This is a genomic window from Mycobacterium asiaticum (assembly GCF_001673315.1).
In the GTDB taxonomy this organism is placed as follows: domain Bacteria; phylum Actinomycetota; class Actinomycetes; order Mycobacteriales; family Mycobacteriaceae; genus Mycobacterium; species Mycobacterium asiaticum_B.
This window is the reverse complement of the sequence record NZ_LZLQ01000023.1, coordinates 1-93,223: the sequence shown is the minus strand read 5'-3', so window position 1 is coordinate 93,223 and position 93,223 is coordinate 1. Positions and strand designations below refer to the sequence as shown.

General features: G+C 65.1%; 78 protein-coding genes, 1 tRNA gene, 2 pseudogenes and 1 riboswitch. Of the genes and pseudogenes, 30 read left to right on the top strand and 51 right to left on the bottom strand.

Features of this window, described 5'->3' with window-relative positions:
• Positions 1-113 precede the first annotated feature (113 nt).
• Both A5636_RS03710 and A5636_RS03705 read left to right on the top strand, forming a co-directional pair.
• A complete protein-coding gene (locus A5636_RS03710; RefSeq protein WP_065157337.1) occupies positions 114-1,016 on the top strand; it encodes a DMT family transporter in 903 nt (300 codons plus the stop codon).
• Positions 1,003-1,692 carry a GAF and ANTAR domain-containing protein gene (locus tag A5636_RS03705; RefSeq protein ID WP_065157336.1) on the top strand — a complete coding sequence of 230 codons (690 nt, stop codon included), beginning with the start codon at positions 1,003-1,005 and terminating at the stop codon, positions 1,690-1,692. Before A5636_RS03710 ends, A5636_RS03705 begins: the two co-directional genes overlap by 14 nt.
• A 32-nt stretch (positions 1,693-1,724) precedes the next feature.
• On the opposite strand, the gene A5636_RS03700 is transcribed toward A5636_RS03705, so the two are convergent.
• Together A5636_RS03700 and A5636_RS03695 are read right to left on the bottom strand one after the other, a co-directional pair.
• The gene (locus tag A5636_RS03700; RefSeq protein ID WP_437339794.1) at positions 1,725-4,340 is read right to left on the bottom strand and encodes an FHA domain-containing protein; all 2,616 of its coding nucleotides are present in this window, start codon (positions 4,338-4,340) and stop codon (positions 1,725-1,727) included.
• 79 nt (positions 4,341-4,419) lie between these two features.
• Entirely contained in the window at positions 4,420-5,796 is a 1,377-nt protein-coding gene (locus tag A5636_RS03695) for a serine/threonine-protein kinase (RefSeq protein ID WP_065157354.1), read from the bottom strand.
• A gap of 98 nt (positions 5,797-5,894) precedes the next feature.
• Here A5636_RS03695 and A5636_RS03690 point away from each other — a divergent pair, with 98 nt between their 5' ends.
• Together A5636_RS03690 and A5636_RS26395 are read left to right on the top strand one after the other, a co-directional pair.
• Positions 5,895-6,110 carry a hypothetical protein gene (locus A5636_RS03690; RefSeq protein WP_065157335.1) on the top strand — a complete coding sequence of 72 codons (216 nt, stop codon included), beginning with the start codon at positions 5,895-5,897 and terminating at the stop codon, positions 6,108-6,110.
• A 154-nt stretch (positions 6,111-6,264) separates the two neighbouring features.
• Complete coding sequence (locus A5636_RS26395) at positions 6,265-6,432, top strand: hypothetical protein (protein WP_172827147.1); 168 nt, start codon at positions 6,265-6,267, stop codon at positions 6,430-6,432.
• 47 nt (positions 6,433-6,479) lie between these two features.
• On the opposite strand, the gene A5636_RS03685 is transcribed toward A5636_RS26395, so the two are convergent.
• Positions 6,480-7,505, bottom strand: coding sequence for a type III polyketide synthase (locus A5636_RS03685; RefSeq protein WP_253900481.1), 1,026 nt, complete (start codon positions 7,503-7,505; stop codon positions 6,480-6,482).
• 556 nt (positions 7,506-8,061) lie between these two features.
• Here A5636_RS03685 and A5636_RS03680 point away from each other — a divergent pair.
• Both A5636_RS03680 and A5636_RS03675 read left to right on the top strand, forming a co-directional pair.
• Complete coding sequence (locus A5636_RS03680) at positions 8,062-9,159, top strand: ferredoxin reductase (protein ID WP_065157334.1); 1,098 nt, start codon at positions 8,062-8,064, stop codon at positions 9,157-9,159.
• A 15-nt stretch (positions 9,160-9,174) separates the two neighbouring features.
• Positions 9,175-10,575 (top strand): fatty acid desaturase family protein, encoded by a 1,401-nt coding sequence (locus tag A5636_RS03675; RefSeq protein ID WP_065157333.1) that lies wholly within the window; start codon positions 9,175-9,177, stop codon positions 10,573-10,575.
• A gap of 21 nt (positions 10,576-10,596) precedes the next feature.
• Here the strand turns inward: A5636_RS03675 and A5636_RS03670 are convergent, their stop codons facing one another.
• On the bottom strand, positions 10,597-12,210 hold the full coding sequence (locus A5636_RS03670; RefSeq protein ID WP_065157352.1) for an arylsulfatase: 1,614 nt from the start codon (positions 12,208-12,210) through the stop codon (positions 10,597-10,599).
• Positions 12,211-12,255: 45 nt separating this feature from the next.
• Here A5636_RS03670 and A5636_RS03665 point away from each other — a divergent pair, with 45 nt between their 5' ends.
• Positions 12,256-13,083 carry an SDR family NAD(P)-dependent oxidoreductase gene (locus A5636_RS03665; protein ID WP_065157332.1) on the top strand — a complete coding sequence of 276 codons (828 nt, stop codon included), beginning with the start codon at positions 12,256-12,258 and terminating at the stop codon, positions 13,081-13,083.
• Between the two features lie 6 nt (positions 13,084-13,089).
• Here A5636_RS03665 and A5636_RS03660 read toward each other — a convergent pair whose 3' ends face one another.
• The gene (locus tag A5636_RS03660) at positions 13,090-14,601 is read right to left on the bottom strand and encodes a DUF4185 domain-containing protein (RefSeq protein ID WP_065157331.1); all 1,512 of its coding nucleotides are present in this window, start codon (positions 14,599-14,601) and stop codon (positions 13,090-13,092) included.
• Between the two features lie 384 nt (positions 14,602-14,985).
• Between A5636_RS03660 and glgX the strand changes: the two genes are divergently transcribed.
• The 5 genes from glgX (at position 14,986) to A5636_RS03635 (ending at position 20,158) form a co-directional block, all read left to right on the top strand.
• Positions 14,986-17,157: a glycogen debranching protein GlgX gene (glgX, locus tag A5636_RS03655; protein WP_065157351.1), complete on the top strand. Its 2,172-nt coding sequence runs from the start codon at positions 14,986-14,988 to the stop codon at positions 17,155-17,157.
• Between the two features lie 112 nt (positions 17,158-17,269).
• Positions 17,270-17,545 carry a DUF4235 domain-containing protein gene (locus A5636_RS03650; protein WP_065157330.1) on the top strand — a complete coding sequence of 92 codons (276 nt, stop codon included), beginning with the start codon at positions 17,270-17,272 and terminating at the stop codon, positions 17,543-17,545.
• 130 nt (positions 17,546-17,675) lie between these two features.
• Positions 17,676-18,569 carry a DUF1295 domain-containing protein gene (locus A5636_RS03645; RefSeq protein ID WP_172827146.1) on the top strand — a complete coding sequence of 298 codons (894 nt, stop codon included), beginning with the start codon at positions 17,676-17,678 and terminating at the stop codon, positions 18,567-18,569.
• Positions 18,566-19,690 (top strand): FAD-dependent oxidoreductase, encoded by a 1,125-nt coding sequence (locus A5636_RS03640; protein WP_065157329.1) that lies wholly within the window; start codon positions 18,566-18,568, stop codon positions 19,688-19,690. The genes A5636_RS03645 and A5636_RS03640 overlap by 4 nt, the downstream gene beginning before the upstream one ends.
• 12 nt (positions 19,691-19,702) lie before the next feature.
• A complete protein-coding gene (locus A5636_RS03635) occupies positions 19,703-20,158 on the top strand; it encodes a nuclear transport factor 2 family protein (RefSeq protein WP_065157328.1) in 456 nt (151 codons plus the stop codon).
• Here A5636_RS03635 and A5636_RS03630 read toward each other — a convergent pair.
• From A5636_RS03630 to A5636_RS03620, 3 genes are all read right to left on the bottom strand, one after another.
• Positions 20,079-21,431, bottom strand: coding sequence for an acyltransferase family protein (locus A5636_RS03630; protein ID WP_081287583.1), 1,353 nt, complete (start codon positions 21,429-21,431; stop codon positions 20,079-20,081). The two genes, A5636_RS03635 and A5636_RS03630, sit on opposite strands and share 80 nt — an antisense overlap.
• Positions 21,432-21,580: 149 nt before the next feature.
• Positions 21,581-22,075 (bottom strand): SRPBCC family protein, encoded by a 495-nt coding sequence (locus tag A5636_RS03625; protein WP_065157326.1) that lies wholly within the window; start codon positions 22,073-22,075, stop codon positions 21,581-21,583.
• Positions 22,076-22,088: 13 nt separating this feature from the next.
• A complete protein-coding gene (locus A5636_RS03620; RefSeq protein WP_065157325.1) occupies positions 22,089-23,915 on the bottom strand; it encodes a serine/threonine protein kinase PknE in 1,827 nt (608 codons plus the stop codon).
• Positions 23,916-24,542: 627 nt separating this feature from the next.
• Between A5636_RS03620 and A5636_RS03615 the strand changes: the two genes are divergently transcribed.
• From A5636_RS03615 to A5636_RS03605, 3 genes are read left to right on the top strand one after another with little or no spacing between them, the layout of a single operon-like run.
• Positions 24,543-25,979, top strand: a complete 1,437-nt coding sequence (locus A5636_RS03615; protein WP_065157324.1) for a WS/DGAT/MGAT family O-acyltransferase — start codon at positions 24,543-24,545, stop codon at positions 25,977-25,979.
• Between the two features lie 17 nt (positions 25,980-25,996).
• On the top strand, positions 25,997-27,265 hold the full coding sequence (locus A5636_RS03610) for an APC family permease (RefSeq protein WP_437339793.1): 1,269 nt from the start codon (positions 25,997-25,999) through the stop codon (positions 27,263-27,265).
• Between the two features lie 59 nt (positions 27,266-27,324).
• Entirely contained in the window at positions 27,325-28,059 is a 735-nt protein-coding gene (locus tag A5636_RS03605) for a VIT1/CCC1 transporter family protein (protein WP_065157323.1), read from the top strand.
• A 115-nt stretch (positions 28,060-28,174) separates the two neighbouring features.
• On the opposite strand, the gene A5636_RS03600 is transcribed toward A5636_RS03605, so the two are convergent.
• The 3 genes from A5636_RS03600 to A5636_RS03590 all read right to left on the bottom strand — a co-directional run bounded on the left by A5636_RS03600 (position 28,175) and on the right by A5636_RS03590 (position 32,109).
• Entirely contained in the window at positions 28,175-28,399 is a 225-nt protein-coding gene (locus A5636_RS03600; protein ID WP_065157322.1) for an MbtH family protein, read from the bottom strand.
• A gap of 108 nt (positions 28,400-28,507) precedes the next feature.
• Positions 28,508-30,307: an N-acetylglutaminylglutamine synthetase gene (ngg, locus tag A5636_RS03595; protein ID WP_065157321.1), complete on the bottom strand. Its 1,800-nt coding sequence runs from the start codon at positions 30,305-30,307 to the stop codon at positions 28,508-28,510.
• A complete protein-coding gene (locus tag A5636_RS03590; RefSeq protein WP_065157320.1) occupies positions 30,304-32,109 on the bottom strand; it encodes an N-acetylglutaminylglutamine amidotransferase in 1,806 nt (601 codons plus the stop codon). Before A5636_RS03590 ends, ngg begins: the two co-directional genes overlap by 4 nt.
• 107 nt (positions 32,110-32,216) lie before the next feature.
• On the opposite strand from A5636_RS03590, the gene A5636_RS03585 reads away from it, so the two are divergent.
• The 5 genes from A5636_RS03585 to A5636_RS03565 all read left to right on the top strand — a co-directional run bounded on the left by A5636_RS03585 (position 32,217) and on the right by A5636_RS03565 (position 36,893).
• Complete coding sequence (locus A5636_RS03585) at positions 32,217-33,233, top strand: TIGR03617 family F420-dependent LLM class oxidoreductase (RefSeq protein WP_065157319.1); 1,017 nt, start codon at positions 32,217-32,219, stop codon at positions 33,231-33,233.
• Between the two features lie 54 nt (positions 33,234-33,287).
• Positions 33,288-34,844 (top strand): succinic semialdehyde dehydrogenase, encoded by a 1,557-nt coding sequence (locus A5636_RS03580; RefSeq protein WP_065157318.1) that lies wholly within the window; start codon positions 33,288-33,290, stop codon positions 34,842-34,844.
• On the top strand, positions 34,841-35,644 hold the full coding sequence (locus A5636_RS03575) for a peptidoglycan recognition protein family protein (protein WP_253900480.1): 804 nt from the start codon (positions 34,841-34,843) through the stop codon (positions 35,642-35,644). Before A5636_RS03580 ends, A5636_RS03575 begins: the two co-directional genes overlap by 4 nt.
• Positions 35,645-35,730: 86 nt before the next feature.
• On the top strand, positions 35,731-36,414 hold the full coding sequence (locus A5636_RS03570; protein WP_065157317.1) for a glycoside hydrolase: 684 nt from the start codon (positions 35,731-35,733) through the stop codon (positions 36,412-36,414).
• 125 nt (positions 36,415-36,539) lie between these two features.
• Complete coding sequence (locus A5636_RS03565; protein WP_253900479.1) at positions 36,540-36,893, top strand: DUF3253 domain-containing protein; 354 nt, start codon at positions 36,540-36,542, stop codon at positions 36,891-36,893.
• Positions 36,894-36,974: 81 nt separating this feature from the next.
• On the opposite strand, the gene A5636_RS03560 is transcribed toward A5636_RS03565, so the two are convergent.
• The 6 genes from A5636_RS03560 to A5636_RS03535 all read right to left on the bottom strand — a co-directional run bounded on the left by A5636_RS03560 (position 36,975) and on the right by A5636_RS03535 (position 42,704).
• A complete protein-coding gene (locus A5636_RS03560; RefSeq protein WP_065157316.1) occupies positions 36,975-37,412 on the bottom strand; it encodes a response regulator in 438 nt (145 codons plus the stop codon).
• Positions 37,413-37,688: 276 nt separating this feature from the next.
• Positions 37,689-38,249, bottom strand: a complete 561-nt coding sequence (locus tag A5636_RS03555; protein ID WP_065157346.1) for a dihydrofolate reductase family protein — start codon at positions 38,247-38,249, stop codon at positions 37,689-37,691.
• Positions 38,250-38,296: 47 nt separating this feature from the next.
• Positions 38,297-38,632, bottom strand: coding sequence for an STAS domain-containing protein (locus A5636_RS03550; protein ID WP_065157315.1), 336 nt, complete (start codon positions 38,630-38,632; stop codon positions 38,297-38,299).
• Complete coding sequence (locus A5636_RS03545) at positions 38,632-41,202, bottom strand: SpoIIE family protein phosphatase (protein ID WP_065157314.1); 2,571 nt, start codon at positions 41,200-41,202, stop codon at positions 38,632-38,634. The genes A5636_RS03550 and A5636_RS03545 overlap by 1 nt, the downstream gene beginning before the upstream one ends.
• 223 nt (positions 41,203-41,425) lie before the next feature.
• Positions 41,426-42,178 carry an MBL fold metallo-hydrolase gene (locus A5636_RS03540; protein ID WP_065157313.1) on the bottom strand — a complete coding sequence of 251 codons (753 nt, stop codon included), beginning with the start codon at positions 42,176-42,178 and terminating at the stop codon, positions 41,426-41,428.
• Positions 42,179-42,317: 139 nt separating this feature from the next.
• Positions 42,318-42,704, bottom strand: a complete 387-nt coding sequence (locus A5636_RS03535) for a hypothetical protein (protein WP_065157312.1) — start codon at positions 42,702-42,704, stop codon at positions 42,318-42,320.
• A gap of 170 nt (positions 42,705-42,874) precedes the next feature.
• Between A5636_RS03535 and A5636_RS03530 the strand changes: the two genes are divergently transcribed.
• On the top strand, positions 42,875-46,108 hold the full coding sequence (locus tag A5636_RS03530) for an adenylate/guanylate cyclase domain-containing protein (RefSeq protein ID WP_065157311.1): 3,234 nt from the start codon (positions 42,875-42,877) through the stop codon (positions 46,106-46,108).
• 96 nt (positions 46,109-46,204) lie between these two features.
• Here the strand turns inward: A5636_RS03530 and A5636_RS03525 are convergent, their stop codons facing one another.
• Positions 46,205-46,510 carry a hypothetical protein gene (locus A5636_RS03525; protein WP_253900478.1) on the bottom strand — a complete coding sequence of 102 codons (306 nt, stop codon included), beginning with the start codon at positions 46,508-46,510 and terminating at the stop codon, positions 46,205-46,207.
• 319 nt (positions 46,511-46,829) lie between these two features.
• On the opposite strand from A5636_RS03525, the gene A5636_RS03520 reads away from it, so the two are divergent.
• Together A5636_RS03520 and A5636_RS26390 are read left to right on the top strand one after the other, a co-directional pair.
• A complete protein-coding gene (locus A5636_RS03520; RefSeq protein ID WP_065157310.1) occupies positions 46,830-48,092 on the top strand; it encodes an amidohydrolase family protein in 1,263 nt (420 codons plus the stop codon).
• Positions 48,093-48,116: 24 nt separating this feature from the next.
• Positions 48,117-48,269 (top strand): hypothetical protein, encoded by a 153-nt coding sequence (locus A5636_RS26390; protein WP_172827145.1) that lies wholly within the window; start codon positions 48,117-48,119, stop codon positions 48,267-48,269.
• A gap of 107 nt (positions 48,270-48,376) precedes the next feature.
• Here A5636_RS26390 and A5636_RS03515 read toward each other — a convergent pair whose 3' ends face one another.
• Positions 48,377-51,052 (bottom strand): ATP-binding protein, encoded by a 2,676-nt coding sequence (locus A5636_RS03515; protein ID WP_253900477.1) that lies wholly within the window; start codon positions 51,050-51,052, stop codon positions 48,377-48,379.
• A gap of 209 nt (positions 51,053-51,261) precedes the next feature.
• On the opposite strand from A5636_RS03515, the gene A5636_RS03510 reads away from it, so the two are divergent.
• Positions 51,262-51,408, top strand: coding sequence for an integrase (locus A5636_RS03510; RefSeq protein WP_065157344.1), 147 nt, complete (start codon positions 51,262-51,264; stop codon positions 51,406-51,408).
• Positions 51,409-51,617: 209 nt separating this feature from the next.
• Here the strand turns inward: A5636_RS03510 and A5636_RS27055 are convergent, their stop codons facing one another.
• The 12 genes and pseudogenes from A5636_RS27055 to A5636_RS03460 form a co-directional block, all read right to left on the bottom strand.
• Positions 51,618-51,836, bottom strand: a complete 219-nt coding sequence (locus tag A5636_RS27055) for a hypothetical protein (protein WP_253900476.1) — start codon at positions 51,834-51,836, stop codon at positions 51,618-51,620.
• Positions 51,837-51,986: 150 nt separating this feature from the next.
• Positions 51,987-52,640 (bottom strand): annotated as a pseudogene (locus A5636_RS27700) (NAD-dependent epimerase/dehydratase family protein); the annotation flags it as partial.
• Between the two features lie 106 nt (positions 52,641-52,746).
• A tRNA-Pro gene (locus A5636_RS03500) sits at positions 52,747-52,820 on the bottom strand.
• Positions 52,821-52,891: 71 nt separating this feature from the next.
• Positions 52,892-54,499: a PE family protein gene (locus A5636_RS03495; protein ID WP_065157308.1), complete on the bottom strand. Its 1,608-nt coding sequence runs from the start codon at positions 54,497-54,499 to the stop codon at positions 52,892-52,894.
• Between the two features lie 335 nt (positions 54,500-54,834).
• Positions 54,835-56,235, bottom strand: coding sequence for a ribosome biogenesis GTPase Der (der, locus tag A5636_RS03490; RefSeq protein ID WP_065157307.1), 1,401 nt, complete (start codon positions 56,233-56,235; stop codon positions 54,835-54,837).
• Positions 56,232-56,915: a (d)CMP kinase gene (gene cmk / locus A5636_RS03485; RefSeq protein ID WP_065157306.1), complete on the bottom strand. Its 684-nt coding sequence runs from the start codon at positions 56,913-56,915 to the stop codon at positions 56,232-56,234. Before cmk ends, der begins: the two co-directional genes overlap by 4 nt.
• Positions 56,912-57,664 (bottom strand): pseudouridine synthase, encoded by a 753-nt coding sequence (locus A5636_RS03480; protein ID WP_065157305.1) that lies wholly within the window; start codon positions 57,662-57,664, stop codon positions 56,912-56,914. The genes cmk and A5636_RS03480 overlap by 4 nt, the downstream gene beginning before the upstream one ends.
• Entirely contained in the window at positions 57,664-58,332 is a 669-nt protein-coding gene (gene scpB / locus A5636_RS03475; RefSeq protein ID WP_065157343.1) for an SMC-Scp complex subunit ScpB, read from the bottom strand. Before scpB ends, A5636_RS03480 begins: the two co-directional genes overlap by 1 nt.
• Positions 58,333-58,343: 11 nt before the next feature.
• Positions 58,344-58,461, bottom strand: a pseudogene (locus A5636_RS27795) (hypothetical protein); the annotation flags it as partial.
• Positions 58,462-58,598: 137 nt separating this feature from the next.
• Positions 58,599-59,426, bottom strand: coding sequence for a segregation/condensation protein A (locus A5636_RS03470; protein WP_065157304.1), 828 nt, complete (start codon positions 59,424-59,426; stop codon positions 58,599-58,601).
• The gene (locus tag A5636_RS03465) at positions 59,423-60,286 is read right to left on the bottom strand and encodes a ParA family protein (RefSeq protein ID WP_065157303.1); all 864 of its coding nucleotides are present in this window, start codon (positions 60,284-60,286) and stop codon (positions 59,423-59,425) included. The genes A5636_RS03470 and A5636_RS03465 overlap by 4 nt, the downstream gene beginning before the upstream one ends.
• A gap of 272 nt (positions 60,287-60,558) precedes the next feature.
• A complete protein-coding gene (locus A5636_RS03460; RefSeq protein WP_065157342.1) occupies positions 60,559-62,136 on the bottom strand; it encodes a sodium bicarbonate transporter family protein in 1,578 nt (525 codons plus the stop codon).
• Positions 62,137-62,338: 202 nt separating this feature from the next.
• Here A5636_RS03460 and A5636_RS03455 point away from each other — a divergent pair, with 202 nt between their 5' ends.
• Positions 62,339-63,091: an O-methyltransferase gene (locus A5636_RS03455; RefSeq protein WP_065157302.1), complete on the top strand. Its 753-nt coding sequence runs from the start codon at positions 62,339-62,341 to the stop codon at positions 63,089-63,091.
• Between the two features lie 14 nt (positions 63,092-63,105).
• On the opposite strand, the gene xerD is transcribed toward A5636_RS03455, so the two are convergent.
• From xerD to A5636_RS03390, 14 genes are all read right to left on the bottom strand, one after another.
• Positions 63,106-64,038 (bottom strand): site-specific tyrosine recombinase XerD, encoded by a 933-nt coding sequence (xerD, locus tag A5636_RS03450; protein ID WP_172827148.1) that lies wholly within the window; start codon positions 64,036-64,038, stop codon positions 63,106-63,108.
• 8 nt (positions 64,039-64,046) lie between these two features.
• Positions 64,047-64,670, bottom strand: coding sequence for an NUDIX domain-containing protein (locus tag A5636_RS03445; protein ID WP_065157300.1), 624 nt, complete (start codon positions 64,668-64,670; stop codon positions 64,047-64,049).
• Positions 64,663-66,426, bottom strand: coding sequence for a CTP synthase (locus A5636_RS03440; RefSeq protein WP_065157299.1), 1,764 nt, complete (start codon positions 66,424-66,426; stop codon positions 64,663-64,665). Before A5636_RS03440 ends, A5636_RS03445 begins: the two co-directional genes overlap by 8 nt.
• A gap of 119 nt (positions 66,427-66,545) precedes the next feature.
• The gene (locus tag A5636_RS03435) at positions 66,546-67,490 is read right to left on the bottom strand and encodes a copper transporter (protein WP_065157298.1); all 945 of its coding nucleotides are present in this window, start codon (positions 67,488-67,490) and stop codon (positions 66,546-66,548) included.
• Between the two features lie 16 nt (positions 67,491-67,506).
• On the bottom strand, positions 67,507-68,688 hold the full coding sequence (gene steA / locus A5636_RS03430) for a putative cytokinetic ring protein SteA (protein WP_065157297.1): 1,182 nt from the start codon (positions 68,686-68,688) through the stop codon (positions 67,507-67,509).
• Positions 68,689-69,094: 406 nt separating this feature from the next.
• A complete protein-coding gene (gene recN, locus A5636_RS03425; RefSeq protein ID WP_065157296.1) occupies positions 69,095-70,837 on the bottom strand; it encodes a DNA repair protein RecN in 1,743 nt (580 codons plus the stop codon).
• A 3-nt stretch (positions 70,838-70,840) separates the two neighbouring features.
• Positions 70,841-71,767 carry an NAD kinase gene (locus tag A5636_RS03420; RefSeq protein ID WP_065157295.1) on the bottom strand — a complete coding sequence of 309 codons (927 nt, stop codon included), beginning with the start codon at positions 71,765-71,767 and terminating at the stop codon, positions 70,841-70,843.
• On the bottom strand, positions 71,764-72,573 hold the full coding sequence (locus tag A5636_RS03415) for a TlyA family RNA methyltransferase (protein WP_065157294.1): 810 nt from the start codon (positions 72,571-72,573) through the stop codon (positions 71,764-71,766). Before A5636_RS03415 ends, A5636_RS03420 begins: the two co-directional genes overlap by 4 nt.
• Before the next feature lie 8 nt (positions 72,574-72,581).
• A complete protein-coding gene (locus A5636_RS25955) occupies positions 72,582-72,758 on the bottom strand; it encodes a hypothetical protein (protein ID WP_155763565.1) in 177 nt (58 codons plus the stop codon).
• Between the two features lie 7 nt (positions 72,759-72,765).
• On the bottom strand, positions 72,766-73,794 hold the full coding sequence (locus tag A5636_RS03410; RefSeq protein ID WP_065157293.1) for an HAD-IIA family hydrolase: 1,029 nt from the start codon (positions 73,792-73,794) through the stop codon (positions 72,766-72,768).
• The gene (locus A5636_RS03405) at positions 73,763-74,551 is read right to left on the bottom strand and encodes a tetratricopeptide repeat protein (protein WP_081287581.1); all 789 of its coding nucleotides are present in this window, start codon (positions 74,549-74,551) and stop codon (positions 73,763-73,765) included. The genes A5636_RS03410 and A5636_RS03405 overlap by 32 nt, the downstream gene beginning before the upstream one ends.
• A gap of 51 nt (positions 74,552-74,602) precedes the next feature.
• Positions 74,603-74,953 carry a DUF732 domain-containing protein gene (locus tag A5636_RS03400; RefSeq protein ID WP_065157292.1) on the bottom strand — a complete coding sequence of 117 codons (351 nt, stop codon included), beginning with the start codon at positions 74,951-74,953 and terminating at the stop codon, positions 74,603-74,605.
• A 261-nt stretch (positions 74,954-75,214) separates the two neighbouring features.
• Entirely contained in the window at positions 75,215-76,486 is a 1,272-nt protein-coding gene (tyrS, locus tag A5636_RS03395) for a tyrosine--tRNA ligase (RefSeq protein WP_065157291.1), read from the bottom strand.
• A 92-nt stretch (positions 76,487-76,578) separates the two neighbouring features.
• Positions 76,579-77,202, bottom strand: a complete 624-nt coding sequence (locus A5636_RS03390; RefSeq protein ID WP_065157290.1) for a DNA-3-methyladenine glycosylase — start codon at positions 77,200-77,202, stop codon at positions 76,579-76,581.
• A 58-nt stretch (positions 77,203-77,260) separates the two neighbouring features.
• Here A5636_RS03390 and A5636_RS03385 point away from each other — a divergent pair, with 58 nt between their 5' ends.
• Genes A5636_RS03385 through A5636_RS03375 form a run of 3 tightly spaced genes read left to right on the top strand, consistent with a single transcriptional unit; the run spans position 77,261 to position 79,424 of the window.
• Complete coding sequence (locus A5636_RS03385; RefSeq protein WP_065157289.1) at positions 77,261-78,037, top strand: ABC transporter ATP-binding protein; 777 nt, start codon at positions 77,261-77,263, stop codon at positions 78,035-78,037.
• Between the two features lie 14 nt (positions 78,038-78,051).
• Positions 78,052-78,801 (top strand): ABC transporter permease, encoded by a 750-nt coding sequence (locus A5636_RS03380; RefSeq protein ID WP_253900482.1) that lies wholly within the window; start codon positions 78,052-78,054, stop codon positions 78,799-78,801.
• Between the two features lie 2 nt (positions 78,802-78,803).
• Positions 78,804-79,424 (top strand): TetR family transcriptional regulator, encoded by a 621-nt coding sequence (locus tag A5636_RS03375; RefSeq protein ID WP_155763562.1) that lies wholly within the window; start codon positions 78,804-78,806, stop codon positions 79,422-79,424.
• Here the strand turns inward: A5636_RS03375 and A5636_RS03370 are convergent.
• The 3 genes from A5636_RS03370 to A5636_RS03360 form a co-directional block, all read right to left on the bottom strand.
• Entirely contained in the window at positions 79,390-79,608 is a 219-nt protein-coding gene (locus A5636_RS03370) for a Trm112 family protein (protein WP_065157287.1), read from the bottom strand. The two genes, A5636_RS03375 and A5636_RS03370, sit on opposite strands and share 35 nt — an antisense overlap.
• Before the next feature lie 3 nt (positions 79,609-79,611).
• A complete protein-coding gene (locus A5636_RS03365; protein ID WP_155763560.1) occupies positions 79,612-82,599 on the bottom strand; it encodes an acyl-CoA synthetase in 2,988 nt (995 codons plus the stop codon).
• A 225-nt stretch (positions 82,600-82,824) separates the two neighbouring features.
• On the bottom strand, positions 82,825-84,504 hold the full coding sequence (locus A5636_RS03360) for a PPE family protein (protein WP_065157286.1): 1,680 nt from the start codon (positions 84,502-84,504) through the stop codon (positions 82,825-82,827).
• A 139-nt stretch (positions 84,505-84,643) separates the two neighbouring features.
• A riboswitch (cobalamin riboswitch) is annotated at positions 84,644-84,822 on the bottom strand.
• Between the two features lie 46 nt (positions 84,823-84,868).
• On the opposite strand from A5636_RS03360, the gene A5636_RS03355 reads away from it, so the two are divergent.
• Together A5636_RS03355 and A5636_RS03350 are read left to right on the top strand one after the other, a co-directional pair.
• Entirely contained in the window at positions 84,869-86,638 is a 1,770-nt protein-coding gene (locus A5636_RS03355; RefSeq protein WP_065157338.1) for an ABC-F family ATP-binding cassette domain-containing protein, read from the top strand.
• Positions 86,635-87,939, top strand: a complete 1,305-nt coding sequence (locus A5636_RS03350; protein WP_065157285.1) for a cytochrome P450 — start codon at positions 86,635-86,637, stop codon at positions 87,937-87,939. Before A5636_RS03355 ends, A5636_RS03350 begins: the two co-directional genes overlap by 4 nt.
• A gap of 46 nt (positions 87,940-87,985) precedes the next feature.
• On the opposite strand, the gene A5636_RS03345 is transcribed toward A5636_RS03350, so the two are convergent.
• The 3 genes from A5636_RS03345 to A5636_RS03335 form a co-directional block, all read right to left on the bottom strand.
• Entirely contained in the window at positions 87,986-89,080 is a 1,095-nt protein-coding gene (locus tag A5636_RS03345; RefSeq protein WP_301336676.1) for a type III polyketide synthase, read from the bottom strand.
• Positions 89,081-89,206: 126 nt separating this feature from the next.
• Positions 89,207-92,272, bottom strand: coding sequence for a type I polyketide synthase (locus tag A5636_RS03340; RefSeq protein WP_065157283.1), 3,066 nt, complete (start codon positions 92,270-92,272; stop codon positions 89,207-89,209).
• A partial coding sequence (locus A5636_RS03335) for a beta-ketoacyl reductase (protein ID WP_155763558.1) occupies positions 92,269-93,223 on the bottom strand: 955 nt, incomplete at its 5' end. The genes A5636_RS03340 and A5636_RS03335, both read right to left, overlap by 4 nt.

The following is a 93,223-nucleotide window of genomic DNA, read 5'->3' as shown; positions in this document are numbered from 1 at the left end:
GGGCCGCGGCGACGACATAGATCGGGACCATCCGCAAAGCCGCCACCTGGAGCAGAATCCCGCCTGGCCCGGCTAGTGCCGCGCCCGCGCATGATCGCTCGTATCGTCGGTCTGTGCTGATCGGTTTTCTTCTCGCGCTGGGCTGTTCGGTGTGTTACGGCTCCGCGACGGTATTGCAGGCTGCCGGGACTCGCTCCGTGGACACCAGCAGCCGTTCCGGTGTCAACGCTGTCTTGCTGCTGCGCGCCGTCCGGCAATGGCGCTACCTCGTCGGCGTCGGCCTGGACGGCATCGGGTTTCTGCTCCAGGTGGCGGCTTTGCGGATGGTCCCGATCTATGTCGTCGCCGCGGCCCTTGCCGCGTCGATAGCAGTGACTGGAATCGTGTCTGCTTGGGTTTTGGCGGCGCGGCTCTCGGCAGTCGAATGGACCGCCGTGGCCGTGGTCTGCGCTAGCCTCGTCGTCCTTGCCCTCGCAGCCGGGCCCGGGCACTTCCGGCACGCGCCGCCCGCACTCGGCTGGGCCCTGTTGGGCGTGGTCGCCGTAGTCTTCGGCGCCGGCGCCGCCGCAGGCCGGTTGGGCGATCGTAAACGTGCACTCGCCCTGGGTCTGGGCGCCGGAAGCGGCTTCGGTGTCGTCGAAGTCGGCGTGCGCCTGATCGACGAATTGGATCCCACCAAGGCCGCCTTCTACACCAACCCGGCCCTCTACGCCGCGGCCGGCGGCGGAGCCGCAGGATTTCTGTTGCTCACCTCTGCATTGCAGCGAGGGTCCGTGACGACGACCGTGGCGGCGATGGTGGTGGGTGAAACGATCGCGCCCGCACTCGTCGGGGTGGTGTGGCTGGGGGACAGCGCCCGCCCGGGCCTTGGCTGGCTGGTCGTCGTGGGATTCGTCGTAGCGGTATCGGGAACGATCGTTCTGGCCCGGTTTGGCGAGGCGCCCGAGTCCGGCGAGACCCCCCAGATGTGGCCGACGCCGATTCAGGGTGAAGACTCTGGGCATGACGTCGGGTGAGCAAGAGCTAGCGATCCGCATGGCGAAGCTGGCGCAGAGCGTGGCACTGCCCAACAAGGTCGAAGACATCCTGGCCACGGTCACCGCGACCGCGGTCGAGTTGATACCGGGCGCCGACACCGCTGGTGTGCTGCTCGTACGGGCCAACGGCAAGTTCGAATCGGTCGGCGACGTCACCGAGCTTCCGGCAAAACTCGACGCCTTGCAGCACGACCTGCAAGAGGGTCCATGCGCGCAGGCCGCCTTGGCCGACACCGTGGTCCGCACCGATGACTTTCGGTCGGAAACGCGCTGGCCTCGTTATGCGCCCGCGGCGGTCGAACTCGGCGTGCTCAGCGGCTTGTCGTTCAAGTTGTTCACCGCGGAACGTACGGCGGGCGCGCTGAACCTGTTCGGGTTCCAACCCAACATTTGGGATGCCGAAGCGGAAACCATCGGAACCGTCCTCGCCGCACATGCGGCCGCCGCCATTCTGGCCGGCCGTCATGACGAACAGATGCAGGCGGCTCTGGCCAGCAGGGACCGTATCGGCCAGGCGAAGGGCGTCATCATGGAACGCTACGGAGTCGACGAAGTCCGCGCCTTCGAGATGTTGCGGCTGCTCTCGCAGGAAAGCAACGACAAGCTCGTCGACATCGCCGAACGCGTGATCGGTACCTGCGGGGGGAACGGCTAGTCGGTGCTGAGCCGCCGACGGCTACTCGGTACTCAGCCGCCGCCCTTGAGGCGAATCTTCCACCGGACAAAACCCAGGTAGAAGATGCTGAGCACGACCAGCATCGCCATGTCGAATGTCCACGCCCCGGCAGTGTGTTTCCAGTGCGCATCCTTGGGCACCTGCGGAACCGGACACAGTTTGGTGAGGTCGATCGTGGACGCCGATGTCGCGAATCCCCAGCGTGCCGGGGTGAGCCAGGACATCTGGTCGAGCCCCATGCGGTTGGTGACGGGAATCATGCCGCCCGAGAACACCAGCTGCGACATGACTGCCACCACCAGCAGGGGCATGATCTGTTCGTTGGACTTGGCTACCGACGACAACACCAATCCCAGCATCGCCGAGGCGACCGTGGTGGCCGCGATATCGACGTAGAGCTCCAGAGCGGGACTGCCCAGCAGCACAGCGCCCGTTTTCGGACCTGGCTTGCCGAGCAGCGCGATCACGGTGACGATCGCGGACTGGATGAGCGCGAGAACGGTGTAGACGCACACCTTGGCCAGCAGGTACGCAGTGGTGGACAAACCGACGGCCTGTTCGCGCAGGAAGATGGCCCGCTCGCCGATGAGGTCACGGATGGTCAGTGCGGTCCCCATGAAGACCGCGCCGACGTTGAGCAGCACCAGGATCTGGGCCGGCTCGGTGGGCGCATCACTGGTCAGCGGTGGGGCATTGAAGCCGACATCACCAGGCACCGACATGGACAGCGCACCCATGATGAACGGCAATATCGCCAGGAAGATGAAGTAGCCGCGGTCGGAAATGATCAACCGCATCTGCCGTCGGGCGATCGTGGAGAACTGCCGGACCAGACTGGTGTGCGCCGCCTCGCCGAGTTCGGCGGGCTGTTCGGTCGGCGGTACCGGCGGGGGCGGTCCGGTCTGCGCGAGATACCGGGCCTTCGCGCCGTCCGGGTCTTCTGCCACCGAGCTGAAGATGTCCGCCCAGTTGGTGGTGCCCATGGCTGCGCCGATCTGGCTGGGCGGTCCGCAGAATGCGGTCTTGCCGCCGGGGGCCAGCAGCAGCACCTGGTCACATACATCCAGGTAGGTCAGCGAGTGCGTGACCACCAGCACCACACGACCGGCGTCGGCCAGCTGCCGCAGCATGGTCATGACCTGTCGGTCCAGGGCAGGGTCCAGGCCGGACGTGGGCTCGTCGAGGATCAGCAGCGACGGCCCGGTCAACAGCTCCAGCGCGACCGACGCGCGCTTGCGCTGACCGCCGGACAACTTGTCCACCCTGGTCTCCAGGTGCTTGGTCATCTCGAGTTCCTCGAGGACCCGAGCGACAACCTGCTCACGGTCTTCTTTGGTGGTGTCTGGTGGCAGCCGCAGCTCGGCGGCGTACATCAGCGCCTGCTTGACGGTCAGCTGGCCGTGCACCACGTCGTCCTGCGGCACCATGCCGATCCTGCTTCGCAGCGAGGCGTATTCGGCGTGCACGTTGTGCCCCTCGAAAGCCACCGTGCCGCTGGTCGGGTGGGTGTATCCGGCCACCAGCTTGGCGAACGTCGACTTGCCGGCTCCCGATGGTCCGATGACGGCAGTGAGCATCCCGGGACGGGCGGTCAACGAGATGTTGTCCAGCAGCGTCTTATTGCCCTCGATCGTCCAAGTCACACCCCGCACGTCGAGGCCGCCGGTGCGGGTCTCGAGCAGGCTTTCCTCGCGGCGCGACAACGCGCCGTTGGCGAAGACGAGGTCGATGTTGCCGATCGTCACCACGTCGCCGTCGCGCAGCTGCGCGGAATCGACTCGAGTTCCATTGACGAACGTGCCGTTGATGCTGCGGTTGTCGCGGATCTCGGTGCCCTTGGGGCCCGGGATGAGGGTGGCGTGGTGACGGGATGCCAGCACCTCGGGAATGACGATGTCGTTGTCGTCGGCACGACCGATCTTGACGGCGCCGGGCGGCAAGTCCCCCGCGCCCCGGCCGGGCCGCAGGATCTTCATCATCGAAGTTCTGTTGCCTGCCTCGGCCGTACGACCGATTACCGGAGGCGGTTGTTGCTGTGCCGACGACCGGTAGATCTGCGGAGCCGGCTGCGGCCCACTGAAGTGCTGGCCACCCTGGGGCTGCATGGGTTGCGGCCCGGACGGGTACCGCGGCTGACCCGGAGGGACACCGCTCGGTCCAGGTGCCGGCATCCGCGTGGTCGACGGCTGCTGCGGCGGGCCGCCCCAATTCGGGCCGCTCGGTGGCTGACCACCGGGCGCCGGGGTCGGCCCGCTCGGCCGGGCCGGGATCGCCATCGCCGTCGTGGGCGGTGGCCGTCCAACCGAACCCTGCTCACGACGGCCGACCTCGAAATCAAGGGCCGGACCGTCCGGGTTGCCGATGTTGATCCGCTGACCGTCCTGAATGTCGACGGCCGAAACGCGCCTGCCGTTGACGTACAGGCCGTTGAGGCTGCCATTGTCGATGGCTACCCATCGGCCCTGGTCAAAGCGCAGTAGTAGGTGCACTCGAGAGATCAATGGGTGAGCGACGCGCACGTCCGCGCGCAGGTCACGTCCAATGACTACGTCGTTGCCTGCGGCGAAGGTGCGCTCAGCTCCGTCATACCGCACGGTCAGCACAGGCGGGGCGGCTGTTTGGGTCATCGCAGGCAACTCTATCGGCACCGATGCCAACTGCAGAAGCGGAACGTCAAATATGTGTCACGGGTACGACTTTGCACCCTCACGGCGTTCCGTTGCTGCGCAAGATCTCCTCCCGGCACTGTCGCCGCGTTTGGCCGGTCTGCTGCATGCAGATGCGGATGGGCCCCTCCTGCAACCCCGGCACCGGCGATTCGCTCGGCTCCGGGGCTGCGCTGAGCGTGGGACTTGCCACGGTCTCCTCCGTCAACGACCAGATCGTCGTGTCGGTGTCCTGCAATTTGGAGCAGTATGCGGTCGCCCCGGTTTTCGTCGTGCCGGTGCTGCCGAGCGGTGCACAGACCGCACCGATTGCGACGACCGGCAGCGGGACCACGGGCTCACCGGCACCAGCGCTCGTTTGCTGTCCTGGCGCCGGTGTCGCCGGCGAAGACGTGGTGGCCCCGGGCGGGGCGTGCTCCTCGTCGTCGGCCCGCACATACTCGCGCACCGCTATCGCGACGGCGATGACCAGCAGGATCGCCAACACCGCCGGGATCAGAACGCCCAGACGCGCCGAGCTCTTCGCCGGGGCCGCGGTAGCCGGCAAGGACGCACTGGTGGCTTCGGCGTCGCCCTCCCCGCCCAGGTGGTGCCGCAGGGCGCGCGCGAAATCGATACAGCGCAGGTATCGGTCCTTGGGATCCTTGGCCAGCGCCTTGGCGAATACCGGGTCCAGATTCGCCAAGGCAGGCCGCCGATCGCCGATGGCCGGGGGCGACGCGCTGAGGTGCTGACTGATCACCACCGCGGGGTTGGAATGCTGGAACGGCGGCGCCCCGGTGAGCAGCTGAAAGGCCGATGCGGCCAACGCGTACTGGTCCGCCCGGCCGTCGAGGTCGTTGCCCATGAGCTGTTCGGGGGCGGCGTACGCGACAGTACCCACGGTCATGTTGGTGGCCGTCAATCCGGTGGATTCACCCACCAGACCGGCAATTCCGAAGTCCGCCAACAGAATTCGGCGATCCTGAGAGTCAGGTCGCGCGATGAGGATGTTCGCGGGTTTGACGTCGCGGTGCAGCAGCTTGTGCTCGTGGGCGTAGTCCAACGCCTCAGCCACCGCGGTGATGATCTCGACGACTTCCGGCCCCGGCATCCCGGCGGTGTACCGCTCCTCCAGCAATTCCCCGGCGTCGGTGCCGTCGACGTAGTCCATGTCGATCCACAGCTGACCGTCGGCCTCACCCCGGTCATGTACCGCGACGATGTGCTGGTGCCACAGCGTCGCCGCGGTGTCGGCTTCCCGGTGAAACCGATCGCGGTATTCGTGGTCGGCTGACACGTCGGTCCGCAGTACCTTGAGCGCATCCTGACGCGGCAGGCGCGGGTGCTGGGCCAGGTATACCTCACCCATTCCGCCGGATCCCAGCCGCCGGATGATGGTGTATCCGGCAAACGTCGAACCTTCGTCGAGCGCCATGGCGGCATAGTAGCCCGCAGCGCCGGTCGGCAAACGGCGGATCAGCTCCGCCGGCGGGTGCCCGTTTTGTCGCCCAGGCACCGGGTAACCCGCCGTCCATGTACGACCGCAACGAATTCCCCGACGACGTCCCCGTGCCCGACGCCGCTGAGCAGCAGCGCCCCACAGCCGATTCACTGGCGGAGGAGGAGCTGGCGGCCGAGGAAGCGGGCGACGTGCCGTTGGAGGCCAACGCGTCGGACTGGCAGGAACAGCAGCAAACTGTGCTGATCGATCCCGAGATGGAAGAGCCCGATCCCCCTCCGGACAGCTAGTGCGGTGTCGGCTCCGCCGACCGGTGTTAATGGGCGGTCAATCTTCCGTAAACAGGATTGCGCGCGTATCGCGGCACAGGCCCGAACGGATTAGGTTTGAATCGGCCGTCGATCTCCGGGCCCGCTGTGGCCCGTTCCGTTCAAGGAGGACGTTATGCCCAAGGTTGAGGCGCGACTCCGCCAGCAATTGCGCGACTACGCCGTCGAGTTGCGCCAAGTGGCCTACACCCTGCCCAACGGGGTGGGCGAGCACGATCTGCTGCGGTTATCAGACCAGATGCGTGCCGCTGCGGAACAGGTGGTCACCAGCGGCGCACGGTAGCGCCCAACAGCCGCGCCGATCAGCAGACGGTGAACACCGTCGCTTCCCTACCAGCGCAGCAGCAGCAGTTCGAAGCTGAAGCCTGGGCCCATCGCCATCATGACGCCGAACGCGCCGTCCGGTGGCGACTCGCTCAACGTCCGTCGCAGCACATCCAGCACCGATGTGGACGATATATTTCCGTTCTCCCGCATCGACTTTCGGCTGTGTGACACCGCGTCCGATGGGAGGCCGAGTGCCTTCTCGATCGAGTCGAGCACCTTGGGACCACCGGGATGGCACACCCACGCTGCAATGTCGGCGATCGACAACCCGTGCTCCGCGAGGAAGTGGTCGACCTCGCCGCGCAGGTAGTCGTCGGCCATTTGCGGCACTTCCCGGCCCATCACCAGTCCAAAACCCTTGGAGCTGATGTCCCACCCCATTACGTTGATGGTGTCCGGGATCATCCGGCTGCGTGTCGCGACAATCTGAGGTCCCCGAAATCCGCTGCAGCCGTGGGAGATACGGTCCGCTCCGGTGGCGACTACCGCCGCGGCACCATCGCCGAACAGGCACACTCCGATAAGCGCCGGGATCGAGACGTCGTCACGCTGCAGCGTCAACGAGCACAGCTCCACCGACAGCAACACCACCACGTCGCTGGGGAAGCCACGCAGGTAGTCGTGCACACGAGCCATCCCCGCAGCGCCCGCCACACACCCCAGCCCGAAGAGGGGGATGCGCTTGACGTCGGGCCGCAGTCCCAGTCGCGAGACCAACCGCGCGTCGATAGTCGGAACCGCCATCCCGGTGCTGGAGACCACGACGATCGCGTCCACCTCGTGCGGTTCGATGTCTGCCGCGGCGAGTGCGGAAAGTATGGCTCGCTCGCCCAATTCGGTGGCCACCTCTATATAGGCGTTGTTGGCTTCGGTGAAGCCCGTCAATTCGGGGTAGCGCGCCAGCGGTAGCGCGAGATTACGCTCGTCGACCCCGGCAGTGCGGGCGAAGCGCATGAACTCCGGACCGGTGACCCGGGTGAGCACGCGCGCGACCTCGTCCTGATTGTGCCGGTGCGGCGGAAACGCCACAGCGGTACCGGCGATCCGGGGTGCGCCGTGGGCATGGCGGTCACTATGGTCAGCTGACCTCGAATACGTCGTAGCGGTCATAGCTACATCACGATTGCCAACAGTTCGCTGGTTCACCGAATTGTGGTTACCTAGAACACATTTCGAGTGTGCTGGTACACAACCGATTGGCAGACTTCTCCGAGCGCATGCACAGCCGTCCGGAGCGTACCCTGCGCGGGCCGAAAATCGGGTGGCGCTGGCCCATTGCTGGCCCATTGCTGGCCCATTGTTTGCCGCACCCCGGCAACCTCCGGCGGCGACCGATCCTCGGCCCCGGATCAGTCACGGCGCGCCGGGACGGCGCAAAAGTTTGGTCTTCGGGTGTGAACAGGGTCCAGGCGGGGCACTCAGTGAGCAGCCTCTCACCACGGCGTGGCAGTGCTGCATTCCGAAATCAGAACTCGGTGAACGAGTGTACTTTTCCTTGCGCAACATCTGATGCGTGATTACGCTGTTTAACAGCTCATTTACACTCAGGGCTGGATTCGAGTGAACGTCTGTGTACTATTAAGTCATGGCGGAACGCGGAGCTCAGCCCAAAGTACCTCGCGGTCGTAAGTGGTTTCTGAAAGCTGTCCGGAACTTGTTCAAGCCGCTGCAGCCCGACGATTACATCGAGATGATCAACCCGCTCTGGACGACCAAAGAACTGCGCGGGAAGGTCGAGCGGATCGAGCCACAAGGTTCGGAAGCGGCGAGCGTGCTCATTCGGCCCGGGTATGAATGGCCGGGCCACAAGCCGGGCCAGTACATCCGGCTCGGCCTGGTGATCGACGGTGTCTACCACTGGCGCGCGTATTCGCTGACCTCCGATCCAGAGCCGGCAGACGGTCTGATCAGCGTGACGCCGAAGAGAGTGGACAGCGGCGTGGTCTCTCCTTATCTGGTCGAAAAGATCAAGCCCGGCGAGTTGGTTCGGCTCGGTGAGATCGAGGGTGTATTCACCCTGCCCGAGCCGTTGCCGGACAAGATGTTGTTCATCAGTGCCGGCAGCGGCATCACGCCCATCATGAGCATGCTGCGCAGCCTGGACCGGCTTGAGGAAATGAACGATGTGCTGGTCATCCATTCCGCCCGCACCCGTGAGCAGATCATGTTCCTGTCCGAGCTGGAGGATCTGGCGAGCCGGCACGACGGGATGCGCCTGGACCTGCGCCTGACCTCAGACCGCGGTCGGCTCAAACCGGGTGACCTCGACGAGGTGTGTCCGGACTGGCGCGAGCGGGAGGCGTTCTGTTCGGGGCCGGAGGAAATGCTCGATGCTCTGATCGAGCACTGGGAGAACAACGGCGACAAAGACCGCCTGCACTACGAGCGGTTTCAACCGAAGATCGGTGGCGACGCAGGCGACGGCGAGGGCGGTGAAGTCAGCTTCCTCAAAAGCGACACGACTGCCGAATGCGACGGTGGCACATCGATTTTGGAAGCCGGCGAGAATGCCGGCCTGGAACTCAATTTCGGCTGCCGCATCGGGATCTGCCACACCTGCGTGGGGACGCTCAAATCCGGAAAAGTGCGCGACCTGCGTTCCGGGGACGTCAGCGAGCCCACCGGACAGGACATCAGAATCTGCATCAACAGCGCCGAAGGCGACGTCGAACTCGAACTCTGATCGAAAGGAACCGCAATGACTTCCACTCTGCAACGTACCGACCACCCGTTCGCCCACCTGGGAGAGCAAGAACGAGAAAAAATCGGAAAAGAATTCGACGCCATTCACGACGAGGTCTTCGCGGATCTCGGCGATCGAGACCGCCAATACATCAAGACGGTCATTTCGGTGCAGCGGCAGATCGTGGTGCTCGGCCGGGTGATCCTGCTGGGCTCGCGGTCGAAAACAGCGTGGGTGCTTGGGACGGCATGCCTAGGTATGGCCAAGATCCTGGAAAACATGGAGATCGGCCACAACGTCATGCATGGCCAATGGGATTGGATGAATGATCCCGATATCCACTCCTCGAAGTGGGACTGGGACACCGCCTCCACCGCCGAATCGTGGAAGCATTCGCACAACTACATCCATCACACCTACACCAACATCCTGGGCAAGGATAAGGATCTCGGTTACGAGATCATGCGTATCGATCCGCGGCAGAAGTGGCGTCCGTACTTTTTGGGCCAACCGCTCTACAACTTCCTGCTCACCATTCTGTTCGAGTGGGGCGTCGCGGTGCACGACATGGACATCGAAGCCATCCGGGCCCGCGAGAAGCCTTGGTCCGAGGTGCGCAAAGACCTGAAAGGCATTGGCGTCAAGGTGCGTTCGCAGGTCATCAAGGACTACATCGGCTGGCCGTTGATCAGTGCCGGGGCGTTCACACTGGTTCAATTGGCCCTGGGGGGTCGCATCGACCAGCCCACCGAATCCCGCCTCGGACGGCGGCTGCGCCGAATCTCGGGTCGGGGCCGCGTTGGCGCCACTGCATCGCTGTTCGACAAGATGTCTGGTGCGGAAAGCACCTACCTGCGCACGCTGGCCGCCGACGCCCTGGCCAATGTCATTCGTAACATCTGGGCGCACGCCATCATTTTCTGCGGCCACTTCCCCGACCAGACATACACCTTCACCGAGGAAGAAACCGAAGACGAGACCCGCGGCGAATGGTACCTACGTCAGTTGGTCGGCGCGGCCAACATCGACGGCAGCCCGTTGTTCCACGTCATCAGCGGCAACCTGGGGTATCAGGTGGAGCATCATCTTTATCCGGACATGCCGAGCAGCCGGTACTCGGAGATCGCTCCGAAGGTCAAGGAAATCTGCGAGCGTTATGAGCTGCCGTACAACTCCGGCCCCTTCGGGAAGCAGTGGTACACAGTGCACCGCACTATCTTTCGGTTGGCCTTCCCCGGCGGCAAGCCCCGCCCGAAGCCGGGACCGTACCGCGGCGCGGAGCGGTCCACGCCGGACCAGGAATCCAGCGAGGCGCGCAAGTACCGCGACCGGGTGCCCTCCGAACATCCCGACGCCGGCCCCGAGCACGAGTCGACCGGGGTGGAGGTGCAGCCGCCACCGCGTGGGAAGGACTGAGCCGAACGGTGGGGCGGTCGCTCAACCGAACAGCCGTGGATCGGCATCGAACACCGACACCGGCTCGAGGAGTACGCCGTTGTCCTCGACATAGCGGTCCCACAGCGCAAGCAACTCGGCCAGGATCTCCGGCCGCGCGGCGGACTGGTCGTGGATTTCGCCTGGGTCGCCGGACAGGTCGTAAAGCTGCCACTCCCCCGGTCCGTATGGAGGCGGAAGGTACAGTGCCTTCCAGTCACCCCGCCGAATAGCGCGGCGGCCGAACAACTCCCAGCCGGTGCCGGTATCGGAATCGTGAACATCGCCTGCAACGCTCGACAGGTAAGGCACTAGTGAGCGGCCCCGCATCGGTTCCACCTCGTGCCCGCCGTAGCTGGTGCCGGGATGCGCGACGCCGGCCAGTTCCAGCACGGTGGGTGCAATGTCCATGACAGTGGTGAACGCGGTCCCGATTTCACGCTGGCGCTCGAAATCGGGCCACCTGATGAAACCCACTACCCGGATGCCGCCTTCGGTGGTGAACGCCTTATGCAGGCGCGACGGTGCGGTTGCGGCCTGTGCCCAGCGCGGCCCGTACCAAATGTAGGAGCTGGGACGTCCCAGGTTGTCCAGGCTGTTGTCGCAATACTGTTCGATCTGGGCGGCGATCTGGGCGCCGCGCAACGGCATCGCCTCGACGATGGCACCTTCGGCGCCGTTGTCGGACAGGAAGATAACGACCGTGTTGTCGAGTTCGCCCGTTTCGGTCAAGTAGTCGACTACCCGACCGACGTTCCAGTCCATCCGGTCCACCATCCCGGCGTAGACCTCCATACTGCGGGCCGAGCGGGCACGCTCATCGTCGCTCATGTCGGTCCACTCCGGGGCACCGTCGGCCACCACCGGGTGCGCCTCGACGTCCGGCGGACACAAGCCCAGTCGCTGCAGCGCAGCCAGACGTTCCGCGCGCAACGCGTCCGGCCCGGCGTCATAGCGGCCCCGGTACTTGGCGACGGACTCGTCGGGTGCTTGCAGCGGCCAGTGCGGCGCTTGAAAGGGCAGGTAAGCGAAGAACGGCCGGTCGTCCTCGGTAGGCCGCTCGCGGAGGTACCGCAACAGGGTGTCTGTGTAGGAATCCGACGAGTAGAAGTCGTCACCGACCGTGACGAACCGGTCGTCTTCGGTGTACTGCGTTGGTACGGGCGAAAATCCGGCTCCGGCGGAGCCGCCATAGTGGCTGCCACCCGCGGGCAGCAGAGCGAACGACCGTTCGAACCCGCGTGCCCACGGCGAAGTCGCAATCGTTGCGCCCAGGTGCCATTTGCCGGACATGAGCGTCAGGTATCCGGCGTCACGCAACAACTCGGGCAAGGCAACGACGCGATCGTTCAAATAACCCTCGTAACCGGGAGCGCCCTGGAATCCGGGGATCGCGACCTCCAGCATGGTGCCGATGCCCGCGACGTGATGATCGGTTCCGGTAAGCAGCATCGCGCGGGTTGGCGAACACGCCGGCGCCGAATGGAAGTCGGTGAACCGGATGCCGTCGTATGCCAGTCGGTCCAGGTTCGGGGTCTCGATCTCGCCACCGAACGCACCGACATCGGAGAAACCGAGGTCGTCGGCCACTATCACCAGAAAGTTGGGTCGCTTCACCTGGAGCATCCTGTCAGGTTCGGTCGCGTGGCCGAAGATAGACGCGTGGTGAACTCAGCGAGGTTGTTGGCCGACCGTGTGGCGGTGGTGACGGGCGGTGGTGGTGGCATCGGGGCGGCGACGGCACGGTTGTTCGCCGAACACGGCGCTCGGGTGGTCATTGCCGACGTGAACACCAACCGAGCCGAACAGACCGCCGCCGAGATCGGGGAGTCCGCGCTCGCAGTCACTACCGACGTCCGGGACGCCGAGCAGGTAGGCCTACTGGCGCGCATCGTGCTGGACCGCTGGGGCAGGGTCGACGTACTGGTCAACAACGTCGGTGACTGGGTCCGGCACCCCGGGGCCTTCGCGGACACCGACCCGCAGTTGTGGGACGACCTGTACCGGGTGAACCTGCATCACGTCTTTCTCGTCACCCGCGCGTTCCTGCCCGCGATGATCGAACGGCACGCCGGGACGATCGTCAATGTGTCGTCCGTGGAGGCGTTACGTGGCTACCCCGAAGATCCGGTTTACGCGGCTTTCAAAGCAGCCGTCGTCCAGTTCACTCGCAGCCTGGCGGTGCAGGTCGGGCGCGACGGGGTGCGGGTGAACGCGATAGGTCCCGACGTCACCGAATCGCTGCAGGTGCCCTACTCGCAGTGGCTGTCCCCGGACGAGCAGGCACGTTGGCCCCAGTGGGTGCCGCTCGGGCGGATGGGCCGTCCGGAGGACCAGGCACGGGTGATCCTGTTCCTGGCCTCGGAGTTGTCGGCGTTCGTCACCGGCCACACGATCCCCACCGACGGAGGTACCGGCGCCGCCGGCGGGTGGTTCCGCTCGTCGCGACGCTCCGACCGGGAATGGACAAACCGGCCGTTCGATGCCTGACCCAGGTCAGCCGAGACTGGTGTGCATCAGCATCACGTCGTATGCGGACCACAGCGACAGGTTGAAGTACACGTCCTTGCCTGTCGTCCAGGGGTGCATCATCGGCGCGTAGACCCCGCCGGGCATCGAGAAGTTCGAGACCAGCAGATGCTCGGGGCTGTACGGACCCTGGGGCGTCGGCGCGGTCCTCGCCACCACATCGTTGGCGCCATTGGTGTACATCACCAGGTACTGCTTGAGATAAGTGTTGTACTGAGCCGACATCTCAGCCACCGGGCCCGGGATCACCGGTGTGGCCGCCGACGGTCTGCTCGGGACCCAGGAGTTCGAATCACCGTTCCAATACTCGTATTTGGTGAGGTCCGGGATGAACCGCGGCTGCACTCGGGAAAGGTGGGCCGCGCCGCCACGTCCATTCGGTGTGCCGAACGAGTACAGGTAGCCGTCACTGCCCTTGAGGTAGGCCCCCATCTGGAAGTTCTCGTTTCCCTCGACATACGGGACGCGGGCGGCGTCCGGGCCGTTCGCCCGGATGGTGCCCGGGTAGACCGACCAGGTCTGGCCATTGTCGGTGGACATCGCAACGCCGGAGTAGTTCGTCCACCACTCTCCATCGCGACCCCAGTCCTTGATGGACATGAAGTTGATGTATTGGGTTTTTCCGATGGCGATGGCCGCGGTCGGGATGATGCCGGTCTCTTCGTTGGCGTACTTGATGCTGTTGATCACCTGCCTGGAAAAGCCGGGTTGCTGGGTCGGGGAACCCGCGTACCTGTTCGACGGATCACCGTCGGCCACATGCAATCCGTGCGACAGATCATGGTCGTTACTGCGGAACAGGACGTTGTAGCGCCATTGGTCGCCATGCACGGCGCAGTATCCGAATGTGTCGCCGAAGGCCATGAGCACTTGATGGTTAGCGGGATCGCCGTTGTCCCAGAGGATTCCGAGGTCGGTTCCGGAGATGCCGAACCGTTCCAGGGTCCTGTTCGGACCTTCCGGTCCGGTTACCCACTCGACCAACGACGTATTGGAGCCGCCGAGTGCACCGCCCGTATCGGGCGCCCCCTCCGGCGGGGCCGCTTCCGGCGGCGGGGCACCTTCCGGCGGCGGCGCCGGGTTCGGCGGGGCGGCCGCCTCCGGAGCCAGTTGCCCCGCGGGGGGCTGCGCGGCCGCGGCCGGTGGATTGGGGACGGGCGGTACCGGGTTGGCGCCGGGAACAAGTGCCTGCTGCTGAAGTGGAGCGGAGTATCGCTGTCCCGGCTGAAGTGTCCGCTGCAGCGGACCCCGCCTGGGCAGCGGGGCGCGGTCATTTGCCCCACGGGGCCGTTTGTTCATGGGGCCGAGCACCTTGCCCCCCGGATTGGTCACCACGGCGTTTGCCGGCGGTGGCACATTGGCCGCTGGCGCGCTGCACGGCAAGGCGTGCGCCGACGGAGCGAGTCCGATCGGGAGGACGAGTCCAATAGCGGCCGCCGCTGCCAGCGATACCGAAACGAAGCGGGGAACCGCCGACATGTCACACCTCTCCGGGGGGTCGGACGCGAATTGACGTCCGCAGTGGTTGATGTGACGATAGTGAGCGGTGAGGCCGTTGTGACCGTTGACCAGTCAATAGGTATGGGTCCGTGACCGTGTCGCAATCTAACCTTCGCTCCCCGCGCGACGGGTTCTCGTCAAGCCGCCTTCGACGACCTGGTTTCTTGTTGAAAACCGCACTGACACAAGGTATTCGACCTGCCGCGGTCACGAGTCGCAGTAAGGACGTTCCGCGCGCGACCCACGTCGCAAGTCTGAGAGCAATCTCATGCTTAGGGCGGCACATCAGCGGATATACAGTCCCCCGACCGCCGATGCTCACAGCCCGGGGGGAATCAATCAGAAAGTGCAGGAGGCACGGTGGTGACTAACGGCGGTGCGCAGCAGACCGCGGTCTCCGGTGACCAGGAGCGAGTAGAGGTCTGGCCCGGCAAGGCCTACCCGCTCGGGGCAACCTATGACGGGTCGGGGACGAACTTCGCGGTCTTCAGTGAGGTGGCCGACCAGGTCGAACTGTGCCTGTTCGACGACGACGGCACTGAAACGAAGGTTGCCCTGCCCGAGATCGACGGGTTCGTGTGGCACGGCTTCCTGCCCAGTGTCGAACCGGGCCAGCGGTACGGGTTCCGGGTGCACGGCCCCTACGATCCCGGCAACGGCCAGCGTTGCAATCCCAACAAGTTGCTCGTCGACCCGTACTCGAAAGCGATCGACGGCAGCTTCCAATGGGACCAGTCGCTGTTCAGCTACAACTTCGGTGAACCAGACAGCCGTAACGACGAGGACTCTGCGGCGAACATGCCGAAATCCGTGGTGATCAACCCCTACTTCGACTGGGGGGTGGATCGTCCACCCGGCCACGAGTACGCCGACACCGTCATCTACGAGGCTCACGTCAAAGGGCTCACCCAGACTCACCCCGCCATCCCCGATCGCATGCGGGGCACCTATTCGGCCATCGCACACCCCGCGATCATCGAGCACCTGACCAGCCTCGGCGTCAATGCGATCGAACTGATGCCGGTGCACCACTTCGCCAACGACTCGACTCTCATCGAGAAGGGGCTTTCAAACTACTGGGGTTACAACACAATCGGGTTCTTCGCTCCCGACTTCAAGTACACCGCCAGCAGCAATCCCGGCGGCCAGGTGCAGGAATTCAAGGCCATGGTGCGCGCCCTGCACGAAGCCAACATCGAGGTGATCCTCGACGTCGTCTACAACCACACCGCTGAGGGCAACCACATGGGCCCCACCCTGTCCATGCGCGGCATCGACAACGCCGCCTACTACCGCCTGGTCGATGACGACAAGCAGTACTACATGGACTACACCGGTACCGGCAACAGCCTCAACGTCGGTCACCCGCACACCTTGCAGTTGATCATGGACTCACTGCGCTACTGGGTCACCGAGATGCATGTCGACGGATTCCGCTTCGACCTCGCGTCGACCCTGGCGCGCGAATTCTACGACGTCGACCGGTTGTCGGCGTTCTTCGAACTCGTGCAACAGGATCCGATCGTCAGCCAGGTCAAGCTGATAGCCGAACCGTGGGATGTGGGGCCGGGCGGATACCAGGTGGGCAACTTCCCACCGCAGTGGACCGAGTGGAACGGCAAGTTCCGCGACAGTATCCGCGACTTCTGGCGCGGGGAAGACGCCATTCTCAGCGAATTCGCCTCCCGGATCAGCGGCTCTGCCGACCTCTACGAGCACACCGCCCGCCGGCCCGTTGCGTCCATCAACTTCGTCACCGCACACGACGGTTTCACGTTACGAGACCTGGTCTCCTACAACGAGAAACACAACGAAGCCAATAGAGAAGACAACAACGACGGTGAGTCGCACAACCGGTCGTGGAACTGTGGCGTCGAGGGCCCGACGGACGATCCGGAGATCAACGCGCTGCGCGCCCGGCAGCAGCGCAACTTCCTGGCAACGACACTGCTGTCGCAAGGCGTGCCGATGATCTGCCATGGCGATGAACTCGGTCGCACCCAGAACGGCAACAACAACGGATTCTGTCAGGATTCCGAGCTGACCTGGATCGACTGGGACAACGCTGACACCGATCTCATCGAGTTCACCCGGTCGGTGACGGCGCTGCGGGCCGGCCACCCGGTCTTCCGGAGGCGTCGTTTCTTCACCGGAGCACCGGTACGACGGCGCGGTTCCGAAGGCATTCCTGACATTTCGTGGTTCCGGCCAGACGGATCGGAGATGAGCGACGACGATTGGGACTCCGGATTCGGTAAGTCGATCGCGGTCTACCTGAACGGTCTGGGCGTTCCTGGGACGGATTCACGCGGCCAGCGCATCACCGACGATTCCTTTGTGCTGTGCTTCAACGCCCACCACGAGCCCATCGAATTCTCCTTGCCTCCCGATGAATTCGGTTCCGGATGGCTCGCCGTGTTGGATACCTCGACTGCTACCGGACAGGTGGAGCAACAGGCCCCGATCCCGCCGAAAGGCAAAATCACGGTCGACGGACGGGCGATGATCCTGCTGCAGCAGGCCCACGAGGAGTAGGCGCCGGACAACGGACGCGCACCGAGCGCCCCGAAGGCCACTAGGTTCTGGTGGCCGGGCGCGGTTCTGATTCCCCGGATTTGGCGCCACCACGGTGGGGTATCAGGACGTCATGAGTGCAAAGTCCAAAGCCCTGTACATGCCGCTGTCGATCGCCACGAGTGTGTCGGGTGGTTTACTGGCCGGCGCCGTCTTCAGTCAAGTGTGGAAGCGCTTCAGCGATGACGACCAGGCTCCGCCGGATCCTAAAGACCTGAGCAACTCGACCCGGTCTGCGCTGATCGGTGCCGGACTCCAGGGGCTCATCTTCGGCGTGGTCAAGGCGGCAGTCGACCGGGCGGGTGCACGGGGTTACCAGGCCGTCACGCACGAGTCACCGGCACCCTAACCCTGGGCCGGTCGGCAAATAGAACGTGTTACAGTTTTGCCGACCGCGGCCGAGGCCCCGGGATGACCGGGCAGCGTGGCAAGGAGACCCGGATGGCCGAAAAGCACAGTCGGAGAAGTGAACCGGGCACATGACCACTACCACGAGCAGAGCCCGATCGCTGGCACTCGTCACCATCGCCTATGTGGTCGCGATTGGTGTGGCCGCCGCCTGGCTGATGTGGGGCCCCGACACGGGTCGGCTGTGGCTCGATACTTTCATCGCCGACGTGCTGGCCACCGTGGTGGTGTTCGCATTCAGCCGTGCCTATGGCAACTCGAGCTTCTACGATGCCTATTGGAGTGTCATCCCGCCGTTGCTCACGTTTTATTGGTGGAGTCAGGCCGGGCCCGAGGTTGACCAGTTGCGTTGTTGGCTGGTGGCGGTGCTGGTCCTGTTGTGGGCGGTGCGATTAACCGCCAACTGGGTCTACGGGTTTCCCGGCCTGCACCACGAAGATTGGCGCTACCCGATGTTCCGCGAGCGCGCGGGACGATGGGAGGCGGTTGTCGACCTGGTCGCAATCCATCTCATCCCGACGACGCAGGTCTTCGTCGGCATGGTGCCCGTGTACGTCTGTGTCACCTACGCCAGGGCCGACATCCGATGGTTGACGATCGTCGCGTTCGTGATCGGCCTGGCTGCGGTCACCCTGGAGCTTGTCGCCGATGTACAGATGCACCGATTCGTCCGCGATCGGCGCCCCGGCGAGGCGATGACACGCGGGATGTGGGGCTGGTCCAGGCATCCGAACTATTTCGGCGAGTTCAGTTTCTGGTTTGCTCTGGCGTTGTTCGGCGTGGCGACATCGCCCGGTGATGCGTGGTGGTTGTTTGTCGGGGCGCTGCTGATGCTGGCCATGTTCCTTGGCGCGAGCATTCCGATGATGGAGACGCGGAGCCTACAGCGCCGCCCTGACTATCAGGACGTCATCGATCGGGTGCCGCGCTTTGTACCGCGGCCGCCACGCAGAGCCGCTGCGTGAGCCGCAAACGCGTCGTCATCGCGGGACTCGGGGACGTCGGCCTGCTGGCCGCAATCCGGCTGGCCCCGCACGCCGACGTCGTCGGAATCTCCGTCAAGCCCGGACTGGTGAGCGGCCAGGAACTCGGCATCCGACTCTCCCGTCCCGACGATTGGGCGCGGGACTACTGGATTCCGTTCGACAGATTTCGCCGGCTCGACCCGGTACGGACGATCCAGGGCGAGCTGACGGGAGTGGACCTAGCGGCCCGCGAGGTCGTCTGCCGCGGTCAGGACGGCGCCACCTTCACCGAACGCTACGACGCGCTGGTGATCTCCACCGGGGTGAGCAATGGGTTCTGGCGCCAGCCGACGCTGCAGTCAGCCGCTGATGTCGGCGCGAATCTGTACGCCGCTCATGAGCAACTGGCGACCGCGAGATCGGTGATCGTGGTGGGCGGCGGAGCGGCCGCGGTCAGCGCCGCGGTCAACATGGCCAGCACCTGGCCGCACAAACAAGTCGACCTGTACTTTCCCGGTGAACGCCCACTGGGCGAATATCACCCGCGGATCTGGAACCGTATTCACCGTCGGTTGCAGCAGCTCGGGGTGGGGCTGCACGCCGGGCACCGGGCTGTGGTCACCGACCATTTCACCGGTGACGAGATCACCAATGAACCCGTCCGGTGGAGCTCCGGACAAACCCCTGCCGTCGCCGATGCCGTGCTGTGGGCTATCGGGCGCGTGCGACCCAATACCGCTTGGCTGCCAAAGGAATTGCTTGACGAGCGCGGGTTCGTTCAGGTGACACCGGAGCTGTGGGTGCCGAGTCACCCGGAGGTCTTCGCAGTCGGCGACGTGGCGGCGACCGACCCATTGCGCAGTTCCGCCCGGAACCGGGGAGATGCTCTGGTGGCCCGCAACATTCGCGCCAGGTTCGAAGGACGGCCGTTGCGCGCGTTTCGGGCACCTACCCGGCGGTGGGGTTCGCTGTTGGGAATTCAGCCCGATGGCCTGGAGGTGTTCTTTCCCACCGGTCATGCGTTCCGGTTCCCGTTGTGGTCGGTGGAGCACGTGGTCATGCCGTTAATCGTGCGCTGGGGCATGTACCGCGGAGTGCGCGAAAACCGTCCATTCGGCTGAGGAGGCACGGCGGTGGAGATCTGGGAACTCGTTGCGCGCGAGCAGATTCGGGATACTCTCGCAACCTACAACTGGTCGGGTGATGCCGGCCTGGCCGATGAGCTTGCTGCGACGTTCTGCGCGGACGGTGTCCTCGAGATCCGTGGCGGGCAAACGCTGCGCGGCCGATCCGAGATCGCGGGCTTCCTGCGCGGGCTGACCGGCAGCGTCGCAGCCGGCACCGATGTCAATCCCGTCGTCCGCCACAACGTGGCCAACGTGGTGTTCACCGGCGTGTCACCGGAGCGGGCCTCGGTCTCCTCGTACTTCACCGTGTTGACCCATATCGGACTGGATCATTTCGGTCGCTACCGCGACGTCCTGGTGCCCGACGCCGATACCTGGCGGATCAAGCACCGGAAGGTGTCGACCGACTGGGCTGCACCGGAGTCGCGGATGGCGCGCCGCTCACCGCCACCCGGGCACTGATCGCAGCCGCCAGGAAGCAACCCAACGCCGTCCACCCGCCGACACCGGTCATCCCGTTCTTGGCGAGCAATACCAGCGCGACGCCGGCAACACAGACCAGGACACCGGCGATCGTGGCTCTGGTGCGGCCAGACCGGATTGGCCCGTCCCACCAGGGCAGGCGTCGGTGCTCGAGCGGTGACAGCAACCTGAACATGCCCGCCATCACGACGGCGAACACCACCGCCCGTAGGCCCAGCAGCCCCCAGAATCCCGGCGCGTGCACGTCATAGGCGTCCAGACCGGCCGCGTGCAAGCCGACCGCGGCGAAGGCAATGGCGGGAATGTGCCACAGGTAGAGCGTCATGGCTCCCCCATTGCCCACCGCTACCGCCCGCCAGACACGCGGCCGCGCCGCCCAGCGCCGGATCGGGGCTGCGGCCACCACGAATGCGCACGACATCCAGGTGCAATGCAGCGCCAGCAGCAACGTCGGCGGCGACACGTTGGACATCCGCTCGACGCCGGTCACCACCAGCGAAACCTCGTATATTCCAGTCACAGCCAGCATCGTCTGCGCTGCGAATGCAGCGACCGCGGCCACGAGCGCGGCGCGAACACCGATCAGCTGCCGCGCGTAGGCGACGCCGATCACCATCGGAATCAGCCACACGATCAAGAAGTTGGCAACCCCGGACGCTGGTGTGCCGACGGCGAACCGGATGGCGTCAACGGCAGCGGCGGCGCTGAGCAGGCCGGTCACCGTCACGGCGACCATCCGATCCGTGCGCAATCTGGTCAGCAGCGGCACGAACGCAAGCACTACCAGGTAGACACCGAGAAACCACAGCAGTGCCACACTTTCCCGACCGAGGTCGGCCGCGGACTCTTCCCCGACCGTCACGCGCACCACCAGGAGGGCGGCTGTCCACGCCGCGAGGTACCAGAACACCGGCCGGCACAGCCGCTGCGTGCGGGCGAACAGCCACGAACCCCACGCGGTGCCCTGATGCCAGCCGTAGGCGCCGGCGGCGCCGCCGGCGAGAAAGAACAGCGGCATCACCTGGACAACCCACGTCACCGGGGCAATCGCCGGAATGGCGCCGAGCAGATTGCTGATCCGCACGCCGTCGGCATCAATGGTGCCGAGCAGCAGCGCACAGTGTCCGAACATCACGACGACCAGGGCGGTCAGTCGTGCGACGTCGACGGCACGGTCGCGCGTGCGTTCAGCAGCAGCGCCGGACCCAGGCGGACAGGACACACGAGTGGACTGGGAGGTAGCGGATGGCATTCCACCAGCATGCCTATGCATGCGCAGTGCTGGATGAGTAGTACTACCCGTCTCGGACCGTCTCGGACCGTCTCGCTTGGACCAACCCAGACGTCTCGGACCGTCTCGGACCAACTCGGCCATGCTCAGAACGCGAGATCGACTGCTTGCTATCCCCGTGGATAACCGCGGCGCACGGTCCGGTCCAGGACCCCGAGCGTAGCTCGCAACGCACCTTCGGAAATGACCGGAAAGATGCCTGCCTCGCGCCAGGTCGCGTCGATGTTCGACCAGTCATAGAACGACGTGACCACGGTGGCCGCCTCCGGCTGGTCGGGATCGGCCGGCTCGAGCCGGTAGCCATAGACATGACCGATCTGCGGCCGGATCTGGCCCAGGATCGTCCATGCGATCAACCGGTCGCGTTCGAACTCCGTGATCTCGACTGTGACGTCGTACTTGCCTAGTTGCGGAAAGTCGTTCAGCGCTTCGCGATCCATGTGGACCACAAAGGTATCGCCGACCGCCGTCACCGAATCGCCCTCGGCGGCTTGCAGCATCCCCGACGAATCGATTGCCACGTGGCCTTGCGGGTCGCAGAGAACCGCGAATACGTCAGCGGCCGGGGCGGCGATGGTGCGCTCAATCTCGATGCGTTCGGTCATCAGTCCTCGCCGTTCAGCCGATCAATTTCGTCAGCCAGTTCGGGTTTTGAAGATCCACCCCACCGGTGCCGTCCCACACGAAGGGTGTGCCGTTGGCATTGAACCCGGCCAACGTCGCGCTGGAATTGTTCGCCTTGATTTGCGCGGTGCCGAGGTCCATTCGCGACTTGATGCAGTTGGTCGCGTCGGTGTTCGCCCCGACGGATTGCGCTAAGCGAGCCAGTTCGGCGTCGGTGCGATCGGACGCCGCGCCTTCCTGCGGCTGAAAGTCGCTGCCGAACAGAGCGGAATAGAAATTGGTATAGATCTTCGAGTCGTTCTGTCCCGCAATACAATACGAAGCTGCTACGGCACGGGTCGAGTAATTCTGGGTGTGCGACCGCTCGTCGAGGAAGTTCAACAGGTGGTAGCGCACGCCGAGTTTCTTGTTGGCCACCGCGGCGTCGATATCACCGGCATAGGACCTGACGAAGGCACCGCACGGTGGGCAGATCGGTTCATTGAAGACATCGATTGTCGCGACCGCCGCCGAACTGCCGACGAACACACCGTCGTCGAGAACGTTGAGCGTGACCGCGTCCGCGGCGGGTGCGGGTGCGGAAGACTTGGATGGTTGCGCTGTCGGTGAACGGCGTGGCGAGAAGCCGATGATCACGCCGGCCACCACTGCGACGATGACTGCGATTGCCAGCCCCGCCCACAACCACGGTTTACGCAGCAACCCGGTGGGGCGGGCCGACTGCTGACCCCACTGCGGCGCGCCGGTGGCGCCCGCCGGGCCGCTGCCCCACCCGTGGGTACCAGCCCAGTGCGCCGGGGGTGGTCCGGTGGGTGCGGGATGGGGCCCGCCGGGCGGCGTGGCCGCGAACGAGGCCGGGGTGGACCACATCGAACCCTGCACACCCGGCCTCGGCGCGAATCCGTCAAACGACTGGTTGGGTAACGACGGCGGCAGTTGCCCAGCCTGGCTGCGCTCCAGTATGTCGCTGGCGCGGTCCTGGTCAGGCGTGGCCAGCGCGGCGTACGCCGCTGCCGACAGGTCGCTGCAGGTGGGATAGCGGTCGGCCGGATCCTTGGCCATCCCGCGTGCGATCACCTCATCGAAGGCGAGCGGAATGCCCGGCCGCGCGACGCTGGGCTGCGGGACTGGCTGGCTCAAGTGGGCGCCCATGACGGCAAGTTGGTCACCACGGTAAGGCGGGGTGCCGACCAGGCACTCGTACAAGACACAGGCCAAGGCATAGATGTCGGCGCGGTAGGTGACTTCGGACTTGCCGAAGCGCTCCGGGGCCATGTAGTAGAGCGTGCCGACTGTGCTGCCGAGTTGGGTGAGCTTCTCGTCGGTACCGGCACTGGCAATGCCGAAGTCGACGAGGTAGGCGAAGTCGTCCTTGCTGACCAGGATGTTCTCCGGTTTGACATCACGGTGGGTCACCCCGGCAGCGTGTGCTGCGTCGAGCGCAGAGCCGATCTGGCGCACCACCGCCACGGCACGCGGTGGGGTGAGCGGGCCATAACGCCGCAGCAGGGCGGCCAGGTCCTTGCCGTCGATGAGGCGCATGTCCACGTACAACTGGCCGTCGATCTCGCCGTAGTCGTGGATGGGTACGACGTGGGGTTCCTGCAGCCGTCCGGCGGTGCGGGCCTCGCGCTGCATTCTGGCGCGGAAGACAGGGTCCAGCGACAGAGTTTCGGACATCAGCTTCAGCGCGACGACCCGCTCACGCACGGTGTCTTCGGCCTCGTAGACGTCCCCCATGCCGCCGCGGCCGACCAGGCGACGCAACAGATAAGGGCCGAATTGCGTGCCTTCCCGCGAACCCTCGGTCGTGTCACCCATCGCCTACTCCTTCACCCGCCTTCCGCGGCTAACCGATCCGAAGCGTCTGCATCTCCGACTTACCATGTCGGACACGAGTGCGCGGTGGCGTGCCAGGCATAAGGCTAATGGTTGAGGTGAGAAATAGGCGCGCGCTTGTAGCCAGCGGCGGCGCGCGCTTCTCTGCGAAGATGAACGCGCCGCTTCTACCGAAGATGAATAGGTGGTGAACTCCCCCGATGACCTGCGCTGTGCAGGCGCATTCGCGGCTGCTCGCCATCCCGGCGCAGGGCGGTGAAGAGCGGTAACCTCAGCGGTAGGAATTCTACCGGTCGCGACGCCACCGGCCCCGCCTGCTTATCGGAGGACCGAACGGCAATAGCCGTTGCATCCCAACGCTATTCGTCTCGATGACCGGATCGGATCTGGCTCCTTTGTAGTTCGTCGTCGGCGCCGGTCCGGACACCGACGTCGTCAGCCGCGTCTGTATCTCGGCTCTGGTAACGCGTTGGAGGTGAAAATCTTTCGCGGCGTCGTCCGGCACGACGTTGACTGCTGGCCGACTGTTGCGCATCGGTGCCAACGATGCAGCAGTATTGGTTGCGAACGCGAGAATCGCCAACCAAAGTGTCTCGAAGGAGGCAGTCGGTGCAGCAGTTGAGTTGGAGCGACGACATGATGCTGCGTGCCGAGGGTCCGGCGACGCCGCTACAGATTCAGATGCTGTTGATTTATGACCCGTCGACCGCCCCGGGCGGCCGGGTGACCTTCAAAGGGATTCTCGAGGAACTCGACGCGCGGTTGCACCTCGCCGAGGTCTTCCGCCGGAGGCTGACGGAGTTGCCGGGTGGGCTGCACATGCCCTACTGGGTCGACGACCCGAATTTCGATCTCGAATATCACGTTCGCCATATCGGGTTACCCCAGCCTGGCGACTGGCGGCAGCTGTGCATTCAGGTGGCGCGACTGCACGCCCGGCAGATCGACCTGCGCCGCCCGCCGTGGGAGATCACCGTCATCGAGGGCCTCAACGCCGTCCCCGGCGTGCCGAAAGGCTCGTTCGCGATGGCGCTGAAGCTGCACCACTGCGCGGTCGACGGTATGGCCAGCGTGCAGATGATCGCGGCGCTGCACGACCTTGCCGCGGACAGTCCGCGGCCCACGGCACCGGACCTGCCGTGGCAGCCGGCAGCGCTCCCTTCGACCTCGGAACTGTTGTCCCGCACGGCCGTCAACGCCGCGCTTTATCCGCTGCGGGCCGGCCGAGTCGTGGTATCGAGTGCACCGAAGATCGTCCGCAGTCTGTGGGGCATGCCGGGCAAGGTGGTCGGCGGACTGGTGAGCAGCGTTGCCGACGGCAGCAGGCCGTCGTTTCCGCCGAAGACCCGCTTCAACCAGACGGTGTCGCCGCACCGGGTGTTCGAGGCCAGGTTCCACGATCTGGCGGACTTCAAGAAGATCAAGGCGTGTGTGCCCGGTTCGACCATCAACGATGTGGCGTTGGCATACGTCGGCGGTGCGCTCCGCGAGTATCTGGACGGGCACGGCGAGTTGCCCGACGAACCACTTGTTGCGGCGTGCCCGATATCGCTGCGCGACGCCGGTGACGAGAGCGGCAAAGGGAACATGTTGTTCGGCCGGCTGCAGGGACTCGGCACCGACGTCGCTGATCCGCTGGAAAGACTCGCCGCGATCGCCGCATCGACAGCTGAAAGCCGTTCGGAGACTGAGCATTCCAGCAGAACCCAGGTGCTGGAGCTGGTGGCGACGTTGCCGACGGCTCTGCTTGGGGTGACCGCCAAAGCCGCGAGCGTGCTTCCCTTCTCTGGTCCGACCGTCGCCAACACCACCGTCACCAATGTGCCGGGCCCCACCGTGCCGATCTTCTTTCACGGTGCCCGCCTGTTGCGTGCGGCCGGCCTCGGTCCGCTGATCGGCGGCTTGAACCTGTGCCACGTGGTCGCAAGCTATGACGGAACCTTGTCCATCAGCGCGACGGCCGACCGCGACGCCCTTCCCGATCCGGCCAGATACGCAGAGTGCATGGATCACGCCTTCGACGAGCTGATGGCCGCCGCCCGGTGAAACCGTAACGTGGTGTCGTGACGGCAGAGAATGCTCCAGGCTCTGGGGGCGGAACCGGGTTGCAGCGCAGGCTGGGTGTCGGCGACGCGGTGATCATCGGCCTGAGCTCGATGCTGGGTGCAGGTATTTTTGCGGCGCTGGCGCCTGCGGCGCGGGCTGGCGGTGCGGGATTATTGATCGGTTTGGCGGTAGCCGGGGTGGTCGCCTACTGCAACGCCACTTCGTCGGCACGGTTGGCGGCGCTGTATCCCGCTTCGGGTGGCACGTATGTTTACGGCCGGCAACGACTCGGTGAGTTTTGGGGATACCTGGCGGGGTGGGGGTTCGTCGTCGGCAAAACAGCGTCGTGCGCGGCGATGGCGCTGACGGTCGGTTGGTACGCCTGGCCCGCCCATGCGCACGTCGTGGCGGTGGCCGCCGTCGTGGTCCTGACGGTGGTGAACTACCTGGGTGTGCGTAAGTCGATGTGGTTGTCGCGGAGCATTGTGGTGGCGGTGCTGCTGGTATTGGCCGCAGTGGTGGCAGCCGTAATCGGTTCGCGCACTGGCGATCTGGCACACCTGTCTACCTTTCGTGGTGTGTCAGCGGGCGGAGTGTTGCAGTCGGCGGGGTTGTTGTTCTTCGCGTTCGCCGGTTACGCGCGTATCGCCACCCTGGGCGAGGAAGTTCGGAATCCGGCTCGTACCATCCCCCGAGCGATCGGGATCGCCTTGGCTATCACCTTGCTGGTTTACGCCGCGGTGGCGGTTGCCGTGCTTATTGCGTTGGGCCCGAACCGTCTTGCCGTGACAGCGCGACCGCTGGTGGAGGCTGCGCGCGCCACCGGATTCTTGTGGTTGCTGCCCTTTGTCGCCGGTGGGGCCGTGCTGGCCGCCCTGGGCTCGTTGTTGTCGCTGTTGTTAGGGGTGTCCCGGACCACTTTGGCGATGGCGCGCGACGGCAATCTGCCTCGTCGGCTTGACGCGATCCACCCACGGTTCGGGGTGCCACACCGTGCCGAGCTTGCGGTCGGAACGGTAGCCGCGGTGCTCGCGGTGACGGTTGACCTGCGCGGCGCGATCGGATTCTCTTCGTTCGCCGTACTGGTCTATTACGCAATCGCGAACGCTTCCGCGATGACGTTGCGGCCCGACGAAGGCCCGCCAGTCAAAGCCGTCCCGGTGTTGGGCCTATTGGGTTGCGTGGTAGTGGCTTTCGCGTTGCCATTGACATCGGTGATCGCGGGGGCAGGAGTCCTGGTGTTGGGCGCAACGCTGTTCTGGGTTCGCTCGCGGTGGCGAGCCTGATGTCATGGTGAGGCTGTGCTTGCTGGCGAAATCCCGGCCGGTGCGGTTGGCTCTACGTCGTGGTTGGTGACCAGCTCGACCCCGACAAGGCTGCGCATCCGGACGAGCCGCACTCTGAAGGCGCAAAGGGCCGGCTGAATTGGTTGCGGGCAGCGGTGCTCGGAGCAAACGACGGAATTGTGTCCGTTGCCGGCATCGTCGTCGGTGTTGCCGGGGCCACTGGCCAGCGGGGCCCGATCTTCACCGCCGGAATCGCAGGCCTGGTCGCCGGCGCGGTGTCGATGGCGCTGGGCGAATACGTTTCGGTGTCCAGCCAGCGCGACAGTGAGCAAGCTCTGCTCACCAAGGAGCGCTACGAACTTCGCCACACTCCCGACACCGAACTGACCGAGCTCACCAACATCCTTCGGGGCAAGGGCCTCTCGCCTGAGACCGCCGCTCAGGTGGCGACGGAGTTGACTGCTCATGACGCCTTCGCCGCACATGCCGAAGTCGAGTTGAAGCTCGATCCCGACGACCTGGCTAATCCGTGGCATGCCGCGGCCTCGTCAGCCATTTCTTTCATCGCCGGAGCACTGTTGCCACTGATGGCGATTCTGCTGCCAACTCCCACCTGGCGGGTGCCGGTGACGTTCGCCGCGGTGTTGCTTGCCCTGGGCGTAGCCGGGGCACTGAGCGCCCGCCTCGGCGGGAGCAGCGTGCGCCGCGCGGTGCTGCGGGTGGTTCTCGGTGGTGGCGCTGGTTTGGCGTTCACCTACGAAGTAGGCCACCTCTTCGGCACTGCGATCGGCTGAATGCCCATGCGACAGTTAGCCGCCGGCGTGCGTGGGTTGCATGTCGAGTTCGGTGCCAGGGCATCCTGTGCCGGTCCGCCGAACGGCTTACGGCCTACGGCCTACGGCTTACGGCTCAAGACCCCGTACCCTGCGCAAACCTGTCCCGCAGACTCTTGGGCCGAATGTCAGGCCAGTTCTGCTCGACGTAATCCACGCAAGCCGCCCGATCCGCCTCGCCGTAGACGATCCGCCATCCGGACGGAATATCGGCGAATACAGGCCAAAGGCTGTGTTGTTCCTCGTCATTGACCAATACGAAGAAGCGGCCGTTTTCGTCATCGAACGGATTGTTACTCACTCGTACTCCTAACCACCTGGTTTGGATTGGTCGACATATGCACCTGTGGGGTGACGTCGTGACGCTGCTGCTGGTGGCCGCCGTTGCGGCGGCACTGCCGCGGTCCGATCAGTGGTCGGAACTCACCGACTCCTCGGGAGTCCAGGCGGGCGGTTGGCCGGGACGGCCGGGGAACAGATAGTCGATGAAAGCCGCTGCCGTGGGCTGTGGTTCGTGATTGGCCAATCCCGGCCGCTCGTTGGCTTCGATGAACGTGTATTCGGTGCCGGTGACGTCCGGCACCAACAAGTCGATGCCGGTGACCGGTATTCCGATCGCTTCGGCGGCGGCCACGGCAACGCGACACAGCTCCGGGTTGACCTGAGCGGTCACGTCGTGGATCGTCCCGCCCTGATGCAGGTTGGCGGTATGGCGGACGCGCAGTCTGGTTCCTTGTGGCAGCACATCGTCAAGATGCCAGCCCGATTCGGCGACGGTGGCCTCGGTGATGTCGTCGATCGGTATCCGTGACTCACCACCGGTGGCCGCCGATCGGCGGCGGCTTTCCGATGCGATCAGGTCGCGGATGCTGTGCTCCCCCGTGCCGATGACCTCCGGCGGCATCCGCAACGCGGCGGCGACCACCCGGCCGTCGATGACCACCAAGCGCAGGTCGTCGCCCTTCATCCGCTGCTCGATCAGCACCTCGGGGTATTGCTCCCGCGCGCGCGCCAGCGCGGCGGCCAACTCGCCGGGTCCGTTTTCCGCGGCCACCCCGACGGTGATGCCCTTGCCCTGCTCGCCGCGGGTGGGTTTGACGACCACCTCGCCGACCTCGGTCAGGAACGCGAAGTCGGCATCGTCGAAGGTGGCCAGCCGGGCACGAGCCACATTGATGCCGACATCGGCGACCAGGCGTCGAGTCAGTCGTTTGTCGTCGCACCGGCACATCGCGACCGCCGAAGTGAATTCCGACAGCGACTCGCGGGTGATGATGCTGCGTCCGCCGTGCGAAAGTCGAATCTCGCCGGTCTCGGCGTCCAGCACCTCCACCCAGATCCCCCGGCGCAGCGCCTCGTCGGCGATGATCCGGGCGTAGGGATTGAGGTCATCGATAGTCTCTGGTGGCGGCGTGAACAGCGGCTCGTTGATCGCGTTCTTCCGCTTGATCGCCAGTACCGGGACACGCCGGAAACCCAGCTTTTCGTAGAGGCCAATGGCAGCGGCATTGTCGTGCGCGACAGAGAGATCCATGTACGCGCGGCCCTTGCGGCGGAAGTGGTCGGCCAGCGCCTTGGTCAAAGCTTCCCCGAGTCCGGGAAGTCCGGCCGCCGGATCCACGGCCAGACTCCACAAGCTGGAACCCTCCTCCGGATCGGAGAACAGCAACTCATGGTCTATGCCGGTGACGGTGCCCACCACAGCGCCGTCGTCGTCCCGGACGGCAACCAGGTAGGTCAACGCCTCCACATGCTGATGGTTGTGCCAGATCGTCTCGACCGGTGCCGGAACCATTCCGCAACGGACGTAGACCCGATTCATCGCGTCAGCCTCGCTCTCGTCCTGCAGCGTGCGCACGGTGGCAGCGGGCGGCGACGGTACCGGCTCCTCCTCCTCGCCGGTGAATCGGAGACGATAGGTGTGGCTTGGATCGATGAACAGCTCGGCTGAGGCCCCGGCGACGACGACGTGGGATTCGCGGGCGTAGATGCAGATGTCGCGGCGTCCCAGCGCTTCCTGCCGCAATACTTCGGCCAGGGTGTCTGGGTCGGCGAAGGTTTGGCCGAAAATTATTCGGCCCCAACCTAGTTCGAGAACGACGTTCTTCTCCATCGCGGCCACCAGCTCCGGCGGCGAGGCCTCGTGCAGGGCTAGCGTGATCGCCTCGGTGTGTTCCTCGTGTTCCGCTGCGGGGTCGGTGTCACTCATGCCGCGGCGCCCGTGATGCCGTGTTGCTGCAGCCACATTTCCAGCAGCGCGATCTGCCACAACTCGTTGCCGCGCAACGGGGTCAGTCTCCGGTTCGGGTCGGCCAGCAGCCCTTCCACCGCATCGGCGCGAAACAGCCCGCGCTCCTTGGCAACTGGTGCATAGAGCGCGTCGCGGACCATGTCGAGGTAAGGCCCTTCGAGGTGAGTCAGCGCGGGAACCGGGAAGTAACCTTTGGGGCGATCGATCACCGCCGACGGAATCACCCGGCGCGCGGCCTGTTTGAGCACACCTTTGCCGTCGTGCGCGATCTTCAGCTCCGGCGGGCAGCTCGCGGCCAGCTCGACCAACTCGTGGTCCAGAAACGGCACCCGTCCCTCCAGACCCCACGCCATGGTCATGTTGTCCACCCGCTTCACCGGATCGTCGACGAGCATCACGGTTGTGTCGAGGCGCAACGCACGGTCGATGCCGGTCTCGGCATTGGCTCTGGCGAAATGTTCGGCGACGAATCGCTGGCTGGGATCATCGGGCGCCACCACTTCCGGCGACAGCAGCGCGCGTAGCCCCGTAGCGTCCCGATCGAAGAAGGCCTTCCGGTAAGTGGCCACCGCGCCCTCGAGGTCGCCCGCCCCCGGGCCGCCCATCGGCGGATACCAGTGGTAACCGGCGAACACCTCGTCAGCGCCCTGACCGGACTGGACGACCTTGACGTGCCGCGCCACTTCCTGACTCAGCAGATAGAACGCAACGCAGTCGTGGCTGACCATCGGCTCGCTCATCGCGCCGATGGCTCCGGCGAGTGCGGGCAGCATCCGGTCGGTTCCGATCCGGATCTGATGGTGATTGGTAGCGAAGCGTTCGGCCACGATGTCGGACCACTTGAACTCGTCGCCCTCGACGCCGCCCGCCGCCTCGAAACCGATCGAGAAGGTGGAAAGACCGTGCTGGCCCGCCTCGGCGAGCAGACCGACGATCAGGCTGGAATCCACGCCCCCCGACAGCAGGCAGCCGACCGGAACGTCGGCGACGAGCCGGCGCTGCACGGCGGTGCGCAGCGACTCGAGGACCGCGTCTTCCCAGTCCTTTTCGGACCAGTCGGAGCGGTCGCCGCGCCGGGTGAAGTCGGGCGTCCAGTAGGTCGTGGTGTTGCGCCGGCCATCGGGCTCGATCGCGACCAGCGACGCGGGCGGGATCTTGCGGACGCCGCGCAGGATCGTCAGCGGCGCGGGCACCACCGAGTGGAAGGTCATGTAGTGATGCAGCGCGACGTGGTCGATCCGGGTGTCCACGCCGCCGCCGGCCAGCAACGCCGGCAGCGAGGAGGCGAAGCGGATTCGATGACTGTCCTCGGAAAAGTAGAGCGGCTTGATGCCAAGCCGGTCGCGGCCTAGCAGCACCCGGCCGGTGTCCCGTTCGGCGATGGCGAAGGCGAACATGCCCATCAGGTGGCTGACGAAGTCGTCACCCCAACGGTGGTAGGCCTTGAGCAGCACCTCGCTGTCGCTGTGGGAGAAGAACCGGTAGCCGTGGCCTTGGAGCTCGGACCGGAGCTCCTTGTAGTTGTAGATGCAGCCGTTCCAGGCGATCGTCAGGCCCAGGTCGGCGTCCACCATGGGCTGGGCCCCGGCTTCGGACAGGTCGATGATGCTCAGGCGGCGATGGCCCAGCGCTACCCGTCCCTGTGACCAGGTGCCCGCTCCGTCGGGCCCCCTGGGCGCCAGCACGGCAGCCATGGCTGCCACGGCTGCCACATCGGGCACTTGACCATCGAGTCGCACCTCACCAGCGGCTCCACACACGTTTTCGACGATACGGGGCCGACCCGCACCCGCGCAGCGTGGGGACAGCGTGGGACGCGTGAGCAGCTTGGGCAGCGTGGGCAGCGTGAGAGATGTAGCGTTCGACCGTGCAGGTCGACGTGATGACCATCCCGCAACCCTTGGACCGGATCGGCGAGGTGGCCCGGCGCGCCCAAGTGGCGGGATTCAACGGACTGCTATTCACCGAAACGGGACGCACTGCCTACCTCAATGCAGCCGTAGCAGCCACGGCGGCACCCGGCCTGGCCCTCTCGACCGGCGTCGCGGTCGCCTTTCCCCGCAGTCCGTTCGTCACCGCGGCCACGGCCTGGGAGCTGCAGGAAGCGACCAACGGTAACTTCCGACTGGGCCTGGGTACGCAGGTTCGCACGCACGTCGTGCGGCGTTACGGCATGCCGTTCGACCCTCCCGGTCCGCGTCTTCGCGACTACGTGCGCGCGGTGAAAGCCTGCTTCGCTGCGTTCCGGACGGGCAAACTCGACCATCGCGGCGAGTTCTACCAACTGGATTTCATCACCTCGCAGTGGAGCGCCGGGCCCATCGACGCCGCAGATCCCAAGGTCGACGTCGCCGCGGTCAATCCGTGGATGTTGCGCATGGCCGGCGAGGTCGCCGACGGGGTCCATGTCCATCCGCTCGGCGAACCCGGGTATCTCGCGCGCCACGTGGTGCCTGGTGTGGCCGCCGGCGCCGAGCGATCGGGACGCTCGTCCTCCGATGTCGCGATCATCGTGCCGGTTATGACGATTGTCGGCGACACCGAAGAGGAGCGCCGCGACGAACGCGAGTTGGTGCGGGCCAGCCTCAGCTTCTACGCGAGTACCCCCAATTACGCGTTCATCCTGGACGAGGCGGGATTTGACGGCACCACAGCCCGCATCCGCGAGCGCCAGAAGGCTGGTGACTTCGCCGGAATGGCCGCCCAAATCACCGACGAGCACATCGCCGCGTTCGCCACCGAATCGACTTGGGACGGCCTGGCTGACGCGCTCGTCGCAAAATACGGCGGCACCGCCGACCGCCTCGTGCTGTACAACGCGCTCGGCGATGCCGAGCGATTCGAGCGATACGGTGAAATAGCGCGACGCATATCTGCTCGATAAGCGGCTATACGCTGAGGGCAAAGATGCCTGTGCTTTTTTTCGAGAGGTAGCGATATGCCTGCACCCACCGCCGAGGTCTTCGACCGCCTGCGTGCGCTTGCCGCAATCAAGGACGTCTCCGACCGGCCGACCAAGACAATCGACGAGGTCTTCACCGGCAAGCCCCTCACCACCATCCCGATTGGGACGGCGGACGACGTCGAGACGGCTTTCGCGCAGGCTCGAGCGGCGCAGGCCGAATGGGCCCAACGCCCAGTGGATGAGCGAATCGAGGTCATTGCGCGTTATCGCGACCTGGTCATCAAGAACAGCGAGCTTTTGATGGACCTGCTGCAAGCCGAGGCGGGCAAAGCCCGGTGGGCGGCGCAGGAAGAGATCGTCGATCTGATGGCGAACGCGAACTACTACGTACGAGTTGCCGCTGATCTGCTGAAACCGCAGAAGGTGCAGTCGCTGCTGCCGGCGATCGGTAAGACGACGGTGTGTTATCAGCCGAAGGGTGTAATCGGCGTGATCTCGCCGTGGAACTACCCGATGACGCTGACGGCATCGGACTCGGTGCCGGCCCTGCTGGCGGGCAACGCCGTGGTGCTGAAGCCGGACAGCCAGACCCCTTACTGCGCGCTCGCATGCGCCGAACTGTTGTACCAGGCCGGATTGCCGCGGGCGCTCTACGCGGTCGTCCCGGGTCCGGGATCCGTCGTTGGCACCGCGATCACCGAGAACTGCGACTATCTGATGTTCACCGGGTCGTCCCAGACCGGCAGCCATCTGGCCGAGCAGGCGGGCCGCCGGCTGATCGGTTTCTCCGCCGAACTCGGCGGCAAGAACGCCATGATCGTGACGCGCGGCGCCAACCTCGACAAGGCCGCCAAGGCCGCCACCCGCGCCTGCTTCTCCAACGCCGGCCAGCTGTGCATTTCCATCGAGCGCATCTATGTCGAGAAGGACGTCGCCGACGATTTCATCCGCAAGTTCGGCGAAGCGGTGCGCAATATGAAGCTCGGCACCTCCTACGACTTTGCGGTCGACATGGGCAGCATGATCTCCAAGGATCAGCTGGACACCGTCACTGATCACGTGAATGACGCAACGTCGAAGGGCGCCAAGGTGATTGCGGGCGGCAAAGCGCGACCCGACATCGGGCCGCTGTTCTACGAGCCGACCGTGCTGACCGACGTGACGCCGGAGATGGAATGCGCCGCGAACGAGACCTTCGGGCCGCTGGTCTCCATCTACCCCGTCGCCGACGTGGACGAGGCCGTGGAAAAAGCCAACGACACCGAATACGGACTCAACGCCAGCGTGTGGGCGGGTTCCTCCGCGGAGGGCCAGGCCATCGCCGCCCGGTTGCGCTCGGGAACGGTGAACGTCAACGAGGGGTATGCGTTTGCCTGGGGTAGCCTCAGCGCGCCGATGGGTGGCATGGGCATCTCTGGTGTCGGGCGCAGACATGGTCCCGAGGGCCTGCTGAAGTACACCGAATCGCAGACCATCGCCACCGCTCGGGTGTTCAATCTCGACCCGCCCCGCGGTGTTCCGTCCAGTCTCTGGCAGAAGTCTTTGCTGCCGATCGTGCGCACCGTCATGAAGTTGCCCGGCCGGAAGTGACCCGGTCGGCAAAGCATCCGGATGCGGTAAGCCGGCGCCGGCTTTTACAAGTGGCGGCCGGCGGTGCACTGACTGCTGTCGCCGGGTGCGCGACCGCACATCCCAGCCTCGGTCCCAGCACCACCAGTAGTCCCGGGCCCGCCCCAACAACCTCCGCGAGCGCGGCGCCGTCCGTCCCGCCGCCCGCATCGTCTCCGGCGCCGAGCATCACGTCGGCCGAACTGCTGTGCCGGGATGCCTGGGGAGCCCGGCCGCCACGTCCCGGTGGCACACCGCACACGATCACCCGATTGACGCTGCACCATTCCGGCGTCGTTCTGGGCGCCAACAGCAACGCGCCCGGCAGGCTGCGTCAGCACCAGCGTTATCACCAGGACACCCACGGCTGGATCGACATCGCGTATCACTTCAGCGTCGACCGCAACGGCAACATCTACGAACTGCGGGCACCCGAGTTGGTGGGTGACACCGCAACGGACTACGACCCGACCGGCCACTTCCTCGTCCTGTGCGAAGGCGATTTCGACAAGGAAGCTGTCTCCGACGCACAACTGCGCGGGACCGCGATCGTATTCGCTTGGGCTGCACAGCGATTCGGCGTTTCGCCGGGCACCCTGGCCAGCCACCGTGACTTCGCGCCGACCACGTCGTGTCCGGGCGCGAACCTCTATGCCCAGCTCACGTCGGGGAGCCTGAGACGGCGGATCGACGATCTATTGGCCGCAGGCCCGGTGGATCTGCAACGGGTTTGCGGCGCGTCCGCCGCCGAGACCGTGGCCGGGATCGAAGCCGGCCGCTGACGGAGCGCTCGCGGACGAGAATAAAAAACCTCCGAACAACCGACAAACTCTGCCACATTGGCCCCATCCGACACTAGAGTGCTTTCGTGGGCAAAGTTGCGTCAACCAAGACCTGGGGACGCTTGCTGGCAATTGTGGCCTCGTTGGTCCTGTCCGCCGCCATGATCTACGCCCAAGGCATCAAACCCAAGACGCCATGCTGCACCGAGACCCCCACGGCCGCGCCGCCGACCAGCCAGGTCAGCAGCACACCACCGCCCAACGGGCCGCAGATCGCCAGTGCCGCCGAGGCGGCGATGCTGGCCGGTAACGCACCGATGGCGGCCCAGGACTTCCAGATCGCGTTGCCCGCGGGGGTGGCGCCCGAGTCGGGTTTGCAGATCAAGACCATCTGGGCGGCCCGCGCCATCGGTGTGCTGTTTCCGGAGATCAAGACCATCGGCGGGTTCCGGCAGGATGCGTTGCGATGGCATCCGAGCGGGTTGGCGATCGACGTAATGATCCCTGACCACAGCAGCCCGGAGGGCATCGCACTGGGCGATCAGATCGCCGGGCTAGCTCTGGCCAATGCCAAGCGGTGGGGAATCGACCATGTGATCTGGCGTCAGAAGATCTATCTCGGCATCCGCTCGGGAAGTTGGACGGCCGACCTGGGCAACGAAACCGCCAACCATTACGACCACGTCCACATCGCCACCAATGGCGGTGGTTACCCCACCGGGCACGAAACGTACTTCATCGGATCGATGACGCCCGCTCCGCCCGACTGAGCCGCTGCTACCCGGGTCGACAGATGACAACAACACCGACCGATTCTGCGAGCGGTTCGTGCCGACCCGGCCGGTATCCAGCACCGTTGAAGCTGCAGGCAACGTACTCCCCGAGCGGTTAGCTGTTGTCTGACAGCGTGATCCAGCGATTACAGGCCGAATTGCAGCGGGTGGGTGATGGCGGCGGCCCAGGCGCCGACGACGCCGAAATCGCTTTGGGGACTGGGCCGATCAGGCAGCGCCTGAGGTCGTCGATCCTCGCCCTTGCCAGGCACCGCGGCCCGCACAGCAGTATCTGTCCTTCGGACGCGGCGCGGGCAGTAGGCGGCGAGACCTGGCGCGATCTGATGCCCGACGCGCGTGAACTGGCCCGGGAGTTGGCCACCGCCGGTGACGTCGCGATCACTCAGCGCGGTAGTGTCCTCGATCCCGGTGCCGCGTGGAGTGGTCCCATCCGGATCACTCTGCCGTCTGCGTGAACGCGGACACGGCTGTACTCCCGGTGTGGGTCCAACATTCGCCTGGCGGGCAGTGCCCTGTTTGCTTCTCGCCGGCCCCGGTCAGCTGCGCGGTGGCAACCGCACCACCTGGACGAAGAAGTGGTCGATCTGGCGAACGGCATCGATGTATTGGTCGAGGTCGACGGGCTTGGTCACGTAGGCGTTGGCATGCAGTTCGTAGCTCCGCACGACGTCTTCCTGGGATGACGACGTGGTGAGCACCACGACGGGTATGTGCTGCAGGTCAGGGTCACGTTTGAGGGTTTGCAGAACGTACCTGCCGTCGTACTTGGGCAGGTTCAGGTCGAGCAGGATCAGGTCGGGGCGTGGGGCGCTGCGGTGGTGCCCGCGGCGGTAGACGAAGTCCAACCCCTCGGCGCCATCGCGCGCCACGTGCAAGGTATTGGCGATCATGTGCTGTTCGAACGCTTCCCGGGTGATCAACTCATCCCCGGCGTCGTCTTCGATGAGCAGCACATCAATAGGGCTGGCCGACATCAGGCACCTTTCAGCAACAACGGCAGGCGGACTGGCACAGCCACACGCTGCGCCGGCACTGAACCTGCCGCTCAAATCAAGCCATAGGTGCTGATGCTCAACATCGACAGCAATTGCGGGTACCTATCCCTACCAGAAGTACCTCGGTCACCATAGCCGTATCCGGAAGTCAGCCCCCGAATACCCACAGCTTCTTTGGCATTCCGATCGGCGATGGGTGCCTCGCTCACCACACATCCGTTGGTCGAAGCCGTTGTGCGGGTGGACGATCCGCGGTCAAACGGCTGGGGCGCGCCAACTGACCAGGGTGACACCGGCCGGAAATGCTCTTGGCCCTGCTGCCGGCTTCACTCCGGCAAGGGTTGTCCCGTCCGGGAACAACCTACGTCCACGCCCCTGAACGTAGGGATAGATGAACAGCCGGTATTCGTCAACCAAGCCGGCGGCAATCAAGGTGTGGCAGAGGGTGATGCTGCCGGTGGCCACAATGTCACCGCCCGGTGCAGCTTTGAGTGTCTCGACATCGTGCACAGGGCCACCGGACAGGATGGTCGAGTTGTGCCATTGCGGTTCGGTCAGCGTGCCGGACACCACATACTTGGCGACGCTGTTGATGTAGTCGGCGACGCCGGTGGGATCATCGTTCTGGTTCGGCCAGTAGCCGCGGAAATCCTCGAATGTCTGTCTGCCCAACAGGAGTGCGTCGGCGGTTTCATCCTGGCGACGCATTTCGGCTATGAGTTCGTCGTCGTTGTGTGATTCCGGATCGAACCAGTCGTCGAGCATCTCGACCGAACCGTCGAGCGTGATGTTCTGGGTGATGATGAGTGAGCGCATATTGGGGTTGACTCCGAATCCGGACGACACTCATCGCCGCCTGCGGTTCAGGCCTGCGAATGCTCCCCCATCGGCTGGGCGGGTTCGACGTGGACAAGCTGGTTCAGCCCACTCATGGTCAGGATGGAAATGAGCAGCGGGTGGGCGATGAGTTGAATGTGGTCGGCCCGACTGAAAAGCGCATTGATGGCGGCACTGTCCAGGTATTCGACCTCGCTGAGGTCGACGGTAAGCCGTTCGCTGTTGTTGGCGGCCTCGGCGGCGGCCGTGCCGAGAGCATCGTCGAATGCATCGATATTGCTCAGATCGATCTCTCCTAAAGCGGTCAGCACAAGCTTCCCGTCATCGGAGCGAGCGCTTTCCAGTGTGAGCACCGTGGGCATCAGCTGATCCTCGTGGCTAGACGAACTGTTGTTCCGGCGGTTTCGGGATGGATGTCGACGTCGTGCATGAGGCCGCGCATCAGCGTGATACCGCGGCCGCGGCTGGGATAGCTAGCCGGTTCCGGAGGCTTCCAGGTGCCGGTGTCGGTGATGGTCAACTCCACCTGATCATCGAGCGCTGTCGCGTCCAGGGTGATCGAGCCACCCGGATTCTGACGGTGACCGTGCTCGATCGCGTTGGAAACAGCCTCGCCGGCAGCGATGAGCACCTTCATCGTCTGGTCCGGGTTCACCTGGGCCTTCGTCAGCCACCGCCGTAGGGCGGTGCGGGTCGGGGCGAGATGGTCAGGATGGGCCGGGAATCGCAGCTCCAGCGGAGCGGGATGGCGGTAAAGCATCAGAACCACGTCGTCTTGGTAGCCGCCGCTTGGCGCGACGCGGGACATGACCTGGTCCGCGAGGCTGTCCAGCGTGGTGGCCCGGCCATCCTGAACGACGCCGGCGACGTTGAAAATGCCCTGTTCGATGGCGGTCCGGCGGCGTTCCACGAGCCCGTCGGTGTAAAGCGCCAGAGTCGAGCGCGGCGACATCGAGACACTGGCTTCGGGCCGAGTCCAGTCGGTGCGCATGCCTAACACCAAGGAGTGGCCTCCATCGAGTAGCTGAGCACTCCCGTCGGCGTGCACCAGGATAGGAGGCGGATGCCCGGCGCTGGAGTACACCAAATCGCCGGTGTCGGGATCCAGCACCACACAGACAGCGGTGGTGCACTGGGCGCCCGGCAGGCGCGCTGCGAACCGGTCCAACCCCGCCAGCACCGCACTGGGACTGGAGCTGTGAAACAGCAACGCACGGCAAGCGCTGCGCACCTGCCCCATCACGGTGGCAGCCGACAGACCGTGACCCACGCAGTCGCCCACCACCATCGCGATGCGACCGTCCTCGAGATCGACAACGTCATACCAGTCGCCGCCGACCTGCAGGGGCGGGCTCGCGGCCTGGTAGCGCACAGCGAACCCGGTCGGGAGTTCCGCGGGACCAAGGATCGCGTGTTGCAGGGCAAGGGCGGTCTCGCGCTGCTGGTCGACCTGGTGCACTCGCTGCAAACCCTGGCCAAGACGGCCGGCCAGCACAGTCAGCAGGGTCTGATCTTCCAGCGTGAACAGCCGCCGCTCGGGCAGGTCTATCCAGACCACCAGCACACCCTCGGGGTGCTGCAGTGCTATGCCCGCGGTCCCGGCTTGTGGTGCGCTCGCCGTCAGCAGGTCGCCGTCGCGCAGCGAGGCGAGGGTCTCTTGCGTCTCCGATGGCAGGTCAGTCCACTGCGCACTCTCGCCGACCGACACCACCAGCGGTGCGGACGACAGTGGCCTCGCGGTATTGCTGCGGCTAGGGAATGTCACGGCCAAGACCCGGCGCGCACGCCAGAGCCGACGGAGTTCCTCGGCCGCAGCGTGCACGGCCTCATCCACGGTATCGGCGAGTGCAAGCTCCTGGTTGAGCGCGTGCTCACGACCCGCGGCCAGCGCCAGCGCGATGGCCGCATGCCGGGCAAAGTCGCTGACTAGCTGCAGGTAGTCGTTGCCGAACGGGGACTGCTGGGGTTGGCGCGCAACAGCTATCACACCGAGCACCGCGTCATTGGCGATCAGCGGCATGACGATTGCTGAGCGCTCACCGACATCGGTGAATCCCTCAATCGGGTACTGGAAAGAGTCGGTGATCAACGGAAGACCGCGACGTGCGACACCACCTGTCGTGGACCCGGCCATGGGAACCTGCCGACCGATCACTTCGGAGGAGTACCGCCCGGCGGTCGCGGCCACGACAAGGGTGTCGACCTCGTCGACGGGCAAATCCGGTTCCAGCGGTACCAGCAAGATCGCCTGCTCGGCATCGGCCAATTCCAGCGCGCGATTCACGATCAACTGCAACGGCCTGGTCTGGGGGTCACCAGACAGCAGTGCTGTGGTGATCTCCCGGCTCGCGTTGGTCCACTTCGATGATTCCCGTTCGCGCTCGAATAGCCGCGCGTTGTCGATGGCGGCGGCCGCTGCCGTGGCCAACGCTCGCACGCCGCTTTCGTGCGACTTGGAGAACGCCTGCCCGGGCCGGTCGTCGCCGAGATAGAGATTGCCGAAATCAGCCGCTCGCACCGTGATGGGTATCGCCAGTAGCGCCCGCATCGCAAAGTCGTGCGCAAGCAGAGCGCTCGCCTCCGGGAGCACACTCACGTCGTCGAGTAGCAGGCCGTCACCAACCGGCAGCTCACCCAGCAGGCGGGCCGTCTCGGCATCCATGCCAAGTTGCACGAAGGTGGCCGGTGCACCGTCGGGACCCCGTATCGCAAGGGCTCCGTACCGGGCACCGGTCAGTTCCATCGCCGCTTTCACGACTCGACGCAAGGTCACGTCCAGATCCAGATCCGAACCGATTTCGACGATTGCCCGCAACAGATGTTCCAGCTGCTCGCGCGCCGCTAGCAGCTCGTTTATTTGTTCGTGGATTTGGCTCGCCAGCTCGTCCTTGCCTTGCCAGGTGAATGCGGATTCATCCCGGTCTTCGTCCATAGTTACGAACCTAATCGTTTGGGTCGGCCTTCTTGCGTTTGGACGCGCTGCGCCGCACCCATGGGAAACTTTCGGCCGAAAATCGGTGGCGTCGAGCAACCACCGACCATCCGACCGGCATGGCGGGCGTACCCGCAATGGCAATTTTCAAACGTGGCCGCGAGCCTATTTCCTCGCGTTTTCCTCGCAGTCACCGGATTCGTTCCGGTGGAGACGCGGACCGTCAGTGCGGCCCGCGCCGCAGGGCCATATTGGTTGCGTCGGCGATGCCGCCCGTCCAGACCGCTCCGTGGCCGGTAAGCACGGTCTTCGCGTGCGTTGACCCCAACACCGCGAGGGATTCCAGGGCTTGCCCGCTGTCGGCAGTGGCGGCGCCGGACACGATCTGCGGGCCGTCCTCACCGGTGTAGGGATCCAGTGTCACGAGCGCGTCGCCGGTGATCACTGCATCTCGGTCCGGAAAATGTAACGCCGTGTGACCGAAGGTGTGCCCCGGAGTGAATACCGGGACCGGATTTCCGGGCACGTCAAGAGGGCGCCCGGCGTCGAACACGTGCACGTCGTCGATGCCTTTAGTGGCCAGCGCGCCGGCCAGCGTCATCCGGGCGATGATCGGTAACGACTTCGGGTGAGTCAACGGCACCGCGAAGCGATTGCGCTCATGGCGATACCGCAGCGGGTGAGCGGCCAGTTCCTTTTCGTCGCTGTGCGTCCACACCGGCAGTCGCCATTCCTTCTGGATCGCCCCGGCGGCGCCGACGTGATCGAAGTGCGCGTGCGTGAGCACCACCGCGGCGATCCGGTCCGGATTCGCGCCAACCTCTTTGAGTAAGCGACCTAGATGCGGCCACACCCCGGGCAATCCAGCGTCGACCAGGGTGTACTCGCCGCGATCGCCCTCCACCAGATACAGGTTGACGTAGGCGTGCTCGATGCGATGAATGCCATCCGCAGCGTCTCGGTGCAGCGTTGCCATGATTACTCACTCCCCCGGCGCAGTACTCGAACGTTTGCAGTACCCCGTGGCGCGCCGAGGAATCATCAAAAGCCATGCGGGCACGGCGCATGGTCCGTTTCACCTCGCCCCGGCGGCGGGAGCCGCGAGGCGCTAGCAGCTATTTCGAGGACTCGTCGTCTTCATCGTCATCATCGTCTTCATCGTCATCATCGTCATCATCGTCATCATCGTCGTCATCTTTATCGTCTTTGTCTTTGTCGTCTTTGTCTTTATCTTTTTTGTCTTTGCCTTTGCCTTTGCCTTTGTCTTTGTCTTTTTTGTCTTTTTTGTCTTTATCGTCTTTATCGTCGTCGTCCGAGTCCTCGGACCCCTGGGACTCGCCTACCTTGTCGGCGAACTTGGTCAACAACTCCGCCAGAGCACGGGCTTCATCCGGCGCCAGTGAATCGTCCAGCAACTGGTCGCCGCTGTCTGAAATCCGCTGAACGTACACCGCGTTGTTCTTGACGCCGACATCCCACCGGCCCCCTTCTTGCCCAGCCATTCCGCTGCCGCCTTCCGATTAGTGACCTGTTTGCCAAGTGCGCCGAGCGCCCGCACCTGGGTTGTTTACCCACTTCTGCCGCGCGCCATGACTTCGATTCTTTGGGGCACTGCCTTGGCCCACGAAAAATGACTGGTGCCGTCGCGCGGCGGGAGTGACAGGATACGAAGGTGGACGATCGCGATGTCCCCAGCGGGAACGGTCACAATCGCGAACAAGGCGCATCCATCGATGCGCTGCTGGACCTTGCCGTGGCAGCAATCGACAGCGGCGATCATGCCGCGGCCACCGCCTTGGCGGGACAGGTGCTGGCCGCCGACGAAGGCAACGCCGACGCCGAGGAATTGCTGGCGACACCGGCTCATAGTGGTGAAATACGGCGGCTGACAATACTTTTCGCTGATCTCGTGGACTCGACCGCACTGTCCACCAGCACCGAACCCGAGACGTATCGCCTGGTGGTCGGCCGCTACCGCGAACGCGTGCTTGCGATCGTGAACCAATTCGGTGGCCACATCGGCTCCACGCACGGTGACGGGTTGCTGGCAGTGTTCGGTCACCCGGTCGCTCATGAGAATGACGTACGACGGGCCGTGCTTGCCGGGTTGGAGATCAATCGTGGCGTCGCACGATTAAGCGAACAGGCAAAGGCCCGCTTCGGATTCGAAGTTAACGCTCGGGTCGGCGTGCACCGCGGAGTTGTTTACCTGGACACCGCTCAAGAAGACGTGTACGGGCTGGGCGCGAACCTGGCTGCGCGGGTATGTGGGCTGGCCTCACCTGGTGGGGTCGTGGTCTCCGAAGCCGTCGCGCGCCTCGTTCGCGACGCATTCGACCTGGAGAGTTGCCCGGCGGCCCCAGTCAAGGGTGTGCCCGGCCTTATTGCCCACTACAAAGTGGTCGGTGAACGCGCGGTACCGACGCGGGTAACGCAGGGACCGCTGGTGGGGCGCTCGGGTGAGTGGCAGCACCTTCAGGTGAGCTGGGCTCAGGCGCAAGCAGGGCGCTTGGATACGCCGGGCGTGGTGTTCTGCGGTGAACCAGGCATCGGCAAAAGCCGGTTGGCCACGGCGGGCGAAACGCTGGTCAGGCAGACCGACGGCGCTGTAATGGAACTGATCGGTTCACCCTTCCACACCGCCGGCGGCATGCATCCGGTGCGTTCGCTGATCGAACGGCATTGCGGCATAAGTCGTTTCACTGCACCTGCCGAACGACTCGAGTTGCTCAATGCCGAGCTGGAAAGGGTGGGCCTGGATCCTGTCCGTTTCATTCCACTGCTCGCTCCGGTGCTCAACATCGATGCGCAGCACGGATATCAAGCCGTCTCCGATCAGGGGCCCGAGCTTTACAGCATGATCTCCGAGGCAGTACAGACCTATCTGTTGGCCTGGTTTGCGGACCGGCCCGGCCTGGTGGTAGCCGAAGATGCACACTGGTTCGATTCCACCAGCCTCGAAGTGCTTGCCGGCGTGCTGGACGCGTCAGCAGGCCGCCTGCTGGTGATCGTCACGGCACGGCACCGAGACTGGCTGCCAGATCGGTGGCCGGTGAACGTGTTCGAGTTGCGGCCGTTAACGGAGGCGGAGAGCGACGAACTCATTACCGCCCTGAACCCCGCGCTGACACCGCAGGAACAGGCCACCATCCGGTCCCGCTGCGACGGCTTGCCGTTCTACATCGAACAGGTGGTCGCCGGGATTACCGAAGTTGGTGTGCCAGAAGCTCTTTACGAGCCGTTGTTCGCCAGGCTGCGGGCGAGCGCGAAGGTGGTACCAGTGGTTGAGGCAGCTGCCGTCATCGGCCGTTACATCGATACCAGTCTGTTGCGATCCGTAGTCGATATGGACGACGACGACCTCCACCGTGTCATCGACGAACTCGCCGCCGCGCGAGTGCTCGAACCGTCGAATGCCGGCGGCTGGCGGTTCCGTCACGAACTACTGCGCGAGGTCGCCGTCGAGTTGGCACCGCCAAGCGTGCGCCGCCACCTGCACGCCCGGGTGGGTGACGCACTGTGCGGGTTCAGTGGCGAACCGGACTGGGGTCTGGTGGCGAACCACTACACGCAGGCCGAGCGATTCGACGATGCCGCATCCGCTCATCAACAGGCCTCAGCGTCCGCACGTCGCCGCGGCGCCCTCGCCGAGGCGCGCGGACACCTCAGCGACGCCCTCACCCAGCTGGATCGATGCGCGCCCGGTCCCGATCGCGACCGCCGCGAGGTCGCGTTGCGACTAGGCCGGGGATTCCTTGCGGGCAGCGCGGTCAGTCCCTCGAGCCCGGTCGTCGCCACCGATTTGGAGCGCTGCCTGCAACTGGTGGGCGCCGAAGTGCCCACCGCCAGCCGTGGCCGCACTTCAACGGCGCAAGAGCTCTTCGCGACATTAGGAGTGTTGACCGGGTACTACACCGGACGCGCGGACTTGAACAGAGCGACCCAAGCGCTCGAACTGTTGCGGGCCGCCCTGGAACAATGGCGCCCAGGGTTCTGGCCGCGACTCGCCGCGTGGTCAGGGGTGCTGTCGTTTCTCCGGGGTGAATTTGCCGACGCCTGTTTGAATTTGGAGCTGGCCACCGGTGGGGGCGCGACCGACAACCGCGAGACCGAAACGGTCGGCTTCCTCCCAATCGACCCTATCGTTGCTGCACGCATTCATTTGGCACTGGTCCGGTTGGTGCAAGGTGACTTGTCCGCCGCTGAAACAGAGCTGGCGCAGGCCGCGCATTGCGTTGAGGGGCTTGGCTTTCCCCAGGGCCCATATAGCCTCGCGTACTTGCGTTTCGCGGAAGTCTGGATGCGCATGGAAGCCGGCCAGCTCGACCAGGCATCCGCGCTGACGGTAGAGATGATCGAAGACGCTCAGCGGCATGGTTTCGATCAGTGGCGTCTGCGCGGCACAATCCAACAGGCCGTTGTCGATGCCTGGACGGCATTCGCCGAAGATGGTCCCTCTCCGGCGTTTTCGGATCGCATCACCTATATCAGCGGTCTGGTTGACGACTTGCGAACTGCGGACCTGAACGTGTATCTCACATTCTTCGAGGGAGCGCTCGCGCGGTTGATGATCGCGGCAACTCAATTCGATGACGCGCGCGTTCGGCTGGATGCCGCGCTGCGACTGGCCCGGGAAACCGGCATGTCTTTCTACGATTCGGAACTGGTGCGGCTTCGTTCCCATACCGAACAGGACCCGGTCGACCGTCGTACCGAATTGCAGGCGGCCCTGCAATTGGCGCGGCGGCAGAAGGCGCACCTGTTCGAATTGCGTTCCGCCCTGGACGACTTCGAATTGCGTGGGCAGCCCGCACGCTCCGCCCTTGCTGATGCGATCGAGCGAGTGTCGGCAGAGAGTGCACTGACCGAGCTGGCCAGGGCCTCGGCCGCGCTGGGCACAAGCTGAACAGTTCTCCCCTAGCTTGTGCTGACGCGATTGGGCGGCATCGCTGCGAGCCTTGCGTCATCGTCCATGTCCCCAGTCAATACCGGTTTGTGCGGGCTAATCGTCGTTGACCAAGTCCGCAAGGAAAGCGGGTAGCCGGCCTGCGCCGAAGTCGAAAAATCGCGCCCATACCGGCTCGATGGAAATGCGCACCATCTGCCGATGCGTCGACCGGACGTTGCGTTCGAACTCCTCGAGGTCGGGACCGTTCATCGAACTTCTGGCTGACGCGAGGTACTCCTCGGTGATGCCGTCGACCGTCTCGAGTGTGGCGAGGCCACGCACCAACAGTGCCCTCGCCTCGTCGGGCGACGAGCCGGTGTCGATGTTGAGCTCGTGAGCCAACTCCTGCATGTTCATCACGCTTGTAGTCCTACTCGCTCAGCGTCATGTTCGGGGTCGCACTGCGGCACTGAACTTGTGTCCGACCTGAGCAAACCGTCAGGATGTTCGCGTCTGGGAGGTGCCGCCCCCAGGCAATTCGTCAGCCCGAATCGCTGGGATTCCAGGGACATCGACTGTCGGGGCCGGGACTGTGGTTACAGTGATTCTGACCGCGAAAGATGGCATCACCTCGGACAGTCACCTCGATGGTCAAGATGGTTGACGCCCGGATCTCCAGTTGGTGATGTCCAGCACCCAGACCGCGCCACAGCCAATCTCCGTCCCGACAAGGAAACCCATGAACGTCGACGATTTGATCCTGGTGAGCATCGACGACCATGTGGTCGAGCCGCCGGACATGTTCCTCAACCATGTTCCGACCAAGTACAAGTCGGAAGCGCCGATCGTCGTCACCGACGATAAGGGCGTCGACCAGTGGATGTACCAGGGCAGGCCGCAAGGCGTCAGTGGGCTCAATGCAGTGGTGTCCTGGCCGGCGGAGGAATGGGGCCGCGACCCCGCGGGCTTCGCCGAGATGCGACCCGGCGTGTACGACGTGCACGAGCGGGTGCGCGACATGAATCGCAACGGCATCCTCGCGTCGATGTGCTTCCCGACTTTTACCGGGTTCTCCGCACGGCACCTCAACATGCACCGCGAGGACGTGACGCTGGTGATGGTGTCGGCCTACAACGATTGGCACATCGACGAGTGGGCGGGCAGCTACCCGGACCGGTTCATCCCGATCGCCATCCTGCCGACGTGGAACCCGCAGGCGATGTGTGCGGAGATCCGTCGCGTCGCCGCCAAAGGTTGCCATGCGGTGACCATGCCGGAATTGCCTCACCTGGAAGGCCTTCCGAGCTACCACGACGACGAATACTGGGGTCCAGTGTTCCGGACCCTCTCCGAGGAGAACGTGGTGATGTGTCTGCACATCGGCACCGGCTTCGGGGCGATCAGCATGGCTCCGAACGCGCCGATCGACAACTTGATCATCCTGGCTACCCAGGTATCGGCGATGTGCGCGCAGGACCTGCTGTGGGGTCCGGCGATGCGCAACTACCCAGACCTGAAGTTCGCGTTCTCCGAGGGCGGCATCGGCTGGATCCCCTTCTACCTAGACCGAAGCGATCGGCATTACACGAACCAGAAGTGGTTGCGCCGCGACTTCGGCGACAAATTGCCCAGCGACGTGTTTCGCGAACATTCACTGGCGTGCTACGTCACCGACAAGACGTCGCTGAAGCTGCGGCACGAGATCGGGATCGACATCATCGCCTGGGAGTGCGACTACCCGCACTCCGACTGCTTCTGGCCCGACGCACCCGAGATGGTGCTGGCCGAGTTGGACGCCGCCGGCGCCGACGACTCTGACATCAACAAGATCACCTGGCAGAACTCGAGCTCGTTCTTCGGCTGGGATCCGTTCGCGCGCACACCTCGCGAGCAGGCAACCGTCGCCGCGCTGCGGGCGAAGGCCACCGACGTCGACGTCTCGATCCGACCTCGCAGCGAGTGGGCGCGGCTGTACGAGCAGAAGCAGCTCGCGAAGGCCTGAGGGGTACGTGGAGACAATAGCCTGATGGCCACCGAACCCACCCGTCCACGACCCGAGCGGAAATCCCCGCGGGTGCACGTCACGCGGGAGGACTTGGAGCGGTTCGGCGACGAGGAACAGGTGCGCGAGGCGTACGACGAGGACCGGCTCCGCGACGAGCGCCCGCCGCACCACTAACCTGAGTTACCGCGTCGGCAGTTCGCCCGAGGCGTCGACGGCGGCCACACTCTCCACACGCTGTGCGGGCCGTCGGGCAGTCTTCGGCAGAATCTGACCAGCGCAGCTCAACGCGAGTGCTCGAGATCGGTTCGGGCCTGGTCGATTTGGTCGTGAGCGTACGCCACGACGGCTGCAACGGTCATCATTTCTCCCTGGTGGGCCAACGATTCGAAGGGTTGGTTCCCGAGGATCGCGCGCGAGTGCGTCATAACTGTTCCGAGTTCAGGCAAGGTCGTTGCGGCCATGGGATTGACCGTTGCGAAGCCGGCGATCACGGACGCCGGTTCGTGGTGTCCAAGCCGATCGAGAAGGACGACGAGGATAGCCAGCGTGTTATGCAGCATGCCCAGGTTGCCTGACTCGTGTTGACTCCGAATTGCCGAGTCCAAAGAGCTCAGCGTCGCCAAGTGGTCCCCGTGCTCCGCCTCAAGTCCGGTCAGCCAGTAGGAGAATTGCGTTTCAAAAAAGCGGTTGCCACTGTCCTGCGCGACGCGGACGCTGCGGCGGAATGCCTCGAGCGCGCGGTCTGGGGCAGTGGCGCGGAAGGCATACCCGCACGCGAAAAGTGCGTAGGCAAGCACCCACGGATTCCCGGTCGCTTCGGCGTCGTCGATGAGGCCGTCGGCGGTCACCGCCGCCTCGTTGCCCGAGCCGGTGACGGCTAGCGCGAACACCATGTTCGCCCTGGCGAATGCATTGTCGTCGCCAGTGCGTGCCACCTGGGCACGGCACAACTCGACATACCGTTCGGGCTGGCCGACGAACAAATACGCACTACCGAGAAAGGGCTCACCGAAGTACGACACCTTATCGCTGGCAGCGGCGATAACTGTCTGGCCGATTTCGCTATAGCGCACAGCCTCTTCGAAGCGTCCGACGAGACAACACAGCGATCCCACCACGCATAAGGCGGCGAGACGAGGGTGTTCGACGACGCGGCCGGACTCGATTAACTCTTCTGCCCACGCTATGGGTTCGAAGTTCTCGAGGAATGGACCCAGCAACCCTGCATAGGCAGCGATGGCGATGCCCGCGTCCAGGTCGCCATGATCGCCAGCCCACCGAAAGGCCGTGCGCAGATTGGCCAACTCGACTGTGAACCAGTCCAACGCATCGCGTTGGCGCGGGCCATCCCATAGCGCCATGATGTCGGCTTCCCATGCGGCGAAGTACCGCGAGTGGACGTCCCGAATTTCGACAGAGGCACCGCCGGCGACTAGTTGCTCCTCGGCGAACTCACGGATCGTTTCCAGCATCGAATACCGGGTGCGTCCGCCCGACCGCACGGCGAGCAACAGCGACTTGCGCACCAGAGCGTCGAGCACCCCGAGGACGGCGTACTCATCGCGGCCATCTGATCCGGCTACCGCGCAGGCGCCCTGCAGATCAAATCCCCCCGCGAAGACGGAACAGCGTTCCAGGACAGACTTTTCGGCGTCGTCGAGGAGGTCATAGGACCAAGCCACCGCGTGGCGCAGCGTGTGGTGGCGTTGTAGGCCGCGACGCGAGCCGACCAGCAGCCTGAATCGGTGATCGAGACGATCACGCATTTCACCGGCGGTCATCGACGCCATCCGCGACGCGGCAAGTTCGATGGCCAGGGGGATCCCGTCCAGGCGCTGACAAATTTCAGTGACCGCGGCGGCTTCGTCGTCATCGGCCATGGAGAATTGCGGTCGAATGCGTTGGGCGCGTTCGACGAACAAACTCACCGCCGCAGAGTCGATTCCCGCTGCCTTCAGAGACCGCACCGGCCACACCCGCTCATCGGGTAGCCCGAGGCCTTCGCGGCTGGTGGCGAGGATACGTACCGTCGCCGAATGAGCAAGGATGGCTTCGATCAGATCGGCGGCAGCGTCGAGAACGTGCTCGCAGTTATCGATCACCAACAGCCGGATCCGGCCCTCCAACGCCGCGACCAGCGACTCGCTAACGGTCCTGCCAGATTGCTGTGTGATGCCCAGGATTGCGGCAACTGCAACGGGTACCGCCGCCGGATCGGTGACCGCAGCGAGCTCGAAAAGCCAAACGCCGTCTGGGTATTCGTCGGTCAGCCGGGAAGCGATCTCGATCGCGAGGCGGGTCTTGCCGACCCCACCGACCCCGGTCAACGTCACCAACCGATGCGCCTTGACCGCCGCCTCGATCTCGGCGACTTCCACCTCGCGTCCGATCAACCTCGTGCCCGAAGGCCGCAGATTGCCCGGACTCGTATCCAGTGCTCGCAGCGGCGGAAATTTCGTGCGTAAGCCCGCAGCTCGGACTTGGAACACACCGATCGGCATAGGGACATCGCGCAACCGCCGCGGTCCCAGATCGACCAGATCCACTCCGCTGAGCAGACCTGCCGTCGACGCGGCGACGAGGATCTGGCCGCCGTGTCCGGCAGCCATCACCCGTGCAGCACGATTGATCACGGCACCGAAGTAATCCCCGTCGTGCGGCTCGGCTTCACCGGTCGCGATCCCCATCCGCACAGGCAATTCCAGGTGTCGTTGTGCATCGATGGCGGCAGCCACCGCCGAGCGGGGTGAGGCGAACGCGGCGCACACACCGTCCCCGGTGTGCTTGAACATGAAACCGCCGTGAGCCTCGATCGCCGCACGCAAAACCCCGTCGTGGGTGGCCAGGGCGGCCCGCATCGCGTGCGCGTCCGTCTCCCACCGACGGGTCGAACCCTCGACATCGGTGAACAGGAACGTCACCACCCCCGAAGGAGCGGCCGCCGCGGTCGCGGACACATCAGCAGAATCTCACAACAGACCCGCTCATACCATTGGCTATCACTGGATCCCGCCCATCGGCGAAATCACTCCCGATGCATCGGACTAGCAAGAGACGCATACTCAGCTGCGATTGCTCCTTGCACTTGGGCTAAATGTTGACCGCGTCGACGATTGGCGGATCGTTGAATGCTGCCGGAATCCGCCCTATTAGCGTGGTGGGGCTGATGGGCCACAGGGACGTCAAGACCACGCTGACCGTGTACGCGCACCTCATCAAAACCGACGACCACGCAGGCAACATCGCTGCACTCGGTGCACTGGCCACGCCGAAGCCGATTTACACCGGAAGTGTTGTGCCGCTACACAGGTGAGTCAGGTAGGAATTGCTTCACGTGTTCGCACACCTACTTGGCAGGCCAGGACGCAACGGAATTACCATGCCGCGCTTGCTTACTGGCACGCGTGCCGACTAACTGGAACTCATCGGGGAAGCTGAACAATCGCTTGACCGTCGGCCACGCAAGGCCAACAATCCTCTCAGTCGCTCTGACATCGCGGAGATCGTTGTGAGGGCGGCGTCCTAACCAGCTTCTTCCGCGAGCCTGCCGACCTGGGCAGCGCTGAGATATCCCGCGGAGTACATCCACGCCAGCGTGTCGTGCAGGGACTCTGCCGGCTCGCGAAACGGAACCCCTAGTTCGCGGGTGGTGCGTTCGGCCTCAGCGCCGGGCCACCTAGTTGTGACTTCCATACCGTCGCGAGTCATCGGGAATTCGAAGTCGTAGATGCGCTTGACCATGTCTCCTACCGTTCCTGCAGCCCTGAGAAGTGCACCAGGAGCCGAGATACGCCGTGGGCGCGTTCCGGTGAGGCGGCTACACACGTCGTACCACTGGGGCCAGGACAACATTGCCGATGCGGCTGTGTAGCGGTGCTGGCCTGCTGGCAATTCAATAAGTCTCGCGTGCAGCGCTGCAAGGTCTCGGACGTCAACGATCTGGAGTCCGCTTGAGGTCATCAGCCACCCCTGCTTCATGAGAGAAACCAAGCCGGCATTGAGAGCGCTAGGTCCGGGATCATTAGGTCCGATGATTCCGGCCGGATAACTGATCCGGATCGCGGCGCCGTTTTCCTGCAGTCGACGGACGTGGCGTTCTGAGTCGGCCTTCGATCGAGCGTAAGCCGTGGATCCCGGCGTGATCGGACTCGCCGGTGACATCGGCTGTCCCCCAGGTTCGAAAAACACCATGAGCGACGAGACATACACGATGCTGGGCAACCCTCGCCGTGCTGCTCCTCCAATGACCGATTCAACTCCGCGCGCATTGGTGGTCTCAACAAGTTTGGCCGTGGAACGTCGCAGATCGACGAGCGCGGCGGTGTGGATTACGCCGTCGCATTCGGCCAACGCGGACTCCACAGCGCTGCTGTCTGTCATGTCGCCCACTACGACGTCGGTAGGAACGAAGCCAAACGGTTCGAAGACAGTTCGAACCTTCGCGACGTCTCGCACCATCAACCTGACGTCATGTCCCTGGGCCGCGAGCGCAGCCGCTGTATGTGAGCCGGTGAAGCCCGTCCCTCCCGTCACGAGCACCTTCATGGCTGAAATATTAGAAGTAGAAACAGCTATCTACAGCCGGATGAAGAAATGTCGGGAGCAGGCAAATTGGCTCCCTCATAGGGGCCAAAACACCCTCTGACCTGCGTCGGGCTGACAGGATTTGAACCTGCGACCACTTGACCCCCAGTCAAGTGCGCTACCAAACTGCGCCACAGCCCGGTGCCGCCGGCATCAACCGGCAGCAGGTCGACAGCCTACCTCAGCCGGTCCCGGAACCCTGCGAGGCCACCTCAGAGGCTGCTGAGGTCACCCAGGATCGACTGCATCGCGGATATCAGCACCAGCGCTTCGAAACCACCGGCGACCGAGAACAACGCAACATCGGCAGCGATCGGCCTGCCAATCGCGTTCACCAGCCCCAACGGGTCGCCCGTGGCCGCCTGCGCGAGCCCTTCCCCGAACAGCTGCAAGTTGTACGCCGGCACCGAGAAGATCGCCGCGGTTGCGAAGTCGGCGGTAGGTAGCAGCACCGAGTAGCCGGTCGAGATCGCGCTCGCGATCGTGTTGACCGAATCGACTGGGTTCGCCAGTATTCGCGGAATCAAGTCGGCAGAAGGCAATGGAGCTGACGTCACCACATTCGCAAGGTCGGACAGCGACGCCTGGGACGCCATGAAGGCGATGTCGTTAGAGAAGGCGTGGATGCCCTGCTGGGTGCCGACAGCCAGGCGACCCATGACATCAACGGGATCGACGGGTGGGAACAATCCGAACGGGGTGTGCACATTCGGCGGACCCGTCGACCAACCCTGGTCGGGGCTGCCGTAGCCGAGGTTGACCAGTATCCGCAGGTTCGGTTCGAGCAGGTCCGCCAGTGGCGTACCGATCAGCGGTAGCGCCCGCAGCCCCTGTGTGAGCGGCAGGTTCGGGTTGGGAATCATGTAGTAATCGGTCATTGTGGGGCCAACCGTGTTGGTCAGATGAATGGCCGAATTGATCTGTGCGGGTGTGAGATCCGCATAGGTACCGTGCACGTAGTAGATGCCCGCAAGAGCGTTGAGGTCCGCCAGGAAATTGAGCGGATACTGCGGAAAATCCGCAAAGCCGTCGTATTCGATGGTGTAGATATTCGTCTCGAAGCTGTTGGCCGGCGTCGCCCCGTAGAAAGTGAAACCGAGACTCGGCATCTCCAGACCCGGGAAGCGGGCAAGCATGCCGCCGTTAGGGTTCATCGGGTTACCGAGCAGCGTGAAGACGACATCGAGTGGGCTCGGCGTACCGCTGGGATTGAGCGCCATCATCTCCAGCGACGAGATGATGGAACTCTGCGAGAAGCCCAGCACGGCAACGCTGTTCCCGGCGGTGAGTTGCTGCTTGATCGCGGCGTCCAGGATTTGCACACCCTCGGACACCGAGACGTTCGGCACCAAATCCTTGATGCCGGTGAGGGGATAGAACGCCTCCGGCGTGAACAACCCTAAGGCATTGCCCACCGTGAAAGCCGGGAAATGGGGCGTAATGTATTTCGAGACAACGGCATTCACGTAGCTCAGCGGCGGTATCGGATTGCCGCTGCCGCCCATCACCAGCGTGACGTCCGTCGCCGCCGCTGCTGCGTTGGTGGCTTCGGCCGAAAGGTAGGCATTGCCTGCGGCGGACAACGCCCGTGCGAACTCCGCGTGAAATGCGCCCGCCTGAGCGATTGCCGCGTGCCCCTCCTGGGCGAAACTGTTGAACAGCGTCGCCGTCGCCACCGACACCTCGTCCAGGGCCGCGGCCAACAATCCGCTGGTGCGGCCCGATGCGGCCGCGGTCGCTTCGGCGATTGCCGAGCCGATCCCGGTCAAATCCGCGGCCGCGGCCGCCAGCGTCGCCGGTTGGGTTGTCAGGTAGCTAATCGGCCAGTCCTTACGCTTTGATCCTGTCGGTCAGCGTAGAGCGATCTCACCGGACTGTCTTATCTTTGGCGCGCATGCTTTCGGGCTGGCACACCGTGTGTGTGAATCGTGGGCTCTGGGTGTGCGGTCAGGGCGGCGAAATCGCCAGATTCCCGCCGCCGCCTCACACGCGAAACCCTGAACGCACACCCGAAACCCGCAACGCACACCCGAAACCCGCAACGCACACCCGAAACCCGCAACGCACACGCGAAACCCTGAACGCACACCCGAAACCCGTAACGCACACTCGAAGCCCTGAACGCACACGCAAGGGCGTCGAACGCACCAGCACCTCAGCGGCGTTTGGGGCCGCGCTTCTCCCGCACCCGCACGTTGATCCGGATCGGACTGCCCTCGAATCCGAACGTCTCGCGTAGCCGCCGCTCCAGAAACCGTCTATATCCGGCCTCCAGAAAACCGCTGGTGAACAACACGAACGTCGGCGGCCGGGCGGTGGCCTGAGTCGCGAACAAGATGCGCGGTTGCTTACCGCCACGAACCGGCGGCGGTGTCGCAGCCACCACCTCTTTGATCCAGGAGTTCAGGGGACCCGTCGCGATCCGGGTGTCCCAGGAGGCCAGCGCGTTCTCCATCGCCGGCACCAGCTTCTGGACCGCCCGTCCTGTCTTGGCGGAGATGTTGACCCGCTGAGCCCACCGCACCTGCACCAGTTCCCGGTCGATCTCGCGCTCCAGCAACTCACGGCGGTCCTCGTCGACCAGGTCCCACTTGTTGTAGGCCAGCACCAGGGCCCGGCCTGCCTCGATCACCATCGACAGCACCCGCAGGTCCTGCTCGGTCAGCTGCTGGGAACCATCGATCAGCACGACCACCACTTCGGCGGCATCGATGGCACCGTGGGTGCGCACCGAGGCGTAAAACTCGTGACCACTGGCTTGGCCCACCTTGCGGCGCAACCCCGCTGTGTCGACGAACTTCCAGACTTTGCCGCCCAATTCGATGAGCGAATCCACCGGGTCCACCGTCGTGCCCGCGACGTCATGTACTACCGACCGCTCATCGCCGGCCAGCTTGTTCAGCAGAGAACTCTTGCCGACGTTGGGTTTGCCGACCAATGCGACCCGGCGCGGACCACCAGCAGCCGACGCCAACTCCCCCACCTCGGGTAGCGCCTCGAGCACCGCGTCGAGCAGATCGGCCACACCTCGTCCGTGCATCGCGCTAACAGCGTGCGGCTCCCCCAGCCCCAACGACCACAACGCGGCCGCGTCGGCTTCGCTCCTCTCGCTGTCAACCTTGTTGGCGGCCAGAAAGACCGGCTTGCCCGAACGAAGCAGAATCCGCGCGGCGGCCTCATCGGGAGCGGTGGCACCGACGGTGGCGTCGACCACCAAGATCACCGCGTCGGCGGTGCGCATTGCCACCGAAGCCTGCTCTGCCACCAGCTGCTGCAAACCCTTGGCGTCGGGCTCCCATCCCCCGGTGTCCTGCACCACGAACCGCCGACCGGTCCACAGCGCGTCGTAGGACACCCGGTCGCGGGTTACGCCGGGGACGTCCTGTACCACCGCCTCACGTCGACCGATAATGCGGTTGACCAAAGTGGACTTACCGACGTTGGGTCGGCCCACGATCGCCACGACGGGTGCCGGCCCCGCCTCGGCCAGCTCGTCCAGCTCGGAATCGGTGAATTCCCAATCGCTTTCGTCAGTCCAGGTGCCGTCCTGCGTCACCGTATCGCCTCACTTCGCTGCGTGACCAACTCCAACAGGTGTGCGATCACTTCGGTTTCGGTCATGTCGCTGGTGTCGACGACGATCGCGTCCTTGGCGGCGCGCAACGGAGACACCGCCCGGGTGGAGTCCAGATGGTCGCGTCGACGCACGTCAGCCAGCACGGCCTGGTAATCGTCGGTCAGGCCCGCACGAACGTTCTGGGCATTGCGGCGTTGCGCGCGGGTCTCGGCGGAGGCGGTGAGGAAGATTTTCACCGGCGCATCCGGGAAGACAACCGTGCCGATGTCACGCCCCTCCACCACGATACTTTCCTGGCCCTCGGCCATTTGGCGTTGCAACTCGACCAGCCGGGTGCGCACCGACGGGACCGCCGAGACCGCCGACACCGCGCGGGTGACGTCGTCACCACGGATCTGGCTTGAAACATCTTCTCCGGCAAGGAAAAAGCTGCTGTCATCGGTTTCGTAATCCACCGACAACTGCACGTCTGCCGCGGCCGCGCCGACGGCGTCGCTGTCCGACGGGTCGATCCCGGCACGCAGCACGGCCAACGTCACGATCCGGTACATCGCACCGGTATCCAGGAACCGCGCGCCCAAACCGCGCGCCAAACCCCTGGAAACAGAGGACTTTCCGGTGCCCGCCGGACCGTCGATGGCCACCACGAGCGCGTTCACAGACCCACCGCCTTATACAGTTGACCTACTTCGTCCCGACGTAGCGCTCGCACCGAACCAGGACGCTGCTTGCCCAGAGTGACCGCACCAATATCGGTGCGCACCAACGCTTCCACGGGAAAACCCACCGCAGCCAACAATCGGCGCACGATCCGATTACGCCCTTCGTGCAACGTCACCCGCACCAGCGACTTCCCCGGGATCGAGTCCACGACCGCGAAATCGTCGAGCCGTACCGGCCCGTCGTCCAACTCGACGCCCGCCCGCAGCTGCTTGCCCAGTCCGCGCGGCACCGCACCCGACACCGTCGCCAGGTAGGTCTTGGGCACCTCATGGGACGGATGCATCAACCGGTGCGCCAATTCGCCGTCGTTGGTCAGCAGGATCAGCCCCTCGGTATCGGCGTCCAGCCGGCCGACGTGAAATAACTTCTTGTTGCCCCGGACTTTTCGCTCGATCAAGTCACCGATGCAGGGTCTGCCGCGGTCGTCGGACATGGTCGAGTGCATGCCGCGCGGCTTGTTCAGCGCCAGATAGACCAGCGATTCGTCGAGAATCACCCGGGCGCCGTCGACGCGGATCACCGACGAGTCCGGGTCGACCCGGGTGCCTAACTCGGTGACCACGCGCCCGTCGATCTCGACCCGGCCGTCGATGATCATCTTCTCCGCGGCCCGACGGGACGCAATTCCCGCCTGTGACAACACCTTCTGCAGGCGGATCCCCTGCGGCTCGGCAAATTCCACCATTAGTCGTGGTCCACATCGAACGTCAGTGACGGATCAGAGGACTGGCCGCCGGCGAGCTTGATGAAACGTGGCTCGCTGTCCAGAGATTCGCTGAGGTCGTCGATCGTGTCGACATCGGGAAGCAGCGGCGCGATGTCAGGCAGATCGGTTAATGAGTTCAACCCGAGCCGTTCGAGGAACAGTTCGGTGGTAGCGAATGTGGTTGCGCCGCTGTCTTCGTCGTTACCGACCTCGGTGATCAAGCCCCGGGCCAGGAGGGTACGCATCACCGCGTCCACGTTGACGCCGCGCACCGCGCTCACCCGTGCGCGGGTCACCGGCTGGCGGTAGGCGACCACGGCCAGCGTCTCCAGCGCGGCGCGGGTCAGCTTGCTGCGCGCACCGTCCAGCAGCAATTTCTCGACGAACGGCGCGAATCGGGCGCGGGTGTAGAGCCGCCATCCCTCACTGTTGTGACGCAGGTCGATGCCGCTGTCGCGTTGGGTGAGCTCCTCGGCCATCAGACGTAGCTTGGCGTCGACGCGGTAGACGGGCTGCCCGGTAGCTGAGGCCAGCGCTTCGGCCGTCGCCGGGGTGTCCACCACCAGCAGGAGCGCTTCGAGCACCCGGCCGAGTTCGTCGGGGTCCATTTCCGCGGGCTCTGCGATGTCGGGGATGCCCGCCTCCAGCGTCGGATCGGACGTACCGCGGCGCTCTCCCCCGCCAGCGGGCGGTACCCCCACCTCATCGCTGCGCTCTGCATCGTCGCCGCTGAGTAGGCTGCGGCGCTCTCCCCCGCAAGCGGGCGGTACCCCCACCTCATCGCTGCGCTCTGCATCGTCGCCGCTGAGTAGGCTGCGGCGCTCCTCCTCATCGCTTCGCTCTGCATCGTCGCCGCTGAGTAGGCTGCGGCGCTCCTCAGCCTCGCTGCGCTCTGCATCGTCGCCGCCGGGCATCACTGCTCTCCCACTTCTAATAATGATTCCGCGGTCGGCCGTTCACCGGTCCAGGAAATTTGGAGCACGCCAAGGGGCTCGGACTGGTCGAATGCTACCGCCCGCGACCGATACAGTTCGAGCAGCGCAAGGAAGCGACCGACGATCTCGACCGGCACCGTACAGTCCGCGACAAGCTGGGAGAACGAGGCCCACTGGCCGCTGCCGAGGGTTTCCAGCATGCTCAGGATGTGTCTGGCCTGCTCGGGAACCGAGACCGACTCGATGTGCAGATGTCCGGTGGCCACCGTGGGGACCGGCCGCGGCGTGAACGCGATCGCGGCGATCTCGGCGAACCGCGCCGCGTCCACACCGAGCATCACCTCGGGTAGCAAACCTTCGAAGCGCTCCTCCAGCGACACCGAGCGGGGATAGCTGCGCAGCGCGGTCGCCTCCAACTCGGCGAACATCTCCGCGACGTGCTTGAACGCGCGGTACTGCAGCAGCCGGGCGAACAGCAGGTCGCGGACCTCCAACAACGCCAGGTCTTCTTCGTCGTCGACCTGCCCGGTCGGGAGCAGCCGCGCGGCCTTCAGGTCGAGCAGGGTCGCCGCGATCACCAGGAACGCGGTGGTCTCCTCTAGGTCGAGCTGGGTGCCGATCGCCTTGGTATACGCGATGAAATCGTCGGTGACCTGGTGCAACGCCACCTCGGTGACGTCGAGCCGGTGCGCGAAGATGAGCTGCAGCAGCAGATCGAACGGCCCCTCGAAATTGGTCAGCCGGACTTGAAAGCCATCCGAGGACCCGTGCTCGGCTGCCGCTTGACCTGAAACGTCGCCGTTCACACGCCGAAACGGTCGATGAACTCGCGGGCCAGCGCCCGATAGGCCAGCGCACCGCCCGACTTGGGGGCCCACGTGGTGATGGGCTCCCCAGCGACGCTGGTCTCGGGGAAACGCACGGTACGGGTGATCACGGTGTCGAACACTAAGTCACCGAACCGCTCCACCACGCGGGCCATCACCTCGCGGGAGTTCACGGTGCGCGGGTCGTAGCGGGTGATCAGGATGCCGCTGATATCCAGCTTCGGGTTGAGCCGGTCGCGGACCTTGTCGACGGTATCGGTGAGCAACGCCAGCCCCCGCAACGAAAAGAACTCACACTCGGTGGGGATAACCACGCCTTCGGCGCAGGCCAATCCATTGACGGTGAGCAGGCCCAGCGACGGTTGGCAGTCGATAAGGACGTAGTCGTAGCGGTCCAGCACCGGGTACAGCGCGCGCCCCAGGGTCTGCTCCCGGCCCACCTCGTTGACCAGTTGAATCTCGGCTGCGGACAGGTCGATGTTGCTCGGCACCAGGTCCAGGTTCTTGACCCGGGTGTGCAGTAGCACGTCGTCGACCGAAATCCGCGGCTCCACCAGCACGTTGTGGATCGTCTTTTCCAGCTCGTAGTGCGGCACACCCAGCCCGGCCGACAGCGCCCCCTGCGGGTCCATGTCCACCAGCAGCACCCGTCTGCCGTATTCGGCCAGCGCCGCCCCGAGGTTGATCGTCGAGGTGGTCTTACCCACGCCGCCCTTCTGATTGCACATCGCGACGACCTTGGCCGGTCCGTGCGCGCTGAGCGGCTGAGGATCAGGAATCGGCCGCGGCGGCCGGCCGGTCAGGCCGATCTCTTGGCCGCTGCCGGGGTGGTCGGTCATGCCCGTATGCAGCAGGTCGTCACGGGCGTCAGGGTGGACATCGCAGGAAAGTCTAACGGCTGGGCGCGCCTGGGCCGAGAGACCCGCGGGCAAATCAACCTGCGCGGAAATCTGCGTCCGATGCGGATGGCGGCCTTGTTGGGATCATTGCTCGGACTTGGATGCCGTTGGCTTTGCGCTGGCCGCATTGCAGCCCATGGATGAGCAACGAGAACGACAATCCATGAGTTGGTGCCGCAGGCAGATCCGGGGTGCGACGCAGCGACTCGAACTCAGAGCCGGAAGTCCCCCATGCTGTCGTCGCCGGCTTGCTCGTCGGCGTCGAGCAGTGCCAGGTGCTCTGGCTGGAACCACTTGTTGAGTAGCAGGCGCAAGGGCACCAGCGTCGCGATGAACAAGGGGAACAAAATCCCCGCCGGGCTGCTCTTGAGGATCCACAACACCACCAGACAGAGCACCTGGACCAGGGTGAAGAGGTGGATGACCTTCCAGGGAACATGCCGAACATAGTGGGTATCGGGATACAGATTGCGGTCCGTCAACCACAGTTTCAACCGCTCATAGAAGTCCGTCCCGTTGAGGGTGGCGAAACCCATGAACAGGAACAGACCGAAAAGTACCTCGGTCGGAATTTGCTTGATCAGCGGCAACATGAAAAGCGAAACCGCAATCAGAATATGAATGGCGAGCGGGGAGACTCGATTTTCTCGGACAGTCAGGATGTGCTCGGCGCCGGAATCGTCGTCCCGCTTGGTGTCCGCCAAACTCTTGACGTGGTTGAGGGAATGGACGGTGGCCGCAACAATCCATGGCAAACCAAACACCGAACACACCGCGGTGATGACGCCGACGACAGCCAAGTCCACGTGATAGCCGCCGCCTTTTCGGAGGGCATGCGAAGGGCTGTTGACCAGACGAGTCGTGATGTTCTGGTCGAGAAACAGCAGAACGGTGACCAAGATAGCCGGCCCGAGGCAGGCGATAATCAGCCAGACGGGCACCGAGAACATGTCGACGAGCCAGGGCCTGCCAGTGGTGGTGCCGAAATGCTCGGGGATGGCGACGTCGGCCACCTTCACCTCCGGCAACGACAAAGCGAATATTGTCATCAGCGCTATCGCGATGGTGGGCCCGAAATCTGCCACGAATTCGCGGAACCTGCGCTGGACATACCTGGTCTGCAGGAACGTCTTGAAGCTGCGCGCCAACAAGAATGTTCCCAAGGCGAGGACCAAAGTCATCAGGGCGGTGGCGTCGTTGCGCGGAGACGCGGTGAAGGGTGACACCACGGAACGCGCCGCTTCGACGATAAAAATGATGGCGATGAGGACGGCGAAGATCTCGTCGACGAAGCGGGTGAAGAACTTCATGAGCGCGCTGGCATTGGTCACCACGAGGACGAGAATGAGAATGCCCGACCAGACTCCTACCCACGCGTAGATTGGCAAGAAGGGAATGTTGAAACGCTGGCACATCGTGTACAGCAAGCCGGTGAAGATGACGATGGGGCCGGTGCCGCCCAAAATGGTCAGTGGTTGGGCGGACAATAGCGCGAAAAGGATTCCGCCGACGGCGGTTGCCACAATCATTTCCACGATGCCGACCTCGCCGTGGGTCATGACACTGGTGAGGCCGCCGAAGGCAATAGCATTCGCAAGACAGGCGAAAAAGAGAAAACTCACCGACGCTACGACTTTCGAAGAAAGCCCGTCCTTGAAGTCGCTGCCATAGAAAGGCAGCTTTCGCTGCACATCCGCCCAAAAACCTCCGCCCAATCGACGGGTATAGGTCAGAAGGTCGATTTCGTGCGCTTGCGGGGCATCCGACGCGCCGTTCCGTTTGCCTGACACGGATTCACCCTTCCAGTCGAAAACACTCGACCCGTTCCGAGCCGAGTTGCCGACCAGACTTACCGGCGCACCTATTGCCAACATGCCGTCTCGACCTGGCAGAAAGCAACCTCAAACGAGTTGCTCAGCGGTGCTCATCGGATACTCATAGCCCACCCGGACCTCCGGAGTTGGGCACTCGCACGGCCTATCGTGGAGACCCATGGACCTCAGACGGCGCATACCCCTGCTGCGGTGGTCGGTGTGGCGAATGGCCACCGGTGCCCGCAACATCACCAGAACCGGACAGATCGGTGACGGGCGCGAAGCGGCGGTCGTCGACTACGTCCTGAAGTACGCGCGGGCCGGGGACGTCGACGACGTGCTGGCCACCATCGACAAGTTCGCCTATGAGAAGTCGATGTTGATCAACGTGGGAGACGAGAAAGGAGCAATCCTGGACGCCGCGGTGCGGCGAGCCGATCCGGCGGTGGCGTTGGAACTGGGCACCTACGTCGGCTACGGCGCACTACGCATTGCTCGCGCCGCGCCGAACGCCAAGGTGTACTCCGTCGAACTCGCCGACGCGAACGCCGCCAATGCCCGCCGAATCTGGGCTCACGCCGGCGTGGCTGACCGCGTCACCTGTGTGGTCGGCACCATCTCTGACGGTGGCCGCACCCTGGATGCATTGGCGTCTGATCACGAATTCAGTGCCGGTGCACTGGATTTCCTGTTTCTCGATCACGACAAGGACGCATACCTGGCCGACCTGAACAGCATCCTGGACCGTGGCTGGCTACACCGCGGGTCGATCGTTGTCGCCGACAATGTCCGGGTGCCCGGAGCGCCGAAGTATCGCGCGTACATGCGCGACCAGCAGGGCAAGTTGTTCGACACCGTCGAGCACAAAACGCATTTGGAGTACCAGTCGCTGGTGGGCGACCTGGTGCTGGAATCGGAATACCTGGGTTAGGTGGCTCGCGATAGTTAAGTGGCCCGCGGGTGTGCGCCGGCCCAGACCTCGCGCAGCGCATGCACGGTGACCAAGGTGTAGATCTGCGTCGTGGTCACTGAGGCATGACCCAGCAATTCCTGCACCACCCGGACGTCGGCACCGCCCTCCAGCAGATGTGTCGCGAACGAATGTCGCAGCATGTGCGGGGAGACACCAGAGGTGATGCCGGCACGCTCGGCGGCGTCCTGAAGCACCTGCCAGGCACTCTGCCGGGATAACCGCCCGCCGCGGGCATTGAGGAAGATGGCCGGTGTGCCGCGTCCCCGTCGCGCAAGATCCGGGCGGCCGCGTACCAGGTAGGCGTCCAGCGCTGCCACTGCGGGTCGTCCCACCGGCACCAACCGTTGCTTACCGCCCTTGCCGCGCAACAGCACCGAGCGAGCGTGCGTATCGATGTCGTCGACATCCAAACCGACGGCTTCGGAGATCCGCGACCCCGTCGAGTACAGCAGTTCCAGCAGCGCCCGGTTGCGCAGCGTCAGCGGACCGTCGGACGCGTCCTCGCCACCGGCGGCTTCGAGCAGCGACAGCACCTGGTCGACGGTCAAGCTCTTGGGCAGTCGGCGGCCCGGTGTCGGGGGTCGCACCGCCCGCGCGACGTCCAATTCGGCCAGCCCTTCGGCAGCGGCGAAACGATGCAGCCCGCGCACCGCGATGAGGGCCCGCGCCGCTGACACCGCCGAAAGCGCCATCGCACCGGATTCCGGATCGCCGCGCCGCAGCGCCACCAGAAATTCGCTCACATCGTCTTCACCGACCTTGGCCAGATCGTGAATCCCCCGCTCCGCCAGGTGTTTAGAGTAGCGGCGCAGGTCGCGGCGATAGGAGCTCAATGTGTTGGCCGCCACGCCCCGCTCGATCGACAGATGGTCAAGATAGCCCTGCAGCTGCGCATCGAGCGTCAGGGCTGCCGTCACTGGGCGGCCTTGCGCTCGGCGAACGCCGCCGGTTTATCGATCCAGGGAGTGTCGAGTGGTCGCGGCTCCGCAATGCCCGTGCTGACGGCGTGTGCAGCCAGAATCCCAGCGATGGCAATTGAATTGACGATTTCTCCGTTCAGGGCCCTGTCGACCGCCTCGGCAAGCGGGAACCAGCGCATCGTCATGTCGGCTTCTTCGTCGTGTGCTTCGGGCCGGCCGATATCGGTGAGTCCGGTGGCCAGGTAGACGCGCACCGATTCGTCGCTGTAGCCGGGGGCGGTGTTGACGTCCAGCAGCACCTGCCAGCTGTCGGCGCGCAACCCGACCTCCTCTTCGAGTTCGCGCACCGCTGTGAGGTGCGGCGCCTCGCCGGGGGCGTCAAGCAACCCGGCGGGTAACTCCCAGATCCTGCGGCCGTAGGTGTGCCGATATTGGTAAACCATGGCGACTTCGTTGTCGTCGTTCAACGCCACGATGGCCACTGCACCGTAGTGCTCGAGAACTTCTCGTTTGGCGACGTTGCCGCCCGGCATGCTTACCTGGTCGCGGCGCAGCGCGAAAATCGCACCCTGGTAGAGGGTTTCAGACGAGACCGTCTGGAAATCGTGCTCACCCACGGGTGGCGGGTTCAGGTAGCGACTGCGCGATGCCGGTCCGATGCTGGTTGCCGTTGGGCGCATGCTGTTCGTGAGGCTCGGGAATCTCCACCGGAAGCAATTCGCCCTCTTGGTAGTCGATGGCCGCGCGGATGAATGCGGCGAACAACGGATGCGGCCGGGTCGGCCGACTTTTCAGTTCCGGGTGGGCCTGGGTGCCGACGATGAACGGGTGCTGCTCAGGCGGATACTCGACGAACTCCACCAGGTGTCCGTCCGGTGAGGTCCCGCAGAACCGCAGGCCGCTCTGGGCGATCTTCTCCCGGTAGGCGTTGTTGACCTCGTAGCGATGCCGGTGCCGTTCGGAGACGTTAGTCGTTTGATAGGCCTGCGCCACAATGGAATCCGCATCCAACACCGCGGGGTAGGCACCCAGTCGCATGGTGCCGCCGAGATCGGCCTCCCCGGCCACGATGTGTTCCTGGTCGGCCATCGTCGAGATCACCGGATCCGGCGTTTCCGGCTCGAACTCCGCCGAGTTGGCTTCGGTGAGCCCGACCGAGCGTGCCGCCTCGATCACGATGCACTGCAGGCCGAGGCACAGGCCCAGCACCGGCAGGCCACGCGCCCGCGCGTACCGGATCGCACCGATCTTGCCTTCGATACCGCGGATGCCGAATCCACCGGGGATCAGCAAGCCGTGCACGTCGGCCAGCGCGTGCGCCGCGCCGGAGGGTGTTTCGCAGTCATCGGACGCCACCCAATGGATCTCGACTTTTACCCGATGTTTGAAGCCCCCGGCGCGCAATGCCTCGCTCACCGAAAGGTAGGCGTCGGAAAGTTCAACGTATTTGCCTACCAATGCGATTCGCACGGTGTCATGGGGTTCGTGAACCCTGCGCAGCAGGTCGTCCCATTCGGTCCAGTCGACGTCGCGGAACGGCAGGTTCAGTCGGCGCACCACAAACGCGTCCAACTCCTCGCGGTGCAACACCTTGGGGATGTCGTAGATCGACGGCGCGTCTGGCGTGGAGATGACACCGTCTACGTCGACGTCACACATCAGGGCGATCTTGTTCTTCAGCGCCTCGGGGACAACGCGGTCGCAGCGCAGGATCAGCGCGTCGGGACTGATACCGATGCTGCGCAGCGCGGCCACCGAGTGCTGCGTCGGTTTGGTCTTGAGTTCGCCCGATGGCGCAAGATACGGCACCAGCGACACGTGCAGGAAGAAGACATCCTCCCGGCCCAGGTAGTGCCGGACCTGACGGGCAGCCTCCAGGAACGGCTGCGACTCGATGTCGCCGACAGTGCCGCCGATCTCGGTGATAACGACGTCGGGGCGGTGGCCGTTGGCGTCGGGCTCGGCCATCGCCAGGATGCGCCGCTTGATCTCGTCGGTGATGTGCGGGATGACCTGGACGGTGTCGCCGAGGTATTCACCGCGGCGCTCCTTGGCGATCACCGTCGAATACACCTGTCCGGTGGTGACATTCGCCGAGCCGGATAAGTCGCGGTCGAGGAAGCGCTCGTAGTGCCCCACGTCGAGGTCGGTCTCAGCGCCGTCCTCGGTGACAAAGACCTCGCCGTGTTGAAACGGGTTCATGGTGCCGGGGTCGACGTTGAGGTACGGGTCGAGTTTCTGCATCGTGACATGCAACCCGCGGGCGGTCAGCAACTGTCCGAGACTGCTGGCGGTGAGCCCCTTGCCCAGGGAAGATGCGACACCACCGCTGACGAAGAGGTGCTTGGTGGTGGTTTGCGGATGCTTACGCAAAGAAGGCGACCTCCGTGAAGACGGGCAGGGCGTGACGTGTCTAGCCTTGACCAGCTGGGCCTGCCGACCCACGGAAACCCACCCTAACACCCGCCGCGCGCCGCCGCGGCAAACACGCCCTACTGGGGTGCCGTCACCGACGTCGCGCCGTGCCCGGTGCCGTAGTGACCAGGGTGCGCGCCGCCAATCGCGTCGTGCAGGGCAAGGATGGCAGTGATCCGCCCGGGTTCGGTGTCGACGTCATCCACCGTGCTGATCGCGGCCGCCATGCCGGCATCCGCTCGGGCCACGGCCACCGCGGCGCTGCCGCCGGCCGACCCGTCCCGACCAGCGAGCACCGCTCCCGACCCGTGCGGCGCCAGGGCTGCGGTGAATCGTGCGACGGTGACCCCTTGGTTGCCGGCGTCGGCCGGCAGTCCCCCACCGGTGACCACCACGGCGGCGTTGGCCGCGGCCATGTGGTCGGTGGGTTGGTAGGTGATGAAGCCGGTCTCACGCAGCGCGGCCAGCACGGTGCTGCGCTGAGTGTCGTCGACGGCCGGCGCCTGAGGGTTGGTGTTGGCGAGCAGGGTGATGCCGAGCAGGTCGCCGGCCTGCGAACCCTGGTCGACCAGCTTGGTGCTCAGTTGTGTGCCGGCTGGCAGGATCGACGAGTTGACCACCGAGCGCAGCTTCTCCCCGGAATTGGCTTCGACGAATTCGTGGGTCAGCGTCACGGTGCCGGTGACCGAACCGCCCGCCTGTGCGACGATCTTCGACACCGCGGCGATGTCGTCATCTTTGGCGTCAGGGGTGCGGAAGAGGATCACCGTCTTGCCGGCCAACGCGTCGTGCACGATCCGGCCGCGCACCTGAGCGTCGAAAGTATTTGCGGCACTCAGCTTCTCGTTGAGTGCATTGCGCTGGTCATTGAGGGTGTTGACCTGCGCCGCCAGGTCACGCTTCTCGTTACGCAGGCTGGACAGCACGGTGTCGGAGAAGAAGCCGGAACCGAGCACGACGCCGATGGCCAGCGCGAGAAACACCGCGGCCAGCGAGATCGCATGTTGGCGTAACGAGATCATGAGCCCACGTCCTTAATTACGACACTAGATGCTGAACCCAGAGGGTGAAGCGGTTCCAGTAGTCGATGATCCAGTGCAAAACCACGCCGTCGGTGCGAGACACCCACAGCACCACGATGATTGCGATCAGCATGGCCAGCGCCAGCAGGGCGATGGCCCCGCCGGAAATGTGGTTGCGGTACAAGGTCGCAACCGCCTTGGCGTCCACCAGCTTCTCGCCCACCCGCAGCCTGGTGAGGAAGGTAGACGGGTTGCTCTGCGACCGTGTCCGATCGAAGAACGTCTCGATGTTGGCGGTGTGGCCTGCGGTGACAAGCAGCGCGGCGCCGTGGTGATCCGCGAGCAGCAATGCCAGGTCGGTCGCCGAACCCGCGGCGGGGAACGTCATCGCCCCCACCCCGAGGTCCTGGATCCGCTCCAGACCGGCCGCGTGACCGTCGGCGTCGGCGGGAAGCACCACCTGGGCACCGCACTTGAGAACTTCGGTGCTGATCTGGTCGGGATCGCCCACAATCAGTTGCGGACGGTACCCCGCCTTACGTAACACGTCGGCGCCTTGACCAACCCCGACGAGCACGGGCTGGTACTCCTTGATGAACGGCTTGAGTGACTTCAGGTCCTCTACGGCGCTGGGCTCCTCGGAGACGATCACCACGTGGCGCCGGCGCATGTCGACGTCGATGTCGGGAATGCCGATGCCGTCGATCAGCAGTGGGCTTTCACTGCGAATGAACTCAATTGTGTTGCCGGCGAAGGCTTCCAGGTGAGCGGCCAAACCGCTCTTGGCCTCGCGCATCAGGTCTGCGATGTCGTGGTCGGTGCGCTCGGTGCCGCGGATCAGCCTGCGGTCTCCCGAATACACGCCGCCCTCGTAGAGGCGGATCTTGGAGCCGTCCTTGACCTTCTTGAAGATCTCGGGCCCGGTCTCGTCGATCAGGGTGACGCCGTTGTTGACCAGCACCTCCGGCCCGAGGTTGGGGTAACGCCCCGAGACGGAAGGTGATGCATTGACGACGGCGGCTATGTCAGCTTCCACCAGTGCGTCGGCGGTGATCCGATCGAGGTCCAGGATGTCGAGGACCACGATGTCGCCGGGACACACCCTGCGCAACAGTCGATCGATATTGCGGTCCACTCGAGCAGTGCCGATCAGACCGGGCCGGACAGTGTTCCGAGTTAGAAGCGCTGACATCTTCATGGGGGTCGATTCTGTCGGCGGCGAATGCCTTGGGCGGGGAGGCGCGCCGTAACATCTGCCTCATAAGTTTAAAAGCGTCACAACCGTCACATTTGTATCGCGGCTTGGTTCCGGCGGTTTGGGCGGCCACGTGGGTGCCTCGCGTTGGGCGGTTACCGCTCGGCGCGAACGTGCGCAGATGTACGCCGGCGGCAGCGCGTCCCTGTACAGCAGTGCACGCTCGCGCCCTGAGCGCGAGCCCACCAGCTCGCCGGCGCCCCCGCCGCGCGGAGGTGCGCAGATGTACGCCCGCGACGGCGTGTCGCCGTACGGCAGTGCACGCTCGCGCAACAAGAGCCGCACTAGAGATAGCAAAAGGCAACAAGAGCCGCACTAGAGATAGAGTGAAAGAAATAGGGAAAGAGAGTTAGGCCCGGTCGTTCTGCGCGGTATCGAGTAGCTCGCGGGCGTGCGCGCGGCCGCTGTCGGACTCCCCCAACCCGGCCAGCATGCGCGCCAGTTCGGCCACCCGGTCGTCGTCGGTCAGGCGGCGCACACCGCTGGCGCCCTTCGGTCCTTGGCTGTGCACCACCAAGTGCACGTCCGCGTAGGCCGCCACCTGCGGGAGATGCGTGACCACGATGACTTGGTGGGTGCGGGCCAGCCGGGCCAACCGCCGGCCGATCTGCACCGCAGCCCAACCGCCCACCCCGGCGTCGACCTCGTCGAACACCATCGTGGTGCCGGTAGCCGATGCTGAGAGCACCACTTCCAGGGCCAGCATCACCCGGGACAGTTCACCACCCGAGGCGCTCTTGGCCAACGGCAGCACTGACATCCCGCGGTGGGCAGCGAAGCCGAACTCGACGACGTCGATGCCGTCAGCGCCCACGCGAGCCGATCCGCCGTCCGGCAGCAGAAGCGCTGCGGGTTCGTGCGGTTCGGCGAGGTCGACGGCGACGCCGATGGTGAATTCCGCATCGGCCATCGCCAGACCGGCCAGCTCCGCGGTCACCGCCTTAGCCAACTTTTTGGCGGCCTTCTGTCTGATTTTGCTGAGTTCAATTGCTGCCCCGGCCAATTCGCGCCCGAGATCATCGACTCGGCGCTGTAGGGCGGTCAAACCCTCCTCCGACACGTCGAGTTGCGCCAGCCGGCTGCGGGACTCCTCGGCCCACTGCAGCACCCCGTCGATGTCGGCGGCGTACTTGCGGGTCAGCGTGCGTAGCTGGGCCTGCCGGGCCAACTTGGTGTCCAGCGCGCTCGCGTCGACAGGCAGCCCATCGAGGTAGTCGCCCAGCTCACCCACCGCATCGATTACCACCGTCAGCGCGCCGCTTATCTGCTCGGCCAGCGCCCGAAGTCTGCCGTCGCCAGCCGATTCCAGCGTGCCCCGGACCCGTCCCAGCGCATCGGCCGCACCGAACGCGTCGTCCGACGAGCTGGACAACAGCTCGCGTGCCGTCGCCGCCGCCTCTCGCAAGGTGTCCAGTTCAGAGAGCCGGACGATGTCGGCGACCAGCGCGTCGTCCTCGCCCGGTTGCGGGTCGACGGTGTCGATCTCGGTCAGCGCGAACTTGAGCCGGTCGGCCTCCTGGGCGAGTTCCCGGGTCCGGTCGCGGCGGTCGGTGAGGTCCCGCCGTGCCGTGAGCCACGCGTCGCGGAGCTTGCGGTAGCGTTCCAGCGCCGGCCCGGCGGCCGCGAAGCGGTCCAGCGCAGCGCGCTGCTCGTCGGGCCGCATCAACCGCAGTTGATCGTTCTGGCCGTGTAGGGCGAGCAACTGAGTGGTGAAACCGCTCAACGACTTCGCCGGTACGCTGCGGCCGCCGAGATAGGCGCGCGACGGCCCGTCGCGATTGACTGTGCGCAACGCGATCACGCTGCCGTCCTCGTCGCGCTCCCCACCTGAGGCGTCCAGGATCTCGTCGAGCTCGGCGGTAACCGCGTCGTCGACATCGCTTGTGGTGAAACGACCTTCGACGACGGCGCGGTCCGCGCCGGACCGCACGCGGGTGGCGTCAGCCCGTGCGCCGCCCAGCAGGTGCAGGCCGGTGACCACCATGGTCTTGCCGGTACCGGTCTCGCCGGTCAACACCGTCAGCCCGCTATCGAACTCGGCTGTCGCCACACTGATGGCACCCAGCGATTCAATCCGTATCTCGGTCAGCACCAGCTACTGCCGTCCGCGCCAACCAGATACCGGCAGCCGGAACTTCGTCACCAGGCGGTCGGTGAACGGCGCGCTGTCCAGCCGCGCCCACTTCACCGGGGTATTGCAGCGGGTTACCTCGAGCCGGCTGCCCGCGGGTACCACCATCTCCCGGCGGCCATCGCAGAACACCAACGCGTCGTGACCGCCGGCTTCGATCTCGATCGCGATGCTGGCGTCCGGGCTCGTGACCATCGGGCGGCCGAACAGTGCGTGAGCGTTGTTGGGCAACACCAGGATTGCTTCCAAGTCGGGCCACAACACCGGCCCGCCCGCGGAGAACGCGTATGCGGTGGATCCGGTGGGCGTGGACACCAACACCCCGTCGCAGCCGAAGGTCGACACCGGCCGGCTGTCGATCTCGACGACTACGCCCAGCACGCCGAGCCGCGGTCCCTTTTCCAGACTCGCTTCGTTCAGCGCCCAACCGCGGTCGATGATTTCGCCGTCCTGGCGCACCACGACGTCTAGTGTCAGCCGTTCCTCCACCCGGTAGTCCTGCGCCACAACGTGTTCGAGCACGACATCTATCGCCTCGGCCTCGGCTTCAGCCAGAAATCCGATCCGGCCCAAGTTCACCCCCAGCACTGGAATGCCGGCATTGCGGGCCAATTCGGCCGCGCGCAGAAACGTACCGTCGCCGCCTAGCACCAGCACAAGTTCGCAGCCTTCGGCAGCCATCGGATCCGCGTCGCGGACCTCGATGTCGACACCGACGGCCCGCATGTCGTTGGGGCCGAGCCGCAGCGAGCCCTTGTCAACTGCTTCCGCAGACAGTGCTGACAGGCCAATGCCGTTGTCGCCCAGCACTTTCTCGACGCGTCGCGCGGTTTCGGTTGCTTCGTCGCGGCCGGTGTGGACGACCATCAGGACGGTGCGTTCGGTTGTCACTGTGGGCCCTCCTGGACAGCGCGTTGCACGACGGATTCGAGTGCGTCACCGGACAGCGCACGGTCGGTCTGGGCGCGCAGCCACACGAAGTATTCGACGTTGCCCGCCGGGCCCGGCAACGGACTGGCCGTCACATCGACGGGGTGCCACCCGAGGTCTTCGGCGCGCCGTGCGACGGCCAGCACCGCGCCTGCGCGCAGCTGGGGGTCTTGAACTACCCCGCCGGGCCCGACCTGGCCCCTGCCCACCTCGAATTGCGGCTTCACCATGGGAACGATATCGGCGTCAGCCGAAGCACAGCCAACGAGCGCGGGTAGCACCGTCGCCAATGAAATGAATGACAGATCGGCAACCACCAGGCCAACGGGCCCACCGATCAGCTCGGGCGACAGGTCGCGGGCGTTGGTCCGCTCGACGACCACCACCCGCGGGTCGCTGCGCAGGGACCACGCGAGCTGCCCGTATCCGACGTCGGCGGCGACTACTTCCGTGGCGCCGCGGTCCAGCAGGACCTCGGTGAAACCGCCGGTTGAGGCACCCGCATCCAGGCAACGCCGACCGCGGACCGCGATCCCGAAACCGTCGAGCGCCCCGATGAGTTTGTGCGCGCCGCGCGAAACCCACGCACGTTCTCCGTCGTCGGCGACGGTCAGTGCCGCGGTGACCGCGACGGCGGTGGCTGGTTTCACCGCGGGAAGGCCGTCGATGCGCACCTTGCCGGCGCCGATCAGTTCCGCGGCCTGCTGGCGGGAACGTGCCAGACCCCGCCGAACCAGTTCGGCGTCGACCCGGGCACGCCGTGGCATGCGCGCACTCAGCCCTTCTCCGCCGACTCCAGGGCGCGCAGCAGCACGTCGTGCGCTTCAGAGAGGCGGCGCGCGATGTCTTCGAGCTCTTCGAGCGACGGGCCGGTGGTAGCGTCCGCCCCCTCGGGCAACTGGGCCACCAAGGATTCGATTTCCGCACGAATCTCGTCAGGATCGATAGTCATTGCGTTCCTACGCTAATAGGGACCAGCGCTCCAGCGCAGCGCGGGCCTGATCGTCGGCCGCTTCGATCCCCAGATTGCCGTCGGCATCCCACAGCGCGGCGGCGACGGCTCGCACGACGGCCAGATCGTCGGACGGCTCGTCGTCGGTCGCGGTGACGGTGAGCGTGTGGTCGTCGACGTCGATCCGCCAGCCGGGTTGGGCTCCAATCTTCAGCAAGTCACCGTTCTGATGTAGCGAGCGCAGATCGTGGCCGATATATGTAGGCCGCTGACCGGATTCGGCGAATACCGCGTCGCGCGCGGAATTCACGCCGGTGAGCACCATCAGGCTGGTCAGCCCGGCACCGTTAGCACCTTCGATGTCGGTGTCCAACCGGTCCCCGACCACCAGCGGCGCACGGAAATCGCCGCGGCCCACCGCATCCTTCATCAGCTGCGGCCCCGGTTTGCCGGCCACCTGCGGCTGTTCCCCCGTCGCTGCCCGCACCGCGGCCACCAAGGACCCGTTGCCCGGCAACAGACCACGCTCGGTGGGCAAAGTCGGGTCGACGTTTGCTGCCACCCACAGGGCGCCCGCCCGGATGGCCAACGTCGCCTCGGCCAAGTCGGACCAGGTGACCTCTTTCGAGAGCCCTTGCACCACGGCGTCGGGTTCGTCGTCAAACTTACGGACCGGACGCAACCCGACCGCGGCGATCTCGTCGGCCAGCGCTTCGGTGCCCACCACCAGCACTTTGGAATCCCGCGGCAGCTGCTTGGCCAGCAGGTGGGCCGCGCTCTGGGCGCTGGTCACGACGTCCTCACTGTCGGCGCTGAACCCGAGCTCACGCAGGTGGGCGGCCACCTCGTCGGCGCTGCGCGAGGCATTGTTGGTGACGTAGAGCTTGCGGCTTTCGACGGCATCCAGCGACTCGACAGCGCCCTCGGTGGGGGCGTGGCCGCGAAAGACCGTTCCGTCCAGGTCCAGCAGCAGGCAATCATATTGCTGTGCAATACTTTTCGAGTCAGCCAAGTTCGTCGACCCGCTCTTCGGCATCGGTGACACCGTCGATGTCGGCCGCGGCCGATCGCAGGAACCACTGCAGGGCCTCGTCACCGCGCCCGAGCGCCAACAGCGTTTCGGCGTAGGCGTAGAACAACCGCGCGGCCGTCGAACCGGTACGGGCGGGATCCAACTGCGGTGTCGACAACACCGTGAGTGCCTGCTCGAGTTGCCCCAGGTCGGCCCGGGCACCGGCCGCGACGATGCGCAACTCGTCGGCGTCGTCGCCGGTGAGCTGCGCAGCCTCCGGGCTGCGGGCCAAGTCGACCGCGCGCTGCGGTCTGCCGAGCCCGCGCTCGCAGTCAGCGATCAGCGCCAGCAATGCCGACTTGCTACCCATCCGGCGTGCGGCACGGAACTCGGCCAGCGCCTGACCCCAGTCGCCGCAGCGGTAGGCGGCGATCCCTACGGCCTCCCGCACCGCGGCGATCCGGCTGGCACGGGCCCGCGCCGCGCGCGCGTGGCTCAGGGCGGCTTCGGGATCCTCGTCGAGCAGGCCGCCGGCCGCGACTAGATGACGCGCGACCGCGTCGGCGGTGGCCCGGTCCAGGGTGCTCAGTTCACGCCGGACATCGGGTGCCAGCTGCCGGGCGTCGACGTCGTCGGGAATCGGGGGGCCGGCATGAGCGGTGTCGGTGTCTGTGGTCCTGGGTTGGGCCGGTCTGGCCCGGCCCGGTCCGGAGTGCCGCGGGGCACCGCCGGATGCGGATCGAGGTCGCCGCTCGTTGCCACCGCGCCTGTCATCGACCACCCGCTAGAGGTTACGGGTAGCTCTGCGGGCTCACAAACAACGCCCGCAGCGCTATGCCTGCAACCGGTGCGGCAGCATCGGCGCTATCAGAGCTGGGCAGTACGTCGCGATCGCCACGATGGTGAACGCCGCCGCCCTTTCTTCCGACATGTCATTGAGCTCAGCGATTTCGGAGACAATGGCGTCGAAGTTGCCGCCGGGCTGGAATGCCCTGGGGCAAACCGATCGACCTGCCGCGATCGCCGTCGCAGGCTGGCTGTAGGGAATGCCGGCGTTGTTCAGGCCATTGAGGAAGGCGTTTCCCAGCATGTCGGCATGTATCGGCGCCGCAACCGAGGCTGAGACACCGAATACGCCTGCCGCCAGCGCCAGCAGTCGGAGCGCGGTCGCGGGTCCGGTCATCGTGACAACAGTGCTGAATGACTGTCACTTACACGACACGGACAGGTAAAGGTTTACGCACTAACGCGTGTCCTCCGATCGGTGGACGACGCGGTGCTCCACCCGGACGAACGGGATTCCCCCGCGCTGGGGGCCAGAAATGGGATAGCGAGGAGGTCTGAGAGACCGCAGAATTGGTATCGAAGCAAAGAGTTAGCAACCAGATCCAGCGGGGTCTCATCGCCACCCTCCCCCTCGTGATGAGATCCCGCTGGATGCTTTCTAGACCTTCTCGATTCCGGCGATGTTCCGCTTGCCGCGGCGCACCACCAACCAACGGCCGTGCAGGAAATCGGTTGGCTGCGGCGACCATTCGTCACTGGTGATGCGAATGTTGTTGACCGACACACCACCTTCGCCGATGGTGCGTCGTGCCGCTTTGCGGCTTTCGGATAATTTGGTGGTCACCAGCAGGTCGACAATCCCCTGCGGTTCACCGGGTTTGAGTTCGGCGACGAAGGTTTCACGCAGCGCCGCCGAAAGCGTGGCTTCGTCGAGACGGTCCAGCTCGCCCTGGCCGAACAGCGCCCGACTGGCGTGTTCGACGGCTTCGGCGGCCGCCTCGCCGTGCACCAGGACGGTGAGTTCGGTGGCCAGCCTGCGTTGAGCCGCGCGCTGCTGCGGGCGCTCGTTGGTGGCTTGTTGCAGTTCGGCCAATTCGTCGGCCGACAGGAAGGTGAACCAGCGCAGGTAGCGGATCACGTCCGCGTCGGCGGTATTGACGAAGTACTGATACCAGGCATAGGGGCTGGTCATCTGCGGGTCCAGCCACAGGCTGCCGCCACCGGTGGACTTGCCGAATTTCGTGCCGTCAGCAGAGGTCACCAGCGGCAGAGTGAGCGCGTGCACCGCGGCACCGAGCTTCTGGCGCACCAGTCGCACGCCGGCGATGATGTTTCCCCACTGATCCGACCCGCCGATCTGCAGCGTGCAGCCGTGTCGGCGATGCAGTTCCACGTAGTCGTTGGCTTGCAGCAGCATGTAGCTGAACTCGGTGTAGGACATGCCCTCGCCCTCCAGGCGGCGGCGGACGGTGTCGCGGTCAAGCATCACGTTCACCGAGAAGTGCTTTCCGATGTCGCGCAGGAACTCGATGGCCGACATGGCACCGGTCCATTCGAGGTTGTTCTCGACGATCGCGCCGGTGGGTGAGTCATCGAAGTCGACGAAGCGCTCCAATTGACCCCGGATCCGTTCGGTCCATTCAGCTACCGTGTCGGCCCCGTGCAGGCTGCGCTCGCCCACCTCACGCGGGTCGCCGATCATCCCGGTAGCCCCGCCGGCCAGCACGATGGGTCGATGGCCGGCACGCTGAAAGCGCCGCAACGCCAGCAGCGGCACCAGGTGTCCCGCGTGCAGGCTGGCCGCGGTCGGGTCGAATCCGGCGTACACGGTGATCGGACCGCCCCGGGCCTGCGCGGCAAGCGCGTCGAGGTCGGTGGACTGAGCGATCAATTCGCGCCAGCCCAACTCGTCGAGGATCCCGTTAACCATGGCTGAGAGTCTTGCAGGATGCCGACCCGGCCGTGCGCGCCGGATGCCCGGCGTCCGCCCACGACGGTAGACACAGCCTCCCGGCAGCAAAACTAGTCACTGGCACCGGGCGCCGGCGCTCGCGGACTTCGCCGGTAGGCCGACACCTCCGGTCGCCCGGCAAGCCACAGCCGCCAGGGCCGATCCGCGGCCTGACTGACCCCGACCCGGGGTCCCGCGGTCGCGGTCAGCGGCGCGCGCAACTCTATCGCGACCGGGCTGTGGGGGTCGAACACATCAATACCGTTGTCGTCCATGGTGATTCCCAACGCGGAGCACAGATTGCCGGGTCCACGGGCGAGCGCGACGTCGCGAACAGATGCGCCGCGCCGGGTCCGGGCGACGTCCATGCCGTCCTCGAGAACACACGCCCTGAGCAGCACGGCGGCCGCGGTGCCGTCCGGCCCGCACGAAACGTTGGCGCAGACGTGGATCCCGTGGCTGCGGTAGGTGTACAGCCGCCCCGGCGGTCCGAACATCACTGCATTGCGGGCACTGCGGCCGCGGTAGGAATGTGCCGCGGCATCCGGCCAGGGGCCGTCTGGCACGCCGCCGTACGCCTCGACCTCCACGATCACCGCACGCACGCCCCTGCCGCGGATCGCGGCACCGAGTAGCCGTCGGGCAGCCGACATCGGGTCGACCAGCAGTTCGGCGGCCGGTCCGGATGCACTCATCGCACCGATTCTGCCTGGCCACTTGACATGGGACGCCGACAGGTCGAATATTCACCATATGATGACTTCATCATCGGATGAATTAGTGCGAAACGCCACACAGTCCGCGATACATATCGAGCACCTTCGAGTGATCCGCGGCAAACGACCGGCGCTGCATGACTTCTCGGTGCGGATCGCACCGGGCACCATCACCGGCCTGCTCGGTCCGTCGGGATGCGGTAAGAGCACCCTGATCCGCAGCATCGTCGGCACTCAGGTGGTGGCATCCGGCACCGTCACCGTGCTCGGACATCCGGCCGGGTCCGCGGCGCTGCGTCGCCGCGTGGGCTATGTGCCGCAGGACCCGACCATCTACCGCGACCTGCGGGTGATCGACAATGTCCGCTATTTCGCGGCACTGTACGGTTTCGACGCCGACGCCGCCGACCGAGCCATCGACCGGGTAGGCCTCACCGATCACCGAACCGCCGTCTGCGACAACTTGTCCGGCGGTCAACGCACCCGGGTGTCGCTCGCGTGTGCGCTGGTGTGCCAACCCGATCTGCTGGTGCTGGACGAGCCCACAGTGGGCTTGGATCCGGTTCTGCGCGCTGACCTTTGGCACCAATTCGGCGAACTGGCCGACGGCGGCACCACCTTGCTGGTGTCCAGCCACGTGATGGACGAAGCCGACCATTGTGCAGACCTGTTGCTGATGCGCGACGGACGGCTGGTCGCACACACCACCCCGTCCCAACTACGAGAGGACACCTCATGCACCTCACTGGAGGAAGCGTTTCTGTCCATCATCAAGCGCAGCACCGAGCAGGTGGCACAACCCAAAGCCGGGTAAGCCCGATACAGCAGCTGAAGCCGTATGCGGCCACCACGACGCGCATCCTCCGCCAGCTCGGCGCCGATCATCGCAGCGTCGCAATGATTCTGGTGGTGCCCGTCGTGGTGATCTCCTTGATGTACTTCATGTTCCAGAACGCTCCGCACCGCCCCGGCACCCCCACACCGTTCGACAACACCTGCCTGATTCTGCTGGGGCTGTTCCCGCTGTTCGTCATGTTCATCATCACCTCCATCACCATGCAGCGCGAGCGCGCTTCGGGAACGTTGGAACGCATCCTGACCACACCGCTACGCCGGCTCGATCTGCTGATGGCATACGGGACCGCATTCTCGGTTGCCGCCGCGACGCAAGCCGTTGTGGCCTGCAGCGTCTCGTTCTGGCTACTGGGCTTCACCACCGCGGGCAGCCCGGCGTGGGTATTCGTGATCGCGATCGCCAACGCGATCCTGGGCGTCGGCCTGGGACTGCTGTTCAGCGCCTTCGCCCGCACCGAATTCCAGGCCGTGCAGTTCATCCCGCTAGTCATGGTGCCGCAGCTGCTGCTGGCGGGGGTGATCGTGCCACGATCTGCGATGCCGGACTGGCTGCAGTGGATCAGCAACGTCATGCCGGCCAGCTATGCGCTCGAGGCCCTGCAGCAGGTCGGTGCCCATCCGGGACTGACGGCGACTACCGTGCGTGACATGTCTGTCGTGTTGGGCTTCGCGGTCGCATCGATGTGTCTGGCCGCCGCGACACTGCGGCGCAGGACACCTTGACAGTGGCGGAAACCGCGAAGCGAAAGCGGCCCGGCCGGCCCGCCGGAAACTCTGACACTCGCGAACGCATCCTGGCCAGTGCACGAGAACTGTTTGCGCGCAACGGAATCGATCGAACATCGGTGCGCGCGGTGGCCAAGGCGGCCGGGGTGGATGCCGCTCTGGTGCACCACTACTACGGCACCAAGCAGGAACTCTTCACCGCGGCCATCCACCTCCCGATCGACCCCATGCTGGTGATCGCACAATTGCGTGAGACCCCGGTCGAGGAATTGGGGTACCGGCTGCCCTCGATATTGCTGCCCCTGTGGGATTCGGAGTTGGGGGCCGGGCTCATCGCGACGCTGCGCTCGTTGATCTCGGGTGACGAGGTGGGTTTGGCGCGCTCGTTTCTGCAGGAGGTGATCAGCGTCGAAGTTGGCGCCCGCGTTGACAATCCGGTGGGGACGGGTCAGATCCGCACCCAGTTCGTCGCCTCCCAGCTGATGGGCGTCGTGATGGCGCGCTACATCGTCAAGATCGAACCGTTCGCCTCACTGCCCACCGAGCAGATCGCGCAAACCATCGCCCCGAACCTGCAGCGCTACCTCACTGGGGAGCTGCCGGACGGCCTTGCCCGGTGAAACGGCCGTGCTCGTCGTCGTCGACGTCGCGAGCCTCGTCGACCAGCAGGACCGGAATACCGTCCTCGATCCGATACGCACGCCGCAGCCGCGGGTTGTAAAGCTCACGGCCGTCGTCGACGAGCAGCAGTGGACCCCGGTCGGCCGGGCAGACGAGAATCTCAAGTAAGGCATCGTCGATCATCGGTCAAGCATCCCTGGTCGCTTTCTTCCCGCTCAGCTGGGTACGGGCCGCCGGTGTCAGCTTGCGGAACTCCTTGCTGGTGGCGTCGAAGTACCATGCCTGACGGCCGGATTTGGGTATTCCGCCCGCACGCAGCGCGCTCACCGTGGGACGGAATGTCGCGCTCAGCGTCATCTCCGGCACGACCTGGACGATGTCTGGGCCCAGGCCGACCGGCATGCGCGCCACCGCCTCGGCCAAATCGGCAGCCATGACCGTCGCGCCGGGCCGCAGCGTGACCGCCGACACCGCCAATTGCCGGTCGCCGACCGAGACGCCGTAGGTGACTGCCAGATCGATGGCGCTGATGCAACCCAGCGCATCGATGACCAGTTCGGCGTACACCATTCCGCGCGCGGTACGGATCACCGAGCCGCGCCTGCCGGCGAGCCAGAAATCCCCGTCCTCGTCGCGGTAGAAGAGGTACTCGGTGGAGATCCAGGTGTCGGCCGGCGCGAAAACTCCCCGCTTCACCGATGCGGTCGGGTCGATGGGCCCGCGCGACTGGGCCAGCAGGACGCCGATCTGGTTTGTCTCGGCGACTTGGACGAAGCCGTTGTCGTCTTCGAGGATCAGGTCTTGTTCGGCATCGTAGGCACCGAGTTCGACACGCCCCGCGCCCGGCAGGGGACGGCCCTTGCTGCCGACCTTGGCCCCGGATACGTTGGCCAGCACCGCTTGTCCGTCGGTGGTAGCGAAAAACTCGACGACGTGGGCGGGTGCGAACGCCGATTCCACGCGTTCCCACAAGCCTGTCGGCATACCGGAACCAATGAACAGTCGCACCGGATGATTGCCGTGCAGCGCGAAGTCTGGATCGTCGACCACGTCGCGCAGCATCGCCCAGGTGTAGGACACCACAGTCACCCCGTACTGGCGTACCTCGGCGACGAACCGGTCCGGACGCAATCCCCGGGAGAGGGCGATGCGGGTGCCGCCCACGACCGCGCCACCCAGGCTGACCAAGAGTGCGGACTCGTGGTGCAACGGGGTCAGGCAGTACACCGTGTCTCTGCGGTCCAGCGATGCCGTCGACGCAGTCCCGAACGCCGACAACGCCCACCGGAAATTGGTGATCTGTTTGGCGACCAGTTCGCCGCCGGCCGCATTGAACGCGATAAACGCCAGGTCCCGCGCGAAGCCGGGGTTAGGCCGGTACCAGGCTGGCAGTTGCACGGCGTCGGGATCGATCTGTTCCATATCGATCACGTCTGCGTCCTCGGGGAGGTGCAGATCGCGGGTCTCCCCGCCGCCCAGCACCAGGATCTGGCCTGGCAGCTGCCGGGCGACGTCGAGGTTGGCGGGGTCGGTCAGGATCTCGCTCACTCCGCCGAGGCGGACCTGGGCCGCCAAATCGGCGTCATGGCGCATCATTACGGCCACGCCACCCAGCCGGGACAGTGCCGCGATGGCAACCAGTGCGCTGGGCCGGGTTTCCATCAGCAGGCCCACCCGGTCGCCTTGGCGCACCCCCACCTCGATCAGGCCGCGGACCACGTTGTCGATGCGCCGGTTCACCGCCTCGTAGGTGTGCACGCGACCGTCGAACAGCAGGAACTCGCCCTGCGGGGCGTCGTGCGCCTGCTCTTCGATGATGCGGCCCAGCGAGATGCGGGTGTGGTCGTTGAGTTGGCCGAGTCGGGCCAGCCTGGGTAGCGTGCGCACGGTTTCGACGGCCAGGGTGCGCATGGACTTGTTCGCCGCGACGACAGCGTCCGCGGCACCGCGGGCAAGCGCCAGGGCCGCCTCCGACACCTCGCCGATGCCGTGCGCTACCCGCGAACTCAACGCGACACCGCTGTCGTTGTGTTCGGCCGGCTGTTCGACCATGACGGCGATGCTCGCCGGCTTCTCACCGCTGCCGGAGATCCACCGCACCCACTCGGCGACGGTGGGCCAACTCTGTTGGGCCGCTTTGGATCCGACAACCAGACCGAAATGTCCTGTGCGAATGAGGCATTCGTAGACATCGGTGTTAGGCGCCGCACGTCGGATGCCGCGCACCGACGCCGGCTGGCCGATGTCATCGACCTCGCCGACGAACGCCAGGACGGGACAGGTGATGTCGGTCAGTGTCACGAGCTGACCGTTGATGGCGAAACCGCCGGTCATCATCCGGTTGTGCGCGATGAACTGCTTGAGCAGTTCCGAGATCGCCGGCCCGGACCAGGCGATCCATCCTTCGCGTTCGAGGAATCTGCGCTGCTGTTCGCGGGGCAGCAACGCCTCCCGGTCGTGCAACTGGCGAACGAAGTCGACCCGCGCCTTGGCGGTCTTGAGCGGGTCCATCATCTGAAAGCCGGTGCGTGCCATCCAACTTGGGATGTTCAGCCGGTTGAACACGTGGTCGGCCATGAAGTTGGCGGCGTCCGCGCCGAAGTTGGCCGGGATGCCCATCGGCAAGGCAGCCAGGGTGTCTACCGGAGAACCGAACGCCACGATGCTGGCGAGGTTCTTCGAGCGCCGGTAAGCGGCGACCTGGTAGCTCCACATGCCGCCTTGTGAGTAGCCGACCAGGTGCACGTCCTGGCCGGTGGCGTCCTTGACCGTGTCGATGGCTTCGCTGAGCGCGACGATGTGGTCGGCCAAATTGCGACGCATGCCGCCCTCGACCTTGTCGGGCGAGCCGAAATCGATTACCCAGCAGTCGAGTCCGCTGGCGTGCAGGATGCCCACCGCACCGTCTTCGCGGGTGACGTCCCACATATCCGCAGACATCATCATCGGGTGCACCATCAGCACGGGTGGACCCACCGGCGCCTGTCCCGGCCGGTTGTCGGGTGGAAAGTACCGCCGAAGCTTGTACATCGGCACGCTCTGTACGACCTGGGACGGCGACGGGATACTCCCGGTTTCCAGGCCCCCCAGCCGTAGCACTTCCAGACCGTTCTGGGCGGTGGCCACCAGACGCCCGACCGGCCTAGTGACCATCGACAAATTGAGATCCACCACGGCTCCTCAACGCTCCCCTAGTTGGGCCTTGACCAGCGTGGACATCATGGCACATCAGTCCGGTCGGGTGGTCTGGGTCACACTATTAGGGCAACCCGGTCCTCGGTCGGTCGTCCGCGCCCGCCGCAGGTTCAGCGCAAGCCAAACTCCAAGGATGCAGGTCAGGACGCCACGCATCGCTGCCCTGGGCCGTCTGGCTGGACTGGTCCCTCGCACTCGTGCTCGTCAGCGGCTCTCTTCCGGGTCGCCATCCCAGGTTCCCGGCAGCATCGGCATCCGCGGATTGTTGCCGAACTCATCCCCGGCAAGGGTCGTCAGACCCGCCGCCGGAGCCGGTCGTCGCGCCGCGGTACCGGTGAACCCTGGGATTCCCGCACCCCGGCCGGAAGCGATCGGGGCATCGCTCTCGGGCTCCAAATCCATGTACTCATAACCGCGGCCCAACTGGGCGACCTTGGTCCGCCGCCGGCGGGGTGCGCCACCGGGCTCCTGCGGCGTCGCTGCCGTCGCCGGAATTTCGGCTTGCTCGGGTTCCGGCGCACTTTTCTTGGCACCGGTGGCAGCTGCCCTCTTGGCAACCGAGGACAGGTCAGCCACGAGGTAACCGGACGCATCCAAGTGCGCGCCCAGCCCGGCACCGGTCACCGTCGGCGGTGCGGCGGTCGGCGGTGGTGACGTGCCCGGCGTAGGCGCCGGAGTCGTCGCTTCCACCCCAGCCGGTGTGGGTGCGGGGCTGGACGTCGGGACGCTCGGGGCGAGCGCCGCCAGCGCCGGGGCGGCCGGCGTGACCGGTGGCGGCGGCGGCGGGACGGCGACCAAGGCGGCTAAGCCTTTGATTCCGATCGGTGCCAACACTCCACCGGCAACCAACGGCACCAAGGGGGCGGTCAGCATCGGCACCAGAACCGTGATCAACACCAGGGTCTGCTCGAGCAGGGTCTTCAGCAGCGCGATGGTGTCGGTGATGATGGTGCCGATCGCTTCGACGGTGGTGAACAGGATGGTGAACCCGATCGTTGCGGGATTGCCCGACGCGATTGCCGCGGTGAGATCGAGAGAGATGTAGAAGAACGTCTGCGACAGCAAGGCCGCGTAGGTCCCGATGTCCATCGGATACCCAAGGGCGAAGGCGATATTGAACGGGCTGAGGAACGAAAGTGGATTGCCCAGGATAGGCAGGTACGGATCGAAACCGCCGAACATCGATTGCAGGTAAGGACTTTCGAACAGCGCGTCGATCAACGGCTGTATGTATTCGTCGTAGAACCGAATATAGCCGCTCTGCTCCAACCAATCGAAGAAGTCGTTCTGTCGGTCGGCGGGTAGCGGCAACCGCGCATTGATGGCGTCCGCCAGTTGTTGTGCCAGCTCGACGATTTGCGGAGCTTCGATGGGACGCGGGACGGCGGCCAACAAGGCGGTGGTGACCTGCTGATAAGTGCTCATCACGGTGGCCGCTTGAATCCACATGCGAAGGTAGTCGGCCTCGTTCAGCGCGATCGGAATCGTGTTGATACCAAAGAAATTGGTCGCCAGCAACGCAGCGTGTGTCGCGTGGTTGGCGGCCAGTTCGGCCAGCGTGGGCATGGCGGCCAACGCGGTGGTCCAGGCCGCGGCCGCGGTGGCCTGTTGGCCGGCCACGGCCGCGCTTTGCGCACTGGCCTGCGTCAACCACCCCAGATAAGGCGCGTGCGCCGCTACATACGCCACGCCGGTGCCGCCGTCCCAGGAGCCGCCCTGCACCGCACCCAACATTGCCGCCAGTTCCTGAGCAGTCTGCGCATATTCGGTGGCCAACGAATTCCATGCTGCCGCGGCAGCCAGCAACGGACCCGGGCCCGGTCCGCTGCTGAGCAGCGCAGAGTGCACCTCCGGTGGTGCGGCCATCCAGATCGGGGCGGTCACCGAATTGCCTCAGCCATGACCGAACCCGTTGCCGCGCCGATGGAGCGGGCTAAAGTTCGGACTGCTGAGGACTTTGGTGGAAAAGTTGCTTGAACAGCACAACATCGGCGATCAGCTCTCTCGAGGTACTCCGCCTCGGGCCGCAGGACGCGATGACGCGAGTATCCTGGCTCTCGGATCGCAGCTCCCCTCGCCTTCCAGCTCGCGCCGTGGCTGATGAGGTTCGCTCCCCGATGACAGTGGCGGGACCGCGCCGGATTCACACCGGCTTCCTACGTCGTCATTGCCTTACGCGTGACATTGTTGCACCTTGCTGGCCACGGTGGTACCCGGTTCGCTGCGAACGGTCGGTAGCGTCTGTCCGGTGGCACACCTGCTCGGCGCCGAGGCGGTACACCTGGCATATCCCACCGGGGTCATCCTCGAATCGGTGACGCTCGGTGTGAACGACGGCGCCCGCATCGGCATAGTCGGCCGCAACGGGGACGGAAAGTCCAGCCTGCTGGGTGTGCTCACCGGCCAAGTCCGTCCCGACTCCGGACGGGTCACGCGGCGCAGCGGCCTGCGGGTGAGCGCGCTGAGCCAGGCGGACACCCTCGACCCCGACCACACCGTGAGTTGGACGCTGGTCGGCGACCAGCCCGAGCACCAGTGGGCCGGCGATGCCCGGATACGGGACGTGGTTGACGGGCTGGTATCTGATATCGACTGGGCCGCATCGGTTTCCACCCTGAGCGGGGGTCAGCGGCGACGAGTGCAGCTGGCTCGATTGCTGATCGGCGAGTGGGACGTGATCGCGCTCGACGAACCGACCAACCATCTTGACATTGAGGGCATCACGTGGCTGGCCGGCCATCTCAAACAACGTTGGGCACGCAATACCGGTGGCCTGCTGCTGGTTACGCACGACCGTTGGTTTCTCGACGAGGTCGCCGATACGACCTGGGAAGTTCACGACGGAATCGTCGAGCCGTTTGAAGGCGGATACGCGGCCTATGTGCTGCAGCGGGTCGAACGGGACCGGCAGGCCGCCGCGACCGAAGCCAAACGGCAGAACCTGATGCGCAAGGAGCTCGCCTGGTTGCGCCGGGGAGCTCCTGCACGTACCTCCAAGCCCAAATTCCGAATCGAGGCCGCCAACCAGCTGATCGCTGACATCCCGCCGCTGCGCAACGCCGTCGAGTTGGCCAAGTTGGCCACGGCCCGGCTGGGCAAGGATGTCGTGGACCTGCTCGACGTGTCCGTCTCGTTCGACGGTCGCCCGGTGCTGCGTGACGTCGAGTGGCGGATCGCACCGGGCGAGCGCACCGGCATCGTCGGGGCCAACGGCGCCGGGAAGTCCACGTTGCTGGGGCTGATCTCCGGCACCGTCCAGCCCGACACCGGACGCGTCAAGCGCGGCAAAACCGTCCGGCTGGCAGTGCTGGACCAGCAGGGCGCAGAGCTGACCGCGCTGGCGAGCGAACGGATCGCAGACGTGATCGGCCGACTGCAAAGCGGATATGAGGTCGAAGGCCGCGAGGTCACCCCGTCGCAGCTGTTGGAGCGCCTGGGCTTTGACCGCGGCCAGCTTTCGGCCCGGGTCGGTGAACTGTCGGGCGGGCAGCGCAGGCGGTTGCAACTCATGCTCACGTTGCTGTCCGAGCCCAACGTGCTGCTTCTCGACGAGCCCACCAATGACGTGGACACCGACATGCTGACGGCGACCGAGGACCTTCTCGACTCGTGGGCGGGCACTCTGATCGTCGTCTCCCACGATCGGTACCTGCTCGAGCGCGTCACCGACCAGCAGTACGCGATCCTCGATGGCACATTGCGACATCTGCCCGGTGGCGTCGACGAGTACCTGCGGCTCTCCGCCCGGTCGACGGACAAGCCCGCGCAACCGGATCCCGCCCTCACGACCTCGATGTCCGGGGCGCAACGGCGGGCCGCCGAGAAAGAGCTGGCCGCACTCGACCGGCAGCTGGCCCGACTGGCCCAGCGGATCGCGGCCAAGCACACCGAACTCGCCGAGCACGACCAATCCGACCATGTCGGCATTACCCGCTTGACCGGCGAATTACGTTCTCTCGAAGACGATGTCGCGGTGACGGAGAGTCGCTGGCTGGAACTGTCGGAGGTCCTGGAATGAAACCGGTCTCCTACCCGCCCGGGGAAGCGCTGCTCGCCGCATATCGGCGCCGCGGCCCGCTGATCGACACCGGAATCGGCCGGCACGGCTTCGTCTATCTACTCGGGCCCGCGGCGAACAAGTTCGTCTTCGCCAACGCCGATGCGTTCAGCTGGCGGGAGACATTCGAGAGTCTGATGCCCGTCGACGGTCCGACCGCGCTGATCGTCAGCGACGGGGAGGACCACCGCCGCCGACGCAGCGTGGTTGCCCCAGGGCTGCGACACCGGCAGATCCAGGACTACGTGCCGACCATGGTGTCCGCTGTCGACACCATGATCGACCGGTGGTGTCCCGGGCAGCGGCTGGACCTCTACCGGGAATTCCGTTCGGCGGTCCGGCGCAGCACGGCTGAGAGCCTGTTCGGTTCCCGGATGGCGGCGCATTCGGACTTTCTCGGCGAGCAGCTGCAACCGCTGCTGGAGCTGACCCACCGGCCACCACAGGTGATGCGGTTGCAGCGACGGTTCAACTCCCCCGGCTGGCGCCACGCGATGGACGCCCGCAAGCGCATCGACGATTTGATGGACGCTGAGATCGCCGACGCGCGGGCCCGGCCTCGCCCCGACGATCACATGTTGACGGTGCTGCTCAACGGTCGGTCCGACGAAGGTCAGGTGCTGCGCGACAACGAGATTCGCGACCAGATCGTCTCGATGATCACCGCGGGATTCGAAACCACCAGCGCCGCGTTAGCCTGGGCCGCATACACATTGCTGATTATGCCCGGAGCCTGGGATGCGGCCGCCGACGAGGTGGAGCGGGTGCTCGGCGGGCAGGCACCGACCGCAGCAGACATCTCGGGCCTCACTTATCTCAATGGCGTTGTGCACGAGACACTCCGGCTGTACTCGCCGGGCGTCATCTCAGGCCGGCGGGTAATGCGCGATCTGCGGTTCGACGGGCACCGGATACGCGCCGGCCGGATGATCGTCTTCAGCGCATACGTGACGCATCGGATTCCCGAGATATGGCCCGAGCCAACGGAATTCCGCCCACACCGGTGGGATCCCGCCGGTGTGGAGTACCGCAAGCCGGCGCCGCACGAGTTCATTCCGTTCAGCGGGGGCCTGCACCGCTGTATTGGTGCCGTCATGGCCACCACCGAGATGACGGTGATGCTGGCGCGGCTGATTGCCAGGACGCGTTTACGGTTGCCCGAGCAACGAATTCGCGCAGCGAACTTCGCCGCCCTGAGTCCGCGACCGGGTCTGACCGTCGAGGTGAGCAGCGCTCGCCTCAGCTCAGCGCCGGCGCAGTAGCACCGATTCTTGGCTCAGCGCCAGCGCAGTAGCACCGATTCTTGACTCAGCGCCAGCGCAGTAGCACCAATTCCGCGCAGAATCCCGGACCCATCGCCAGCATCAGCCCTGGGCTGCCGCTGGGCGGCCGCTTTTCGATGGTGTCGCGCAGAATATGCAGCACCGACGACGACGACAGGTTGCCGATCTCGCCGAGGGAGCGCCAAGTCAGCTCCAGCGCCTCTGGAGGCAGTTCGAGGCTGTTGGTGATCGCGTTGATCACCTTGGGTCCGCCGGGATGGCTCACCCAGGCGCCGATGTCCTTGCGGGTCAGCTCGTGGGCGGCAAGGAACCCGTCCACGTCGGCCGGTAGGTGCTGCTCGATCAAATCGGTGAGCTCTGGAGCGAGGCGCAGCTGCAGGCCGCTCGACCCGACGTCCCAGCCCATGATGTGTAGGGAGTCGGGGTAGAGACGGCTGCGGGAGTCGATGACCTCCGGTCCGGCCGCTCGCAGATTCTCGGCGCGCCGGTCCCCGACAGCCACGACCGCGGCCGCACCGTCGCCGAACAGTGCCGATCCCACCAGACCCGACACAGTCGGCTTGACCGCGGGATAGGTGAGCGAACACAGTTCGACCGAAATCAGCACAGCGACATCGTCGGGCGCGCCACGCAGGTAGTCGTGCAACCGGGCCACGCCCGCCGCGCCGGCGACACAACCGAGACCGAACAGCGGCATCCGGCGCACATCAGGGCGCAAACCCAGCCGGCCGGCGATGCGGGCATCCAGTGAGGGGACCGCGACCCCGGTGACCGTGGTGGTGGCGATCATGTCGATGTCCTGCGGCCGCAGACCGGCCTCGTCCAGTGCACCCAGCAGCGCTTCGATGCCGAGTTCGACCGCTTTTTCGATGAAGATCTCGTTGGCCTCGCCGAAGTCGGTGAGCGACGGATACTGCTCCAGCGGCAGAGCGAAATGGCGGTTGTTCACCTTGGCGGCCGCGTGCAGGCGCCGCACGATCTCCTCGTGTTCCTTCAAGCCGGGGAACTCAACGAACAGCTCGGTGATCTCACTCTGGCTGTAACGATGTGGTGGCAACGCCCCAAACACACCCGCGACGACGCTCATGACCCTGCCCTCGTTTAGTTTCTTTCGGCCCAGCCCGTCCCGTACAGACTCCCCCGGAGTTTAATCCGCCGCACCCGGGCCCGCAAAAGAATCGTTATTCAACACCTGTCTTATTTGCCGTGCTAAGCATTGCCATAAAACATTTAGACAGCCAAATTTTCAGTTTTCTGTGTCTTTTCTATCCGCGGTATCCAGCGCCAGAGCGATTAACGCCTCGGGACTCAGCGAATCGATGGCATCCTCCCCGAGTAGATCCTGTGAACTGGAAGTTTTGGCATGTCCGGTCAGCAACAACAGCCTGTCCAGCAACCCGGCTCTGCGTAGCTCCGCGATGGGAATCGTGCGCAGCAACCGCCGGACTGTTTCGTCGTCGGTTTCGTCGTCGATTTGGTCGTCGGTTTCGTCGTGGGATTCGTCGCACGGGTCCGCCGAAAGTTGCCGGCCAAGGTGTTCGGCCAACTTCTCTGCAGTCGGATAGTCGAAGATCAGCGTGCGCGAAAGCGATAACCCGGTTAGGGCTATTAGGCGGTTGCGTAATTCCACCCCCGTCATCGACTCGAATCCGAGGTCCTGGAACGCGCGCTGCGCGTCGACATCCCGGCCACTGTCGTGGCCCAACACGATCGCCGCGTGTTCGCAGATCAGCTCGACCAATCGGCGATGTCGTTCCTTCGCATCCAGTTGCCGCAGGCGCTCCGGGAAGGGCACGGCTCCTTGGTGTGCGGGTGGCTGCACAGCCGCACCCAACCAGAACCTCTGCCGGGCGAAGCCATAAGTGGGCAAATCGACTCGTCGAGTCGACAGCCCATCGAACGCCCCGCGCCAGTCGACGGCAACGCCCGCCGCGAACAATTCGGCCACCGCGTCGAGCAGGGATTCCACTTCCGGACGGTCTCGGGTCAGTGGCGCGAAAGCTGTTGTCAGGCCCGCAGCAGGACCCACTTCCATAAAGATGTCGGCGCCCAACGACTCGGCGACCCGCAGACTCTCGACAAATCGCACCGGACGCCGGACATGCTCGGCCCAGTATCCGCCGGACCCGTACCCGGGCCCGGCCAGCTGCCCAGTGATGTTGGAGAGCAATTGAATTCGGGGCGAGCTGGCCGAGACGCCGGCAACGGCCCGGGAGAATTCAGTCAGCATCGGCTCCATCAGCTCGGAATGGAATGCATGCGAAACCGCTAACCGATGCGCCCGCCGGCCCCGTGCCACCAATGGGTCCACGACAGCGGCCACGGCGGTGTCCAGACCTGAAATCACCACCGCGTCTGGGGCATTGACAGCGGCAATAGTGACTCCGTCCACCAGGAGCGGAGTCACCTCGTCCTCGCCGGCGGCCACCGCCACCATCACCCCGCCCGAAGGCAGCGCGGACATCAATCTGCCACGCACCGCCACCACCCGCGCCGCATCGGACAGTGTCAGCACCCCGGCGACGTGAGCGGCCGCGATCTCCCCCACCGAATGACCCAGCACGACGTCGGCCACCACGCCCCATGACGCCAGTAAGGCGGCCAGCGCGACCTCGACCGTGAACAATGCCGGCTGGGCGAACTCCGTGCTTTCCAGGAGCGCGCCGTCCCGACCCCAGATGACCTGCCGCAAAGGCAACCGCAGGTGCTCATCCAGCGCCGAGGCGACTTCGTTGAACGTCCGCGCGAAGGCCGGAAACCGTTGGTATAGCTGCTGTCCCATGCCGAGGTACTGCGAACCCTGCCCCGGGAACACGAAGGCGGTCCTGCCGGACGTCATTCCGGTAGTGCCGACGGCGAGTGCGCGCAGCCGGTCGATGAGCTCGACGCGATCCGTTCCGATCACCACCGCGCGATGTTCGAGCGGGGTCCTGGTGGTTGCCAGGGACCATCCCACATCCGTCGCACGCAAACCACTGTCAGTGCTTACCCAGCTCAACAATCGCCGGGCTTGAATCTGCAGAGCCTCGACAGAGCGTGCCGACAACACCCATGGCACCGGCAGGCCGCTATCCACTTCGGGGACTGCATCGTTGAGAACCGGCGCTTGTTCGAGGATCAGATGCGCGTTGGTTCCGCCCATCCCGAACGACGACACTCCCGCTCGCCGTGGTGTGTCGGGCCACGGCGCCAGGCAGGTATTGACCTGTAGCCCACGGCTGGCCAGGTCGGCGCCGGGAGGGGACGCCCCATAGTTGAGACTCGCTGGAATCTCGGCGTTTTCGATCGCCAACACGGTTTTGATCAGGCCGGCGACTCCTGCCGCCCCGCCGGTATGACCGACGTTGGTTTTGACCGATCCGACCCGCACCGGCCCGCGCCGTCGCTCGCCGAAAACCTCCCCCAACGCCAGGACCTCGGCCGGATCGCCGATCGCGGTGCCGGTGCCGTGGGCTTCGACATAGTCGATGTCGTGGCCGTCCAGGCCTGCCGCGGCCAGCGCACGCTGGATGACCTCGGCTTCCCCCGACACCGACGGGGCGGTCAACGCTGCGGTGCTATGCCCGGCGTTGCCTGCGGCGCTGCCTCGGATCACCGCATGGATTCGATTGCCGTCGGCCAGCGCGGTTCGCAGCGGCTTGAGCAGAATCAGGCCGGCACCTTCGCCGCGAACGTAGCCGTCTGCGCGTTCGTCGAATGCGTAGGTCTGTCCTGAACGCGAGACGGCGCCGAATTCCATTTCCAGCACCGCTATCTCATTGGCCAGATTCAGGTGGATGCCGCCCGCGACCGCCAGGGGTGCTGCGCCCGTCCGCAGGGTTTCGGCTGCCAGGTGGACCGCCACCAGTGACGACGACTGACCGGAATCGACTGTCAGACTCGGCCCTTGCAATCCGAAGGCATAGGAGACCCGGTTGGCGATCAATGCCCTGCTGGTGCCCGGGAATGAGTGGTGGTCGACACTGGATGCCGTGGCGCTGAGGGTCAGGAACGCGTAGTCGTCATTCATCGCGCCGAGAAAGACCGCGACCTGCTGACCACTGACCACTCGGGGCATGATGAAGGCGTCTTCGAAGAGTTCCCAGGTCAGTTCCAGGGCCAGTCGTTGACGTGGGTCCATCGCGCAGGCTTCACGGGGCGATATGTTGAACAGGTCCGCATCGAAGTCCGCGACCGCATCGCCGAAAGACTTGGGAGCTTCCCGACCGTCACGCAGCAGCTGCCAAAAGTCTCGGGGCCCGTCGGTACCGGGAAATCGGCAGGCAAGGCCAATGATCGCAATGCCTGACGGGTCGTCTTCGGTATGCGTCACGGCGCCAGGTCATCGTCAAGGATCGCGAAGAGTTGGCGCTCGGTGGCGGTCTTGATGTCGTCGTCGAAGTCGTCGGCCTGCTCGGGTTCGGCGTCTGTCGGGTCTGTCAGGTCACCCAGCAGGCCATGCATGCGCGCCGCCAGTTGTGCTCTTTCCTCAGCATTCCAGTGGGGTTGGTTGAGGAGCAGTTGCAGTTCGCGGGTGATGTCGATGAAGCGCGCCATCCGGTCAGGCGGATCGGCGGCCGGGTCTGCGACGTCGAGCTGGGCATCGAGGTGCGCGGCAAGGCCCGCCGGGCTCGGGTGATCGAAGATCACCGTCGGCGAAAGCGTCAGCCCGGTAGCTTTTTTGAGCCGATTGCGGAGCTCGACCGCGGTCAGTGAATCGAAGCCCAGTTCTTGGAACGGGAGTTGCGGGTCGACGTCGGCAGTGTTGGGCAATCCCAGTACCGCGGCGGCGCTGCCGCACACCAAGTCGACCAGCACCTCACGGCGTTGCTCCGCGGACAGCCCGTGCAGCTGCGCCGATAACCCCGTCTTGGATATCGAGGCGGTGTCGACGTCACCGACGACCCGCCTGGCGGGGCGAGCCACCAACTGATTCAACAACGGCGGTAGCACGTCGCGGTGGGCCGCGAGCGCCCGGTGATCGAGCCGGGTGGCTACTAGGACAGGGCGGTCGCTGAGCATGGCGGCGTCGAACAGCTCAAGGGCCTGCCGGCTGGACAGCGGCGCCAAACCGAGCCGGCTGATCCGGGCTTTGTCCCGGTCGCCGAGATGTTGCGTCATGGCCGACGCTTCTTCCCAAAGTCCCCAGGCCAGCGATGTCGCCGGCAATCCCAGGTCGCGCCGATAGGCCGCAAGCCCGTCGAGGAAGCTGTTCGCCGCCGCATAATTGCCCTGACCGGGCGAACCGACGACCCCTGCGACCGACGAAAACATCACGAAGGCA

Coding starts and splice junctions, on each gene's coding strand:
- A5636_RS03415 (WP_065157294.1), bottom strand. CDS start 72,573: ATGCCACGGCGTGCCCGGGTCGACGCCGAACTGGTTCGGCGGGGTCTG.
- A5636_RS03550 (WP_065157315.1), bottom strand. CDS start 38,632: ATGCCCACGGTGCTCACACTGGAAAGCGCTCGCTCCGATGACGGGAAG.
- A5636_RS03400 (WP_065157292.1), bottom strand. CDS start 74,953: ATGACCGGACCCGCGACCGCGCTCCGACTGCTGGCGCTGGCGGCAGGC.
- A5636_RS03480 (WP_065157305.1), bottom strand. CDS start 57,664: ATGGTGGAATTTGCCGAGCCGCAGGGGATCCGCCTGCAGAAGGTGTTG.
- A5636_RS03675 (WP_065157333.1), top strand. CDS start 9,175: ATGACTTCCACTCTGCAACGTACCGACCACCCGTTCGCCCACCTGGGA.
- A5636_RS25955 (WP_155763565.1), bottom strand. CDS start 72,758: ATGACTATCGATCCTGACGAGATTCGTGCGGAAATCGAATCCTTGGTG.
- A5636_RS03390 (WP_065157290.1), bottom strand. CDS start 77,202: ATGAGTGCATCCGGACCGGCCGCCGAACTGCTGGTCGACCCGATGTCG.
- tyrS (WP_065157291.1), bottom strand. CDS start 76,486: ATGGTTAACGGGATCCTCGACGAGTTGGGCTGGCGCGAATTGATCGCT.
- A5636_RS03385 (WP_065157289.1), top strand. CDS start 77,261: ATGATGACTTCATCATCGGATGAATTAGTGCGAAACGCCACACAGTCC.
- A5636_RS03690 (WP_065157335.1), top strand. CDS start 5,895: ATGTACGACCGCAACGAATTCCCCGACGACGTCCCCGTGCCCGACGCC.
- A5636_RS03535 (WP_065157312.1), bottom strand. CDS start 42,704: ATGGCTGGGCAAGAAGGGGGCCGGTGGGATGTCGGCGTCAAGAACAAC.
- A5636_RS27055 (WP_253900476.1), bottom strand. CDS start 51,836: ATGGTCAAGCGCATCTACGACTTCGAATTCCCGATGACTCGCGACGGT.
- A5636_RS03510 (WP_065157344.1), top strand. CDS start 51,262: ATGGGCCACAGGGACGTCAAGACCACGCTGACCGTGTACGCGCACCTC.
- A5636_RS03540 (WP_065157313.1), bottom strand. CDS start 42,178: ATGGCAACGCTGCACCGAGACGCTGCGGATGGCATTCATCGCATCGAG.
- A5636_RS26390 (WP_172827145.1), top strand. CDS start 48,117: ATGGCCACCGAACCCACCCGTCCACGACCCGAGCGGAAATCCCCGCGG.
- A5636_RS03370 (WP_065157287.1), bottom strand. CDS start 79,608: ATGATCGACGATGCCTTACTTGAGATTCTCGTCTGCCCGGCCGACCGG.
- A5636_RS03455 (WP_065157302.1), top strand. CDS start 62,339: ATGGACCTCAGACGGCGCATACCCCTGCTGCGGTGGTCGGTGTGGCGA.
- steA (WP_065157297.1), bottom strand. CDS start 68,688: ATGAAGATGTCAGCGCTTCTAACTCGGAACACTGTCCGGCCCGGTCTG.
- ngg (WP_065157321.1), bottom strand. CDS start 30,307: ATGAGTGACACCGACCCCGCAGCGGAACACGAGGAACACACCGAGGCG.
- A5636_RS03560 (WP_065157316.1), bottom strand. CDS start 37,412: ATGTCGGCCAGCCCTATTGATGTGCTGCTCATCGAAGACGACGCCGGG.
- A5636_RS03630 (WP_081287583.1), bottom strand. CDS start 21,431: ATGCCATCCGCTACCTCCCAGTCCACTCGTGTGTCCTGTCCGCCTGGG.
- A5636_RS03465 (WP_065157303.1), bottom strand. CDS start 60,286: ATGACCGACCACCCCGGCAGCGGCCAAGAGATCGGCCTGACCGGCCGG.
- A5636_RS03410 (WP_065157293.1), bottom strand. CDS start 73,794: ATGCCGAAGAGCGGGTCGACGAACTTGGCTGACTCGAAAAGTATTGCA.
- A5636_RS03520 (WP_065157310.1), top strand. CDS start 46,830: ATGAACGTCGACGATTTGATCCTGGTGAGCATCGACGACCATGTGGTC.
- A5636_RS03620 (WP_065157325.1), bottom strand. CDS start 23,915: ATGGGTGACACGACCGAGGGTTCGCGGGAAGGCACGCAATTCGGCCCT.
- A5636_RS26395 (WP_172827147.1), top strand. CDS start 6,265: ATGCCCAAGGTTGAGGCGCGACTCCGCCAGCAATTGCGCGACTACGCC.
- A5636_RS03645 (WP_172827146.1), top strand. CDS start 17,676: ATGACCACTACCACGAGCAGAGCCCGATCGCTGGCACTCGTCACCATC.
- A5636_RS03555 (WP_065157346.1), bottom strand. CDS start 38,249: ATGCGCTCACTCATCATCACCCAGAACATCACGCTCGACGGTTCGGTC.
- A5636_RS03695 (WP_065157354.1), bottom strand. CDS start 5,796: ATGGCGCTCGACGAAGGTTCGACGTTTGCCGGATACACCATCATCCGG.
- A5636_RS03700 (WP_437339794.1), bottom strand. CDS start 4,340: ATGACCCAAACAGCCGCCCCGCCTGTGCTGACCGTGCGGTATGACGGA.
- A5636_RS03435 (WP_065157298.1), bottom strand. CDS start 67,490: ATGATCTCGTTACGCCAACATGCGATCTCGCTGGCCGCGGTGTTTCTC.
- A5636_RS03350 (WP_065157285.1), top strand. CDS start 86,635: ATGAAACCGGTCTCCTACCCGCCCGGGGAAGCGCTGCTCGCCGCATAT.
- A5636_RS03660 (WP_065157331.1), bottom strand. CDS start 14,601: ATGTCGGCGGTTCCCCGCTTCGTTTCGGTATCGCTGGCAGCGGCGGCC.
- A5636_RS03680 (WP_065157334.1), top strand. CDS start 8,062: ATGGCGGAACGCGGAGCTCAGCCCAAAGTACCTCGCGGTCGTAAGTGG.
- A5636_RS03705 (WP_065157336.1), top strand. CDS start 1,003: ATGACGTCGGGTGAGCAAGAGCTAGCGATCCGCATGGCGAAGCTGGCG.
- A5636_RS03580 (WP_065157318.1), top strand. CDS start 33,288: ATGCCTGCACCCACCGCCGAGGTCTTCGACCGCCTGCGTGCGCTTGCC.
- A5636_RS03650 (WP_065157330.1), top strand. CDS start 17,270: ATGAGTGCAAAGTCCAAAGCCCTGTACATGCCGCTGTCGATCGCCACG.
- A5636_RS03545 (WP_065157314.1), bottom strand. CDS start 41,202: ATGGACGAAGACCGGGATGAATCCGCATTCACCTGGCAAGGCAAGGAC.
- A5636_RS03625 (WP_065157326.1), bottom strand. CDS start 22,075: ATGACCGAACGCATCGAGATTGAGCGCACCATCGCCGCCCCGGCCGCT.